97 protein-coding genes and 3 pseudogenes (1 of these 100 running past the window's edge) are annotated in these 108,934 nt (G+C 71.9%); 37 read left to right on the forward strand and 63 right to left on the reverse strand.

Features of this window, described 5'->3' with window-relative positions; translation table 11 throughout:
* On the forward strand, positions 1-338 hold the 3' end of the coding sequence (locus tag ABZ857_RS20450; protein WP_357045077.1) for an oligopeptide:H+ symporter. 1,141 nt of this gene lie to the left of the window's left edge; only the last 338 of its 1,479 coding nucleotides appear in the window; its start codon lies beyond the left edge, outside the window; it ends in the stop codon at positions 336-338.
* A 132-nt stretch (positions 339-470) separates the two neighbouring features.
* Here ABZ857_RS20450 and ABZ857_RS20455 read toward each other — a convergent pair whose 3' ends face one another.
* Complete coding sequence (locus tag ABZ857_RS20455) at positions 471-1,928, reverse strand: PLP-dependent aminotransferase family protein (protein WP_357045079.1); 1,458 nt, start codon at positions 1,926-1,928, stop codon at positions 471-473.
* A 64-nt stretch (positions 1,929-1,992) separates the two neighbouring features.
* Between ABZ857_RS20455 and ABZ857_RS20460 the strand changes: the two genes are divergently transcribed.
* The 3 genes from ABZ857_RS20460 to ABZ857_RS20470 all read left to right on the forward strand — a co-directional run bounded on the left by ABZ857_RS20460 (position 1,993) and on the right by ABZ857_RS20470 (position 6,426).
* Positions 1,993-2,631 (forward strand): hypothetical protein, encoded by a 639-nt coding sequence (locus ABZ857_RS20460; RefSeq protein ID WP_357045081.1) that lies wholly within the window; start codon positions 1,993-1,995, stop codon positions 2,629-2,631.
* A gap of 135 nt (positions 2,632-2,766) precedes the next feature.
* Positions 2,767-4,563 (forward strand): glycoside hydrolase family 15 protein, encoded by a 1,797-nt coding sequence (locus tag ABZ857_RS20465; RefSeq protein WP_357045083.1) that lies wholly within the window; start codon positions 2,767-2,769, stop codon positions 4,561-4,563.
* 90 nt (positions 4,564-4,653) lie between these two features.
* Entirely contained in the window at positions 4,654-6,426 is a 1,773-nt protein-coding gene (locus ABZ857_RS20470) for a glycoside hydrolase family 15 protein (protein WP_357045085.1), read from the forward strand.
* Positions 6,427-6,440: 14 nt separating this feature from the next.
* Here the strand turns inward: ABZ857_RS20470 and ABZ857_RS20475 are convergent, their stop codons facing one another.
* From ABZ857_RS20475 to ABZ857_RS20490, 4 genes are read right to left on the reverse strand one after another with little or no spacing between them, the layout of a single operon-like run.
* Positions 6,441-7,229 (reverse strand): ABC transporter ATP-binding protein, encoded by a 789-nt coding sequence (locus ABZ857_RS20475; RefSeq protein ID WP_357045087.1) that lies wholly within the window; start codon positions 7,227-7,229, stop codon positions 6,441-6,443.
* On the reverse strand, positions 7,226-8,269 hold the full coding sequence (locus tag ABZ857_RS20480) for an iron chelate uptake ABC transporter family permease subunit (protein WP_357045089.1): 1,044 nt from the start codon (positions 8,267-8,269) through the stop codon (positions 7,226-7,228). Before ABZ857_RS20480 ends, ABZ857_RS20475 begins: the two co-directional genes overlap by 4 nt.
* Positions 8,266-9,033: a class I SAM-dependent methyltransferase gene (locus ABZ857_RS20485; protein WP_357045091.1), complete on the reverse strand. Its 768-nt coding sequence runs from the start codon at positions 9,031-9,033 to the stop codon at positions 8,266-8,268. Before ABZ857_RS20485 ends, ABZ857_RS20480 begins: the two co-directional genes overlap by 4 nt.
* Before the next feature lie 22 nt (positions 9,034-9,055).
* Positions 9,056-9,880, reverse strand: a complete 825-nt coding sequence (locus ABZ857_RS20490) for an ABC transporter substrate-binding protein (protein WP_357045092.1) — start codon at positions 9,878-9,880, stop codon at positions 9,056-9,058.
* A gap of 249 nt (positions 9,881-10,129) precedes the next feature.
* Between ABZ857_RS20490 and ABZ857_RS20495 the strand changes: the two are divergent.
* Positions 10,130-10,255: pseudogene (locus tag ABZ857_RS20495) on the forward strand (hypothetical protein); the annotation flags it as partial.
* 105 nt (positions 10,256-10,360) lie between these two features.
* On the opposite strand, the gene ABZ857_RS20500 reads toward ABZ857_RS20495, so the two are convergent.
* The 3 genes from ABZ857_RS20500 to ABZ857_RS20510 form a co-directional block, all read right to left on the reverse strand.
* Positions 10,361-11,242: a GNAT family N-acetyltransferase gene (locus ABZ857_RS20500; RefSeq protein WP_357045094.1), complete on the reverse strand. Its 882-nt coding sequence runs from the start codon at positions 11,240-11,242 to the stop codon at positions 10,361-10,363.
* A gap of 139 nt (positions 11,243-11,381) precedes the next feature.
* Positions 11,382-12,287, reverse strand: coding sequence for a hypothetical protein (locus ABZ857_RS20505; RefSeq protein ID WP_357045096.1), 906 nt, complete (start codon positions 12,285-12,287; stop codon positions 11,382-11,384).
* A 43-nt stretch (positions 12,288-12,330) separates the two neighbouring features.
* On the reverse strand, positions 12,331-13,293 hold the full coding sequence (locus tag ABZ857_RS20510) for an LD-carboxypeptidase (RefSeq protein ID WP_357045099.1): 963 nt from the start codon (positions 13,291-13,293) through the stop codon (positions 12,331-12,333).
* 31 nt (positions 13,294-13,324) lie between these two features.
* On the opposite strand from ABZ857_RS20510, the gene ABZ857_RS20515 reads away from it, so the two are divergent.
* Complete coding sequence (locus ABZ857_RS20515) at positions 13,325-14,203, forward strand: sulfotransferase (RefSeq protein WP_357045101.1); 879 nt, start codon at positions 13,325-13,327, stop codon at positions 14,201-14,203.
* Between the two features lie 37 nt (positions 14,204-14,240).
* On the opposite strand, the gene ABZ857_RS20520 is transcribed toward ABZ857_RS20515, so the two are convergent.
* From ABZ857_RS20520 to ABZ857_RS20540, 5 genes are all read right to left on the reverse strand, one after another.
* Complete coding sequence (locus tag ABZ857_RS20520; RefSeq protein ID WP_357045103.1) at positions 14,241-16,127, reverse strand: ABC transporter ATP-binding protein; 1,887 nt, start codon at positions 16,125-16,127, stop codon at positions 14,241-14,243.
* 139 nt (positions 16,128-16,266) lie between these two features.
* The gene (locus ABZ857_RS20525; protein WP_357045105.1) at positions 16,267-17,121 is read right to left on the reverse strand and encodes an enoyl-CoA hydratase/isomerase family protein; all 855 of its coding nucleotides are present in this window, start codon (positions 17,119-17,121) and stop codon (positions 16,267-16,269) included.
* A gap of 199 nt (positions 17,122-17,320) precedes the next feature.
* Entirely contained in the window at positions 17,321-17,536 is a 216-nt protein-coding gene (locus ABZ857_RS20530; protein ID WP_030507271.1) for a helix-turn-helix domain-containing protein, read from the reverse strand.
* Between the two features lie 115 nt (positions 17,537-17,651).
* Positions 17,652-19,250: an ABC-F family ATP-binding cassette domain-containing protein gene (locus ABZ857_RS20535; RefSeq protein ID WP_357045107.1), complete on the reverse strand. Its 1,599-nt coding sequence runs from the start codon at positions 19,248-19,250 to the stop codon at positions 17,652-17,654.
* Positions 19,251-19,431: 181 nt separating this feature from the next.
* Complete coding sequence (locus ABZ857_RS20540; protein ID WP_357045109.1) at positions 19,432-20,178, reverse strand: acVLRF1 family peptidyl-tRNA hydrolase; 747 nt, start codon at positions 20,176-20,178, stop codon at positions 19,432-19,434.
* Between the two features lie 118 nt (positions 20,179-20,296).
* Between ABZ857_RS20540 and ABZ857_RS20545 the strand changes: the two genes are divergently transcribed.
* The gene (locus tag ABZ857_RS20545; RefSeq protein ID WP_357045111.1) at positions 20,297-21,694 is read left to right on the forward strand and encodes an EAL domain-containing protein; all 1,398 of its coding nucleotides are present in this window, start codon (positions 20,297-20,299) and stop codon (positions 21,692-21,694) included.
* A 145-nt stretch (positions 21,695-21,839) separates the two neighbouring features.
* Here the strand turns inward: ABZ857_RS20545 and ABZ857_RS20550 are convergent, their stop codons facing one another.
* From ABZ857_RS20550 to ABZ857_RS20565, 4 genes are read right to left on the reverse strand one after another with little or no spacing between them, the layout of a single operon-like run.
* Entirely contained in the window at positions 21,840-22,445 is a 606-nt protein-coding gene (locus ABZ857_RS20550; protein WP_357045113.1) for a response regulator transcription factor, read from the reverse strand.
* Complete coding sequence (locus ABZ857_RS20555; protein WP_357045114.1) at positions 22,442-23,611, reverse strand: sensor histidine kinase; 1,170 nt, start codon at positions 23,609-23,611, stop codon at positions 22,442-22,444. Before ABZ857_RS20555 ends, ABZ857_RS20550 begins: the two co-directional genes overlap by 4 nt.
* Before the next feature lie 54 nt (positions 23,612-23,665).
* Positions 23,666-24,403 (reverse strand): ABC transporter permease, encoded by a 738-nt coding sequence (locus ABZ857_RS20560; RefSeq protein WP_357045116.1) that lies wholly within the window; start codon positions 24,401-24,403, stop codon positions 23,666-23,668.
* 2 nt (positions 24,404-24,405) lie between these two features.
* A complete protein-coding gene (locus ABZ857_RS20565) occupies positions 24,406-25,290 on the reverse strand; it encodes an ABC transporter ATP-binding protein (protein WP_357045118.1) in 885 nt (294 codons plus the stop codon).
* 217 nt (positions 25,291-25,507) lie between these two features.
* Here ABZ857_RS20565 and ABZ857_RS20570 point away from each other — a divergent pair, with 217 nt between their 5' ends.
* Positions 25,508-26,581 (forward strand): PP2C family protein-serine/threonine phosphatase, encoded by a 1,074-nt coding sequence (locus ABZ857_RS20570; protein ID WP_357045120.1) that lies wholly within the window; start codon positions 25,508-25,510, stop codon positions 26,579-26,581.
* A gap of 117 nt (positions 26,582-26,698) precedes the next feature.
* On the opposite strand, the gene hisG is transcribed toward ABZ857_RS20570, so the two are convergent.
* From hisG to ABZ857_RS20585, 3 genes are all read right to left on the reverse strand, one after another.
* Complete coding sequence (gene hisG, locus ABZ857_RS20575) at positions 26,699-27,544, reverse strand: ATP phosphoribosyltransferase (RefSeq protein ID WP_357045123.1); 846 nt, start codon at positions 27,542-27,544, stop codon at positions 26,699-26,701.
* A gap of 61 nt (positions 27,545-27,605) precedes the next feature.
* On the reverse strand, positions 27,606-27,869 hold the full coding sequence (locus ABZ857_RS20580; RefSeq protein ID WP_030507281.1) for a phosphoribosyl-ATP diphosphatase: 264 nt from the start codon (positions 27,867-27,869) through the stop codon (positions 27,606-27,608).
* A 97-nt stretch (positions 27,870-27,966) separates the two neighbouring features.
* Positions 27,967-28,932 carry an acetylxylan esterase gene (locus tag ABZ857_RS20585; protein ID WP_357045125.1) on the reverse strand — a complete coding sequence of 322 codons (966 nt, stop codon included), beginning with the start codon at positions 28,930-28,932 and terminating at the stop codon, positions 27,967-27,969.
* 331 nt (positions 28,933-29,263) lie between these two features.
* On the opposite strand from ABZ857_RS20585, the gene ABZ857_RS20590 reads away from it, so the two are divergent.
* From ABZ857_RS20590 to ABZ857_RS20600, 3 genes are all read left to right on the forward strand, one after another.
* Positions 29,264-30,520: an extracellular solute-binding protein gene (locus tag ABZ857_RS20590; protein WP_357045126.1), complete on the forward strand. Its 1,257-nt coding sequence runs from the start codon at positions 29,264-29,266 to the stop codon at positions 30,518-30,520.
* 209 nt (positions 30,521-30,729) lie between these two features.
* Positions 30,730-31,644 carry a sugar ABC transporter permease gene (locus ABZ857_RS20595; RefSeq protein WP_357045128.1) on the forward strand — a complete coding sequence of 305 codons (915 nt, stop codon included), beginning with the start codon at positions 30,730-30,732 and terminating at the stop codon, positions 31,642-31,644.
* Positions 31,644-32,600, forward strand: a complete 957-nt coding sequence (locus ABZ857_RS20600) for a carbohydrate ABC transporter permease (RefSeq protein ID WP_357045130.1) — start codon at positions 31,644-31,646, stop codon at positions 32,598-32,600. Before ABZ857_RS20595 ends, ABZ857_RS20600 begins: the two co-directional genes overlap by 1 nt.
* Positions 32,601-32,721: 121 nt before the next feature.
* On the opposite strand, the gene ABZ857_RS20605 is transcribed toward ABZ857_RS20600, so the two are convergent.
* The 9 genes from ABZ857_RS20605 to ABZ857_RS20645 all read right to left on the reverse strand — a co-directional run bounded on the left by ABZ857_RS20605 (position 32,722) and on the right by ABZ857_RS20645 (position 41,180).
* Positions 32,722-34,248 carry a DEAD/DEAH box helicase gene (locus tag ABZ857_RS20605; protein WP_357045132.1) on the reverse strand — a complete coding sequence of 509 codons (1,527 nt, stop codon included), beginning with the start codon at positions 34,246-34,248 and terminating at the stop codon, positions 32,722-32,724.
* A 401-nt stretch (positions 34,249-34,649) separates the two neighbouring features.
* On the reverse strand, positions 34,650-34,970 hold the full coding sequence (locus tag ABZ857_RS20610) for a metal-sulfur cluster assembly factor (RefSeq protein ID WP_357045239.1): 321 nt from the start codon (positions 34,968-34,970) through the stop codon (positions 34,650-34,652).
* Between the two features lie 136 nt (positions 34,971-35,106).
* Positions 35,107-35,544: a Fe-S cluster assembly sulfur transfer protein SufU gene (gene sufU, locus ABZ857_RS20615; protein ID WP_357045134.1), complete on the reverse strand. Its 438-nt coding sequence runs from the start codon at positions 35,542-35,544 to the stop codon at positions 35,107-35,109.
* 3 nt (positions 35,545-35,547) lie between these two features.
* Positions 35,548-36,810 carry a cysteine desulfurase gene (locus tag ABZ857_RS20620; protein WP_357045136.1) on the reverse strand — a complete coding sequence of 421 codons (1,263 nt, stop codon included), beginning with the start codon at positions 36,808-36,810 and terminating at the stop codon, positions 35,548-35,550.
* Positions 36,810-37,556, reverse strand: a complete 747-nt coding sequence (gene sufC, locus ABZ857_RS20625; RefSeq protein ID WP_357045138.1) for a Fe-S cluster assembly ATPase SufC — start codon at positions 37,554-37,556, stop codon at positions 36,810-36,812. The genes ABZ857_RS20620 and sufC overlap by 1 nt, the downstream gene beginning before the upstream one ends.
* Positions 37,557-37,562: 6 nt before the next feature.
* Entirely contained in the window at positions 37,563-37,892 is a 330-nt protein-coding gene (locus ABZ857_RS20630) for a non-heme iron oxygenase ferredoxin subunit (protein ID WP_357045140.1), read from the reverse strand.
* Entirely contained in the window at positions 37,889-39,013 is a 1,125-nt protein-coding gene (gene sufD / locus ABZ857_RS20635) for a Fe-S cluster assembly protein SufD (protein WP_357045142.1), read from the reverse strand. The genes ABZ857_RS20630 and sufD overlap by 4 nt, the downstream gene beginning before the upstream one ends.
* Entirely contained in the window at positions 39,013-40,449 is a 1,437-nt protein-coding gene (gene sufB / locus ABZ857_RS20640) for a Fe-S cluster assembly protein SufB (RefSeq protein WP_357045241.1), read from the reverse strand. Before sufB ends, sufD begins: the two co-directional genes overlap by 1 nt.
* A complete protein-coding gene (locus ABZ857_RS20645; protein ID WP_357045243.1) occupies positions 40,422-41,180 on the reverse strand; it encodes a MarR family transcriptional regulator in 759 nt (252 codons plus the stop codon). The genes sufB and ABZ857_RS20645 overlap by 28 nt, the downstream gene beginning before the upstream one ends.
* A gap of 347 nt (positions 41,181-41,527) precedes the next feature.
* Here ABZ857_RS20645 and ABZ857_RS20650 point away from each other — a divergent pair, with 347 nt between their 5' ends.
* From ABZ857_RS20650 to ABZ857_RS20660, 3 genes are all read left to right on the forward strand, one after another.
* Positions 41,528-42,484, forward strand: coding sequence for an ABC transporter ATP-binding protein (locus ABZ857_RS20650; protein ID WP_357045144.1), 957 nt, complete (start codon positions 41,528-41,530; stop codon positions 42,482-42,484).
* A 56-nt stretch (positions 42,485-42,540) separates the two neighbouring features.
* Positions 42,541-43,257 carry an ABC transporter permease gene (locus ABZ857_RS20655; protein WP_357045245.1) on the forward strand — a complete coding sequence of 239 codons (717 nt, stop codon included), beginning with the start codon at positions 42,541-42,543 and terminating at the stop codon, positions 43,255-43,257.
* A gap of 157 nt (positions 43,258-43,414) precedes the next feature.
* Positions 43,415-44,287, forward strand: a complete 873-nt coding sequence (locus ABZ857_RS20660; protein ID WP_357045146.1) for a DMT family transporter — start codon at positions 43,415-43,417, stop codon at positions 44,285-44,287.
* A gap of 11 nt (positions 44,288-44,298) precedes the next feature.
* On the opposite strand, the gene ABZ857_RS20665 is transcribed toward ABZ857_RS20660, so the two are convergent.
* Positions 44,299-45,006 carry a GntR family transcriptional regulator gene (locus ABZ857_RS20665; RefSeq protein WP_357045148.1) on the reverse strand — a complete coding sequence of 236 codons (708 nt, stop codon included), beginning with the start codon at positions 45,004-45,006 and terminating at the stop codon, positions 44,299-44,301.
* 176 nt (positions 45,007-45,182) lie between these two features.
* Between ABZ857_RS20665 and ABZ857_RS20670 the strand changes: the two genes are divergently transcribed.
* Both ABZ857_RS20670 and ABZ857_RS20675 read left to right on the forward strand, forming a co-directional pair.
* On the forward strand, positions 45,183-46,190 hold the full coding sequence (locus ABZ857_RS20670) for a COX15/CtaA family protein (protein ID WP_357045150.1): 1,008 nt from the start codon (positions 45,183-45,185) through the stop codon (positions 46,188-46,190).
* A 6-nt stretch (positions 46,191-46,196) separates the two neighbouring features.
* Positions 46,197-46,937, forward strand: a complete 741-nt coding sequence (locus ABZ857_RS20675; RefSeq protein WP_357045152.1) for an ElyC/SanA/YdcF family protein — start codon at positions 46,197-46,199, stop codon at positions 46,935-46,937.
* A gap of 388 nt (positions 46,938-47,325) precedes the next feature.
* Here the strand turns inward: ABZ857_RS20675 and ABZ857_RS20680 are convergent, their stop codons facing one another.
* From ABZ857_RS20680 to ABZ857_RS20690, 3 genes are all read right to left on the reverse strand, one after another.
* Positions 47,326-48,405, reverse strand: coding sequence for a lytic polysaccharide monooxygenase (locus ABZ857_RS20680; RefSeq protein WP_357045154.1), 1,080 nt, complete (start codon positions 48,403-48,405; stop codon positions 47,326-47,328).
* Positions 48,406-48,660: 255 nt separating this feature from the next.
* Positions 48,661-49,875, reverse strand: coding sequence for a CoA transferase (locus ABZ857_RS20685; RefSeq protein ID WP_357045156.1), 1,215 nt, complete (start codon positions 49,873-49,875; stop codon positions 48,661-48,663).
* A 125-nt stretch (positions 49,876-50,000) separates the two neighbouring features.
* Positions 50,001-51,599, reverse strand: coding sequence for a bifunctional 3-(3-hydroxy-phenyl)propionate/3-hydroxycinnamic acid hydroxylase (locus ABZ857_RS20690; protein ID WP_357045157.1), 1,599 nt, complete (start codon positions 51,597-51,599; stop codon positions 50,001-50,003).
* 266 nt (positions 51,600-51,865) lie between these two features.
* On the opposite strand from ABZ857_RS20690, the gene ABZ857_RS20695 reads away from it, so the two are divergent.
* Entirely contained in the window at positions 51,866-53,071 is a 1,206-nt protein-coding gene (locus ABZ857_RS20695; protein WP_357045159.1) for an MFS transporter, read from the forward strand.
* Positions 53,072-53,155: 84 nt separating this feature from the next.
* Here the strand turns inward: ABZ857_RS20695 and ABZ857_RS20700 are convergent, their stop codons facing one another.
* The 4 genes from ABZ857_RS20700 to ABZ857_RS20715 are packed head-to-tail and all read right to left on the reverse strand — an operon-like array spanning position 53,156 to position 56,314.
* Entirely contained in the window at positions 53,156-53,902 is a 747-nt protein-coding gene (locus ABZ857_RS20700; protein ID WP_357045161.1) for an IclR family transcriptional regulator, read from the reverse strand.
* Positions 53,903-53,905: 3 nt separating this feature from the next.
* A complete protein-coding gene (locus ABZ857_RS20705) occupies positions 53,906-54,310 on the reverse strand; it encodes a nuclear transport factor 2 family protein (protein WP_357045163.1) in 405 nt (134 codons plus the stop codon).
* A complete protein-coding gene (locus ABZ857_RS20710) occupies positions 54,307-55,557 on the reverse strand; it encodes a DUF3500 domain-containing protein (RefSeq protein ID WP_357045164.1) in 1,251 nt (416 codons plus the stop codon). Before ABZ857_RS20710 ends, ABZ857_RS20705 begins: the two co-directional genes overlap by 4 nt.
* Positions 55,558-55,588: 31 nt before the next feature.
* Entirely contained in the window at positions 55,589-56,314 is a 726-nt protein-coding gene (locus ABZ857_RS20715; protein ID WP_357045166.1) for an FCD domain-containing protein, read from the reverse strand.
* 62 nt (positions 56,315-56,376) lie between these two features.
* Between ABZ857_RS20715 and ABZ857_RS20720 the strand changes: the two genes are divergently transcribed.
* Together ABZ857_RS20720 and ABZ857_RS20725 are read left to right on the forward strand one after the other, a co-directional pair.
* Positions 56,377-57,231 (forward strand): fumarylacetoacetate hydrolase family protein, encoded by an 855-nt coding sequence (locus ABZ857_RS20720; RefSeq protein ID WP_357045168.1) that lies wholly within the window; start codon positions 56,377-56,379, stop codon positions 57,229-57,231.
* Positions 57,228-58,730, forward strand: a complete 1,503-nt coding sequence (locus tag ABZ857_RS20725) for a carboxyl transferase domain-containing protein (protein WP_357045170.1) — start codon at positions 57,228-57,230, stop codon at positions 58,728-58,730. The genes ABZ857_RS20720 and ABZ857_RS20725 overlap by 4 nt, the downstream gene beginning before the upstream one ends.
* A 40-nt stretch (positions 58,731-58,770) precedes the next feature.
* On the opposite strand, the gene ABZ857_RS20730 is transcribed toward ABZ857_RS20725, so the two are convergent.
* Positions 58,771-59,742, reverse strand: coding sequence for an aldo/keto reductase (locus tag ABZ857_RS20730; protein WP_357045172.1), 972 nt, complete (start codon positions 59,740-59,742; stop codon positions 58,771-58,773).
* Between the two features lie 58 nt (positions 59,743-59,800).
* On the opposite strand from ABZ857_RS20730, the gene ABZ857_RS20735 reads away from it, so the two are divergent.
* Entirely contained in the window at positions 59,801-60,256 is a 456-nt protein-coding gene (locus ABZ857_RS20735) for a MerR family transcriptional regulator (RefSeq protein WP_357045174.1), read from the forward strand.
* 139 nt (positions 60,257-60,395) lie between these two features.
* On the opposite strand, the gene ABZ857_RS20740 is transcribed toward ABZ857_RS20735, so the two are convergent.
* Complete coding sequence (locus ABZ857_RS20740; protein WP_139578314.1) at positions 60,396-60,887, reverse strand: helix-turn-helix domain-containing protein; 492 nt, start codon at positions 60,885-60,887, stop codon at positions 60,396-60,398.
* Between the two features lie 94 nt (positions 60,888-60,981).
* Between ABZ857_RS20740 and ABZ857_RS20745 the strand changes: the two genes are divergently transcribed.
* Positions 60,982-61,479 (forward strand): hypothetical protein, encoded by a 498-nt coding sequence (locus tag ABZ857_RS20745; RefSeq protein WP_319717672.1) that lies wholly within the window; start codon positions 60,982-60,984, stop codon positions 61,477-61,479.
* Between the two features lie 33 nt (positions 61,480-61,512).
* On the opposite strand, the pseudogene ABZ857_RS20750 reads toward ABZ857_RS20745, so the two are convergent.
* Both ABZ857_RS20750 and ABZ857_RS20755 read right to left on the reverse strand, forming a co-directional pair.
* Positions 61,513-61,974 (reverse strand): annotated as a pseudogene (locus ABZ857_RS20750) (transposase); the annotation flags it as partial.
* A 195-nt stretch (positions 61,975-62,169) separates the two neighbouring features.
* The gene (locus ABZ857_RS20755) at positions 62,170-63,522 is read right to left on the reverse strand and encodes a PrsW family intramembrane metalloprotease (protein WP_357045177.1); all 1,353 of its coding nucleotides are present in this window, start codon (positions 63,520-63,522) and stop codon (positions 62,170-62,172) included.
* A gap of 143 nt (positions 63,523-63,665) precedes the next feature.
* Here ABZ857_RS20755 and ABZ857_RS20760 point away from each other — a divergent pair, with 143 nt between their 5' ends.
* Positions 63,666-65,222 carry a N,N-dimethylformamidase beta subunit family domain-containing protein gene (locus ABZ857_RS20760; protein WP_357045179.1) on the forward strand — a complete coding sequence of 519 codons (1,557 nt, stop codon included), beginning with the start codon at positions 63,666-63,668 and terminating at the stop codon, positions 65,220-65,222.
* Positions 65,223-65,252: 30 nt separating this feature from the next.
* On the opposite strand, the gene ABZ857_RS20765 is transcribed toward ABZ857_RS20760, so the two are convergent.
* Positions 65,253-66,197, reverse strand: a complete 945-nt coding sequence (locus tag ABZ857_RS20765) for a heme o synthase (RefSeq protein WP_357045247.1) — start codon at positions 66,195-66,197, stop codon at positions 65,253-65,255.
* A 252-nt stretch (positions 66,198-66,449) separates the two neighbouring features.
* Here ABZ857_RS20765 and tkt point away from each other — a divergent pair, with 252 nt between their 5' ends.
* The 7 genes from tkt (at position 66,450) to ABZ857_RS20800 (ending at position 75,747) form a co-directional block, all read left to right on the forward strand.
* Entirely contained in the window at positions 66,450-68,561 is a 2,112-nt protein-coding gene (gene tkt / locus ABZ857_RS20770; protein ID WP_357045249.1) for a transketolase, read from the forward strand.
* Positions 68,562-68,571: 10 nt separating this feature from the next.
* On the forward strand, positions 68,572-69,675 hold the full coding sequence (gene tal / locus ABZ857_RS20775) for a transaldolase (protein WP_357045181.1): 1,104 nt from the start codon (positions 68,572-68,574) through the stop codon (positions 69,673-69,675).
* Between the two features lie 7 nt (positions 69,676-69,682).
* Positions 69,683-71,308 carry a glucose-6-phosphate isomerase gene (locus ABZ857_RS20780; protein ID WP_357045182.1) on the forward strand — a complete coding sequence of 542 codons (1,626 nt, stop codon included), beginning with the start codon at positions 69,683-69,685 and terminating at the stop codon, positions 71,306-71,308.
* A gap of 205 nt (positions 71,309-71,513) precedes the next feature.
* On the forward strand, positions 71,514-73,034 hold the full coding sequence (gene zwf, locus ABZ857_RS20785) for a glucose-6-phosphate dehydrogenase (protein ID WP_182902166.1): 1,521 nt from the start codon (positions 71,514-71,516) through the stop codon (positions 73,032-73,034).
* A 61-nt stretch (positions 73,035-73,095) separates the two neighbouring features.
* Complete coding sequence (locus tag ABZ857_RS20790) at positions 73,096-74,019, forward strand: glucose-6-phosphate dehydrogenase assembly protein OpcA (protein WP_357045184.1); 924 nt, start codon at positions 73,096-73,098, stop codon at positions 74,017-74,019.
* A complete protein-coding gene (gene pgl / locus ABZ857_RS20795; RefSeq protein WP_357045186.1) occupies positions 74,016-74,795 on the forward strand; it encodes a 6-phosphogluconolactonase in 780 nt (259 codons plus the stop codon). Before ABZ857_RS20790 ends, pgl begins: the two co-directional genes overlap by 4 nt.
* A gap of 205 nt (positions 74,796-75,000) precedes the next feature.
* A complete protein-coding gene (locus tag ABZ857_RS20800; protein WP_357045188.1) occupies positions 75,001-75,747 on the forward strand; it encodes a nucleotidyltransferase domain-containing protein in 747 nt (248 codons plus the stop codon).
* A 12-nt stretch (positions 75,748-75,759) separates the two neighbouring features.
* Here ABZ857_RS20800 and ABZ857_RS20805 read toward each other — a convergent pair whose 3' ends face one another.
* Positions 75,760-76,680: a hypothetical protein gene (locus tag ABZ857_RS20805; protein WP_357045190.1), complete on the reverse strand. Its 921-nt coding sequence runs from the start codon at positions 76,678-76,680 to the stop codon at positions 75,760-75,762.
* Positions 76,681-76,815: 135 nt separating this feature from the next.
* Between ABZ857_RS20805 and ABZ857_RS20810 the strand changes: the two are divergent.
* Positions 76,816-76,938: pseudogene (locus ABZ857_RS20810) on the forward strand (hypothetical protein); the annotation flags it as partial.
* Positions 76,939-77,223: 285 nt separating this feature from the next.
* Here ABZ857_RS20810 and ABZ857_RS20815 read toward each other — a convergent pair.
* Complete coding sequence (locus ABZ857_RS20815; RefSeq protein WP_357045192.1) at positions 77,224-78,300, reverse strand: GNAT family N-acetyltransferase; 1,077 nt, start codon at positions 78,298-78,300, stop codon at positions 77,224-77,226.
* 196 nt (positions 78,301-78,496) lie between these two features.
* Here ABZ857_RS20815 and ABZ857_RS20820 point away from each other — a divergent pair, with 196 nt between their 5' ends.
* Positions 78,497-79,912, forward strand: a complete 1,416-nt coding sequence (locus ABZ857_RS20820; RefSeq protein ID WP_357045194.1) for an FAD-binding oxidoreductase — start codon at positions 78,497-78,499, stop codon at positions 79,910-79,912.
* Between the two features lie 10 nt (positions 79,913-79,922).
* The gene (locus ABZ857_RS20825) at positions 79,923-81,530 is read left to right on the forward strand and encodes an amidohydrolase (RefSeq protein WP_357045196.1); all 1,608 of its coding nucleotides are present in this window, start codon (positions 79,923-79,925) and stop codon (positions 81,528-81,530) included.
* A 48-nt stretch (positions 81,531-81,578) separates the two neighbouring features.
* Here the strand turns inward: ABZ857_RS20825 and ABZ857_RS20830 are convergent, their stop codons facing one another.
* Positions 81,579-82,472, reverse strand: a complete 894-nt coding sequence (locus ABZ857_RS20830; protein WP_357045198.1) for an MBL fold metallo-hydrolase — start codon at positions 82,470-82,472, stop codon at positions 81,579-81,581.
* A 116-nt stretch (positions 82,473-82,588) separates the two neighbouring features.
* Here ABZ857_RS20830 and ABZ857_RS20835 point away from each other — a divergent pair, with 116 nt between their 5' ends.
* A complete protein-coding gene (locus ABZ857_RS20835; RefSeq protein ID WP_357045200.1) occupies positions 82,589-83,476 on the forward strand; it encodes a LysR substrate-binding domain-containing protein in 888 nt (295 codons plus the stop codon).
* Between the two features lie 46 nt (positions 83,477-83,522).
* Here ABZ857_RS20835 and ABZ857_RS20840 read toward each other — a convergent pair whose 3' ends face one another.
* From ABZ857_RS20840 to uvrA, 11 genes are all read right to left on the reverse strand, one after another.
* Positions 83,523-83,870, reverse strand: a complete 348-nt coding sequence (locus tag ABZ857_RS20840) for an RNA polymerase-binding protein RbpA (RefSeq protein WP_079319880.1) — start codon at positions 83,868-83,870, stop codon at positions 83,523-83,525.
* Positions 83,871-83,945: 75 nt separating this feature from the next.
* Entirely contained in the window at positions 83,946-84,176 is a 231-nt protein-coding gene (gene secG / locus ABZ857_RS20845) for a preprotein translocase subunit SecG (RefSeq protein WP_357045202.1), read from the reverse strand.
* Positions 84,177-84,300: 124 nt separating this feature from the next.
* Positions 84,301-85,080 (reverse strand): triose-phosphate isomerase, encoded by a 780-nt coding sequence (tpiA, locus tag ABZ857_RS20850; RefSeq protein WP_357045204.1) that lies wholly within the window; start codon positions 85,078-85,080, stop codon positions 84,301-84,303.
* Positions 85,081-86,268 (reverse strand): phosphoglycerate kinase, encoded by a 1,188-nt coding sequence (locus ABZ857_RS20855; protein ID WP_357045206.1) that lies wholly within the window; start codon positions 86,266-86,268, stop codon positions 85,081-85,083. It abuts the gene before it with no gap.
* Complete coding sequence (gap, locus tag ABZ857_RS20860; RefSeq protein ID WP_357045208.1) at positions 86,268-87,272, reverse strand: type I glyceraldehyde-3-phosphate dehydrogenase; 1,005 nt, start codon at positions 87,270-87,272, stop codon at positions 86,268-86,270. Before gap ends, ABZ857_RS20855 begins: the two co-directional genes overlap by 1 nt.
* A gap of 296 nt (positions 87,273-87,568) precedes the next feature.
* The gene (whiA, locus tag ABZ857_RS20865) at positions 87,569-88,549 is read right to left on the reverse strand and encodes a DNA-binding protein WhiA (protein WP_079319876.1); all 981 of its coding nucleotides are present in this window, start codon (positions 88,547-88,549) and stop codon (positions 87,569-87,571) included.
* A gap of 63 nt (positions 88,550-88,612) precedes the next feature.
* Entirely contained in the window at positions 88,613-89,650 is a 1,038-nt protein-coding gene (yvcK, locus tag ABZ857_RS20870) for a uridine diphosphate-N-acetylglucosamine-binding protein YvcK (protein WP_357045209.1), read from the reverse strand.
* 162 nt (positions 89,651-89,812) lie between these two features.
* Positions 89,813-90,682: an RNase adapter RapZ gene (gene rapZ / locus ABZ857_RS20875; RefSeq protein WP_357045211.1), complete on the reverse strand. Its 870-nt coding sequence runs from the start codon at positions 90,680-90,682 to the stop codon at positions 89,813-89,815.
* Between the two features lie 255 nt (positions 90,683-90,937).
* A complete protein-coding gene (gene uvrC, locus ABZ857_RS20880) occupies positions 90,938-92,926 on the reverse strand; it encodes an excinuclease ABC subunit UvrC (protein ID WP_357045213.1) in 1,989 nt (662 codons plus the stop codon).
* Between the two features lie 530 nt (positions 92,927-93,456).
* Positions 93,457-93,945: a Rieske (2Fe-2S) protein gene (locus tag ABZ857_RS20885; RefSeq protein ID WP_357045215.1), complete on the reverse strand. Its 489-nt coding sequence runs from the start codon at positions 93,943-93,945 to the stop codon at positions 93,457-93,459.
* A gap of 169 nt (positions 93,946-94,114) precedes the next feature.
* Complete coding sequence (uvrA, locus tag ABZ857_RS20890) at positions 94,115-96,955, reverse strand: excinuclease ABC subunit UvrA (protein WP_357045217.1); 2,841 nt, start codon at positions 96,953-96,955, stop codon at positions 94,115-94,117.
* 273 nt (positions 96,956-97,228) lie between these two features.
* Between uvrA and ABZ857_RS20895 the strand changes: the two genes are divergently transcribed.
* The 4 genes from ABZ857_RS20895 to menC all read left to right on the forward strand — a co-directional run bounded on the left by ABZ857_RS20895 (position 97,229) and on the right by menC (position 101,606).
* The gene (locus ABZ857_RS20895) at positions 97,229-98,143 is read left to right on the forward strand and encodes a maleylpyruvate isomerase family mycothiol-dependent enzyme (RefSeq protein WP_357045219.1); all 915 of its coding nucleotides are present in this window, start codon (positions 97,229-97,231) and stop codon (positions 98,141-98,143) included.
* Positions 98,144-98,155: 12 nt separating this feature from the next.
* Positions 98,156-98,800: an MBL fold metallo-hydrolase gene (locus ABZ857_RS20900; protein ID WP_357045221.1), complete on the forward strand. Its 645-nt coding sequence runs from the start codon at positions 98,156-98,158 to the stop codon at positions 98,798-98,800.
* 232 nt (positions 98,801-99,032) lie between these two features.
* Positions 99,033-100,439, forward strand: a complete 1,407-nt coding sequence (locus ABZ857_RS20905; protein WP_357045223.1) for a gluconate:H+ symporter — start codon at positions 99,033-99,035, stop codon at positions 100,437-100,439.
* Between the two features lie 66 nt (positions 100,440-100,505).
* On the forward strand, positions 100,506-101,606 hold the full coding sequence (gene menC / locus ABZ857_RS20910) for an o-succinylbenzoate synthase (protein ID WP_357045225.1): 1,101 nt from the start codon (positions 100,506-100,508) through the stop codon (positions 101,604-101,606).
* A 66-nt stretch (positions 101,607-101,672) separates the two neighbouring features.
* On the opposite strand, the gene ABZ857_RS20915 is transcribed toward menC, so the two are convergent.
* From ABZ857_RS20915 to ABZ857_RS20945, 7 genes are all read right to left on the reverse strand, one after another.
* Positions 101,673-101,969, reverse strand: coding sequence for a hypothetical protein (locus tag ABZ857_RS20915; RefSeq protein ID WP_030507339.1), 297 nt, complete (start codon positions 101,967-101,969; stop codon positions 101,673-101,675).
* Positions 101,970-102,070: 101 nt separating this feature from the next.
* The gene (gene pssA, locus ABZ857_RS20920; protein WP_357045227.1) at positions 102,071-102,910 is read right to left on the reverse strand and encodes a CDP-diacylglycerol--serine O-phosphatidyltransferase; all 840 of its coding nucleotides are present in this window, start codon (positions 102,908-102,910) and stop codon (positions 102,071-102,073) included.
* Positions 102,897-103,556 carry a phosphatidylserine decarboxylase gene (locus ABZ857_RS20925; protein WP_357045251.1) on the reverse strand — a complete coding sequence of 220 codons (660 nt, stop codon included), beginning with the start codon at positions 103,554-103,556 and terminating at the stop codon, positions 102,897-102,899. The genes pssA and ABZ857_RS20925 overlap by 14 nt, the downstream gene beginning before the upstream one ends.
* A gap of 138 nt (positions 103,557-103,694) precedes the next feature.
* Positions 103,695-104,708 carry a TerC family protein gene (locus ABZ857_RS20930; protein ID WP_357045229.1) on the reverse strand — a complete coding sequence of 338 codons (1,014 nt, stop codon included), beginning with the start codon at positions 104,706-104,708 and terminating at the stop codon, positions 103,695-103,697.
* A gap of 277 nt (positions 104,709-104,985) precedes the next feature.
* The gene (locus ABZ857_RS20935) at positions 104,986-106,098 is read right to left on the reverse strand and encodes a glycosyltransferase family 4 protein (RefSeq protein WP_357045231.1); all 1,113 of its coding nucleotides are present in this window, start codon (positions 106,096-106,098) and stop codon (positions 104,986-104,988) included.
* 168 nt (positions 106,099-106,266) lie between these two features.
* Entirely contained in the window at positions 106,267-107,919 is a 1,653-nt protein-coding gene (locus ABZ857_RS20940) for a lipid II flippase MurJ (RefSeq protein WP_357045233.1), read from the reverse strand.
* Positions 107,920-108,016: 97 nt separating this feature from the next.
* The coding region (locus ABZ857_RS20945; RefSeq protein WP_357045235.1) for a hypothetical protein at positions 108,017-108,934 on the reverse strand (918 nt) is incomplete at its 5' end.

Genomic DNA, 108,934 nt, shown 5'->3' on the forward strand with positions numbered 1-108,934 from the left:
GCGGGGTGAAGGTCTCGGTCATGTGGCTGCTGTCGGTCTACCTCATCCAGACCGTCGCCGAGCTGTTCCTCAGCCCGGCCGGGCTGTCGGTCACCAACAAGCTCGCTCCCCGGGCGTTCGAGAACCAGCTCATGGGCCTGTGGTTCCTCTCGATGGCCCTCGGCGACTCCGTCGGCGGCCAGGCCTACCGGCTGACCAAGGTCGTGCCGATGCCGGTGTACTTCCTCACCCTCGCGCTCGCCGCGATCGCGGCGGGGCTCGTCATGCTGCTGTTCGTCCGCAGGCTCCGCGCGCTGATGGCCGAGCACCACGTGCCGTCCGTGCCCACGCCCAGCTGAACAGAGACAGGGCTGAACAGAGACAGGGCTGAACAGAGACAGGGCTGAACAGAGACAGGGCTGAACAGAGACACGCTGAACCGGCGCTCACAGGATCGGCGCTCACAGGATCGGCGCTCACAGGATCGGCGCTCACAGGATCGGCGTGAGCGGCTCGCGCGGGCGGTATCCGGCGGAGTCCCGGGCGATGCGGCGCACCGCCTCCTCCATCACGGCCGGCGGCTGGGTGAACGGCAGCCGCAGATACCGCTCCAGCGTGCCGTCCACGCCGAACCACGGTCCCGGAGCCAGCCGTACGCCACGGGCGGCGGCGGCCTCCGCGACCGAGCTCGCCACCGGCCCGTCGAGCCGCACCCACAGCGAGCCGCCGCCGCGCGGCACCGTGAACGCCCAGCCGGGCAGCTCCTCGCGCAGGACCGCCGCGAGCGCCGCGCACGACGCGCCGAGCTCACGGCGGCGCTCGGCACGCGCCTCCTCGACCCGCTCGAACAGGCGCGCCACCACGAGCTGCTCGAAGACCGCGCCCGCGATGTCCACGGCGGCCCGCAGAACGGCCAGGCGGCGGACGGTCGCGGCGCTCGTCCGGATCCAGCCGACCCGCAGGCCGCCCCACCACAGCTTCGAGGCCGACCCCACGCTGATCACCCGGCCGTCGGTGTCGAACGCGGCCAGCGGCGCCGCACGCGCCGTGTCGTCCAGCGCGATCTCCGCCCAGCTCTCGTCCGCGATCAGCCTGACGTCCCACCGGCGGGCCGCCTCCACCAGCGCGGCGCGGTCCGCGTCGGCCATCAGGTGGCCGGTCGGGTTCTGGAAGTCGGGGATGACGTACGCCAGGCAGGCCGCCGACTGGCGCATCGCGGAGCTCACCAGGTCGAGATGCCAGCCGTCCTCCTGGACGCCCACCGGCACCAGGCGGGCTCCCCGCACCCGGGCCGCGTCGATCGCGTGCGGGTAGGTCGGCGACTCGACCATCACCGGGTCGCCCGGCCCGGCGAACGCCGACATCAGCAGGTGGACGGCCTGCTGGGCCCCCGCCGTGACGAGGATCTGCTCGGGCCGGGTGGGCAGCCCCCGCTCGCCGTACCTGCGGGCGATCGCCTCGCGCAGCGGCGCGAGCCCGGCAGGGTGGTAGCCCATGCCCAGCGCGTACCGGTGATAGGCCCGGCCCGCCTCCTCGATGGCCTCGCCGAGCAGGGCGGTCGCCGGGGGCGCGGCGGAGTGCAGCGGCAGCAGCCCGTCGTCGTCGGGCGCGAGCCACGGGTTGTCGGTCCCGAGCGCGCCGGCGCCGGGCAGGGCCGTGCGGCTGCCGGACCCCTGCCTGCTCTCCAGGTAGCCCCGCTCACGCAGCCGGTCGTACGCGGCGGTCACGGTGGTGCGGCTCACGCCGAGCGCCTCGGCCAGGTGCCGCTCGGCCGGCAGGCGCACCCCCACGGCGAGCCTCCCGTCGAGGATCAGGCCGCGCACGGCCTCCGCGAGCGCCCGGTAGTAGGGCCGGGCGTCCGGTGTGTCTCCCGGGCCGTTTGCCGCGCCCTTCCCCGTGCCGCCCCGGACGAGCCGGGCGAGCTGGGGAGCGCTGAGGTGCCGATCCATAAAGGCCAATTTCTCCGATTGGCCCTTTTCTCGCAACCCCGCCGGCGTGCACGATGGGCCGACTATGACCGAGATCTCCCTCCCCCGCCCCCGTTCGCTCCCGTTGCGGCTCGTCCGCCTCTACACCGGCCTGGCGCTGTACGGCGCCGGGATCGCCCTGCTCGTCAGGTCCGGGCTGGGCCTCGACCCCTGGGAGGTCTTCCACCAGGGCATGTCGGTGCGCACCGGGTGGTCGATCGGCCTGTGCATCAACCTGGTGGGCGCGCTGGTGCTGCTGCTGTGGATCCCCCTGCGGCAACGGCCCGGCCTCGGCACGATCAGCAACGTCCTGGTGGTCGGCACCTCCGCCGACGGCGTGATGGCACTGGTCCCCGCCCCCGCGGCCTGGCCGGTCCAGTGGGCCTTCCTCCTGGGCGGCATCGTCGCCATCGCCGCCGCCTCCGGGCTCTACATCCACGCCGGCTTCGGTCCCGGGCCGCGCGACGGCCTGATGACGGGCCTCAACCGGCTCGGCCTGTCGATCCGGCTCGCCCGCACGGTCGTCGAGATCAGCGTGCTCGCCGTGGGCTGGCTCCTCGGCGGCACCGTCGGGATCGGCACGGTCGTGTTCGCCCTGACGATCGGCCCGGTGACGCAGGTCTTCATGAAGCTGTGGGCTCCCGCCGGGGACACCGCCCGGCCACCGGTTACGAAGCGCTCATGATGAGGTCGAACCGCCTGACCGGCATGGCCGAGCGGTCGCCGCCGTAACGGTCTCCCAGGTGACCACGCCTCCCCGGCGCGGGAACGTGGTCCGGCGCCGGCGGGACACGCCGTCCGGCGCGGGTAGGTGAGCAGCATGCGGATCGAGGACTACGCCCTGGTCGGGGACACCCAGTCGGCCGCCCTGATCGGCATGGACGGCTCGATCGACTGGCTGTGCCTGCCGCGGTTCGACTCCCCCTCCTGCTTCGCCCGGCTGCTCGGCGACGAGCACAACGGCTTCTGGCGGCTGGCCGCCGAAGGACGGGCCAGGGCCGCCCGGCGGGCGTACGTCGAGGACTCGCTGGTGCTCGCGACCGACTGGGAGACCTCCACCGGGACGGCCAGGGTGGTCGACTTCATGCCGGTCCGCTCCGGCAACCCGGACCTGGTCCGGATGGTGGAGGGCCTGTCGGGCACCGTCGAGATGACGACGGAGATCCGCATCCGCTTCGACTACGGCCGGATCGTGCCGTGGGCACGCCGGGCGGGCGGCCACCTGCACGCCATCGGCGGCCCCGACTCGGTCTGGATCCACTCGCCCGTCCGGCTGCGCGGTAGCGACTACCGGCACGAGGCGACGTTCAGGGTCGACGCCGGGCAGCGCCTGCCGTTCGTGTTCACCTGGCACCCCTCCCATCAGCCGCAGCCCCAGGCCATCGACCCCTTCGCCGAGCTCGGCCTGACGATCCGGCTATGGCAGGACTGGGCCGCCCGGTGCGGCTACCGGGGCCGCTGGCGCGACGCCGTCGTCCGTTCGCTCATCACACTCAAGGCGCTCACCTACAGCCCGACCGGCGGCATCGTCGCGGCGCCGACCACCTCGCTGCCCGAGCACCTGGGCGGGGTGCGCAACTGGGACTACCGCTACTGCTGGCTGCGCGACGCCTCCATGACCCTCGACGCGCTCCTGCGGGCCGGGTACCTCGAGGAGGCGGACGCCTGGCGCGTGTGGCTGCTGCGCGCCATCGCCGGCCGCCCCGAGGACCACCAGATCATGTACGGCGTGGCCGGCGAACGCCGCCTGCCGGAGATGACGCTCGACTGGCTGTCCGGATACGAGGGCTCCCGCCCCGTCCGCATCGGCAACGGCGCCGCCGGCCAGTTCCAGCTCGACGTCTACGGCCAGGTGGCCAACGCCCTCTACCGGGCGCGCAAGCGGGGCATGCCGCCCGACGACTACACCTGGGCGCTGCTGGTGAAAGGAGCCGAGTTCCTCGAACACAACTGGGACCGGCCCGACGAGGGACTGTGGGAGGTGCGCGGCCCGCGCCGCCACTTCGTCCACTCCAAGATCATGTCGTGGCTCGCCATGGACCGCATGACCCGGGGGGCCGCGGAGCTGGGCCGCACCGGGCCGTTCGACCGGTGGAGCGCACTGCGCGACCGCATCCACGCCGAGGTCTGCGACAAGGGCTACGACCCCGAACGCAACACCTTCACCCAGTCCTACGGCTCCCGGGAGCTCGACGCCGCCCTCCTGCAGATCCCCATCGTCGGCTTCCTCCCTCCCGACGACCCCCGCGTCACCGGCACCATCGAGGCCGTCGAACGCGAACTCACGACCGACGGCTTCGTCCTGCGCTACCCCGTCGCCGAAGACAACCCCGTCGACGGCCTCCGCGGCGGTGAAGGCGCCTTCCTCGCCTGCAGCTTCTGGCTCGCCCAGGCCCGCGCCATGACCGGCCGCCATGACGACGCCGTCGAACTGTTCGAACGCCTCGTCGCCCTGTCGAACGACGTCGGCCTCCTCGCCGAGGAATACGACCCCAGAACAGGCCGCCAACTCGGCAACTTCCCCCAGGCCTTCAGCCACATCCACCTGATCCACACCGCCCAGGCGCTGAGCGGAGAGGCACCCGGCGCCGGCACGTCGCGGGCGATGAGCGTGTGAGAGAAGCATCCCGCGCGGTAAAGCCATCCAATCGGCACGGCAATCAACCCGCCTACCTGCGGGCGGCCCGCCCCGGGTAGCGTGACGGGCATGCGGATCGAGGACTACGCCCTGGTGGGCGACATGCAGTCGGCCGCCCTCGTCGGCCTGGACGGCTCGATCGACTGGCTGTGCCTGCCGCGGTTCGACTCCCCCTCCTGCTTCACCCGGCTGCTCGGCGACGAGTCCAACGGCTTCTGGCGCCTGGCCCCGGCGGGACACGAGCGGGCCACGCGCCGCGCGTACGTCGAGAACACGCTCATCCTGGAGACCGTCTGGGAGACGCCCACGGGCGCGGTCAAGGTGATCGACTTCATGCCGCCCCGGCACGCCAACCCCGATCTCGTACGGATCGTCGAGGGCCTGTCCGGCACCGTGGAGATGTCGACGGAGATCCGCATCCGCTTCGACTACGGGCGCATCGTCCCCTGGGTGCGGCGCAGGAACGGGCACCTGCACGCCATCGGCGGGCCCGACTCGGTCTGGATCCACTCCGCCGTCCCGCTGCGTGGCGGCGACTACCGGCACGAGGCGAGGTTCACGGTCGCCGCCGGGGAGCGGGTGCCGTTCGTGTTCACCTGGCACCCCTCGCACGAGTCGGAGCCGGAGCGGATCGACCCGCTGGAGCAGCTCGCCGAGACCAGGCTCCTGTGGGAGGAGTGGGTCTCGCGGTGCGGTTACCGGGGCCCCTGGCGCGAGGCCGTGGTCCGCTCGCTGATCACGCTCAAGGCGCTGACCTACAGCCCGACCGGCGGCATCGTGGCCGCGCCGACCACGTCGCTGCCCGAGCACATCGGCGGGGTGCGCAACTGGGACTACCGCTACTGCTGGCTGCGTGACGCCTCCATGACGCTCGACGCGCTGACCGGCGCCGGGTACGTCGAGGAGGCCGCCGCCTGGCGTTCCTGGCTGCTGCGCGCCATCGCCGGCCGCCCCGAGGACGTCCAGGTCCTGTACGGCGTGGCCGGCGAACGCCGCCTGCCGGAGATGACGCTCGACTGGCTGTCGGGCTACGAGAACTCGACGCCCGTGCGGATCGGCAACGGCGCGGCGACCCAGCTCCAGCTCGACATCTACGGGGAGTTCGTCGACGCCCTCTACCAGGCGCGCAAGCAGGGCATGGCGCCGGACGACCACGCCTGGGCCCTGGTCACGAAGGTCATGGAGTTCTTCGAGCACAACTGGGACCAGCCCGACGAGGGATTGTGGGAGGTGCGCGGCCCCCGCCGCCACTTCGTCCATTCGAAGGTCATGGCCTGGGTCGCGGCCGACCGCATGGTCCGCGTGATCGAGGAGCTGGGCCGGCGCGGCGACGTGGAGCGCTGGCGTGCCCTGCGCGACCGCATCCACGCCGAGGTGTGCGACAAGGGCTACGACCCCGAGCGCAACACCTTCACCCAGTCCTACGGCTCGCGGGAACTCGACGCCGCCCTCCTGCAGATCCCCATCGTCGGCTTCCTGCCCCCCGACGACCCCCGGGTCATCGGCACCATCGAGGCCGTCGAACGCGAACTCATGACCGACGGCTTCGTCCTGCGCTATCCGGTGGCGGAAGACAACCCCGTCGACGGCCTGCCCGGCGGCGAAGGCGCCTTCCTCGCCTGCAGCTTCTGGCTCGCCGAGGCCAGAGCGATGATCGGCCGCCACGACGACGCCGTCGAACTGTTCGAACGCCTCGTCGCCCTGTCGAACGACGTCGGCCTCCTCGCCGAGGAATACGACCCCAGAGCAGGACGCCAGCTCGGCAACTTCCCCCAGGCGTTCACCCACATCCACCTGATCCGCACCGCCCAGGCGCTGGCCCGCTACGCCGAGCGGCGGTAGCCGAGACTCCTGACTCACCTCACCGCGCGGTGTGGGCGATCAAGCGGGCCGAGGAAGCGCAGGCAGGGGCGACCCGTGGCGGAGGTCGTGACCTCCGCCCGTACCCGGTAGACGCGCTCCAGCCACTGCTCGGTGAGGACCTCCCCGGGAGAGCCGCCGGCGACCAGCCGTCCTTCGTGCAACAGGAGCAGGTGGTCGCAATACTGTGCGGCGAGGTTGAGATCGTGCAGGGCGGTGACGACCGTGACCGGGGTCGCCGCGAGCATGTCGAGCAGTGCGAGCTGGTGGACGATGTCGAGGTGGTTGGTGGGCTCGTCCAGCAGCAGCTCCGATGGCTCCTGGGCCAGAGCACGGGCGATGTTCACCCGCTGGCGCTCACCGCCGGAGAGTGTGGACCAGCGCCGGTGTTCCAGCTCAGCCATGCCGCACTGCCGCAGGGCCTGGCGTGCGAGCGATAGATCCTGCGCGCCGGAGGCGGCCGTCCGGCCACGGTGCGGGATGCGCCCGAGCAGGACCACGTCCAGCACGGTCATCTCCACATCGGTGTTCACTTCCTGTGCCACCACTGCCAGGCGGCGGGCGACGCCGCGCCGCGGCAGGCCGTTCAGGTCGTGCCCGTCGAGCAGCACCGTGCCGCCGCGCGGTCGCATGAGCCCTGCGAGGAGCCGCAGAAGGGTGGACTTTCCCGAGCCGTTCGGGCCGAGCAACCCGGTGAGCCCACCGGGCGGTATCTCGACGGTGATCCCGTCCACGATCGGACGCCCCTGCGCCGTCCAGGTGATCTCGTGGGCGCTCAGGCTCATGCCGGCATGTCCTTTCGCCGCCACATGATGACCGCGAAGGCGGGCACGCCGATCAGCGCCGTCAGGACGCCGACAGGGATTTCGCGGGGTGCGAACGCGGCGCGGGCCACAGTGTCTGCGACGAGCAGGAACAAACCGCCACACAGGGCGCAGGCCGGCAGGAGCACGCGGTGCCGGCCACCGGTCAGGGCCCGAACGGCATGTGGGGTGATGAGGCCCACGAAGCCGATCGCGCCGCTCGCCGCTACCAGCACCGCGGTGGTGAGCGCCGTGGTGGCGAACAGCGTGATCTCCGTCCTGGCCGGAGTGATGCCCAAGGAGGCGGCGGCCTCCCTGCCGAAGGCGAACGCGTCGAGTGAAGGAGAGGCCAGCCAGCAGATGAGGACTCCCGCAGCCCCGGCGGCGGCGCACAAACCCACGCTCGCCCAGTTCGACGAGGCCAGCGAGCCCAGCAGCCAGAAGGTGACACCCCGAGTGCTCTGCGCGTCCCCGGCCCAGATCACGATGAGGCTGGTCAGCGCGCTGAACAACTGCGAGACCACGACCCCGGTCAGCACGACACGGATCGAGCCTCCGGTTCCCCTGCCGATGACCGCCAGGACGCAGCCGAAGGCGAGCAGGCTCCCCGCGAAGGCACCGGTCGACAGGGCCATGGCGCCGGTGCCGATCCCCAGGACCAGCACGGCCACGGCGCCGGTCGAGGCACCGGAGGAGATGCCGAGCAGGTAGGGATCGGCCAGCGGGTTTCGGGTCAGCGCCTGCAGCACCGCCCCGCACACCGAAAGGCCGCCTCCCACCAGCACGGCCAGCAGCACCCTGGGCAGGCGAAGCTCCCAGACGATGCCGTCGTCCAGCGCCGGAAGCGGTTCCACGGGCAGGCCGGCATGCACCGCGACCGTCCGCAGCACGGCAGCCGGAGACAAACCCGCTGCCCCCACCACCGATGCGGCCGTGATCGACATCGCGAGGAGCAGTATGCCCACGACGATCGCGAGGATGGTGCTGAGCCGTCGCGTCGCGGTGACGGTCCGCGCTGTCATCGCCTGGCGAAGACGACGTAGTCGTCGAGGTATTGCCAGGCGGTTCCCACCTCGGTGAAGCCGGCGGTTTGCAGCGCCGCGAGATGGAAGGCGAGCGGCGCCAGGGGCTGGGGCGGTCGGTCGGCGAAACGCCGTTCACGCTCGGCGAGCAGGCCGGCGAGGTCAGGAAGCCGTCCGGCAAGGGCCCACCACTCGTCCCAGGTGCACGCGCCTCCGGCGAAAGCGGCCTCCTGAACACGCTTTTCGTGGCGCTCGGACACCTCGCGCAGGGTGGGATGCTCGGCTCCGAAACGGAGATGGTCAGCGTTGAGAAGCACCGCACCGGGAGGGAGAATCGCCGCGAGTTCGGTGTAGACCCCAAGCAACTGCCGGGGCGACAGCCAGTGCAACGCGGTCGAGGTGAGCACGGCGTCGAAACGGTGTCGGGCGAGAACATCGGCCCATCCCGGTGCAGCGATATCAGTGTCGAGCACCGTTGCCCGGTCGCCGTACTCGGCGAGAACCGTCTGGGCGATCCGGACCAGCACAGGGTCGTAGTCGGCGGCGACCACCCGCGACCCGGGCAGGCGGGCGAGCACCCGATCCGAGATCGAGCCCGGCCCGCAGGCGAGGTCCAGCACAGTCGGTTCAGCGGGGGAGTGAAGGCGGAGGATGTCCAGCATGACCTCGAAGCGGTTCTCCCGATGGGCGACGTAAGCGCTTTGTTGCTCTTCCCAGCGGGCCAGCAGGTCACGGGGGGAAAGGAAAGTTGCGGGGGCGGTCAAGGTGATCTCCGATCGGTGGTGTTCAGCCGTACAGGCGGGCCAGTCCCTGACCGACCTGTTCAACGGCGGTGACGCTGCGGATGGACGGATCCATCGAGGAGCCTGGGACGACGATGAAGCGGTCCTTCTTGACCGCTTCGAGCTTGGAGGCGACGGGGTCCTTGCGGAGGAACTCCTTCTTGGCCTCGGCGCTGTCGCCATCGCCGCCGCGGGTGAGGTCGGCCAGCACGATCACGTCTGGATCACGCTCGGCGATCGCCTCCCAGTTGCCCTCCGTCCATTGCTGCGTGACGTCGGCGAAGGCGTTGCGCGCTCCCAGCAGCCTGCTGATCGTGCCGGGTAGCCCGGTGTCTCCGGCGATGGCGGGCGTCCTGGTGCCGGAGTAGTACCACATGACGCTCGCATCGAGATCCTTTGGCGCCGAGTGCTTCGCCTCCTCCAGTCTTCGCCGCAGGTCGCTGACTACTTCGCGTCCCCGGCCCGGCACGCGGAAGATCTCGGCGATGTCCCCGATCTCGGTGAAGATCGCATCGAACTCGGCCCTGGCGGGGATGAGCGTGCGGTCCTCGCAGTCGTTGGAGGACAGGTAGGCGGGGATGCCCAGCTTGGCGAGGTCCTGCCGGGATCCGGCGGCCTCGGGGGCGAAGGCCGAAGCGCGCATGGAATAGATGAAGTCGGGCTTCTTGCCCAGTAGCGCCTCGCGTCCCGGATACTGCCGCGCGAGCACGGGCACTTGCGCGTAGGACGCTTCCAGAGCGGGCAACACGGGGTCGGTCTGGTAGGCGGTGCCGGCCATACGGTCGGCCAGCCCCAGAGACAACATGATCTCTGCCGCGTTCTGCTCCATGGCGACCGCTCGCCGGGGCGGAGCCGGGATCTTCAGATCGGTCCCGCAACTCGTCAGCCGGACCGCCTGAGGCTGGGAGGAAGTGGACGCCGCCTCACTGCTTCCGCACGCGGTGACCAGCGACAGCATGCATGCCACGACCCCCCAGGAAATGGGAATGATTTTCATATTCGTTTACCTTAGCAGCGGCTCGGGAGCTTTCGTCCTGTGTGTCCCGTCGACGCCCTCTACCAGGCGCGCAAGCAGGGCATGGCGCCGGACAGGCACGCCTGGGCTCACGAAGGTCATGGAGTTCAGCTGGACGCCGCTCTCCTGCAGATCCCCATCGTCGGCTTCCTCCCTCCCGACGACCCCCGCGTCACCGGCACCATCGAGGCCGTCGAACGCGAACTCACGACCGACGGCTTCGTCCTGCGCTACCCGGTGGCGGAAGACAACCACCCACATCCACCTGATCCGCACCGCCCAGGCGCTGGCCCGCTACGCCGAGCGGCGGTAGCCGAGACTCCTGGCGCACTCGCGGAACCCGAGCGACCGGTACAGCCGGGCGGGCACCGGATAGGCGTCGTCACCGCGCGGACTCACCACCGCCCGCCGCGCGCCCGCCCGCCGCGCCGCGTGCAGCGCGGCCAGGCAGACGGCCCACGCGAGGCCGCGCTGGCGGTGGCCCGGCGCGGTGCCCGCCGGTTCGATGCGGGCGGCCCTGTTGACCTCGTCCAGCCAGACCAGGCAGAACGCCGCGGCGCTTCCGTCCGGCGCCTCGGCGATCCAGTCCAGATCCGGCCGGTACGGCCAGGCCCGCCGGACCGCGTGGTAGCTCTCCTCGGTCACCCTGGACGGATGGAACGCCGCCCGGTGCGCGGCGACGCGTTGGGGGACGTCGGCGTCGCCCACCGCGCGCAGGCGGTATCCGGCGGGCGGGCTCGGGACGGGCAGGCCGTCGTCCAGGTCCATGACCATGTGCAGGAAGAAGGGCCCCTCGTCCGTACGGCGGTAGCCGTGCCGGTCGAGCGCCGGGAACAGGTGCGTCTCGGTGCTGGAGACCGTGACCGTCCGGGCGGGCCCGGTTGCCGTCGCGGCGAACCAGTCCAGGACCTCGCCGGCCAGTGAGGGGTGCCCCGGATCGGCCGCCAGGCCGAGGTGGCCGGAGTCGGCCCATCCCCAGGCGGCGGTCTCACCACCGGCGTCCCAGAGCATGGTCGGCCACTCGTGCTCCCTGCCCGTGTGCTGGAAGCGTTCCCACGCCAGGTCGCCGACGTGCCAGGTCGCCCCGGGCGACCACAACCGGGCGGCGAGATCCTGCATCGCCCGCAGGTCATCCGCCCCGGCGTACGGTCTGTGGTCGAAGCGCACGGTCGTCATGCCGGCCAGTCTCACCCCGGCCGTCGTCCCCCCGCACGCGATTTCCCGCGCGACGGCCTCGTCGCCCCACCCCAGCGCTCAGGCGGCCAGGCGCAGTGCGGCCGCCCTGGCGTCGGGGCCATTTACAGCACGGCGTGGGCTACGACTGCCCGGCGATGCGGGCGAGGAGCCGGGCGAACTCCGGCGGCGGCGCGACGACCAGCCGGGTCTGCCCGTCGTGGCTGATGAGGTCGGCCTGGATGCGGGTCAGCTTGCCCCGGCGCCACCAGTACACGTGCGGGCTGAGCCCGTCGGCCCGGCCGGCGTGCTCGCGGTGGGCGAAGATGCGCAGGCGCTCGATGGCGCGGACCACGCCGATGCCGGCCACCGGATGCACCGCCACCATGCCCCGGTGCGGCAGCGCGGCGAGCATGCCGTCCTCGGGCACGTCCATGTACGCCGTCAGGCGGCGCAGGTGGGCCGCCGCGCTGGGCGCGGTCAGCAGCGACACCTCCGTCCCGCCGAGGTCGAGCCGCGAGACGGTGGGCCGCTCGTCGGTCAGGGCGTTGCCGATGGCCACGTCGAGCGCCTCGGCCGGCGGGATGGGCCAGCAGAACGCCTCCTCCGGCCGCACCGGGCGGGCGCCGATGGTCAGCACCTCGATCAGGTCGGCGCTGAGGTGGCGGCCGATGATCCGGGAGGGGTCCGGGAAGGCCGGGTCGTCGGCGGCGTGGACCCGCGTGCGCAGCAGCGGCTTGATCGGCGTGAGGTTGCAGGCGTCGAACGGCTCGCCGGACACGGCGTGGGCCAGGTGCTCGGAGACCAGCATCGGCCAGTCCTCGCGGGTGCGCCGGGCGGCCTCCCGGCGCAGGCCGACGAGGTTCACCACCCGCTCGCGCTCGGGCGAGGTCAGCGTCAGCGACGTGCCGTCGGCCGCGAACGCGCAGGTGTAGCCCATGGTCTCGGCGACCAGGGCCAGCAGGGAGTCGAGATCGACGTCCTCGACGGCTCTCGGGGCGGGATGGTCCGGCCGCGTCCGGCTGAGCAGTCGCCGCAAGAGTCCCAACGCACCATCCCTTCGCCACGGCCCGGGCACATCCGGGCGCGTCTCAGGTTGCCGCGTCAGAGTCGCGGAAGGTGCCCGCGACAGAGCACGATTCGGTCACAATAGTCACATTCGTCTCCAACCACATCGACATCTGTGGTGCGCCGTGGCCGACGGGCAGGCCCGCGACGGTCGGCACACCCAGCGGTGCCAGGAGTTCGGCCAGCACGGGCAGCGGGTCGCCGCAGTCCACCCACGATCCCAGCACGATGCCCGCCGCGCCGTCGAGACACCCGGCCTGCAGCAGTTGCGTCACCATGCGGTCGATCCGGTACGGCTCCTCGGTCACGTCCTCCAGCAGCACGATACGGCCCCGCGCGCGCAGCGCGTACGGCGTGCCGCACAGGGCGGCGAGCAGGGCGAGGTTGCCCCCGGTGAGCCGGCCCTCGGCCCGGCCCGGCACGATCACCCGGTCGCCCGTGACCGGCGCGGGCGTGCCGCCCTCGAACAGGGCCTCCCGCAGGCGGGCGAAGGTGACCGGCTCGGGCCCCTCCGGGTCGCTGATCGTCGCGCAGGCCGGCATCGGCCCGAACAGCGTCGCCAGTCCGAGCCTGTCCGCGAAGGCCCGGTGCAGCGCGGTGATGTCGCTCGACCCGAGCAGGATCTTCGGACCGGCCGCCGCCATGGCGTCCCAGTCAAGCAGCCCGAGCAGCCTGGTGGTGCCGTAGCCGCCCCTGGCGCAGATGACCGCCGCCACCCCGGGATCGCACCACGCGTCCTGGAGGTCGGCCGCCCGTGCGGCGTCCGGCCCGGCCAGGTAGCCCTCCCGCGCGAGGATCGACGCCCCGTGCACGACCCGCAGCCCGAGCCCGGTCAGGACCTCGGTGCCGCGTTCGAGCCGTACGGGATCGACGGGGCCGGCCGGCGCGACCAGCGCGACGGTGTCGCCGGGCCGCAGCCGCCGGGGCAGGCTCGGGACCGTTACCGAGGCGTCACCGCCCGCCCCGCCGGGGAAGCGCTCGCTCACCCTTCAAAGGGTGTCAGACTTAGCGGTATCTATGCGACCTCCGACGCACATCCTCGTGGTCAACGGTGTCAAGGTCCGCCGTCCGGTGTTCGTTGTCGCGGCGCCGCACTCCGGCGCGGACCTGCTGGGCCGTGCCCTCAAGCGCTCCCCCGGCTTCCACGTGACCATGGGCAGGGCTCCGGTGACCCGGGTCGTCTACGCCTTCGCCAGGAGGCCGTCGATCGCCCGCAGCGGCGGTGCTCCGCAGGTGCTGCGCGACGTGCTGGCGGAGGCGTGGCGGGTGGTCCCCGCGGCGTGCGCGGAGTGCACGGCCACCTGCCGGGAGGCGGGCGGCATCGTCGGCGCGGGGCCCTGCGTCGGGCCGGGCACGCTGTCCCGGTTCGGCGACGCCAGCCCCGACCTGCTCTACAGCACCCCGGTGCTGCTGCGGGCGTTCCCCGACGCCCGGTTCATCCAGATCATCCGCGACGGCCGTGACGTGGTCGCCGACATGCTGGCCGACCCCGCCTGCATGACCTGGGTCAAGCCCCACATGCTGAGCGAGGACGCCGAGTTTCCCAACCCGTTCCTCGGCGTGCGCTCGGCGGAGCACCGCGAGCGCTGGGCCGGGATGCCGCCCGCGGGCAAGTGCGCCCTGCGCTGGCGCGGGGCCGTACGGCTGAGCGCGACCCTGCGCCGCGAACTGCCCGCCGAGCACCTGCTCACCCTGCGGTACGAGGACATGGTCGCCTCGCCGGGAGAGGCGATCGACGCCGTCTCGTCCTTCCTGGAGGCCAAGGTCTCCACGATCGCGCTGTACGGCGCGACGATCCCCCGGCCGGGAAGCTGGCGCAGGCGGCTGTCGGCCGAGGACGCCGAGCTGGTGGAGAAGGTGGCCAGGGAGGAGCTCACCCGCCTCGGCTACCGCTGAAACCGCGTCTCAGGTGTCGCGGGCGTCGCGAGCCGTCTCAGGAGCCGCCCTGGCCCGAGCCGGTGAACTGGGTGCGGTACAGCTCGGCGTACGCGCCGCCCCGCTCCAGCAGCTCCTCGTGCCGGCCACGCTCGGCGACCCTGCCGTCCTCGACCACCAGGATCGTGTCGGCCTCGCGGATGGTCGACAGCCGGTGGGCGATCACCAGCGACGTCCTCCCCCGCAGCGCGGTCTTCAGCGCCTGCTGCACCGCGGCCTCGGACTCCGAGTCCAGGTGGGCGGTGGCCTCGTCGAGCACCACCACCCGCGGCGCCTTCAGCAGGAGGCGGGCCAGGGCGATGCGCTGCTTCTCCCCTCCCGACAGCCGGTAGCCGCGGTCGCCGACGACCGTCTCCAGCTCCTCGGGCAGGTTCTTGACGAGGTCGGCGATCTGGGCCGCGCGCAGCGCCTCCCAGACCTCCTCGTCGGTCGCCTCGGGACGGGCGTAGCGGAGGTTGTTGCCGATCGTGTCATGGAACAGGTGGGCGTCCTGCATGACCACTCCCACCGTGTCCCTGATGCCGTCGAGGGTGGCGTCGCGGACGTCCAGACCGTTGATCCGGACGGCTCCCTCGTCCACGTCGTACAGCCGCGACACCAGCTGGGTGATGGTCGTCTTGCCCGCGCCCGAGTGGCCGACGAGCGCCACCAGCTCGCCCGGGTGCGCGGTGAACGACACGCCCTTGAGCACCTCCTGGGAGGGCCCGGTGTCCGGGCGGGCCACCGACTCCAGCGACGCCAGCGACACCTCGGAGGCGGCCGGGTAGCGGAAGCGGACGTCGTCGAACTCGATCGTGACCGGCCCCTCGGGGATCGGCCGCGCGTCCGGCTTCTGCGCGACCATCGGCTTGAGGTCGAGCACCTCGAAGACCCGGTCGAAGCTCACCAGCGCGGTCATCACGTCCACGTGGACGTTCGACAGGCTGGTCAGCGGGCCGTACAGGCGCATGAGCAGGGACGACTGGGCGACCAGGGTGCCGAGCGCGAAGGCCCCGGAGATCGCGAGCACGCCGCCGAGGCCGTAGACCAGCGCGGTCGCCAGCGCGGCGACCAGGCCCAGCGCGATGCGGAACACCGTGCCGTACATGGCGACGATCACGCCCACGTCGCGGACCCGGCCCGCGCGCTGAGCGAAGTGCGCCGCCTCGTCGTCCGGCCTGCCGTACAGCTTGGCGACCATGGCCCCGGCCACGTTGAACCGCTCGGTCATCACCGAGCTCATCTCGGCGTCCAGCTGCATCTGCTCGCGGGTCAGCGCGGACATCCGGCGGCCGACCCACTTGGCCGGGAAGATGAAGATCGGCAACAGGACCAGCGCGACCAGCGTGACCTGCCATGACAGCACGAGCATGGTGCCGAGCACCATGACCAGGCTGATGACGTTGGACACCACCGACGACAGCGTGCTGGTGAGGGCCCGCTGCGCCCCGATGACGTCGGTGTTCAGCCGGGAGACCAGCGCGCCGGTCTGGGCGCGCATGAAGAACGCGACCGGCATGCGCTGCACGTGGTCGAAGACCTCGGTGCGCAGGTTGTAGATCAGTCCCTCGCCGATGCGCGCGGAGTACCACCGCTGCAGCAGGCCGAGCCCGGCGTCGAGCACCGCCAGCGCCCCGATCGCCACCGCGAGCCACACCACCACGTCGACCCGCCCGGGGGTGATGCCGTAGTCGATGATCGCCTTCATCAGCAGCGGGTTGGCGACCACGATGACCGCGTCGACCACGACAAGCGCGAGGAAACCGGCGATCTGGGCGCGGAACGGCCGGGCGTAGCCGGCGATGCGCCGGACGGTCCCCGGCGCGAGCCGCTCTTTCGTCACGGAGCTGTCACGCCGTAAGGACCGCATCACCTGGAGGCCGTAGCCCCCGTTCATCATCGACATATGCCGTACATCCTCCCAGCCGTGCAGCGGTGGGAGGACTCCCCCGATTCCCCCATCAGCTCGAAGCGAACAGCGTCTGTCCGCTTCAAGGTCAGTCCGACCCGGACAGTGTGCTTCAGTCCGACCCGGACAGTGTGCTTCAGTTCGACCCGAACAGTGCCCGGATGCGCGCCACCTGCTCGGCCCGCTCGGCGGCGGCCTGCTCCTCCAGGGTGCGTCCCGGCGCGGCCCGCAGCAGCCTCTTCGTCGCGGCCGCAGCGGCGCGGTCGGTCGCCAGCAGCGCGGCGGCCAGGTCCTGTACGGCCTGGGCCAGCTCGGACGCGGGCACCGCGATCTCGGCCAGGCCGAGCCGTACGGCCTCGGCGGCCCCCACGGTGCGGGCGGTCAGGCACATCTCGATGGCCCGGGGAACCCCCACGATGTCGGCCAGGGGCTTGGTCCCGGTCAGGTCGGGAACCAGCCCCAGCGCGGGCTCCTTCATGCAGAACTTCACGTCGTCGGCGACGACACGCAGGTCACACGCGAGGGCGAGCTGGAAGCCCGCCCCGATCGCGTGGCCCTGCACGGCCGCGATCGACACGATCTCCGGCCTGCGCAGCCACAGGAAGCCCTTCTGGGCCTCCGCGATCCGCTGCTCGAACTCGGTGTCGCCGAGCGCGGCGGCGCTCGCGAACGATCCCTGCCCGGGCACTCCCTCGGGCGTGAACATACGCAGGTCGATCCCGGCTGAGAAGGACGGCCCCTCGCCTCTGACCACGACCACTCTCACCTGCTCCGGAAGGGTCTCCCCGATCCGGGCCAGGGCCGACCATGTCGCGAACGTCTGCGCGTTCCGCTTGTCCGGCCGGTCCAAAGTGACGGTCGCGATCTCGCCGTCCACCTCGAAGCGCAGTCCGACCTCGGCCGGCGCGGCCGCCGAGATCGTCGACACATCGGAGCCTTCGCCCGTCTCACGGGCGTGCTCCAGATTCCCCCCCATTGCCGCTTCCGCCATGCCTGCTCCTGCGTCCGGTGCGGAGCGACGTCGCCTCGCACGGCCGGTCCGGTGCGGCGCACCGTCCGTGCCGGGCGTCCGCCCTCCTGTTCATCCCGCGGTCGCGCCCGAGCTTACCGAATATCGTTCTGGCGAGTCGGACGCGACCGCTCCTCCTGCAGGAACGAGCGGCTGCGGTCGCGCGTCTTGAGGTGGATCTCTAGCGCTTGGACTTGCCCCGGGTCGCGCCGCCGCGCCCGCGCAGAGTCACCCCGGACTCGCTCAGGATGCGGTGGATGAACCCGTACGAGCGGCCGGTGGAAGCAGCCAGAGCGCGGATGCTCTCACCCGCGGAATAGCGCTTCTTGAGATCGGCGGCCAGCTTTTCCCGGTCGGCCCCGGTCACCCGGGTGCCCTTCTTCAGAGTCTCGGCCACGAGTACCTCCTGTAGTGCCAGACTTCCGCAGCGTTACTTCAGCCCATGATCAGTCATTTCGACGGGATCGGCTACCTACTCCGCGGGAAAAGATCCCTACCCGCTCAAATTAAGATCAGGCAAGCGCCACAAGATCGGAAAATTCGTCGCTCCATGCGTCTTCCACTCCGTCTGGCAACAGAATCACCCTATCCGGCTTCAGCGCCTCCACCGCCCCCTCGTCGTGCGTGACCAGCACAATCGCGCCCGTGTAGGAGCCGAGGGCCGCCAGCACCTGATCGCGGGAGGCCGGATCGAGGTTGTTGGTGGGCTCGTCGAGCAGCAGCACGTTGGCGCTCGACAGCACCAGCGTCGCGAGGGCGAGACGGGTCTTCTCACCGCCGGACAGGACCCCCGCGGGCTTGTCCACGTCGTCGCCGGTGAACAGGAACGACCCCAGCACCTTGCGCAGGTCGACGTCGGCCAGGTCGGGCCCGGCCGACCGCATGTTCTCCAGGACCGTGCGCCCGGGGTCGAGCGTCTCGTGCTCCTGCGCGTAGTAGCCGAGCTTGAGCCCGTGGCCGGGCAGAACTTCGCCGGTGTCGGGCTTCTCGATGCCCGCGAACAGGCGCAGCAGGGTGGTCTTGCCCGCGCCGTTCAGGCCCAGGATGACGATCCGCGAGCCCCGGTCGACCGCGGCGTCGACGTCGGTGAACACCTCCAGCGAGCCGTACGACTTGGACAGGCCGCGGGCCGTCAGCGGGGTCTTCCCGCAGGGCGCGGGGTCGGGGAAGCGCAGCTTGGCCACGCGGTCGGAGCGGCGCTCGCCCTCGACGCCGGAGAGCAGCCGCCGCGCGCGCCGCTCCATGTCCTGCGCCGCCTTGGCCTTGGTGGCCTTCGCCCGCATGCGGTCGGCCTGGGACAGCAGGGCGGACGCCTGCCGCTCGGCGTTGGCCCGCTCCCGCTTGCGCCGCTTCTCGTCGGTCTCCCGCTGGGCGAGGTAGGCCTTCCAGCCGACGTTGTAGGTGTCGATCACGCAGCGGTTGGCGTCGAGATGGAGCACCCGGTTTACCGTCGCATCAAGAAGGTTTACGTCATGGCTGATGATCACCAAGCCGCCCTGGTGCGAGCGCAAAAAATCACGAAGCCAGCCGATCGAGTCCGCATCGAGGTGGTTTGTGGGCTCGTCAAGCAGGAGAGTCTCCGCTCCGGAGAACAGGATGCGGGCCAGTTCCACCCGCCGTCGCTGGCCGCCGGACAGGGTCTCCAGCGGCTGGCCGAGGACGCGGTCGGGCAGCCCGAGGCTGGAGGCGATCGAGGCCGCCTCCGACTCCGCCGCGTAGCCGCCGAGGACGTGCAGGCGGTCCTCCAGGCGGCCGTACGCGCGCACCGCCCGGTCGCGTACGCGCTGGTCGTCGGCCGCCATCCCGGCCTCGGCCTCGCGCAGTTCGCGGAGCACGGCGTCGAGGCCGCGGGCCGACAGGATGCGGTCGCGCGCCAGCACGCTCAGGTCGCCGGTGCGGGGGTCCTGCGGCAGGTAGCCGACGCTGCCGGAGATCGTGACCGTGCCCGCGGCGGGCAGGCCCTCTCCGGCCAGGACCTTGGTGAGGGTGGTCTTGCCGGCCCCGTTGCGGCCGACGAGGCCGATCTTGTCGCCCGGGTTCACCCGGAACGAGGCACCCTCGATGAGCAGGCGTGAGCCGGCGCGAAGTTCGATGTCGGTAGCGATGATCATGGTGAAGGGGACACTCCCGTAGGTGATGGGGTCAGGATCGGCACCGGGAGCGATCAGTCGGGAGCGCGCATGGGCTCAAGTGTAGTGCCGCCGCATCCACCGCCGCCTGCGGCGAAACCCCGCCCCTGCCCCGCCTCGACGGCCCTGGCCCGGTCGCGTCCCCGATCCGCCGTACGGCCGGTCAGGGGTCGAGCAGGCGGATCCGCACGGCGCGGAACAGCTCGGGAGTTCCCTCCAGGACCGCCGGCCGGGGATCGGGGACGGTGAGGAAGGGGCCGGCCTCCAGGGCGAACAGCGGCGCGAGGCGCCGGTCCAGCCTGATCTCGTCGATCGAGCGCCGGTCGCCACCGAGCACGACCGCCTCCAGGTCGGCGAGCCTCGGCAGGAGCACCCGGACGGCCACGTCGGCGGCGGCCCGCAGCGCCTCGGCCGACTGCTTGTCCCTGCGCCGGGCGAAGCGCTGCTGCGACCACCCGCCCGCCGCGCTGCGCCCGTGGACCTGACGCGAGCCGACCTTGCCGGTGACGAGCCGGGCGCCGGTGAAGACACCGGCCGCGTGCCCGCCGAGCCGGGCCAGCAGCACGCCGACGGTCCGCTCACGGCACACGTGGGCCACCAGCGCCGCCGCGGGCGGAGGAAGGCGGAACCCGCCCTCGGCCGACGCCGGCTGCTGCGGCGGTGCTCCGCGGGAGGGCTCCGGCGGCGGGGACGAGGAGGGCGGCGGTGGCGCCGTGGAGGGGCGCAGCGGCGGGAACGGCACGTGGCACTCGGCGACCGCGCCGTCGGCGGCGTCGAGACGGACCACGTCAGGCAGGACGACGGCCTCGATCGCGCCATGCCTCTCGGCGAAGCGCGCGATCCATCCGGCGAGCCGCTCGGGGGCGACCGAGATCCACCTGCCGCCTCCCGCGGCGGGCCGTGCCGTCATGGCTGATCACCCTACTCATGCACCCGTCTGTCGGATTCCGTCCAACTGACGGGGAAATATAGGTGAATTTCCTCCTGCGGACGTCAACGTCTGGGGCCCAGCGTCCCACAATTCAATCGTGTCGCTCCCCTCCCCCTCGGCGGCGCCGCTCGCCGCGACCCCTCAGAGTGTCCCGGCGCCCGGCCCGGCCCCGGCGACCCCGTTCCCCCCGGAGAACGTGCAGGAACACGCCCCGGCGGACACCGTGCGGGAACACGGCCCGGCGAACGTCGTGCAGGGACACGCCCCGGCAAGCGTCGTGTGGGAACACGCCCCTGCCAGCATGGTGCGCAGGTACACCCCTGCGGCCGCCGCCCAGCCGTACGACCAGCGCGCGTACGCGCCCGCGGTCCCCGCGCCCGGCTTCCCCGGCCCGGTCGCCCTGCTGTTCCTCCCGGTGGTCGACCTCGACACCGGCGGCGCCGTGGCCATCGAGGTGATCGCCGAGGGCGCCTCCGCCGGCGACCCGGGCGTGGCGGGCACGGTGAACGGCGTGCTGGCCGCCGCCCGCGAGGAGGCCCTGCTGCCGCTGGTCCTGCCGATCTCCGCCGCCGCCGTGGCCGGGGGTTCGGCCGGCCTCGCGCCGCTGCACGAGGCGATGCGCATGTGCAACCGGCGTCCGCGCGAGGTCATCCTCGTGATCGAGGGCGATCCTGCGCCTCTGGAGCGTACGGCCCTGCTGTCCGGGATCGACGGCCTGCGCGCGGTGGGCTACCTCATCGCGTTCGGCGGGCTCGGCACCGCCGCGCTGCCGCTCGACCTGCTCGCCGACGCCTCGCCGTACATGATCGCGCTGTCCGCCGACCTGGTGGCGCGGGCGCCGCGCGACGCGCGGCGCGGCGCGCTCGCGGAGTCGCTGGTCCGCCTGGCGCGCGGCGTCGGCGCGCACGTGCTCGCCCCGGGCGTGCGGGACGAGACGCAACTGGCGGCGGTACGCGGCTGGGGCATCAGGCTCGCGCAGGGGCCGCTGCTCGCGCCGTTCGACTGGCGGCCCTCCCACGGGTACAACCGGGTCCACGTGCCGCTGCCGGTGCCGGAGGCCACCGCCGTCACCGCCGCGCTGGGCCCTCGGGTGCAGGAGTTCCTGCTTCCCGCGGTGACGCTGCCGGCCGACTCGACGGCCGAGGAGGTGGTCGCCGTGCTGAGCGCCGAGCCCTCGATCACGAGCGTGATCCTTGTGGACGAGTATCAGCGGCCGCAGGGCAGCATCGACCGCAGCCGGTTCCTGCTCTTCATGGCCGGGGCGTACGGCCACGCGCTGCACGCGAAGAAGGCCGCCGGCCGCCTGGCGGACCCCGCGAAGATCGTGGCGAAGACGACTCCGGTGATCGCCGCCATGCAGGTGGCGGGGCGGGACAACGCCCGCGTGTACGACGACCTCGTGGTGGTCGACGAGGTCGGCAGGTGCATGGGCGTGGTCCGGGTCGGCGACCTGCTGCGGCACGCCGCCGACCTCCAGTCGCAGCCGTCCCGCTGAGACCACCGCGCGCTCGCGGCCGAGGGCGCGTTCGGCCTTCTTCATCCGCGGTGCGGCGGCGGCCGTCCGTCGAGGCCTGTGAGAGGTCGTACGCCGACATCGGCGAGGTCCCGGCCCGCGTCGCGGACCTGCGACGCGTCGCGGTTCAGAGCCAGCCCTGCGCCTGGGCCTTCTGGACGGCCTCGATGCGGTTGCGCGCCCCGGTCTTGTGGATGGCCGCCGACAGATAGTTGCGCACCGTGCCCTCCGACAGGTGCAGCCGCAGCGCGATGTCGTTGATCGTCGAGCCGTCCGCGGCGGCGGACAGCACGTCGCGCTCGCGAGGCGACAGCGGGTTCGGCCCGGCGCTGAGCGCGGCGGCGGCCAGCCCGGGATCGATCACGCGCTCGCCCCGCAGCACCCGCCTGATCGCGGCGGCCAGTTCGCTCGCGGGGCTGTCCTTCACCAGGAAGGCGACCGCCCCGGCCTCCATCGCGCGGCGCAGGTAGCCGGGCCTGCCGAAGGTGGTGAGGATCACCACCCGGCAGCCGGGAACGCGGCGGCGCAGCTCCTCGGCGGCGGCGATCCCGTCCCTGCCGGGCATCTCGATGTCGAGCAGCGCGATGTCCGGCCGGGTCGCCTCGGCGACGGCGATCGCCTCGTCCCCGTTCGCCGCCTCTCCGACCACCTCGATGTCGGGCTCCAGGCCGAGCAGGGAGGCGAGTGCTCCCCGCACCATGCTCTGGTCCTCCGCCAGCACGATCCTGATCACTCGCTCAACCTATCCGCGATCTTCTCCGCCGTACGGTCCGGGGGCGGCGGAACCGCGACCCGCACCCGGAACCCGCGCCTATCGGCCCCGACCTCCAGGTCCCCGCCCGCCGCGCGCACCCGCTCGCCGAGCCCGGTGAGGCCGTTGCCCGGCGCGTACGCCCCGCCGCCGCCGTTGTCGGCGATCTCCAGCACCGCGCCCTCCTCGCCGTACGACAGGTCGATCTCGCAGCGGGTGGCCCCCGAGTGCCGTACGACGTTGGTGGTGGCCTCGCGCACGGCCCAGGCGAACAGGCCGTCGAGGTCCTCGGGCAGCGGGGTGCCACGGGTGCGCACGCCGAGGACGACGTCGGCCGCGGCCAGCGCGGACCTGGCGCCGTCGATCTCCTCCGACAGGCGGCGCCGGCGGTATCCGCTGACGGCCTCGCGCACCTGGGCCAGCGCCTGCCGCGCCACCGACTCGATGTCGGCCACCTCCCCGGCCGCCTTCGGCGAGCCCTGCTCGCCCAGGCGCCGGGCCAGCTCGCTCTTCAGCACGATGAGCGAGAGGCTGTGCCCCAGCAGGTCGTGCAGGTCGCGGGCGATCCGCAGCCGCTCCTCGGTGGCGGCCAGCCTGGCCACCTCGCTCTGCGCCTGCCTGAGCTGGACGACGAGGACGCGGGTGTTGCGGACGCTCATGAACAGCACGCCGAGCGTGACGACCTGCAGCACGAGCGCCCACACCGTGCCGTCGTCGGCGCCTATGACCTTGCCGTCGGCGACGACGAGCGCGGCCATGGCCGCGACACCCAGCAGGGCGCGGCGGGGCGGCAGTCCCATGGCGTAGACGACCACCAGGTAGACCGGCAGGGTCAGCCAGGAAGGGCTCTGGAACAGCAGCGGGAAGACGGCCCCCATCGCCGTCGCGACGCCGAGCAGGGGGAACGTCCACCGGGGATGCTCGTCGAGGGCGCGCGGCCCCAGCACGACCGTCAGGTAAACGGCCACGAAGACCGCGAGCGCGCCCATCCGCCAGACCGCCCGCGCGCCGGTCACCGTGCCGTCGACCACCTCGGACACCGGGTAGAAGAGATAGATCAGGCCCAGCGACATGCCCATCAGGCGCCTCAGGCGGGAGGGGCTGTCATCCGTCCCGCCGAAGGTGAACACGTTGGCCAGCCGGCTCATCCCGGGGTCCTCCAGGTCGTGTGGCTCAGGCGCGGACCGTCGCGCTGCGTCCGATCACGCCCGCACCGTCGCGCGACGGTAGGCGACGAGGGCCAGCACCACCAGTGCCACCCCCCAGGCGAGGATGCCGGCCGCGTCGGCCGCGTGCGGGGCCTCGCCCGCCGCGATCCGCCAACCGATGCGCGCGTAATCGTACGACGGCGTCACGTGGGCGATGCTCTTCATGGCCGCGGGCATCATGCTCTCGGGGAACCAGAGCCCGCCGAGCAGGGCCAGGCCGAACATGCCGATCATCGCGACGGGCTGCGCGGTGTCGGGCGGCAGCAGGGACCCGATCGCCAGGCCCAGCGCCGCGAAGGGGATCGTGCCGGCCCACATCGCCAGGATCAGCTCCACCCACCGCGCCGGCGACAGCGACACGTCCTGGGTCAGCACCGCGGCCAGGCCGACCAGCAGCAGCGACGGCAGGACCAGCAGGAGCGAGGAGACCAGCTTCGTCAGGATGATCGCCCGGCCCGGCAGCGGGGTGATCTGGAGCTGCCGCAGCCAGCCGCTGTGCCGCTCCTGCGACCAGGGCACGGCCGTCGACATCATGGCGGCGGCCAGCGCGCCGTACGCCGCCATCGAGACCATCAGCAGGACGCTGCCCCGCAGCCCGGTCGCCTGGTCGGACTCCGACCCCCAGAGGTTGGAGTAGAGGAGGTAGAACCCGACGGGGAAGGCGACCACGAAGATGACGTAGCGCTTGTTGCGCAGCATCCGCAGCAGTTCGACCTTGATGTAGTGCCGCATGGTCAGGCCTCCTTGGTGAGGGCGAGGAAGGCGTCCTCCAGGTCGGCCCCGTGGAGCTGGAGGTCGCGGATGTCGAGGGTGGTCTTGCGATACAAGGCGGCGACGGTGGCGTCGAGGTCGGTCGTGCGCAGCGTGACCCGGCCGCCCTGGAGTTCCACGCCGGTCGTCCCCGGCAGGGCGTCGAGCCCGGCGACCGGCTGCTCGCCCAGCAGGAAGCTCACCGCCTGACCGGCGACCCCGGCCTTGATCGCGGCGGCGCTGCCGTCGGCGACGACCCGGCCGCGGGCGATCACGACGACCCGGTCGGCGTTCTCGTCGGCCTCCTCCAGGTAGTGGGTGGCGAACAGGATCGTCCGGCCCCGCGCGGCGTACGCCCGCATGTTGTCCCAGAACGTACGGCGGGACTCGACGTCCATGGCCGCGGTCGGCTCGTCCAGCAGCAGCAGCCTCGGCCCGCCCGCGATGGCCAGCGCGAACCGGACCCGCTGCGTCTGCCCGCCTGACAGGCGGTCGGCCCGCCGCCGGGTGAGCTCCGTGAGGTCGGCGAGCCGGAGGATCTCCTCCAGCGGCAGCGGACGCGGGTAGAGCCGCCGGACGAAGTCCACGGTCTCGGCCACGGTCAGCTCGGGGATCAGCGCGCCCTCCTGGAGCATCGCGCCGATCTCCCCGTTGGCGACCGCCGTCTCCGGCGGCTCGCCGAAGACCCGGATCTCGCCGGAGCTGGGCCGCAGCAGGCCGAGCAGCATGTTGATCGAGGTGGACTTCCCGGCTCCGTTCGGCCCGAGCAGGGCGACCGTGGCGCCGGCCGGGACCTCCAGGTCGAGGCCGTCGACCGCGAGCACATCTCCGTACCTCTTGGTGACGTCGGTGAAGGCGATGGCGTTCATGGGCTTCACGGTAGGAATCGGGACCCGCATGCCGTCAGTGCCCTGCCTCCGGCCTTCGCGATGACATTTGTCATGCGGCGGGCCGCTCCGCCTGCCTGCGGTCGGAGAAGACCGCCCGGGAGCGTCCGGCCCTGACTGCCGGACGGCGCCCACAGCGTGATAACCAGGAGAAATGCGCCGCATGGCGGTCTTACGAGATATCCGCCAGGTTCTCCACGTGAGCCGTGTCCTGGTGGTGATCCCGCTCGGGCTCATCGTGATCATCACGGCCGTCGACATCGCGCTTCCGCGGAGCGTTCACCTGGGGCCGCTGCTCGTCGTCGCTCCCGCGCTCACCGCGTCGTTCGCCGGCCCGTGGTGCACCGCGGTGATCGGAGCGCTGGCGTTGGCGGCCGAAGTGGTGGACGGCCTGGGACAGGGCAACCTGGGAAGCCCCGAACACCAGGTCGAGATGCTCGCCCTGCTCGCCGTATCGGCCGTCGTGGTCGTCTTCCGCGCGATCCACGAGCGGCACCGGGCCGTGCTCCACCAGGTCCGGGCGGTCTCCGAGATCACCCAGCGCGTCCTGCTGCGACCACTGCCCCGGCAGGTCGGCCCCCTGCGCATCGCCTCGATGTATCTGGCCGCGGCCGCGGAGGCGAGGATCGGCGGTGATCTGTACGCGGCCGCTCGGACGGACGACGCCACCCGTCTGCTGATCGGCGACGTACGCGGAAAGGGCCTGGCCGCGGTCGGTGACGCCGCGGCGTCGCTCTGCGCCTTCCGTGAGGCGTCACACGGCCACGCGACCCTCTCGGAGCTGATGAGGCGCATGGAGACCAGCATCTGCCAGAACCTCAACGAATACGCCGAGACCGACACGGACGCCCAGGAATGCTTCGTCACCGCGGCGGTCGTCGAGATCCCTGACGCCGAACCGGCAGTGAACGTGATCGCCTGTGGCCACCCGCCGCCACTCCTCCTCCGCGGGAACAGGGTGCTGACCCTGGAGCCGGACCAGGTCGCTCCCCCATTGGGACTCGAACAGCTGACGGCGTCCGAACCTCGGCCGGCGACATTCCCCTTCCAGCCCGGCGACGTCCTCCTGCTGTACACCGACGGCGTCATCGAGGCCCGCGACCAGACCGGCACGTTCTTCGATCTCCCCGCACGCCTGGGCGAACGGGCCGGCGAGGACATCGGCACCCTCGTCGAGCGGCTCCGCGAGCGCCTTTTCGACCACGTCGACGGCCGGCCTGACGACGACACCGTCGTGATCGCGATCGAGCGCCTGCCGACGCCGGATCCCTGAACCGTACGGCCGCCGGCCGCACCACGGCGGCCCCCAGGGCTCCCTGCCTGCCCGGTGGCGGCCGCAAGGCGCGCTACGTTCCGTCCTCGGGTGAGCGCGTCGGCGCCGCCCGGCGGGTCAGAGGCGGCAGGCGAAGATGGCGGTGACGAGGATCGCCTTGGCGCCGATCTCCCAGAGCTGGTCCATCACCTGCTGGTGGCCCTTGCGCGGGACCATCGCCCGCACGGCCACCCAGCCCTCGCGGTGGAGCGGGGAGACGGTGGGCCCCTCCATGCCGGGGGTGATGGCAATGGCCTCGTCGATGCGCTCGGCCCGGATGTCGTAGTCGATCATGACGAAGTCGCGGGCCACGATCACGCCCTGCAGGCGGCGGATGAGCTGCTGGAACCCGTTGGCCTCCGGGGCGCCGGCCCGCTTGATCAGGACGGCCTCGGAGTGCGCGATCGGCTCCCCGAAAACCTCCAGGCCGACGTTGCGCAGCGTCGTGCCGGTCTCCACCACGTCGGCGACCGCGTCGGCGACGCCGAGCCTTATCGCCGTCTCGACCGCGCCGTCGAGCTTGATCACGCGTGCGTCCACGCCCTGGTCGGCGAGGTACTTGCCGAGCAGCCCGGCGTACGAGGTGGCGATGCGCAGGCCGGACAGGCCGGAGACGCCGGAGTAGGCGCCCGGCGTGGAGGCGAAGCGGAACGTCGACCGGCCGAAGCCGAGCGGCATGACCTCCTCGGCCGGGGCGCCGGAGTCGAACAGCATGTCGCGGCCGGTGATCCCGGCGTCCAGGGTGCCCTCGCCGACGTAGACGGCGATGTCGCGCGGGCGGAGGAAGAACAGCTCGCAGGAGTTCTCGGAGTCGACGACCACGAGCTCCTTGCTGTCCCTGCGCTGGCGGTAGCCCGCCTCCTTCAGCATGATCTGGGCGGCCTCGGAGAGCGCGCCCTTGTTCGGTACGGCGATGCGCAGCATGAGCGGGAGATCCTTTCGGGCAAGAACGAGGTCGATGGACGATCTGTAGCCGCCGCGGCGGCTAAAGATGCTTGTAGACCTCGTCCAGCCCGATTCCGCGTGCCAGCATCAGGACCTGGACGTGGTAGAGCAGCTGCGAGATCTCCTCGGCCGCCCGGTCCGCCGACTCGTGCTCGGCCGCCATCCAGCTCTCCGCGGCCTCCTCCACGACCTTCTTGCCGATGGCATGGACGCCGGCGTCCAGGGCGGCCACGGTGCCGGACCCCGCGGGCCGGGTGCGCGCCTTCTCTGCCAGCTCGGCGTACAGCTCTTCGAAGGTCTTCATGGTCTCTCTCGGGTCGTGGGCCTGCGTCCAGGGTATCGGCCCCAGGGTAGTCGCGGGGGCGCGCCGCCGTGCCCCGCGTCCACCCTGCGAGATCCCCTCAGCCGAGGATCTTCCTGGCCAGCCTGAGCAGTTCGAGCGCCTGCTGCGACTCCCCGCCCTCGTGGCCGTTGAACGGCCAGACCGTGATGTCCTTGGGGCCGGCGTAGTGGTTGTAGGCCCCGAACACGGTCGAGGGCGGCGTGATGCCGTCGCGCAGGGCGACGGAGAACCGGGCGGGCGTGCGGGCCCGAGCCGCGAAGTGCAGGCCGTCGAAGTAGTCGAGGGTCGCGAAGACGTCCTCGACCCGGGTCCTGTGGATCCCGCAGAAGCGGCCCAGCTCGCCGTACGGGTCCTCATCGGTGATCTCGACGGCGCGCCGGATGTCGCACATGAACGGCACGTTGACGAACGCGTAGGCGAGGTCCGGCACGAGCGCGGCGGCGGCCAGCGCCATGCCGCCGCCCTGGCTGCCGCCGGTCACGACGACCCGCCCGGCGTCCACGAGGGGGTGCGACCTGGCCGCCTCGACCGCGCGCACGACGTCGGTGTAGAGCCGCCGGTAGTAGTAGTCGTCCCGGTCGAACACGCCCTGGGTGAGCTTGCCGGGGATCTGCGCGCCGTTGCCGCCCACGGGGTCGGGGGTGTCGCCGGAGCGCCAGGTGCCGCCCTGCCCGCGGGTGTCCATCACGAACGTCGCGTATCCGGCGGCCGGCCACAGCAGCCAGTCGTGCGGCCGGCCGCGGCCGCCGCCGTACCCGATGAACTCCACCACGCACGGTAGCGGTCCTGACGCGCCCGCGGGCGCGATGAACCACCCCTTGATCGGATGCCCGCCGAATCCCGCGAACGTCACGTCGGCCACGTCGACCAGTGCGAGGTCGGCCTCGTACGGCTCGAAGACGGGGTTCAGGTCGTGCGCGCGGGCCTCGGCCAGCGTGCGGTCCCAGAAGGCGTCGAAGTCCGCCGGCTCCCGGCGCTCGGGCAGGTACGCGCGTAACTGGTCGAGGGGCATGTCGACGAACATGGGGGGCTCCCGTGGGTGGTGGGCCTGGGGTCCTGTACGCCGCAAGGTTACACAAGTGCCTTGTTTCAGACTTCTGACCCGGTTAAGGGTCATCCGCCGGAGTCCGCCTCATCACCGACTGTGCCACCGACCTGCTGAATCGCGCCCCGGACGACGTGACGTCCGGATTGATGACATGAAACACCCTCTTGAAACTAATCCGGTTTAGTGCTGGACTCTGCACGAATTCGAAGCGTGGGAGGTGCGCCGCGCGGCATGGCCTCGCGGCGGGCCGCCTCTCGGGGGGCACGACATGTCAGTCGATCACTTTCCGTAGAGATCGGAGACGTCCATGCGACGAACGACGGCGGCCACCTGCGCCGCCCTGATCGCCGCTTTCGGCGCGGGCTGCGCGACCAGCGGCACGTCGGAGACCAAGCAGGCGGACGCGAACGCCCCCGCCACGATCACGTGGTGGTCCACCGGGGGCGACGACGAGACGGCGTCCTTCCAGAAGGCCGCCGACCTGTACACCAGGACGCACCCCAACGTGACGATCAAGGTGCAGACGCTGAGCTGGGACGACGCGTACGCGAAGCTGCTCGCGGCCTCGACCAGTCGCAGCGGGCCCGACATCATCTCCGGCGGCATGACCTGGACCATCCAGTTCGGCCTGCGTGGCGGCATGGTGGACCTGCGCAAGTACGGCATCGAGCAGCTCCAGGCCCAGGCGCAGCCCGCCCAGTGGAAGTCGGCCGTCTCCCCCGACGGCACCGTCTACGGCATCCCCCTCGACATGTCCACCGAGGCGCTCTACTACCGGACCGACCTGTTCGAGAAGGCCGGGCTCAAGGAGCCGCCCAAGACCTGGGACGAGCTGACCGCCGACATCGAGAAGCTCAAGAAGTCAGGGGTCAAGACGCCGTTCAGCATCGACTGGGGCAATCTCGACTGGATCGGCTACTTCAACTTCCTCTACCAGGCCGGCGGCAGCTTCTACACGCCGGACTGCAAGCCCTCCCTGAACACGCCGCAGGCCGAGCAGGCGCTGTCGTACTGGATCGGCCTGCACCGCGAGCACGGCGCGCCGACCGACACGGTGTCGACACCGGACGCGCTGGACGCGGGCACCGCGATGGTCTACGGCGGCAACTGGAACGCCCTCGCCATCGACACCACCAAGCCGAAGCTGAAGGACAAGTGGGCGGTCGCCCCGGTGCCGGCCGGCCCGGCGGGCCCCACGACCTTCATCGGCGGCCGGGCCGTCGGGGTCACGTCCTACAGCAAGCACATCCAGCAGGCGGCGGACTTCGTCAAGTTCCTCTACACCGACGAGGCCGTCGACGCGGTGTCGGCGGAGTCGAAGGCCCGCAACGTCGCCTACATCCCACCCCGCCCCGACAAGGTCGCCGGCTCTCCGTTCGCGCCGGAGCACTCGGCGGTGTTCGCGGAGATCATCAAGACCGGTGCGGCGGCGCCCGGATGTCCCGGCTGGGACGAGAGCGCGTCCGACGTGGCCAAGCAGCTCCAGTCCGCGATCCTCGGCAAGGCCGACGTGAAGACGGCCCTGGGCGAGGCCGCCAAGGTCATGGAGCGCAACGCCGGCTAGCCGGTGGACAGGACCGTGGCTCGCCGGTGACGCCTGACCCCTCACCGGCCGCGGCCATCCGTCTCCCGCACACGGCTTTTCCGTGCACACGGTTTTCCCGTGCACACGGTTTTCCGGTACACACCCGGCCGGTGACACCTGACCCTTCACCGGCCCGGGTCCGCCCACGGTTTCCCTCCTGATGAAGAACGACCCGAGTGGAGAACGCCATGGCAACCCACGCCGCCGCGCCCCGGCAACGATGGCGCCGCTACGGCACGTCCTATCTGATGCTGCTGCCGTTCCTCGGCCTGTTCGCCGGTTTCCTGGTCTGGCCGCTGGCCAACTCGCTCTACCTCAGCTTCACCGAGTTCGACGGGGTGAACGCCCCCGAGTTCGCCGGCCTGGAGAACTTCCGGCGCCTGCTGTTCGACGACGACCGGTTCCGGCACGCCCTCGGCAACACGTTCCTCTACGTCGTGGCGTCGGTCGGGATCGGCACGCTGCTGTCGCTCGGTCTCGCGCTGGCCTTCAGCGGATCGAGCTGGCCGCACCGCATCATGCGGACGATCTTCTTCCTGCCCTCGGTGACCTCGTCGATCGCGCTCATACTGCTCTGGAAGTGGATCTTCAATCCGGGTGATTTCGGCCTGGCCAACGCCGTCGTCTCCTGGTTCGGCGGCAGGGCCGTCGAGTGGCTGGCCACCCCCGGGCTCACGATCCCCATCCTCGTGCTCATGTCGGTCTGGGGCGGCATGGGCTACGGCATGGTCCTGTACGTCGCCGGGCTCAACACGATCCCCCAGGAGTACTACGAGGCGGCCCGCATCGACGGCGCCACCCCCTGGCAGCAGTTCCGCCGGGTGACGCTGCCGCTGCTGCGCCCGGTCACCACATACGTGGTCGTGACCGGCCTCATCGGGGCCTTCCAGGTCTTTGAAGCCGTCTACATCGTGTTCCGGGGGACCAACAACGTCGGCGGCGTGCTCGACTCGGGCCTGATGATCGTGCCCTACCTGTACGACCAGGGCTTCACCCACTTCAAGCTCGGCTACGCCTCGGCGGTCGCGTGGGTGCTCTTCCTGATCATCTTCGCGCTCAGCATGGTCAACCTCCGCATCGGCCGCGCCCTGAAGGAGCTGTGATGGCCGCCGCCCCCACGACCACGCCGGTCGCCGTGAGTCCCGCGACGGCGCCGCCGGCGACCGGCGTCGCGTCCCGCACCACCTGGCGCGGCCACCTGCTGCGGCTGCCGTTCTACCTGCTGTCGCTCACCATGATCGCGCCGTTCTACTGGATGCTGATCACGGTGTTCAAACCGGTGACGGAGATAGGCAGGCAGCCTCCGTCGTTCGTGCCCGAACACCCCACCCTGAACAACTTCTACGACCCCGGCTACTCCCCCGCCCGGGTCAACCCGGGCCACCTCCAGGGCATCTTCCAGCGGTTCCAGGTCGACTTCGGGTTCGGCCGGTTCATGTTCAACAGCCTGGTGATCACGGTCGCGATCACGGTCGGGTCGCTGCTGGTCGCCTCGCTGGCGGCGTACGTGATCACCAAGCACCGCGTGCCGGGGCGGCGGCTGATCTTCCTGGTGATCGTCGCCTCGATGATGGTGCCCTGGCAGACCACCCTGGTGCCCAACTACGTCATCATGCGCAACCTCGGCTGGCTGGACACCTACCAGGGCTACATCATCCCGGCGCTGGCCAAGGCGTTCGTGCTGTTCTTCCTGGTGCAGTTCCTCCACTCGATCCCGGACGAGCTGATCCAGGCCGCCCGGGTCGACGGGGCCGGGGAGTGGCGCATCTGGTGGCGGATCGTGCTGCCGCTGCTGCGCCCGGCCCTCGCCGCGATGTCGATCTTCGTCGTGCTCGCGGAGTGGAACAACTTCCTCTGGCCGCTGATCATCGTGCAGAGCGACGAGATGGCGAACATCCCGGTCGCGCTCGCCCGGCTCAACTCGTACTTCCCCGGCGCGCAGCACGAGGGGGCGATCATGGCGGGCGGCCTGCTCGCCTCCCTGCCGTCGATCGCCTTCTTCCTCGCCTTCCAGCGCTACTTCACCCGCGGGATCGTGCTGAGCGGCCTGAAGGGCTGAACGGCACACGCGCCGCCGGGTCGCCTGCCTTGCGAGACCGGGCGGAAGCGCCGGACGGCATGGGAGTCCTCTTCACACGCCACCGGGCCGCCCGTACGGACGGCCCGGTGACAGGGAGGACTCAGCGGCCGGTGAACCGGCGGCCGCGACCGCCTTCGCCACCGCCGTACCCGGCCTGACCGCCGGCACGGCCGCGGTGGTGACCGCCACCCCGCCCGCCGCGGGACTCGCCGCGGCCCTCGGCCCGGCCGTCGCCGGCCCACGCCCCGCGGGACCGCTCACCCTGGTCGGGCCCCCTGCGCCGGCCGTCACCCTCGCCCGGGCGGTCACCGCTGCGGGGACGGTCGCCGAAGCGCCGGGGGCGGCCATGCGGCTTGTCGTCACGCTGCCTGTCGTCGTACCCCCGCCGCAGCGGCGTGCGCACGTCGGGCTCCCATACGGGCACGGCCTCGCCGCTCGGCGTCCGGGCCCCGGCGATGTCCGCCAGGATCGGGTCGCCCGGCGCCACCCGGTGCCGCGACGCGGTGACCCCGGCCTTGCGAGTCATCGACTCGGCGGAGCGCCGCTCGCTCGGCAGCACCAGCGTCAGCACCACGCCACGCTCGCCCGCCCGGGCCGTACGGCCGCCCCGGTGCAGGTAGCTCTTGTGGTCGGCGGGCGGGTCCACGTGCAGCACCAGGCTCACGTCGTCGACGTGGATGCCGCGCGCCGCGACGTCCGTGCACACGAGCACCCCGATCTTGCCCTGGCGGAACCCGTCGAGGATGCGGGTGCGCTGGTTCTGCCGCTTGCCGCCGTGCAGGCCGCCGGCGCGGACCCCCGCCCGGGCGAGCTGTTTCACGATCCGGTCGACGCCGTGCTGCGTGCGCACGAACAGGATCGTACGGCCGTCCCGGTTGGCGATCTCCGCCGTCACGTCCACCTTGTCGTCGCGGTGCACCTGGAGCAGGTGGTGCTCCATCGTCTCGACCGGGGAGGTGGCCGGGTCCAGCGAATGGACGACCGGGTCGGTCAGGAAGCGCTGGACCAGCGTGTCCACGTCGCCGTCGAGCGTCGCCGAGAACAGCAGGCGCTGACCGCCGGCGGGCGTGCGCGCGAGCAGCGCGCTCACCACGGGGAGGAAGCCGAGGTCGCACATGTGGTCGGCCTCGTCGAGGACGGTGATCTGGACGTCGTCCAGCGCGCACGCGCCCTGCTCGATCAGGTCGGTGAGGCGGCCGGGCGTGGCGACGACGACGTCCACCCCCCGGCGCAGGTCCTCGATCTGGCGGCCCATCGGCATGCCGCCGACGACCGTCCTGGTGCGCAGCGACAGCCCCCGGCCGAGCGGCTCGAGGGCGGCGGCGACCTGCAGCGCGAGCTCGCGGGTGGGCACCAGGATGAGGGCGCGGGGCCGCCGGGGCGCCGCCTTCTCCCCCGCGATCCTGGCCAGCGTGGGCAGGCCGAAGGCGAGGGTCTTGCCGGAACCGGTCCGGCCGCGGCCGAGGACGTCGAGCCCGGCGAGGATGTCGGGGATGGCCGCACGCTGGATCGGGAACGGCGTGGTGATGCCCTGCCGGGCAAGCCCTGTCACGAGCGGTCTGGGCAGCCCCAGCACCGCGAACTCGGTGGGGGTGGTCGTGCCCTCACCGAGGTCAGAGATGGTCACGTAGTCGTGCCTTTCGGAAGAAGACGTGCCGGAACACGCGGGCGCGTCACTTCTGCGAAAGGACGAGCCAGGTCAGGCACGGCAGGCGAGCCGTGCCGATCGGGCGTCATAGGCCGGAGAATGAAGCGGCCTGCGCCCGCATGATGCCGTGAGCATGCGTCCCGCAGAAGTGGAGACCGCCGGGCGGCGGCTCCCACGGACGCCTTGCACTCACGTCACAGCAAAGAACGACTGTACGGCATTCCCGCGCCGCGCCGGCCGTCCGCGCCTCCGCATCGCCGTCGAGATGGGCACGGCTCAGACCGCGGGCAACCGGAAGCCGATGGAAAAGCCACACGTCCCGCCGCGTACGGACGCGGCGGGACGGCGCGGGCGTGTCCCGGGCGGGAAGCCGCCTCGGGTCAGACGTTGAAACCGAGCATGCGCAGCTGGTCGCGACCCTCGTCGGTGATCTTGTCCGGGCCCCACGGCGGCAGCCAGACCCAGTTGATGACCACGCTGGAGACCAGGTCGGCGAGCGCCGAGTTCGCCTGGTCCTCGATGACGTCGGTCAGCGGGCAGGCGGCGCTGGTCAGCGTCATGTCGATGGTGGCGATCGGGCGCTCGCCCTCGGCGGCCGGGTCGAGGTTGACGCCGTACACGAGGCCGAGGTCCACCACGTTGATCCCCAGCTCGGGGTCCACGACGTCCTTCAGCGCATCAAGCACGTCGTCGAGGGAAATCTCCCCGTCGTAGGTGCCGGTCGCCGCCTCGGTCGCGGTTCCCGTCGGGGTCTCGGTCGGCTTGCTCACGTCGTCTCCTCACCTCGCGGCGCCCGCGGCGCGGCGCCGTCCTTGCCAACGCGCCGAAGGCCGCCGGTCATCCCTGGCTCCTCATCAGCGCGTCCTTGTAGGCCATCCAGGCCAGCAGCGCGCACTTGACGCGGGCGGGGAACTTCGCCACACCGGCGAACGCCACCGCGTCGCCCAGCACGTCCTCGTCGGGCTCCACCTGGCCCCTGCCCTGCATGAGCCGGGTGAACTCCTCCACCACCGACAGCGACTCCTCCACCGTGGAGCCGGTGGCGAGCTCGTGCAGCACCGAGGCGGCGGCCTGGCTGATGGAACAGCCCTGACCGTCGTAGGACACGTCGAGCACCTTGCCGCCGTCGGCCACCTTCACCCGCAGCGTCACCTCATCGCCGCAGGTCGGGTTGACGTGGTGCACCTCCGCGTCGTACGGCTCGCGCAGGCCCCGCCCCTGGGGGTGCTTGTAGTGCTCCAGGATCAGCTCCTGGTACATGGATTCACCGATCATGGCTCAGCCGAACACCTTCTGCACGTGGTGGAGGCCGCGGACCAGTGCGTCGATCTCGGCCGTCGTGTTGTACAGGTAGAAAGACGCCCGCGTGGTCGCCGGAATTCCGAACCTGAGGTGGAGCGGCCGGGCGCAGTGATGACCTACCCGCACCGCGATCCCGTACACGTCGTCGAGGATCTGCCCCACGTCGTGCGGGTGGATCCCCTCCAGCGTGAACGAGATCGTGCCGCCGCGGGCGATGGGCGTGCGCGGGCCGATGATCCTGAGCCCGGGGACCTCCGGCAGCGCCTCCAGCGCGTACGCGACCAGCTCCTTCTCGTGCGCCTTGATCTGGTCCATGCCCACGGCGGTCAGGTAGTCGGCCGCCGCGCCGAGGCCGATCGCCTCGACGATGGGCGGCGTCCCCGCCTCGAACTTGTGCGGCACCGGCGCGTACGTCGAGTGGTCCATCCAGACGGCCTCGATCATCTCGCCGCCGCCGAGGAACGGCGGCATGGCGTCGAGCAGCTCGCGGCGGCCCCACAGCACGCCGATGCCGGACGGCCCGACCATCTTGTGGCCGGTGAAGGCGACGAAGTCGACGCCCAGCTCGGTCACGTCCACGGGCTGGTGGGGCACCGACTGCGACGCGTCGAGCATCATCAGCGCGCCGACCTCGCGCACGCGGGCCAGGATCGGCGAGACCGAGTTGACCGTGCCCAGCACGTTCGACTGGTGCGCGATCGAGACGATCTTCGTGCGCTCGTTGACCAGCTCCTCCAGGCCATCGACGTCGAGGCGGCCCTCGTCGGTCACCGGGAACCACCGCAGCGTCGCGCCGGTCCGCTGCGCGAGCAGCTGCCACGGCACGATGTTGGAGTGGTGCTCCATCTCCGAGATGACGATCTCGTCGCCGGGGCCCATCCGGAACCGCTCGTCCTCGCAGACCGGGTTGCCGAATGCGTACGCCACGAGGTTGAGGGCCTCGGAGGCGTTCTTGGTGAAGACGATCTCGTCGCGCGACGGGGCCTTGACGAACGCGGCGATCTTGTCGCGCGCCGCCTCGTACGCCTCGGTCGACTCGCTGCCCAGCACGTGCAGCGCCCGGCCGACGTTGCCGTAGTGCCAGGTCAGGTGATCGCGCATGGTCTCGATCACCTGGGTCGGCTTCTGGGAGGAGTTGCCGGAGTCGAGGTAGACCAGCGACCTGCCTCCGGGGAGTTCGCGGGCGAGGACCGGGAAGTCCTTCCTGATCCTCTCCACGTCGAAGCCGGGCGCACTCATCAGGCGGACGCCTTCGTGTAGGCCTCGTACCCCTCGTTCTCCAGCTTGTCGGCCAGCTCGGGGCCGCCCTCCTCGACCACGCGCCCGCCGGCGAAGACGTGGACGAAGTCCGGCTTCACATAGCGCAGGATGCGGGTGTAGTGGGTGATCAGCAGCACGCCGGTGTCACCGGAGGCGCGGAACCGGTTGATGCCCTCGGAGACGACGCGCAGGGCGTCGACGTCGAGGCCGGAGTCGGTCTCGTCCAGCACCGCGATCTTGGGCTTGAGCAGCTCCAGCTGGAGGATCTCGTGGCGCTTCTTCTCGCCGCCGGAGAAGCCCTCGTTGGTGTTGCGCTGGGCGAAGGCCGGGTCGATGGACAGCGCGTCCATGCCCGCCTTCAGCTCCTTGGCGAACTCGCGCAGCTTGGGCGCCTCGCCGCGGACCGCGGTGATCGCCGAACGGAGGAAGTTCGACACGCTGACGCCGGGAACCTCGACCGGGTACTGCATGGCCAGGAAGAGCCCGGCGCGGGCGCGCTCGTCCACCGACATCTCCAGCAGGTCCTCGCCGTCGAGCAGCACGGTGCCGGAGGTGACGGTGTACTTGGGGTGCCCCGCGACGGCGTACGCCAGCGTGGACTTGCCCGAGCCGTTCGGGCCCATGATGGCGTGGGTCTCGCCGCTGCGGACCGTCAGGTCGACGCCGCGCAGGATCTCCTTGTCGCCCACGGCGACGTGCAGGTCACGAATCTCAAGGGTGGACACTTGTATTTACTCCTTCGAGAGCGAGACGTACACGTCGTCGCCTTCGATCTTGACTCGGTAGACGTTGACGGGCCTGGTCGCGGGCGGCCCGGTGGGCTTGCCGCTGCGCAGGTCGAAGCAGGAGCCGTGCAGCCAGCACTCCAGCGTGTGGTCGTAGACCTCGCCCTCGCTGAGGCGGACCTCCGCGTGCGAGCACACGTCGTGCAGGGCGAAGACCTCTCCCCCGGTGCGGACCAGCGCGACCGGCGTGTCGCCGACCTCCAGGCCGATGACGCCGCCGTCGGGGATGTCGCCGACCTGGCAGACCTTCTCCCAGTGGGCGGTCTCGGCGCTCATCGGGCCAGCTCCGCCTCGACCGCCGACAGGACCCGCTCGCGGATCTCCGGCACCTCGATCTTCTCCAGCAACTGGGCGAAGAAGCCGTGGATGACCAGGCGGCGGGCCTCGTCGAACGGGATGCCGCGAGCCTGCAGGTAGAAGATGTGCTCGTCGTCGAGCCGGCCGGAGGCGGACGCGTGGCCGGCTCCCGCGACCTCGCCGGTGAGGATCTCCAGGTTCGGCACCGAGTCGGCGCGGGCGCCGTCGGTGAGGATGAGGTTGCGGTTCAGCTCGTAGGTGTCGGTGCCCTCGGCCTCGGCCCGGATGATCACGTCGCCGATCCAGACCGCGTGGGCGCCGTCGCCCTGCAGCGCGCCCTTGTAGGTCACGTTGCTGCGGCAGTTGGGCACGCTGTGGTCCACCAGCAGGCGGTGCTCCAGGTGCTGGCCCGCGTCCACGAAGTACAGGCCGGTCAGGTCGGCGTCGCCGCCCGGGGCGGTGTACGACACCGAGGGCGACAGCCGTACGAGGTCGCCGCCCAGGGTGACCACGAACGAGCGGAACGTCGCGTCCTTGCCGAGCCGCGCGTGGTGGTGGGAGACGTGCACGGCGTCGTCGTCCCAGTCCTGCAGGCTGACGACCTTGAGCGTCGCGCCCTCGGCCACGTCGAACTCGACGTTGTCGGCGTAGACGGCGCTGCCGCGGTGGTCCAGGACCAGCACGGCCTCGGCCATCGGCTCCACCGACACGAGGATGTGCCCGTAGGCGGCGGCGCCCGCCCCGGACCCCCGCAGCGTGATCACGGTGGGCCGGGAGGCGGCCGTCATCTTCGGCACCGTGACGACGGTGGCCTTCTCGAACGACGAGTACGCCTGCGCGCTGACCCGGTCGGCCGGCGTGTAGGCCTTGCCGAGCCGGGCGTCGTCGCGGCCGACGGTCTCGACGCGCACCTCCGGCGCGGCCTCGACGTCGACCACGACGCCGCCGGTGACGGCGGCCGTGCCGTTGTGCAGCCCCTTCAGCCGCGACAGCGGCGTGAACCGCCACTCCTCCTCGCGGCCCGTCGGCACCGGGAAGTCGGCCACGTCGTACGACGACTTCTCGTGCAGCGTCGACAGCGGCTTGGTCTCCAGGCCCATCAGCCGACCGCTCCTTCCATCTGCAGCTCGATCAGGCGGTTGAGCTCCAGGGCGTACTCCATGGGCAGCTCGCGGGCGATCGGCTCGACGAAGCCGCGCACGATCATCGCCATCGCCTCGTCCTCGCCGAGGCCCCGGCTCATCAGGTAGAAGAGCTGGTCCTCCGACACCTTGGAGACCGTCGCCTCGTGGCCCATCGACACGTCGTCCTCGCGGACGTCCACGTACGGGTAGGTGTCGGACCGGCTGATCTGGTCGACCAGCAGCGCGTCGCACTTGACGGTCGAGGCCGAGCCGGCGGCGCCCTCCTCGATCTGCACCAGGCCCCGGTAGGACGTGCGGCCGCCGCCGCGCGCCACGGACTTGGAGATGATCGTCGAGGACGTCTTGGGCGCGAGGTGCACCATCTTGGCGCCCGCGTCCTGGTGCTGGCCCTCACCGGCGAAGGCGACCGACAGCGTCTCGCCCTTGGCGTGCTCGCCCATCAGGTAGACGGCCGGGTACTTCATCGTGACCTTGGAGCCGATGTTGCCGTCGATCCACTCCATGGTCGCGCCCTCGTACGCCACGGCGCGCTTGGTGACCAGGTTGTAGACGTTGTTCGACCAGTTCTGGATCGTCGTGTAGCGGCAGCGGGCGCCCTTCTTCACGATGATCTCGACGACCGCCGAGTGGAGCGAGTCGGACGAGTAGATCGGCGCGGTGCAGCCCTCGACGTAGTGGACGTAGGAGTTCTCGTCCACGATGATCAGCGTCCGCTCGAACTGGCCCATGTTCTCGGTGTTGATCCGGAAGTAGGCCTGCAGCGGGATCTCGACGTGCACGTTCGGCGGCACGTAGATGAACGAGCCGCCCGACCACACGGCGGTGTTGAGCGCGGCGAACTTGTTGTCGCCCACCGGGATCACCGTGCCGAAGTACTCCTTGAAGAGCTCCTCGTGCTCGCGCAGGCCGGTGTCGGTGTCGACGAAGATGACGCCCTTCTCCTCGAGGTCCTCACGGATCTTGTGGTAGACGACCTCGGACTCGTACTGGGCGGCGACGCCGGCGATGAGGCGCTGCTTCTCCGCCTCCGGGATGCCGAGCTTGTCGTAGGTGTTCTTGATATCGGCGGGCAGCTCGTCCCAGGACGCGGCCTGCTTCTCCGTCGAGCGGACGAAGTACTTGATGTTGTCGAAGTCGATGCCCGTGAGGTCGGAGCCCCAGGTCGGCAGCGGCTTCTTTCCGAACAGCCGAAGGCCCTTGAGGCGCAGGTCGAGCATCCACTCCGGCTCGTTCTTGAGCGCGGAGATGTCGCGGACGACCTCTTCGGACAGCCCACGACGGGCCGTGGCGCCGGCCACGTCCGTGTCGGCCCAGCCGAACTTGTAATTCCCGAGGCCTTCCAGCTCCGGGCGGTCGGTGACAGTCACCTTCCGGACTCCTTGCTCGTCGATGTGCTCGATAGATGTGCGGCCGATAGATCGGCGATCGATGAATCGGCGGTCGATAGATCGGGACGCGCGTGCCGTGCGGCGAGCGCGGGTGAACTCACGTGGGTGGTGCAGACCCCGTCGCCGTTGGCGATCGTGGCCAGCCGCTGCACCGGCGTGCCCAGCAGCCGGGCGAAGGCCTCGGTCTCCGCCTCGCACAGCTGCGGGAACTGCGAGGCGACGTGCGCGACCGGGCAGTGGTGCTGGCACAGCTGCTCGCCGCCCTTGCCCGTCGCGGACGCCGACGCCGCGTAGCCCTCGGCGGACAGCGCCTCGGCCAGCACGCGGACCCGCTGCCCGGCGGGAACCTCGCGCATCAGCGCCTCGAGCCGGCCGACCAGCCCGGACACCTGCGCCCGCGCGAACTCCGACACCGCCTCGCCGCCCAGGCGCTCGGCCAGGAAGCGCAGCGCGCTGCCGGCGAGGTCGTCATAGGCGTGGACGAAGGCGCTGCGGCCCGCGTCGGTGATCGCGAACATCTTCGCCGGCCTGCCCCGGCCTCGCTGGCCGCGCGGGCGGGCCGTACGGGGCTCTATCATGCCCTCGGCCAGCAGCGCGTCGAGATGGCGGCGCACCGCGGCCGGTGTCAGCCCGAGCCGCTCGCCGAGCGCCGCGGCGGTCACCGGGCCGTGCTCCAGGATGAGCCGCGCCACCCTGGCGCGGGTCCCGCGCTCGGCTCCGATGTCCTTGTTCACGACGTCCTTGTACGCAGGGGACGTCGAGACGGGCCGCGTCACCACGGCCTTCTCGGCGTTCTGCTTCCCCTGCACGTTTTTCACAACATCAGTGTGCCGTAATTCCTTCCCCGCCGACAAACCCAAGGCGGGGTCGGCGGGGATGCAATTTCTCACGCAGGCAAGCCTTACCTAACCTGCAACGGCGAGGCTTTTCCGCATCCTTTACCTCCACGGGGTGGATTGGCGGCACTCGCCGACGAGAGCGCGCCTCCCGCTCCCTAGACTCGATGCCGTCGACGACTGACCAGGGCGGCCCGCATCCGGCCCGCTCCGGCGGTCGGTCCTGCGAGGGGAGGCCGGTGGGAGTGCCGGGGGTTGACAGCACGTTCGAGAGCACGCTCGGCGGCGCGGGCGAGGGCGCGCCGGCGGTCGAGGTCGACGGGCTGGTCAAGCGCTACGGAAGCACCACGGCCGTCGACGGGCTGACCCTCACCTGCGCGAGGGGCGCCGTCACGGCGATCCTCGGGCCGAACGGCGCCGGCAAGACCTCCACGATCGAAATCTGCGAGGGCTTCCGCAAGCCGGACGGCGGGACCGTGCGCGTGCTCGGCCTGGACCCGGCCGACCCCGCCCTCAGGCCGCGCCTGGGGATCATGCCGCAGACGGGAGGGGTGCCTCCCGCCGCCCGCGCGGGCGAGTGGCTGCGGGTTGTCTCCCGGTTCTACGCCGACCCGCTCGACCCCGACGCCCTGCTCGGCCTGCTCGGCCTGGCCGGGCACACGCGCACGCCGTACCGGCGGCTGTCGGGCGGCCAGCAGCAGCGCCTGTCGCTCGCGGCGGCGGTGATCGGGCGGCCGGAACTGGTCTTCCTGGACGAGCCGACCGCCGGGCTCGACCCGCAGGCGCGGCACGCCTGCTGGGACCTGGTCGCCGCGCTGCGCGCCGCCGGGGTGTCGGTGGTGCTGACGACCCACCAGATGGACGAGGCGGAGAAGCTGTCCGACCACGTGGTGGTCATCGACCACGGCCGGGTGGTCGCTGAGGGCACGCCTCAGTCGCTGACCGGCGCCGAGCGCCAGCTCAGGTTCCGCGCGCGCCCCGGACTGGGCCTGGAGGAGCTTCTGGCCGCGCTGCCGCCGGGCAGCGCCGCCAAGGAGTCGCCCTCGGGGCACTACATCATCGAGGGGCAGGTCGGCCCGCAACTGCTCGCGACCGTCACCGCCTGGTGCGCCAGCGAGGGCGTCACCACCGAGGACCTGCGCATCGAGCGGCGCACGCTGGAGGACGTCTTCCTCGAACTGACCGGCAGGGAGCTGCGGTGAGCACGATCGCCACACTGGACCTCACGCCGCGACCCGGAGCCGCGCCGCTGCACCGGATGGTCCTCGCCCAGGCGGGCGCGGAGATCAGGGCCACGCTGCGCAACGGCGAGCAGCTCCTGCTCACGTTGATCATCCCGATCCTGCTGCTCGCCGGTTTCTCCACGGCACCGCTGGTGGACGTCGGCGGCGGCGCGCGCGTCGACTTCGTCGCCCCCGGCATCCTCGCCCTCGCGGTCATGTCGACCGCGTTCACCGGGCAGGCGATCGCGACCGGCTTCGAGCGCAGGTACGGCGTGCTCAAGCGCCTGGGCGCCACCCCGTTGTCGCGGGCCGGGCTGCTGCTGGCCAAGACCGTCGCGGTCGTCGCCGTGGAGGCGCTGCAGGTGGTGGTAATCGTCGCGGTGGCGCTGGCGCTCGGCTGGTCGCCGCACGGCGACCCGCTGTGGGCCCTGCCGCTCCTGCTGCTGGGAACGGCGGCCTTCAGCGGCCTCGGTCTTCTCATGGCCGGCACGCTGCGGGCGGAGGCCACCCTCGCCGGGGCGAACCTCGTCTACCTGGTGCTGCTCGGGCTCGGCGGCGTGCTGTTCCCGCTCGACCGGTTCCCGGCCGGGGTGCAGCACGTGCTCGGGCTGCTGCCGATCAGCGCGCTCACCTCCGGCCTGCGGACCGTCCTGAGCGACGGCGGCGGCTTCCCCGGCGGCGCGCTGCTCGTGCTGCTGTGCTGGACGGTGGCCGCGCTCGCCCTGGCCGCCCGCACGTTCCGCTGGGAGTGACACGGGGCCGCCGGGAGTGACAGCAGTGACGCCGGGGGCCTTACCTGCGGCTTGACGGCCGACGCGTATGATTGCGGACGTTTGTTCGTGATCTATGCCATTTTGTGGGGTCGCCGGCATGACCGCTGAATCCCTTCCGGGAGCCGAGCCGTATCGAATGAGGCCGTCGCCGGGCAGGGCGCTGCGGGCCGCCTCTGACGCGATACCGCCGTCGGGGCTGGTGCTGCTGGGCATCCTGTCGGTCCAGGTGGGCGCCGGACTGGCCAAGAACCTGTTCACGCAGCTGCCCCCTTCGGCCGTGGTCTTCCTGCGCATCGCCACCAGCGCCGTCATTCTGCTGGCCATCGTCCGGCCCAAGGTGCGCGGGCTGTCGCGGCGCGACCTCGCCGTCGGCGTCGCGTTCGGACTCAGCCTCGGCCTGATGAACCTGTCGTTCTACGAGGCCCTCGCCCGGCTGCCGATCGGGATCGCGGTGGCCATCGAGTTCATCGGGCCGCTCACCCTGGCCGTGGTGTCCTCCCGCCGCCGGCTCGACCTGCTGTGGGTGGGACTGGCCGCCGCGGGCGTGATCCTGCTCGCCCCCTGGGGAGGGGCGGGGACCGTGAGCTGGGTCGGCATCGGGTTCGCGGCGCTGGCAGGGACGTTCTGGGCCGCCTACATCGTGTTCTCCGCGGCCACGGGCGCCCGCTTCCCCGGCGCGAGCGGGCTCTCGTTCGCCATGCTCGTGTCCACGATCGTCATCGCGCCCATCGGGGTCACCACGGGCGGGAGCGACCTGCTGCGGCCCGAGATCCTGCTGATCGGTGCGGGGGTCGGCCTGCTCTCCTCGGTCATCCCCTACTCGCTGGAACTCGAGGCACTGCGCCGGATGCCCAAGCGGGTCTTCGGCATCCTGATGAGCCTGGAGCCCGCCGCCGCCGCGCTCGTCGGCCTGTTCGTCCTGCACGAGGTGCTCCAGGTCCGCGAGTGGGCGGCGATCGGCTGCGTGGTGGTCGCCTCCATCGGCGCCACCCGCGTCGGCGACGGCTGATCCGTTCCCGCTCAGGCCGGGGGCGGGTCGGCCGACCAGATCGCCCGCACGTGCCGGAGATGGTGGTTCATCAGGCTCTCGGCCGCCGCGGCGTCACCGCGTACGAGAGCGTCGAGGAGGTCGAGGTGCTCGCGCGCCGAGGCCGCCAGCATCCGCGCGTCGGGCAGCCCGCGCAGCCCGTAGAGGCGGGCCCGGGCGCGCAGGTCCCTGACCGTCTCGACCAGCCTGGCGTTGTCCGACAGGGCCAGCAGCGCCAGGTGGAACCGCTGGTCGGCGGCCACGTAGGCGAACAGGTCGCCCCTTCCCGCGGCCGAGACGATCTCCTCGGCGATCGGGCGCAGCGCCTCCGCCTCCGCGCCCGGGGACTCTCCGGCGATCCGGGCCACCGTGGGCACCTCGATCAGCCGCCTGATCTCGATGATCTCGTCGAGGTCGCGCTCGGACACCTCCGCGACCCGGAAGCCCTTGTTGCGCAGGGCCTCGAACAGGCCCTCCTTGGCGAGGTCGAGCATCGCCTCCCGCACCGGTGTGGCGGAGACCCCGAACCTGGCGGCCAGCGCGGGGGCCGAGTAGACGACGCCGGGCCGCATCTCCCCGGCCACCAGCGCGTCGCGCAGCGCCTGCGCCACCTGCTCGCGCAGGTTCTGCCGCACTCCGGCGCCCGGCGCGCGGCGGTCGTCACGCTCGCGGCCCACCGGCTCGTCCCACGCCCCGCCCATCGCCCGGCCACCGCCCTCCTCGGTCCCGTACGGCCGATCGTACCGGCCCCTGCCAGGAAAACGATCAGCGCGTACCCGGGCGGGCCTGAGGGAGCGGGGGCCGTCCGAGCCTCGCCGGACGGCACGTGCTCCTTCAGTCCCGGCCGGGGAAGGGACCACCCGCAGGGCCGCCTACGATGAATTCCGTGAATCCCACGACTGACCGGATCCGCGGCACGCTGCTCGCGTTCTACCGCTCGTTCATGTTCCCGACGGGCGAGTCGATGCGGCGGTGGGCCCTGGCGGCGATCGTGGTCAACGTCGGCATCACCGTCACCGGCGCCGCCGTCCGCGTCACCGGCTCCGGCCTCGGCTGCCCGACCTGGCCGCGCTGCACGCCGGACAGCTTCGTGCCGGCGAGGATCGACACGCACGCGCCCGCCAACATGGCGATCGAGTTCGGCAACCGGCTGCTGTCGTTCCTCGTGCTCGCGGTCGCGGTCGCGTGCGTGATCGCCGCCTGGCAACTGTCGCGGGGCGAGCGTGGCCGCCCTGTCCTGCTGCGGCTCGCGCTGGTGCAGCCGGCCGGCGTCCTCGTCCAGGCCCTGTGGGGCGGGCTCGTGGTCCACACGATGCTCAACCCGGTGACCGTCAGCGTCCACTTCCTGCTGTCCATCGGCATGACCGCCGCCGCCGTCGTGCTGTTCGCCCGGGCGGGCGAGGGCGACGCCCCGGCTCAGCGGGTGGTCCACAGGGACATCCGCACGCTCGCGTACGTGCTGGCGGCGGCCGCCTTCGCACTGCTGCTCGCGGGGGTCGTCGTGACCGGCACCGGGCCGCACTCGGGAGACGAGGCCGCCTCCCGCTTCGGCTTCGACATCCAGACCGTGGTGCGGCTCCACACCGACATCGCCTACGTCGTCGTCGGGCTGACGTTCGCCCTGCTGTTCGCCCTGCGCGTCAGCGACGCCCCCGGCCGGGCCCGGCGGGCCGCGCTCGTGCTGCTCGGGGTGGAGCTGTCCCAGGGCGTGGTCGGATACGTGCAGTACTTCCTGGCGGTCCCCGCGGCGCTGGTGCTCCTGCACGTGCTGGGAGCGACGCTCGTGTGGGTCTGCGCGCTGCGCGTCGTGTTCCTGACGCGGACCCGGGGCCCCGTGCCCGCCCCCGCCCCCGAGCAGCCGGAACTCCACCACGCGGGGGTGTGACCCGAGGTGGAGGGATTACCCCGCTCCTCGCCGCGCAAAGGCGTTCTGTCGCGGCTCAGCCGGCCATGGACCTGGTCGCGTACGGCCCTGCGCCGGACCTTCCAGGGGCTGGTCGCCCTGAGCGTGCTGCCGCTCGCGCCGATGACCTGGGCCTGGCTGGCGAGCGCCGCCCACCGGGTGACGGCCGAGCCGGGCACGCACTGGACCGCAGAGGTGCCCGCGATGCCGGCCGCGCTCGTGCTGGGTGCCGGGCTCCAGGGCGACCAGCCGTCCGCCATGCTGCGCGCCCGGCTCGACATCGCGGCAGAGCTGTACCGCACGGGCAGGGTGCGGGCCCTGCTGCTGTCCGGCGACAACAGCCGCAGGGACTACGACGAGCCCTCGGTCATGCGCGCCTACCTGATCTCGCACGGCGTCCCGGCGGAAAGGATCGTGCTCGACTACGCCGGGTTCGACACATGGGACTCCTGCGTACGGGCCAAGACGATCTTCGGGGCCTCCCGGCTCGTCGTCGTGACCCAGGTGTTCCACCTTCCCCGGGCCGTCGCGCTCTGCCGCGCGGCAGGGCTGGACGCGTTCGGCGTCGGCGACGACTCCAGCCGCGACTGGCCGATGGAGACGGTGGTCTACGCCGTCAGGGAGTTCCCCGCCTCGGCCAAGGGCCTGCTCGACGGTCTGATCCTGCACTCCTCGCCGCGCTTCCTCGGCCGTCGCGAGACCGCGCTCGACCGCGCGCTGGCCGGCTGACTCTCGCCTCCCGGGCGTCCGGAGAGGACGGCGCGGCGAGACTTTCATCGGGCGGCACAAGGGCGGCGCGGCGAAACTTTCATGGGGCGGCCCGCCCTGAGCTGGGCGGACAGGGCGGGCGGAGGCGCGTCCGCTGGCCGGTGACGGCGCGGCGCGTTAGGGTCCGGGCCATGTGGGAGCGCTCCCACCACCCCAGAGGGAGGTGAGGCCACACCCACAGTGGCTATCGCACCGCGGGTACGAGGCGGATCCTCCTCCGCCCACCCATCGCGCAACGCCCGGGGAGCCGCCGTGACGGCCTCCCCGGGCGTTTCTCACAGGCTCCGGTGCCGGGTCGTGCCCGGCGAGATCAGACCCCGCCCGGCCGCCCGGCACCGCCGGGACCCGCTCAGCCGCAGCTGATGTCGCTGATCGACGGCGTGGCCGACCCGCTGCCGAGGAACCCGGCCGTGGCCGAGGCCCCCGGGGCCAGGGAGGAGTTCCACTCCGGCGCGTGGATCATCGCGAACGGGCCGCTCTGCATCGACGTCCCGTTCCACGCCTGGGTGATCGTCGCGCCGTTCGACATCTGCCACTGGACGTACCAGCCGTTGAGCGGGCCCGTGCCGGTGTTCTTGATCGTGACCTCGCCCTGGAAGCCGCCCTGCCAGGTGTTGGTCAGCTTCACCGTGGCCGTGCAGGCCGGGTTCCCGGCTGTCGGGGAGGCCGAGGGGCTCGGCGACGGGCTCCTGGTGGGCGAGGCGCTCGGCGACGGGCTCGGCGACGGGCTCGGCGTGGCGTTGTCGTTGATGAAGTTCACGTCGGAGCAGCCGTAGAAGGTCTCCTGGCTGTCCGACCGGTACCAGACCGCGTAGATGATGTGCCGGCCGCTCTTGTTGGGCAGCCTGCCGGAGAAGCGGTAGGCGCCGTTGCTGACCGCGGGCTCGGGGTCGACCGTGAGGAACGGCTGCTCCTCCATGTCCGCCCACGTCAGAGGCTTGGTCGGGTCGTAGCCGTCCTTGGTGACGTAGAGCTTGAAGCCGCCGGGGTGCGGCACCCACGCACCGTAGACGAAGTCGTAGGTGCTGCCGGCCTTCAGCGTGGTGGTCGGCCAGTCGGTCCTGGGCGCGTCGTAGGCGGCGTACTTGCTGAAACCACCGCTGCACAGCTGGCCGTCGGGGATGAAGCCCCGGGTGCGGCCGCCCCCGTCGGAGCGGAGCACGCCGTACCAGTCGTAGAGGGGCTGGGTGCCGCCGGCCGCCACGGCGTCCTTGCAGGCGGGGTTGTTCGGGATGATCTGGCCGCCGGTGAGGCCGTCGGTGTAGCACGCGTACGTACGGCTCGCGGGGGCCTGTAAGGCGCCGTGCGCCTCGGCCGCGGTCTGCGTCAGGACCGCGACGAGGCCGGCGAGCACGGCCGCCACCGCGGCGAGGACGGCGAGTTTGCGCCCGGATCTCAGCGACAGCGATCTCACACGCGGGAATCGCATTGTGGTTCTCATTGCGGGGGTTCTCATGGTGGAGGTTCTCCTCAGGTGAGCGAGCACGCCTTCGGGGGAAGGTCGCGCCGTCTCGGGCTGTCGTACGAGAAGAACGCATGCGGCATCGCCGCACGCCCTCCTGGAGCCCACCCATCAAGTGGCCACCGCGCACAGTGATTGAAACACGCACCGGCCGGCCGGGCCAAGCGGCCCGGCCGGACGATCCCGGGCCGCCGTCCCGCCGGCGACCGTGCCGGGAATCCGTCAGGTCGCCTGAGGCCGCCGGGGGACGCCGTCGGCGCTCCGGGCCACCTCCGCGCGGATCGCGGCGCCGTCGGCGTCGAGCACCGGAGGGGCGGCGTGCTCGCGGCGGGTGGTCTCGACCTCGCCGTCCGGGCCGGGGGTGAAGAAGCGCAGCGGCGGGCCGGGCAGTCGCAGCCGGCCGAGGGTGTCGTGCTCCAGGTCGACGAGCAACCCCTGTGACAGGGTCTGCTCCCACGTGTAGACCTCGTCGATCGTGCGCACCCTGCCGGCCGGGATGCCGGCCGCGGCCAGCCGGGCCAGCAGTTCCTCGGCGGGATGGTTCGCGAAAGCGTCCTCGAGCAGCTCGATCACCCGTTGCCGGTCGCCCACGCGCTCCGCGTTGGTCGCCATGCCCGGCGTCTCGGGGTCCAGGCCGAACTCGGCGCAGAGCCGGCGCCACAGCGACTCGCTGCCGCACGACAACTGCACCGATCCGCCCTTGCAGCGGAACAGCCCGTACGGCGCGATCGACGGGTGGTGGTTGCCCTGCGCCCGGCCGACCTGGCCGGCGACCGTCCAGGCCGTTCCCTGGAAGGCGTGCACGCCGACGATCGCCGCGAGCAGCGAGGTGCGCACCACCTGGCCACGACCGGTGCGTTCCCTCTCCAGCAGCGCGGCCAGCACGCCGTAGGCGCCGTACATGCCGGCCAGCAGGTCCGCGATCGGGACGCCGACGCGCTGGGGATCGTCCGGATCGGACCCGGTCAGCGACATCAGCCCGGCCTCGCCCTGGGCGATCTGGTCGTAGCCCGCACGGCCGCCCTCAGGACCGTCGTGCCCGAAGCCGCTGATCGACAGGACGACCAGCCGCGGGTTCAGCTCCGCCAGGACGCCGGTGCCGAACCCGAGCCGGGTCAACGTGCCGGGCCGGAAGTTCTCCATGAGCACGTCGGCCCGCCGCAGCAGTGTCGTCAGCACCTCGCGGTCGGCGTCGTCCTTCAGGTCGAGGGCGATCGACTCCTTGTTCCGGTTGGCCGACAGGAAGTACGTCGACTCACGGTCGCCGGTCTCCGGCTGGGCGAAAGGCGGCCCCCAGCCCCTGGTGTCGTCCCCGCTCCCGGGGTTTTCCACCTTGATGACGCGGGCGCCGAGGTCGCCCAGCATCATCGCGGCGTGCGGCCCGGCGAGGGCGCGGGTCAGGTCGACGACGAGCACGCCGTCGAGCGGTCCGGACACGGTGACTCCGATCGTTGAGGGTGAGGACCGGGACCGCCGGCGCGGCGGCGGACACGATCCCCGGGTGACGGATGCGGCGGCGGTCTCGACGGGCGTGCCGGGCCGGCCGTGCCGGGAGGCCTGTCTCAGCCGACGGCGACGGACGCGGGCGCCCCGAGGCGGGTGAGGAAGCCGGCGGCGAGCTCGGCGGCCGCGCCGCCGCCTCCGGCGCCGTAGAGGTAGAAGTCCGGCCGGACCAGAACCACGTCGGCGGCGAGCTCGTCGAGCCAGGTGACGTAGACCTCGTCGAGATCCTCGATGACGGTGACCCCGGGCACGTCCGGCCCCGACAGCGCCACCGTGTCGACGCCCACGTCCTTCAGCGAGGACCGCACCTCGCCGGGCAGACCGGCCAGCGAGGCGGCGGATCGGGCGATCAGAGCGCCGGGCCCGCCGAACACGTCGTCGAACCTGCCCGGGGCGCCGCCGTCGATCCGCACCCGCCCCTGGCGGGCGAGGTGACCGCCGGCGGAGCCGGTGTGGACGCCGGGGCCGAGGCGGGGCCGGGGCGGCGCGGGTGGCTTCATCCCGGCCGCCCAGTCGGCGATCATCCGGGCGTCGCGGGCGGCCGCCTCCTCGGGGTCGGAGATGCAGATGACCTTGCCCAGTTCCATGGAGAAGCGCACGAACGCGACCACGTGCGGCAGGCGTTCGGGGCCGTAGGTGTCGAGGAGCGGCTCCCCGGCGAGGCCGCGCAGCACCGCGTCGAGCTTCCAGCCGAGGTTCATGACGTCGCGGAAGCCGGCGCCGAGGCCCTGTCCGGCGAACGGCGGCATCAGATGGGCCGCGTCCCCGGCCAGCAGGACCCGCCCCTCACGCCAGCGGGTGGCCCACCCGGCCTGGAAGGTGTAGACGCTGTGCCGCTCGAGTTCGGAGTTGTCCGGGGTGATCCCGTACGGCGCGAGCAGTTCCCAGGCCTTCTCTGTGCGGTTGAGCGCGTCCTTGGTCTCGTGGGGCAATCGCATGAACTCCCAGCGCCGCCGCCCCGGGCCGCCGGGGACCATCGTCGAGGGCCGGCGGATGTCGCAGCTCTGGGCCGCCACGTGCGGGAAGCCCAGCCGCGGGCTGGGCTTCACGTCGACGACCAGCCAGTCGTAGAAGTAGCCCTCGTCGTGCCACCCGATGCCCGCCCACCGGCGGATCTGGCTGTTGGCGCCGTCGGCGCCGACCACCCACCGGGCGGCGACGTCGAGCCGCTCGCCGCCGTCGGCGGAGCGGATGGCGACGGTGACCCCGCTGCCGGCGTCCTGGGACATCTGGACGGCCTCCCAGCCGCGCATCACGCGCACCGTGGGCAGCCCGGCGACGACCTCGTCGAGGGCCGTCTCGAGAGAGGGCTGGTGGAAGAAGTAGGTGTTGTACCAGCCCGACTCCCCGCGGCCGCTCCAGTCGACCTCGACCAGCGTCCGGCCCTCGCCGTTGCGCCAGACGTACATGTCGTCGTACGGCTGGGTGATCTCCGGGATCGCGTCCGGGGCGAGCCCGGCGGACTGCAGGATCCGCGCGAAGTCCGAGCAGTGGGTCACCGCGCGGGGCAGGGGGTAGCCGGCTCGCTGGCGGTCGACGACGACGACGGCGTGACCACGGCGGCCGAGCTGGATCGCGAGCAGCTTGCCGACGGGGCCGAAACCGACGATCAGCACGTCGGCCGTCAGGGAGGGCGGGGCGGCGTTGAGGTTGTGCACTGCGGGTTCCGTTCTGCGTCACTGACCATCGGCGGGGCGTGGGGTGTCGTGCCAGAAGGTACGGAGCGGGCGGCGGCGTCCGGCACCTCACTGTCCCGGATTCCGGGACAGTGATGTTCCGCAGGTCACACGGTGTCCGCACCCTGTAGCGCAACCACCGCGCCGCCGGGCGCCGACCCCCTGGAGAGGCCATGCACCTGACCGCATCCACCCGGACGCAGCATTCCGCGGAGACGCGATCGCATCCCGCGGTCATCGTGCTCTGCATGATCATCACGGTGATCGAGGGTTTCAACCTCATCGTGTTCGGCTCCGTCGTCCCGCTGCTGCTGAAGGACGCCTCGCTCGGGGTCACCGACGAGCAGACCGGGCTCGTCGGCGGCCTGGTCTACATCGGGGCCATCGTCGGCGCCCTGCTCGCTCCGGTGGTGGCCGAGCGCGCGGGCCGCAAGCGCGTCCTGATCCTGGCGATCGGCATGTTCGCCTTCGGGGCCGTCCTCACCGGCGTGTCCGTCAGCCTGCTCATGCTGGCCGTGGCCCGGTTCCTGACCGGCTTCGGCGTCGGCGGCGCCCTGACCACCGCGATGACGGTGGCCCGCAACAGCGCCGCCGCCCGGCGGGCCTCGATCGTCGTGACGATCACGATGGCCGGCATACCGCTCGGCGGGGTGGTGGCCTCGCTGCTGGCCATCCCGATCCTGCCGGCCTTCGGGTGGCGCCCGATGTTCTTCGTCGGCGCCGGCTTCGCGCTGGCCATTCTGGTGGCCGTCGTCCTGATGACGATCCCGGCCGACACGCCGCAGGAGGTCGCCGGCCGGGAGTGGACCGGCCGGCAGAAGCTGACCGCGCTGTTCACCGGCCGCGGGGCGGTCGTGGCGCTGGTCGTGGCGGCCTGCGCGATCACCAACATGGTCGCCTGGCAGGGCCTCAACGTCTGGGCGACCCAGTCGATGGTCTCCCTGGGTTACTCGCTCAGCGCGGCGCTGCTGTTCTCCTTCACCCTCACCGGTGCCGCCGTGCTCGGCTCCTTCGCCTCCGGGTGGGCGGCCGACCGGTACGGCTCCGCGCGGCTGGGGGTGGCCACCGGCGCCTGCACGCTGCTCGGCCTGATCGGGATGCTCGTGCTGCCCGTCTCCGTCCCGGCGACCGTCGTCTGCATCGCCCTGATGGGCATCGGAGGGCACTCCACGATGAACCTGGTACACACGACGACCTCGGACATCTACCCTCTGCCGGTCCGCGCCGCCGCCCTCGGCTGGTCCAACAGCACCTCCTTCGTCGGCGCCTTCCTCGGCCCGACGCTCGGCGGCGCGGCGATCGCCTCCGGCGGCGCCCACGGCCTGTTCACCACGTACGGCGTCGCGGCCGCGGTCTGCTTCGCGGCGGTGTCCTCGCTCTTCGTCGCCGACCGTGTCTCCAGCCACGCCGCGTTCCGGCACCCGGCGGCCGGTCCCGTCATGGTGGGCCGCTGACGCCTCCGGCCGGAGCACCGCCGCCCGGCGCCGCCCCGCGGCGGCGCCGGGCGCCGCGCGTCCACGAGCGGCCCGCGGCAGGCCTCAGCCCAGCTTGTACTGCTCGACGGCGAGGGCGGGGACGACCAGCGGGTTGACCAGGCGCAGGCTTTCGACCGCGAGGGCGGCCTTCGCCCTGAACCGGCGGGTCGGCATGACCACCGAGACGGCCTGCAGCGCGCCCGTCGGCCCGCACATTCCGGTGGCGACCGCGCAGATCCCTATGTCGTGCTCCTCGACGTCGACGGCGACGTGCGACCGCCGGATCCGTGCCAGTTCGGCCATCAGGGCGGCGTGATCGGTGACCGTGTGCGGGGTGAATCGTTCCAGCCGCGCCGGAAGCAGCTCGGCGACCCGTTCGTCGGGCAACTGCGCGAGCAGCGCCATGCCGATGCAGCTCGCGTGCAGCGAGAAGCTCTTGCCGACCTTCGTCACGCCCTTGAGCCGTTCCGGCGAGGCGATCTGGTCGACCACGACCACCTCGCGGCCGCTGAAGATCGCCAGCTCGACGTTCTCGTTGACCTCGCGGGCCAGCGTGGCCAGTCGGGCGCGGTTGGCCGCCAGCAGCCGCAGGTGCGCGTTCATGCCGAACTTCAGCAGGCCAGGGCCGAGCACGTAGCCGGGGCGCTCGGGCACCCGGACGACGTACAGCTCCTCCTCGAGCGACTGGATCACCCGGTGCACGGTGGAACGGGGCAGGCGGGTCCGGGTGGACAGCTCCGTCAGCGTCAGCGGTCCGCCGCTCTCGGCGATCGCGTCGAGGACGATGGTGGCCCGGCCGATGTCCGTCACGGTTCAGATTGTGGTCCAGGTCCTGGTCACTGTCAGATCCGTGACCGCCCAGCCGGGCTCCCGGACCACCAGCGTGTACTCCCCCAGGGTGTGCAGAACCGGCCCGGGATCGAACACCCAGCGGGTGTAGTGGGCCCGCGCCGTCCACGTTCCCGGGATCTCGCCGGGCACGACCACGAGGTTGGACACGTCGTGCCGGTGCGGGAGCGGCGACGCCCACAGGGCGGCGAAGAACGCCGCCGCCTGGCCCGGCCGGTCGTAACCGCCCGATGGGAAGGCGACGCGGGCGGAGCCGAGCAGCGCGACGGCGGCCTCGACGTCCTTGCGATCGGCGATGCCGGTGTAGGTGTGCAGCAGGTTGGCGATGCGATGCCGGGCCTCGGCGCCCGGCTGCCGGTCGTGGCTCACCGCGCCCCCCGCTCCTGCCACTGCCGGACCCAGGCGCGGCCGTAGTCGTTGCCGTGCGGGGTGCGCAGCACGGTGTGGACGTGGAACGGCTTGGGGGTGTCGTAGTCGAGGAAGACGCCGCAGTGGTGGTCGAGCTCGGCGATGACCACCGGGGACTGCAACCGGTAGTAGAAGACGTCGCCCGGCTCGTGACCGCCGATCCAGCAGAACCAGGTGTCGTCGAGGTGCTCGGCGATCTCCCGCATCCGGGCGGCGCGCGGGCCCCGCGGGAGCGGCTTCACGAAGGACTCGGCGATCGCCAGGGCGTACCGCCGGGCCTCGGCGGGCATGTCCGCGACGCGGACACCCTCGACCGGGATCACCCGGTTGTCCTGGAACGCCCCGGCCAGGTGCCGCTCGTCGCCCGGATGCACCCGGCCCTCCGGCATGGCGGGGTCGACCATGCGCTCGTAGACGACGGCACGCCGCCGTTGCTCGCCGGGCAGGGCGGCCATCAGCCGCAGGCCGAGGTCCACCCGGTCGGCGAACAGGCCGCGCAGGCCGGCGTGCGGACCGGCGTCGATCTCGTCGGGCTCGGCGCCGAGGAACACCGGCGACAGCGCCATGCGGCCCTCGGCGACCAGGCAGTTGAGTGCGCAGTGGTGGCCGTAGAGCTGCCAGCCCCACGGGGCCCGCGGGTCCGGGGTGCCGTAGAGGGCGATGTTGTAGCTGAACTCGTTGAGGACGCTCTCCAGTCCGACGACCTCTCCGAGGAAGCCGTTGATCAGCATCATCCCGTGCGCGAGTTCGTAACCCTCCGGCGAGAGCGAGGCGCGCATCAGGGCCAGCGCCTTCTCGCGCACGATCTGCGGCTGCAGGTCCAGCCGCAGCCCGGTGTCGAACTGCATGAACTCCGGATTGGCCCAGGTCTGCCACTCCACGGCGTCGACCGGAAAGGAGATCCGCTCGCGCCCCTCGTCGTCCAGGGCGGCGAGCAGATCGTTCGCGGCGGCCACCATCGCCGCGACCGGCGCCTCCTCCCCCGGCTCGGCGGGCGTCAGCGGGTAGAGGCCCTCCCGGATGGTGCCGTCCTCGGTGATGCCGCGGAAGTCGTTCTTGTACAGCGGCGTCCAGCCCTCGATCAGGCCACCGGTGAACGTGCCCGGCTTCTTGGCGAACTCGCCGTAGGCGTAGGGGTCCAGGCCCCGCACCTCAGCCAGCCTCGGGTGGTCGTACGGAAACAGGTGCTGGCGAAACTCACCGGGCATGACGGGCCCTTTCGGCGCTCAGTGGTCGGTCTCAGGTGGTGGCGTTGTGCCGGGCGACGGCGGCGCGGACCGCGGCCTCGTCGCCGTCGGCGATCGCCTCGACCAGGTCGGCGTGGACCTGGTAGCGGCCGGCCCGGTAGTGGGCGGCGGCCGCGTCGTCGTCGGCCAGCCGGGAGGACGCGGTGCCCAGATGGCCGAGGGTGCCGATGTAGACGGCCCGCGCCATCGCGTTCGGGCTGATCGCGGCGATCCGTTCGTGCAGCGCCCAGTTGACGCGCATGAAGCCGTCCCAGTCCGGCGCGGCGCGCATCTGCTCCAGCAGACGACGGAGGTCGGCGACGTCCCGGCTGGTCCGATGCCTGGCGGCGCCGACGTCGACGAGCTCCTCGAGATGGTCACGCAGCTCGATGGCGTCGGCGACCGTCCCCGGCTCCTCCGCGACGCTCAGCAGGGTGTGCCGCAGCCGGACCACCGGCCCGCGGTCGGCGACGAACAGGCCCCCGCCGCGTCCGGGCCGGATCTCCAGCACGCCCCGGTCGCGCAGCAGCCGTACGGCCTCGCTGACCGTGGCGTAGGCGAGACCGGTCTCCGCGCGCAGCGACTCCAGCGTCCCGACCGGCGCCCCGGGCGCCAGCCCGCGCGAGCGGATGCGGTCGTCCAGGGCGGCGGCCAACTGCTCGGCACGGGTGCGGGCGCCCCGCCCGACCCCGGTCAGCGGGTCGTCCGGGACTTGTCCCGGAAGGTCTGTCTGCGGCATAGTCCTTAAACCTACGAACCTTTTGAAGGATTCGCAAGATTGCTGACTGGAGGAGACGGCCGATGAGGATCGTGGGGATCCGCCGGAACGGCGGCCCGGTGGAGGTGGCGTCGCTGTCGCCCGACGGCGCCGAGGTCACGGTGCTGGCCTCGCTCGAGCGGTTCTGGGCCGACGCGAAGGGCTTCGTCTCGCGGGAGCCGGCCGGTGAATCCGTCCCGGCCCGGGCGGTCGCCTTCGTGCCGCCCGTGCTGCCCGGGGCGCGGGTGATCTGCATCGGGCTGAACTACCTCAGGCATGTCGCCGAGGGCTCCTTCGCCGGCGAGGGCGTCCCGCCGCACCCGACGCTGTTCGCCCGCTGGACGCGGTCGCTGACCGTCGACGGCGCCCCGGTGCCGGTGCCGTCCGACGAGGAGGGCCTGGACTGGGAGGGCGAGGTCGTCGCGTACGTCGGCGCGCCGCTGGTGGACGCCGGTCCGGACGAGGCGCTGGCCGCCGTCGTCGGCTACTCGGCCTTCAACGACATCACCGCGCGCAGGGCGCAGAAGCTGACCAGCCAGTGGATCCTCGGCAAGAACGGCGACAACTCGGGCCCCCTCGGTCCCATGGTGCCCGCGGCCGAGGTCGGCGACCTGCGCGACGGCCTGCGGGTGCGCACCCGGGTCAACGGCGAGGTCGTGCAGGACGGGCGCACCGACGAGATGGTCTACACCGTCGGCGACACCCTCGCTCTCATCTCGCGCACGTTCACGCTGCGCCCGGGAGACCTGCTCGCCACCGGCACCCCCTCCGGGGTCGGCTACGCCCGCACTCCCCCGTGGCTCCTGCACCCCGGCGACGTCGTCGAGGTCGAGGTCGAGCGCGTCGGCACGGTGCGCAACCCGATCGTCGGCAACGACGCCCGGGTCCGCGGCGCATGACCCGGCTGGGCGCCCGCGCGCTGATCGCCGCCACGGTCGACCCCGGCAGCTTCCGCTCCTGGGACGAGCCGATCGACCGCACCGGGTACGACGCCGGCTACCTCGCCGCGATCGAGCGGGCGGAGACGAAGGCCGGCACCGACGAGGCCGTGCTCACGGGCCGGGCGCTGATCCGCGGGCACGCGGCCGCGCTCGTCGTCAGCGAGTTCGGCTTCCTCGGCGGCTCCATCGGAGTGGCCACGGCGGCGCGCATCGTCGCCGCCGTCCGGCGGGCCACCCGGGAACGACTGCCACTGATCGCCGCTCCGGCCTCGGGCGGCACGCGCATGCAGGAGGGGACGCCGGCGTTCGTCCGGATGGTCGAGATCAGCCGGGCGGTCGTCGCGCACAAGGCGGCCGGCCTGCCCTACCTCGTCTACCTGCGCCATCCCACGACGGGCGGCGTGTTCGCCTCCTGGGCATCGCTCGGGCACGTCGCGGTCGCCGAGCCCGGCGCGCTCATCGGCTTCCTCGGCCCCCTCGTCTACCGGACCCTGCGCGGACAGCCGTTTCCCGACGGCGTCCAGGTGGCCGAGAACCTCGTCGCCAAGGGAATCCTCGACGCCGTCGTCCCCACGGGGGAACTGGCCGATGTGGCCGCCCGCGCGCTCGCCCTCCTTTCCGGAACACGCCGTCTTTCCGGAACACGCCGTCCAGCCGCCGGGACGCCGCCCCGGGAGGCGCAGGCCGAGACAGGGCAGGCCGAGACAGGGCAGGCCGAGACAGGGCAGGCGGGCGCCGGAGGCGACGCCTGGTCCTCGATCACCCTCACCCGCCGGCCCGACCGGCCCGGCGTACGGGAACTGCTCCGTCATGCCGCCGACGACGTCCTGCCGCTGAACGGCACCCAGTCCGGGGAGACCGACGACGCGCTCCTGCTGGCGCTCACCTCTTTCTCCGGCACCCCCTGCGTCCTCGTCGGGCAGGACCGGCGCACCCAGTCCCAGCACCGTCCCCTGGGTCCCGCCGCGCTGCGCGGCGCCCGCCGCGGCATGCGCCTCGCCCAGGAACTGGGCCTGCCGTTGATCTGCGTCATCGACACCCCTGGAGCGGACCTGTCCGCCGCCGCGGAGGAGGGCGCGCTGGCCGGCGAGATCGCCCGCTGCCTGGCCGAGATGGTGGAGCTCACCGTCCCCACCGTCTCGGTGCTGCTCGGCGAGGGCAGCGGCGGCGGCGCGCTGGCCCTGCTGCCGTCCCGCCGGGTGATCGCGGCCGGCAACGCGTGGCTGTCCCCCCTACCGCCGGAGGGCGCCAGCGCGATCCTGCACGGCGGTCCCGAGTTCGCGGCGCAGGTGGCCCGACGGCAGCGGGTGCGCGCGGTCGACCTGCTCGCGGACGGCACCGTGCACGCCGTCGTGCCCGAGCCGGTGCCGGCGCACCGGGATCCGGCCGGGTTCGCCCGCCGCGTCGCCGACGAGTGCCTCCGCCAGATCGAGAGCCAGCGCCACACCCCGGGATGAGGAGACCCGTCGATGTCGCACCGCGCGGCGGCGCGGGGAATCACCACGCGTAGGCTTCCGGGGCCGGCCCGCCGGGACCGGGGAAGATCTCGTCCAACCGGGCCAGCTCGGCCGCGCCGAGGCGGAGGTCGAGAGCGGCCAGCGAGTGGTCGAGCTGCTCCAGCGTGCGCGGGCCGATGATCGGGCCGGTCACACCGGGCTGGTGGAGCAGCCAGGCCAGCGCCACCGTGGCCGGGTGACGCCCGATCTCGTCGCAGAACGCCTCGTAGTCCGCGACCCGCTCGCGGTTGGCCGCCAGCCGTTTCGCGGTGAGATCCGATCCCGACGCCCGCCCGCCACTCGTCTTGCGCAAGATCCCCCCGAGGATGCCACCGTACAGCGGCGACCACGGGATGACGCCGAGGCCGTACTCCCGCGCGGCCGGCAACACCTCCAGCTCCGCCGTCCGCTCGGCGAGGTTGTACAGCGACTGCTCGCTCACCAGACCGAGGGAGTGGCGCCGCCGTGCGGCCTCACATGCCTGGGCGATGTGCCAGCCGGCGAAGTTGGACGAGCCGACGTAGAGCACCTTGCCCTGAGCCACGAGGATGTCCATGGCCTGCCAGAACTCGTCCCAGGGGGTGCCGCGGTCGACATGGTGCGCCTGGTAGAGGTCGATGCGGTCGGTTCGCAGCCGTCGCAGGGAGTCCTCGACCTGCTTGCGGATGTGCAGCGCGGACAGGCCGCGAGTGTTCGGCCCCTCGCCCATCGGCTCGTAGACCTTGGTGGCGAGAACGATTTCGTCCCGCTGGCCCGTCCTGGCCAGCCAGCGTCCGATGATCTGCTCGGTCCACCCCTCACCGAGCCGCCAGCCGTAGATGTTGGCGGTGTCGAAGAAGTTGATCCCCAGGTCGAGGGCGCGGTTCATGATCGCGTGACTGGTCTCCTCGGGAGTGTCCGGCCCGAAGTTCATCGTGCCGAGAACAAGCCGGGAGACCTCCATGCCGGTACGGCCGAGATGTGTGTACTGCATGAGGCGAAGCTAGAGTTTCACATCGGTTGGAACGTCAAGCCGATGTGGAGCGGATCACATGCGCATTGGCGAACTGGCGCGACGCACCTCGGTCAGCACCCGCCTGCTGCGTTACTACGAGGAGCAGGGCCTGCTCACCTCGGTGCGGCTGCCCAACGGTTATCGCGACTACGCCGACGACGCGCCCATGATCGTCGCGCAGATCAGGGGACTCCTCGCCGCGGGACTATCCACGGAGGTCATCCGCGAGCTGCTGCCGTGCGCGGAGGGCAAGGCGCCCCGGCTCACCACCTGCCCCGACCTGGACGGCATCCTGCGGGAGGCGCTCAGGGAGATCGACGAACGCATGGCGGTTCTGGCCCGCAATCGGGAGGCGTTGATCCGGTATCTCGACGGTTCCGTGCCGGAGCGTGAAGGGCCGCGGCCCTCCGTCTCCACGCCCCGGCCGCGCGGGGGGCGGACCCTACCCGTGCGCTGGAAGCGCGGCGGGGAGACCGCCCCCGCCCAGGCCTGAGGCCGTACGGGGCGGCACGTCACTCGCGATGTGAAGCTAGTGCCGCAGCATCCAACGTTTGCCCCATGGCCCAGGCGTCGGCCCCACTGCTTGGATCACGCTGCTCGTGATATGAGCTGCTCAGTACGACCCCGGGATCTCAGGAGCTTTCCACGAAGCGCGCGCCCGGCCCGGGCGTGCGACAGACGTCTTCCGGGGCGAGGTGGCTGTGCCCCGCAGCGCACTCGAGGACGACCTTGACCGGCTCGTCGCAGGAGCTCGCATCGTCGACGGGCCGGTGCCGGACGATGACCGACGGGCCCTGCGGGTCGGCGAGGTACGTGTCGCCCCATTCCAGGAGCGCCACGAGCGTGGGCCGCAACGCCCGGCCCTGCTCGGTGAGCTCGTAGGCGAAGCGCTGGCGATCCCCGGGCTCCTGATAGGGCACGCGGCGCATCACTCCCGCGGTCACCAAGGTCTCGAGCCGAGTCGCCAGGAGATTTCTGGCGATCCCGAGGCGGGAGTGGAACTCTCCGAACCGGCGCGCGCCGTCCAGCGCTTCACGAACGATCAGCAGCGACCAGCGCTCCCCCACCACCGAGAGGGCGCGCGCCACCGAGCAGTTCACTGGGTCGATTCGCCGCGTCTCCATGGGACGAGTGTACCCATCTGGGTTTACAAGCTGTACTTAGCCCTCATAGACTCCGGCCTGAGTTGAAGAACTAAACTCACAAAGGAGATCGACCATGCCCATGCTCGACGTGTACATTCCCGACGGCGCGCTCCAGCCGGACGCCGAGGCGGCCCTGCTGAACCGCATCACCGAGATCCTCGTCCGCAACGAGGGATTCGACCCAGCCGACCCGGTGAGCCGTTCCGTCTCCTGGCTCTGGCTGCACCGACCGGCCGGCATCTATGTCGGCGGAGAACCCGCGGACGCACCTCGCTACAAGGTCGTCCCGTCCGTCCCCGAGGGCCAGCTCGACGAGCAGAAGCGTGCGAGCGTCATCGCCGAGGTCACCGAGGCAATCCTCGACGCGGAGAACGGCGCCTGGCCGCGTGACGCCAGCCGGATCTGGGTATTCCCCACCGAGATCCCCGAGGGTCACTGGGGCGGCCGGGGCCAGATCAGGCCGCTCGCAACGATCCTCGCCCGACTCACCGGCGACGACACCAAGCGGGCCCGTACGCTCGCGCGTGAGAGGATCGCTGCCACCCGAGCCGAACACGCCCGCCTGCCCTGATGAGCGGCGAATGAAGTGGGGATCGATGCGGTTGAGCCAGGAGCTGTTGGTCGGCGTGTAGGCGAGTTCGACGTTGTTCGCCGCGGCCCAGTCGCCGACGCGGCTGTCCTTCTTCGTGGTCAGGTGCGGGGAGAAGTTGTCGAGCACGAACGCGATGCGGATCTCGGGCGGGTAGAGACCGCGCAGATAGCGGCGGAATTCTAGGAACTTGGTCCGGTGCTTCCTCGGCTTGATGTGGCCGTAGAGCTTGTCTTTGCCCAGGTCGTAGGCGGCGAACAGGTGTCTGACCCCGTGCGGGCGGGCGTAGGTCGCCCGTCGGCGGGGCCTCGGTTCCCGGCCGGGGTCCTTGTGCCGCCCACCGCGCTCGGCCCACTGCCGCCCAGGGTGGGGCTGGAGGTTAAGCGGGCCGAACTCGTCCAGGCAGAAAGACGACTTCAGGCTCACCCTCCTCTGGCATGACCTCGCCGTCGGCGATCGCGCGGACAGCAGCACCATCTGGGCCCGCCGCCAGGTCACCACCGACCCGGTGCCTCTGCGGACAATCCGCAGCAGGCGCCGGCCCTCGTCGTCATCGATCTCGCGGGCGCGTACCCGTTCTGCCACCCGGGCAGCCTGGCGACACCGCGCCGCACGACCAGCATCCGAACGGCGCGTCACGTCACTACGGGGCAAAGGTTCTCTGATGCGGCACTAGCTGCCCCACCCGGGGTCCTGCGGCCCGTTCTGCGGCGGGTTCGGGCCGCCCATGGGGGGCCGGCCGGGAGGCGGCCCGCCCGGCGGCGGACCGTAGCCCTGCCCGCCCGGCTGCTGCCCGTACCAGGGCGGCACCGCGGGGCCGCCGCCCGGCCACCGGCCCGGGGGCGGGGCCCCCGGCGCGTACCCCGGCGGGGGCACCCCTCGCGCGGCGTTCGCCTGGTGGCGCTCCGGCAGCGGGAACGAGAGCCGGGCGTAGGCCATGAGGTCCGCGAGCGACCGCTGCTGGGCGCGGAAGGTCTCCTCGTCCACCCCGCCCCGGGCCGCGCGGGCGTGCAGCAGCCCGAGCTCGGTGGAGGCGATCTGGTAGTCGATCATCGCCCGTGCCCCGGCCCTGCCGCCGTGGGCCTTGGCCCACGCCCTGGCCTGCCGCCGCCTGCGCAGGGACGACAGCATGAAGATGTCGGCCTGGTTGATCAGCCCGTTGCGCTCGTACGGCGGCAGGTAGTGCTGGATCAGGCCGACGATCCGGCGTCTGTCCCGGAAGATCACGATGATCTCGACGACGAGCAGCATCATCAGCAGCAGGTAGGCGATGGCCAGCCCGCCGAGGCCGCCGAAGGAGGCGAAGCCGTTCCAGAGGCCGTGCAGCAGCATCGCGCCGATCCACCCGATGACGATGGCGACGACCCCCACCGCGCCCCCGCGCTGGGCGGCGTACGCCACCGCGATGCCGATCAGGGAGGTGAACAGCGGATGGGCGAACGGCGACAGCACCGCCCGCAGCACGAGCGTGGCGGCCAGCCCCTGCGCGCCGTTCTCCTCCAGGGCGGCCAGGTAGTAGCTGACGTTCTCCGACATGGCGAAGCCGAGCCCCACCATGCTGGCGTAGATGATCCCGTCGGTGGGCCCGTCCAGCTCCTGCCGCCGGAACCACAGCAGCCCGAGCAGGACCAGCCCCTTGGCCGTCTCCTCCACGGGCGGGGCTCCGAACGTGGCGACGAGGTTGCGCGCGCTGGTCGCGTCCCCGAGCTGGTGGGCCACGTAGACGAGGTTGAGCGAGTTGAGCACGCCGGCGAGCAGGACGGCGATGCCGGCGCCCCAGGCGAACGCGAAGATCAGGTTGCTGCGCGGCTCCGGTTCCATCCGGTCGAGGGCGAGCACGCCCGCGAGCAGCAGCGGCACCGGAGCCACGGCGAGCCCGAGCGCGATGAAGAACTGGACCGGCTCGCCGTTGATGATGTCGAAGGAGAACGACGCCAGGGCACAGATCCCTGCGACGACCAGACCCACGATGAGGCCGATGGACGGACGCTCCCTGAGAACGGCGCGGGGGTCGAGGCCTGCCACTGTGCGACTGTAACCGACCACGCCCGCCGCGGTCCTCCTCAGGCCCCAAAAGATCCCCACGCATTCCGTGCGGGCAAGTATCTCGCGGGCCGGGCGTGTCGGCCGTCCTGACCACGTCCCGGTTGCGGGCACAATGGGCGATCATGGATGTCGCACCACGTGGCGGGCTCGGACGACGCGGATTCCTCCGTGTCGCGTGCGCCGCCGCCGTCGGCTCGGTCGCCGCATGCGCGCCCGGGTCCCGGGAAGCCTCCGCCCCCGCCTCGCCGACCCCCTCTCCCACCTCCACGTCGCCGGCCAGGAGGCCGGCGCAGGAGCGGCTGCTGCCCGGCGACCCGGACTGGCGGGTGCGCAGGCGCGGCCCCGACGAGGCGATCGAGGGCTACAGCGACCGCGCGAGCGTGCTGCCCGGGGAGACGTTCGGGCTGCACGTCTCCACCACCGAGGGCCGCTACCGGGTCACGGCCTACCGGATGGGCTGGTACGGCGGGACACTCGCCCGCCGGGTGTGGCGTTCGGGGTGGGCGAGGGGGCGCGACCAGGGCCGCGGACGGCTCGCCGGGGACACCCGCACCGTACAAGCCGGGTGGCGGCGTTCCCTGACCGTGTCCACCGAGGGCTGGCCGGAGGGGGCCTACCTGCTGCGCCTGGACACCGAGCGCGGCCACCAGCGGTACGTGCCGCTGGTCGTGCGCTCGGCCTCAGGGGCCGGGCGCACGGTCCTGGTCCACGCCACCCCGACCTGGCAGGCGTACAACCGGTGGGGCGGCTACAGCCTCTACTACGGCGAGGACGGCCGCTACGAGAGCCGCTCGCTCGCGGTCAGCTTCGACCGCCCCTACGACCGCACGGGGATGGAGAAGTTCCTCATCCACGAGCGGCCGGTGGTGGCGCTGGCCGAGCGGCTCGGCCTGCCCCTGGCGTACACGACGGGCGGCGACCTGGAGGCCGGCGACGACGTGCTCACCGGCGCCTCGGCGGTGATCTTCCTGGGACACGACGAGTACTGGACGCCCGGGGTGCGCCGCACCGTGACCGAGGCCCGCGACGCGGGCGCCAACCTGGCCTTCCTGGGCGCCAACACCTGCTACCGCCGCGTCCGCCTGGAGAAGGACGGCAGGACGGTGGTCTGCTACAAGACGGCGGTGGACCGCGACCCGCTGGTCCGCACGCGCCCGTCGCTGGCGACGACCGATTTCCGGGCGGCGCCGAAGGCCGATCCCGAGTCGTCGCTCATCGGGGTCTACTACGACGGATATCCCGTGGACGCGCCGTTCGTGGTGCACGAGCCCCGCCACTGGATCTTCGCGGGCACCGGAGTGCGCCGCGACGACGCGTTCCCCCACCTCGTGGGCGTGGAGTACGACCGGGTGAACACGGACGTGCCGACGCCCAGGCCGCTGCAGATCCTCGCCCACTCGCCGGTGACCTGCGCGGGGCGGCCCAGCTTCGCCGACGCGGCCTACTACACGGTCCCGAGCGGGGCCGGGGTGTTCGCCTCGGGGACCATGCGGTGGGCCGAGACGCTCATGGCACGCACCCGCGACCTGCCCGGGGCGCACGGGATCGACGCGCGTACGCGGGCCTTCGTCACCGCCGCGACGACCAACCTGCTGAAGGGCTTCGCCGAAGGCCCCGCCGCCGAGCGCCTTCCCACGCCCGACGACAACGTCCGCAGGACCTACCGGCGATCTCCCTGACGGGGGCACGCCCGGGGGCACTCAGGTAGATCAGACGAGCAGGGAGTCGAGCGCGACGGCGAGGAACAGCAGCGCCAGGTAGATGTTCGACCAGTGGAAGAACCGCATCGGGCGCAGGGCGACGCCGGTCTTGCCGGCGTTCACCCGGCCGAGCAGGCGGTAGACCTCGACCAGGCAGACCGCGCCGAGCACGAGCGCGGCGGCCGGGTAGAGCAGGGAGGTGCCGGCGATCGGCCACAGCAGCAGCGAGCACAGCACGGTGGCCCAGGTGTAGGCGACGACCTGCTGGACGACCCGGCGCTCGGTGGTGACCACCGGGAGCATGGGCACCTCGGCCGCCGCGTAGTCCTCGCGGTAGCGCATGGCGAGCGTCCAGGTGTGCGGCGGCGTCCAGAAGAACACCACGCCGAACAGCACGACCGGGGCCCACGACAGCCCGCCGGTGATGCCGGCCCACCCGATCAGCACCGGCATGCAGCCGGCGATCCCGCCCCACACGATGTTCTGCGACGTGCGCCGCTTGAGCACCAGCGAGTACACGAAGACGTAGAACAGGATCGCGCCCAGCGCCAGCGCCGCGGCCAGTACGTTGACCGCGAGGGCGAGCCCGAGCGTGGAAAGAGTGCCGAGAATCACACCGAAAACCAGCGCGCCCGTCGGCGACACGTCGTGCTTGGCGAGCGGCCGCCTGCGGGTGCGCCGCATCGTCCGGTCGATGTCCCGGTCGATGTAGCAGTTCAGGACGTTCGCGCTGCCTGCCGACAGAGTGCCGAACACCATGGTGGCGGCCGCGGTCCACAGGTCGGGCAGGCCATGCGCCGCCAGGAACATGACCGGCAGGGTCGTGATCAGCAGCAGCTCGATGATCCGGGGCTTGGTGAGCGCCACGTAGGCCTTCACGAGCGCCCCGATGGAGCGGGGAGCCGTGGCCGTCGCGGTGGACCCGAGGGGGGCCGCCGTCTGCTTGTTCGTCAGGACCGTCAAGGCGCTTCCAACACGTGCGGGGTCAACGCGTAACCTCTGATTAGGGCGGATCTCCGGGCAGCCTGTCTCCGGGCAGCGGCCGGCACTTGCGAAATCACTGTAGTCGCCACCGCAGGTGGTCCCCGAACCGGGGCCGAAGCCGCAGGCGCCGTTACCGAGGTGGCTACCAAACGGTATTACGAGGAACCCGTTAGGGTCCCCTGTGGGCGGGAAATGCCAGAACCGGCGCGAAAACAAGAGGGGATCGAGCAGTTGAGCAGCGCAAGCCTTGAGTGGAGTGACCTTGACCGGCAGGCGGTCGACGTCGTGCGGGCCCTGGCGATGGACGCCGTGGAGAAGGCGGGATCGGGTCACCCCGGCACCGCGATGAGCCTCGCGCCCGCCGCCTACCTTCTCTTCCAGCGGGTCCTGCGTCATGACCCCTCGGATCCCAAGTGGGCGGGACGAGACAGGTTCGTCCTTTCCTGCGGGCATTCGAGCCTGACGCTCTACATTCAGCTCTACCTGTCCGGCTACGGCCTGACCCTGGACGACCTCAAGGCGCTCCGGCAGTGGGGCAGCCTCACTCCGGGCCACCCCGAGTACGGCCACACGGCCGGCGTGGAGACCACGACCGGCCCGCTCGGCCAGGGCATCGGCAACGCCGTCGGCATGGCCATGGCGGCCCGCCGCGAGCGTGGCCTGTTCGACCCGGACGCCGCGCCCGGCGCCTCGCCGTTCGACCACATGATCTGGTGCTTCGCCTCCGAGGGTGACCTCGAGGAGGGCATCAGCCACGAGGTCAGCGCCCTCGCCGGCCACCAGAAGCTCGGCAACCTGGCCGTGGTCTTCGACTCCAACCACATCTCCATCGAGGACGACACCCAGATCGCCCTGTCCGAGGACATCGCCAAGCGCTACGAGGCGTACGGCTGGCACGTCCTGGAGGTCGACTGGACCGCCACCGGCGAGTACAAGGAGGACGTCCAGGCGCTGTACGACGCGCTGGAGGCGGCCCGCGCCGAGACCGAGCGGCCGACGTTCATCAAGCTCCGCACGATCATCGGCTGGCCGGCGCCGAACAAGCAGAACACCGGCAAGATCCACGGCTCGGCCCTGGGCGCCGACGAGGTCGCCGCGACCAAGCGCGTCCTCGGCATGGACCCCGACAAGAGCTTCGACGTTCCCGCCGAGGTGCTCGACCACGCGCGTGAGGTCGTCGCCCGCGGCCGGGCCCTGCGTGCCGAATGGGACAAGGGTTACCAGAGCTGGCGCGAGGCCAGCCCCGAGCGGGCGGAGCTGTTCGACCGCATCTCCGCGCGCAAGCTGCCGGAGGGCTGGGACAAGGCGCTGCCGTCGTTCGAGATCGGCTCGCAGGTCGCCACCCGGAAGGCGTCCGGCGAGGTGCTGAGCGCGCTCGCGCCGGTGCTGCCGGAGCTGTGGGGCGGCTCGGCCGACCTGGCGGAGTCCAACAACACCACGATGAAGGGCGAGCCGTCCTTCATCCCGGACGAGTACCAGACCAAGGAGTTCCCCGGTAACCGGTACGGCCGCACGCTGCACTTCGGCATCCGCGAGCACGGCATGGGCGCGATCCTGAACGGGATCGCGCTGCACAACGGCACGCGTCCGTACGGCGGCACGTTCCTGGTGTTCAGCGACTACATGCGGCCGTCGGTGCGGCTCGCCGCGCTGATGAAGCTGCCGGTGACCTACGTCTGGACGCACGACTCGATCGGCCTCGGCGAGGACGGCCCGACCCACCAGCCGATCGAGCACCTGTGGGCGCTGCGCGCGATCCCCGGCCTGGACGTCGTCCGCCCGGCCGACGCCAACGAGACGGCGGCCGCGTGGAAGGCCGTCCTCGAGCACAACGACCGCCCGGCGGGCCTCGCCCTGACCCGGCAGAACGTCCCCACCCTCGACGGCACGGGCGACCCCGACGCCGTCGCGCGGGGCGGCTACGTCCTGCAGGACGCGTCCAACGGCCAGCCCGCGGTCGTGATCATCGGCACCGGCAGCGAGGTCCAGCTCGCCGTCGAGGCCCGCACGATCCTGGAGTCGCAGGGCATCCCGACCCGCGTGGTCTCGATGCCGTGCGTGGAGTGGTTCCGGGCGCAGGACGCCGCCTACAAGCAGACCGTGCTGCCCCCCGCCGTGAAGGCCCGGGTCGCGGTCGAGGCGGGAATCACGCTCGGCTGGCGCGAGTTCGTGGGAGATGCGGGCGAGGTCCTGGGTCTCGAGCACTTCGGCGCCTCCGCGCCGTACAAGACGATCTACGAGCAGTTCGGCCTCACCGCCGACCGCGTCGTCGCCGCCGCCAAGGCCAGCCTGGCCAAGACGGGCGCCGACAAGGGCGAGACGACCGGAAACTGAGGGACGAAGGATGAATGAGAATCTGAAGCGGCTGACGGACGCCGGAGTCTCCATCTGGCTCGACGACATCAGCCGGGAGCGGCTGCGCTCCGGCAACCTCGCCGCCCTGATCCGCGACAAGAACGTGACGGGCGTCACCTCCAACCCCACGATCTTCGCCTCCGCGCTGAGCAAGGGCGACGCCTACGACGCGCAGCTGCGCGACCTGGCCACCCGCGGGGTGACGGTCGAGGAGGCCGTACGCGCGATCACCACGTTCGACATCCGCTGGGCGGCCGACGTGCTGCGGCCGGTCTTCGACGCCACCCGCGGCGTCGACGGGCGCGTGTCGATCGAGGTGGACCCGCGCCTGGCCCGCAAGACCGAGGCGACGATCGCCGAGGCCCGCGCGCTGTGGTGGCTGGTCGACCGGCCCAACGTGCACATCAAGATCCCGGCGACCGTCGAGGGCCTGCCGGCGATCACCCAGGCCATCTCCGAGGGCATCAGCGTCAACGTCACGCTGATCTTCTCGCTGGAGCGGTACCGCCAGGTGATGGACGCCTGGCTGAGCGGGCTGGAGAAGGCGAAGGCCAACGGCCTCAACCTCGCCACGATCGAGTCGGTCGCGTCGTTCTTCGTCAGCCGCGTCGACACCGAGATCGACAAGCGCCTCGACAAGATCGGCACGCCGGAGGCCGCCGAGCTGAAGGGCAAGGCCGCCGTGGCCAACGCCCGCCTGGCGTACGCCGCGTACGAGGAGGTCATGAACTCGCCGCGCTGGCAGGCGCTGCGCGCTGCCGGCGCGCACCCGCAGCGCCCGCTGTGGGCCTCCACCGGGGTGAAGAACCCCGACTTCCCCGACACCCTGTACGTGGAGCAGCTGGTCACGGCCGGGGTCGTCAACACGATGCCGGAGAAGACGCTGGACGCCTCGGCCGACCACGGCCGGATCTCGGGCGACACGATCCGCCCCTTCTACCAGCAGGCGTGGGACGTCATGGCCTCGCTCAAGCAGGCCGGCATCGACTACGACGACGTCGTCCGCGCGCTGGAGGAGGAGGGCGTCGAGAAGTTCGAGACGTCCTGGAGCGAGCTTCTCGAAACCGTCGACGGCGAGCTGCGGAAGGCCTGAGCTGCATATGACAATCGAGGTGACCCTCGGCGACGAGGCGGACGCCGTCAAGGCGGTCAAGGACAAGCTCGTGGCCGAGGGGGTGCCCGCGGCCCTCGCCGCGGGCGACTCCACGCTGTGGGGCCCGCAGGCGCAGTCCGAGGCCGCGATCCGGCTGGGCTGGCTCGGCCTGCCCCGCAGCAGCCGGGAGCTGCTGCCGGAGATCGCCAAGCTGGTGGAGCGGGCCCGCGCCGAGGGCCTTGACCACGTGGTGCTGGCCGGCATGGGCGGCTCCTCCCTCGCCCCAGAGGTGATCTGCGCCACCGAGGACGTGCCGCTGACCGTCCTCGACACGACCGACCCGCACCAGGTGCGGCGCGCGCTCGCCGACCGGCTCGACCGCACGATCGTCGTGGTGGCGAGCAAGAGCGGCGGCACCATCGAGACCGACAGCCACCGGCGCGTCTACGAGCAGGCGTTCCGCGACGCGGGGATCGACCCGGCCGAGCGGATCGTGGTCGTCACCGACCCCGGCTCCCCGCTGGAGCGCACGGCCATCGAGGCCGGATATCCGGTCGTGCTCGCCGACCCGAACGTGGGCGGCCGCTACAGCGCGCTCACCGCGTTCGGCCTGGTGCCGAGCGCCCTGGCGGGCGCCGACGTGGCCAGGCTGCTCGACGACGCCGCCGCGGTGGCGCCGCTGCTCGCGCAGGACGAGGGCAACCCGGGCCTGGAGCTCGGCGCGCTGCTCGGCGCGCAGGCGCTGCACGGGCGCGACAAGCTGATCCTGCGCGACGCGCCGTCCGACATCACGGGCCTGCCCGACTGGATCGAGCAGCTCATCGCCGAGTCGACCGGCAAGGAGGGCAAGGGCATCCTGCCCGTCGTCGGCGCCGAGGCGGCCGAGGCGGGCGACCAGTTCCTCGTCACCATCGGGCCCGACAGCGGCACGACCGTCGACGGCCCGCTCGGCGCGCAGTTCCTCGTCTGGGAGTACGCCACGGCGGTCGCGGGCCGGGTGCTCGGAATCAACCCGTTCGACCAGCCGAACGTCGCCGAGTCGAAGGAGAACACCACCCGGATCCTGCAGGAGGCCGGGGACGGCCCGCTGCCGACCGGCACCCCGGTGCTCACCGACGGCCCGGTCGAGGTGTACGGCGACCTGCCCGGCGACCTCAAGAACCTGGCCGACGTCCTCACCTGGCTGCTGCGCGCGATTCCCGAGCGCGGCTACCTGGCGATCATGGCGTACCTCGACCGCGAGGCCGCGTTCGACGCGGCGGTCGTCGGCGAGGCGTCCTTCGAGGAGATGACCGACACCTGGGCGAGCGCCGACGTCGCCACCCTGCGGGCGCTGCTCGACTACCGCACCGACCACGCGGTCACGTTCGGCTGGGGCCCGCGCTTCCTGCACTCCACCGGCCAGTACCACAAGGGCGGGCCGGCGTCGGGTGTGTTCCTGCAGATCACCGGGGCGGTCACCGACGACGTCGAGGTCCCCGGCAAGCCGTACACGCTGGGCAGGCTGCAGCTCGCGCAGGCGCTGGGCGACCTGGGAGCCCTGACATCCCGTGGCAGGCCGGCCGTGCGCCTGCATCTCACCGACCGCGTCGCCGGGGTCAGGCACCTGCTCTCCGTGGCGGAGGAGCTCTGACCATGCGATGCGTTACTGGCGAAGGGCCCGTCCGCAGGGAGGACACATGACGGAGCGACAGGAGCCGCAGGCCCCCGCCGACGACGCCCGGCAGGCGCCGGACGCGCCCAGCGCCGCCCAGCGGGTGGGGGACGAGCTGACGGACGCGGAGCGGGTGGTCCTGGCCGCCGCTCAGGCCGCCACGACCGCGACCACCGCGCCGGTCATGGCCGCCAACCCGCTGCGCGACCCGCGCGACCGGCGCCTGCCCCGGGTCGCCGGGCCGTGCGTGCTCGTGCTGTTCGGCGTCACCGGTGACCTCGCCAAGCGCAAGCTGCTGCCGGCGATCTACGACCTGGGGAACCGGGGGCTGCTGCCCCCGGGCTTCTCCCTGGTCGGCTTCGCCCGCCGCGACTGGGCGCACGAGGACTTCGCCCAGGTCACGTACGAGGCGGTCAAGGAGCACGCGCGGACGCCGTTCCGCGAGGAGGTCTGGAAGCAGCTCAGCGAGGGCATCCACTTCTGCCCCGGTGAGTTCGGCGACGACGGCGCCTTCGACGTGCTCGCCATGATGCTCAAGGAGATCGACGAGACCCGGGGCACCGGCGGCAACTACGCGTTCTACCTGTCGGTGCCGCCGAAGTTCTTCCCGCTCGTGATCGAGCAGCTCAAGCGGACGAACCTGGCCAAGGGTCCCGAGGGCTCCTGGCGCCGGGTCGTCATCGAGAAGCCGTTCGGGCACGACCTGAAGAGCGCCCAGGAGCTCAACGCGATCACCAGCGCGGTGTTCCCGGAGAGCTCGGTCTTCCGGATCGACCACTACCTCGGCAAGGAGACCGTCCAGAACATCCTGGCGCTCCGCTTCGCCAACACGCTGTACGAGCCGATCTGGAACCGCGGCTACGTCGACCACGTCCAGATCACGATGGCCGAGGACATCGGCATCGGCGGCCGGGCCGGCTACTACGACGGCATCGGCGCGGCCCGTGACGTGATCCAGAACCACCTGCTGCAGCTCCTCGCGCTGGTCGCGATGGAGGACCCCACCTCCTTCGACGCCGACGCGCTGCGCCGGGAGAAGGAGAAGGTGCTGCGGGCCGTCAAGCTGCCCGCCGACCTGGCCACGGGCACCGCCCGCGGCCAGTACGTCCGGGGGTGGCAGGGCGGTGAGCCCGTCGTCGGCTACCTGGAGGAGCAGGGCATCTCCCCCGACTCCGCCACGGAGACGTACGCCGCGGTGAAGCTGGAGGTGGCCAACCGCCGGTGGGCCGGGGTGCCGTTCTACCTGCGTACGGGCAAGCGGCTCAGCCGCCGGATGACCGAGGTGGCCGTCGTCTTCCAGCGGGCGCCGCACCTGCCGTTCAGCAAGGACGACACCGAGATCCTGGGGCACAACGCGCTGGTCATCCGCGTCCAGCCGGACGAGGGCATCACGGTGCGCTTCGGCTCCAAGGTGCCGGGCACCGCCATGGAGGTCAGGGACGTCAACATGGACTTCGCCTACGGCGAGTCGTTCATGGAGTCCTCCCCCGAGGCGTACGAGCGACTGCTGCTCGACGTGCTCATCGGCGACCCGCCGCTGTTCCCGCACCAGCGGGAGGTGGAGCTGTCGTGGAACATCCTCGACCCGATCGAGGAGTTCTGGGCCTCCCAGGGCCAGCCCGAGGGGTACGCCTCCGGCTCCTGGGGCCCCGCCTCGGCCGACGCGATGCTGGCCAGGGACGGACGCGCCTGGAGGCGGCTGTGAGCGCGGCTACCGGCGTGGCTGCCGGCGAGGCGCATCCGGGGCGGAGCGAGCGGAGAGCGGTGTGACGACCTTCAACCTGACCGAGACGACCGCGTCGAAGATCTCCTCGACGCTCACCCGCCTGCGGCACCAGATGGGCGCGCCCGCCGTCGGCATGGTGCTGACCCTCGTCGTGGTGGTGGACGAGGCGGGGCAGTACGACGCCCTGCGCGCGGCCACCGAGGCGGCGCGCGAGCACCCCTCGCGCATCCTGATAGTGATCAGCCGCGACCCGGCCGAGCCCAACCGGCTGGACGCGGAGATCCGCGTGGGCGAGTCCGCGCCGGGCGAGGTCGTGCTGCTGCGCCTGTACGGCGAGCTGACCGCCCATGCCGACTCGGTGATCACGCCGCTGCTGCTCACCGACACGCCGGTGGTGGTGTGGTGGCCGGGCGAGTGCCCGGACATCCCCGCCAAGCACCCGATCGGGCACCTGGGCAGCCGCCGGATCATGGACGCCAGATCGGCCGCGGACGCGGTCGCCGCCATCTCCTCGCGGGCCGGCAGCTACGTCCCCGGCGACACCGACCTGGCCTGGACCCGGCTCACGCCGTGGCGCAGCCTCCTCGCCGCCGCCTTCGACCAGCCCATGGGGAAGGTCACCGGGGGCGTGGTGGAGGCCGCGGCGGGCAACCCCAGCGCGCCGCTGCTGGCCGCCTGGCTCTGCGACCGGCTGGAGGCGCCGATCGAGGTCGCCGACTCCGGCGGCCCCGGCCTGACGGGCGTGCGGCTGTCGATCGAGGGCGGCGGCGAGCTGACGGTGAGCAGGACCGACGCCAGGCTCGCCACGCTGTCGCGGCCCGGCAACCCGGACCGGCGGGTCGCCCTGGCCCGCAGGCCGACCTCGGAGCTGCTGGCCGAGGAGCTGCGCAGGCTCGACCCCGACGACATCTACGCCGCCGCGATCCGCCGCCTGGCGGAGATGAAGGGGCGGGGACGGGCGTGACCGGCGTTCCCACCGTCATCGTCCACCGCGACGCCGAACTGCTGGCCCAGGCCGTGGCCGCCCGCCTCATCACGCGGCTGGTGGACACGCAGGCGGCCCGCGGTTCGGCGCACCTGGTGCTGACCGGCGGCACCGTGGGCATCGCGACGCTCGCCGCCCTCGCCGGGACGGCGGCGCACGACGCCATCGACTGGCGGGCGCTCGACATCTGGTGGGGCGACGAGCGGTTCCTGCCGACCGGTGATCCCGAGCGCAACGAGACCGGCGCCCGCCAGGCCCTGCTCGACCACGTCGACGTGGACCCGGCGCGGGTGCACACCATGCCCGGCCCCGACTCGGGGATGACCCCCGAGGAGGCCGCCGCCGCGTACGCGGTGGAACTGGCCAAGGCGGCCAGGCCGGAGGACCACGGGCCGGTGCCCTCGTTCGACGTGCTCCTGCTCGGCATGGGCCCCGACGGCCACGTGGCCTCGCTGTTCCCCGGCCAACCGGCCGTCTACGAGGAGGAGCGGCCGGTCGTGGCCGTGCACGGCTCCCCCAAGCCGCCGCCGACCCGGCTGTCCCTGACGTTCCCCGCGCTGCGGGCCGCCAGGGAGATCTGGGTCGTCGCGGCGGGCGAGGAGAAGGCACAGTCGGTGAGGATGGCGCTGTCCGACGCCGGACCGTTCCAGGTGCCGGCCGCCGGAGCGCGTGGGCGGCAGCGCACGCTGTTCCTGCTCGACCGCGCCGCCGCGCACAAGATCCCGCCGTCGCTGGGCCGGATCGCCTCCCCATGAGGCACGTGCCGGCAAGGGCCGCCCGACGGGTCCGTACGCGGACCGGCCGGGCGGCCCTTGCCGCTACCGCCCATCTGCCGCCCGGCGCCGTAAGATCGTCCTCGGACGCCGGCCCGCGCGCCCGCCCCCTCTGGGCGTCATCCTCGCGCTTGTCCGCACGGCCGCCTGACCGCACCAGCCGATGTCTCAGCAGAAACGGCTTTCAATGACCGACCAGGAGTTCCTCGATCACGTCGTCGACCGGCTCGCCGCTCTGCCGGCCGTCCACGCGGTCGCCCTGGGCGGCTCCCGCGCGCAGGGCACCCACACCCCCGCCAGCGACTGGGACCTCGCCCTCTACTACCGGGGTGACTTCGACCCTGCCGACCTGCGCGCCGTCGGCTGGGAGGGCGAGGTCTCCGAGATCGGCGGCTGGGGCGGCGGCGTCTTCAACGGCGGCGCCTGGTTCACCATCGACGGGCGGCGCGTGGACGTGCACTACCGCGACCTCGACGTCGTAGAGCACGAGCTCGCCGAGGCTCAGCAGGGGCGCTTCCACTGGGAGCCGCTGATGTTCCACCTCGCGGGCATCCCCAGCTACCTGGTCGTGGCGGAGCTGGCCCTCAACCGGGTCCTGCGGGGCACCCTGCCCCGCCCCGCCTACCCGGAGCGGCTGCGCGCGGCGGCTCCGCCTATGTGGCGCGACCGGGCGGCCATGACACTCCAGTACGCCACGTCCGCCTACGCGCCGCGCGGCCAGGTGACCGAGGTCGCCGGGGCTCTCGCCACCGCCGCCACGCAGACGGCCCACGCGGTCCTCGCGGCGCGCGGCGAGTGGGTCACCAACGAGAAGCGGCTGCTGCAGCGGGCCGGCCTGCGCGGCGTCGACGCCATCGTGGCCGCGCTGCGGCCGGAGCCCGAGGCGCTCATCCAGGCGACCGCCGAGGCAGAGGCCCTGTTCGCCTCCGTCTGACCCCGAGCCGGGTCACCCCGGCTCGTCGGTTCTGCGAGCCTCGTCCAGGGCGGCGCGGGCCTGGTCGGCACGCCGGCGGGCCGAGCGGGCGGCGCGTTCGGCGTTCGTCTCCTCGCGGCGGGCGACCTCCAGCCGGTGTCCGGCCGCGTTCAGCTTGTCCTTGGCCTTGGCCAGCTTGGCCGTGAGCGTCTCGACCTTGGCCGCGCGCCGCTCGTGCTCGCGTACGGCTTCGGCCCGCTCGGCCTCCCAGTCGGCGCGGCCCCGCTCCGCCTCCCGCGCTTCCTGCTCGGCCTCGGCGAGGGCGTCCTCCAACTCCTTGATGCGGCGTTCCCGCTCCGCCTTGTGGCGTTCCTCCTCGGCGGCCCGGCGTTCCTCAGCGGCGCGGCGCTCGGCCTCGCGTCCGGCCTTCGGCGCGGGCTTCTCGCGTGCCGCCGGTTCGGGTGCGGGCCGTACGACCGGCGCGGGGGTGAAGCCGCTGTAGCTCAGGGGACGGGCCAGCCGGCCCAGGCGCACCTGCTCGGCCGCGTCCTCGTCCACCACGGCGGCGTCGAGGGTCTGCTCGATCTCCAGGTCCGCCGTGGGGACCAGCGGGTGCCCGGCCGCCTCGGCCTCCTCGCGTACGGACCGGACGAGCCGGGCGATGAGCCGGGTCCGTTCGCGCCCGGCCTCGGCCAGGGCGTCGGCGTCCTGGGCCCGCCAGGCCTCCCGCAGCCGCCGTCCGAGGTCGAGCAGCCTGCCGAGGTCGTCGCCACGCTCCCGGACTGTCCGGTTGACGGCCCAGGCGACGACGGTGGGCTTGCGCAGCGCCTTGATCCGCTTGGCCAGCGCGGCCTCTCCGGCCGTCTTCGCCTCCTTGGCCAGCGCGTCCCGGGCCGAGGTGAACTCCTCGGGCACCATGCCGTAGAGCCGGTCGGCCGCCTCGTCGAAGTCCACACACCACCAGTACCTGAGTTCCCCGTGGCGTTCCACAATGGAAGGCACTCTCAGCGTGGAATTCTTCTGTTATCACCGCGATCGGCCCGGCTCGGGACGCTGCGCGACGAGCTGGTGGAGGAGCACTGGTCCTACATGGACCGGTACGACGCGGAGATGATCGCCCGTGGCCCGATCTTCGACCGCGTCACCGACATCGCCACCGCCATCGTGCACATCGTCGACTTACCGGATCTCGCCACGGCGCGTGCGTTCGCCTTCGACGAGCACAACTACCAGGCCGGTGCGTATCGGGACGTGATCGTACGGCGATGGCGCAACGTGCTGGCGCGCACCATGTGGGACTTCCCCGGCGGCAGGGGACGGCGGCAACCGCTGTCTGGTGCTGGGCCTGGGCTCCGGGGAGGCCGCCGACCTCGTCCCGCCGCCCGGCCGGGATGTGCACGACTGGGAGTTCAGCGGGCGGCGGTAACGAACCTCGGCGATCCGTCCTGGTCCGGTGCCCTGAGCTACACCGGACCAGGAGGATCACCCGTGAGGGCGTCAGCTCGGGGAAGCCGTCGCCATCACGCCCACGGCGAGCCGCGCCTCCATCACACCGGGATCCTCGGTGTGGGTGAGCGTCGCGCCGAGGGAGCCGAGCAGCCTGCGCATGCGCGTGTTGTCGTACAGGAGGGTCGCCCTCACCTCGGCGAAGCCGAGGTCCCGGGCCTGGGCGAGGATCATGCGGGCCAGGTGGGTGCCGAGCCCCCGGCCCTGCCAGCGGTCCTCCACGAGGAACGCGATCTCCGCGATGCCCGGGTCCGAGGTGAACATCAACGAGGCAAGCCCGACGACCTGGCCGTCGTGTCCCGCGACGAGCGACTGGCCGCGCGCCCGGTCGCACAGCCGGTCGAACGTGCGCGGCGGCAGGGTGGGGTTGGCGGTGAAGTAGCGGAACCTGCGCGTCTCGGGCGAGCAGCGCTCGTGCAGGTCGCGCAGCGCCTCGCGGTAGAGCGAGGTGAGCGGCTTGACCTGCACCTCCGCGCCGTCGGCGAGCCGCACCGGCCCCTCGGCCACGGACGGTTCGGCCGACGGCTGCGCCAGCCTCACCATCGCGGCGGCGCGGGCCGCCTCGGTCAGGGTGAACGGGAGCCCGGAGCGGCGCAGCCGGATCGACCGCCGCGGCGCCACGGGCACCACCAGCAGGGTCGGGTCGGGCAGCTCCAGCGCCTCCCCCTCGTTCCGCTCGCCGTCCTCGGTCCGCCCGCGTACGGCGGTCGCGCCGTACACCCAGCGGGCGTCGTCGGCGCGCAGCAGCTCGCCCAGGATCTCCGGCAGGCGCCAGGGAGCCGAGCGCAGCCGGGCGGCGAGCAGCAGCGTCCGGGTCGGCTCGTCGGTCAGTTCGTGCGCGGTGGCGGGCACGATCCGCACCCGCCTCCCGCCCGCGGCCTCCAGCGCCTCGCGTACGGTCTCGGGGGAGGCGGGGATGTCCGTGACGAACTCGTCGACCGTGCCGTCCGTGTCGGGCTGCACCGACAGGCCCAGGATGTTGCCGCCCTTGTCGGCCAGGGCGGTCGCCAGCGACGCCAGCCGCCCGGGCCGCTCGTCCACCGTCGTACGAATCCGGAAGAACCCCATCGGTATCCGCTCCCTCCGCTGCACTGGCCTTCAGCGTGCCGGAGGGTTGTTACACGTTTGCTACACGGCGGTGAGCCGATCGTTTCCTTCCGATGGAGCACGTTACGACTACGGTTATCCGCATGTGTCTCCACGGATCTCCACGACATCCGTCGCCGAATGGCGAGATGAGCACGGATATAGCAGGATGTGCACCATGACCGCTCCCCTGTCCCCCGGTTTCGTCAACGGCGAGGTGTCCTTCTGGTACCGGTCACTGGGGGTGCCCGCACCTGGAGAGCCGCTCGGCGGCGACCTGCGGGCCGACGTGGCCGTGGTCGGCGCGGGCTACACGGGGCTGTGGACCGCCTACTACCTGAAGAAGGCCGACCCGTCGCTGCGGGTCGTCGTGCTGGAGAAGGAGTTCGCCGGGTTCGGCGCGTCGGGGCGCAACGGCGGCTGGCTGACCGGCGCGCTGGCCGGCTCGCCCGAGCGGTACGCGAAGACCCACGGCAGGGACGCCGCCCAGCGGCTGCAGCGCGCGATGTTCGAGGCCGTCGACGAGGTCATCCGCGTCGCCCGCGAGGAGGACATCGACGCCGACATCGTCAAGGGCGGCCTGCTCACCGTCGCCCGCGGCCCGGCGCAGGACCTGCGGCTGCGCGAGGAGCTGGCGGGCCAGCGCGCCTGGGGCTGGGACGCCGACGACGTCCGGCTGCTGACCACCGACGAGATGAAAAACAGGCTGCGCGTCGCGGGCGCCACCGGGGCCACCTGGAGCCCGCACTGCGCCAGGATCCAGCCCGCCAAGCTCGTCCGCGGCCTGGCGCGGGCCGTACGGGACCTGGGCGTCGAGATCTACGAGCGGACCCCCGTCACCGCGATCGCTCCGGGCCGAACGACACACCCGGCAGCGGCGGTCACGCCGTACGGGACCGTGCGGGCGGACCACGTGCTGCGCTGCACCGAGGGGTTCACCGCCACCATCACCGGTCACCACCGCGACTGGCTGCCCATGAACAGTTCCATGATCGTCACCGAGCCGCTGCCCGAGCGGGTCTGGGCGGAGATCGGCTGGCAGGGCCGCGAGCTGCTCGGCGACATGGCGCACTACTACATGTACGCCCAGCGGACGGCCGACGACCGCATCGCCTTCGGCGGGCGCGGCAGGCCCTACCTGTACGGGTCGAGGATCGACGAGCGGGGGCACACGCACGACTGGACCGTGGACGCCCTGTGGGAGCTGCTGGTGGCGTTCTTCCCCTCAGTCGCCGGGTCGCGGGTGGAGCACGCCTGGTCGGGCGTGCTCGGCGTGCCGCGCGACTGGTGCTCGGCCGTCCACCTGGACCCCGCGACCGGCCTCGGCTGGGCGGGCGGCTACACGGGTCACGGCGTGACCACCACCAACCTCGCCGGGCGCACGCTGTGCGATCTGGTGCTGCGCCGTGACACCGACCTGACCCGGATGCCGTGGGTGGACCGGCGGGTGCGCGCCTGGGAGCCCGAGCCGCTGCGCTGGCTCGGCGTCCACTCGATGTACCGTCTCTACCGCCTGGCCGACGCCCGCGAGAGCGGGGGCATGACCAGGACGTCCGTACTGGCCAGGATCGCCGACAAGATCACCGGGCACTGAAAGGCATCACGTGAGCTCCTCCCTCCTGTTCCGCGGCGGGCGCGTCTTCGTCCCCGGCGGGTTCGCCGAGGCGGTCCTCGTCCGCGACGGCGTCATCGCCGCCGTGGGGGCCGAGTCCGACCTCGTACGGCTGGCGCCCGGCGCCGAGCCGGTGGACCTCGGCGGCGGCCTGCTGACCCCGGGGTTCACCGACGCCCACATCCACCCCGTGCAGGCCGGGCTGGAGCGGGCCAAGTGCGACCTGTCCGAGGTGTACGGCCTCGACGCCTACACGGCGAAGATCGCCGACTATGCCGCGATAAATCCGGACAAGGAGTGGATCGACGGCGGCGGCTGGGACATGTCCGCCTTCCCCGGCGGCCTCCCCCACCGGTCCCAGCTCGACTTCCTCGATCGCCCGGCGTACTTCGTGCAGCGCGATCACCACGCCGCCTGGGTGAACACGCGGGCTCTGGAGCTCGCCGGGATCACGAAGGACACCCCCGACCCCGCGGACGGCCGTATCGAGCGCGATCCGGACGGCACGCCGAGCGGCGTGCTGCACGAGGGCGCCATGGACCTCGTCGGCCTGCTCACCCCGCGCCCCACCCCGGCCGACGTCGACGCCGCCCTGATGGACGCGCAGGCCCACCTGTTCTCGCTGGGCATCACCGGCTGGCAGGACGCCATCGTCGGGTCGTACGCCGGGTCGGACGACCAGCTGCCCGCCTACATCTCCGCGGCCTCCTCCGGGCGGCTGAAGGCGCGCGTGGTCGGCGCGCTGTGGTGGGACCGCGCGCAGGGCGCGGAGCAGATCCCGAGCCTGGTCGAGCGGCGCGCGACGGCCGAGGGCCTGGACCGGTTCCGGGCAACCTCGGTCAAGATCATGCAGGACGGCATCCCGGAGAACTTCACCGCCGCCGTCATCGAGCCCTACTGCCGCTGCGGCGGCACCGGCCTGTCGTACATCGACCCCGCGCTGCTCGGCGGGTACGTCAAGGAGCTCGACGCCCTGGGCTTCCAGGTGCACTTCCACGCCATCGGCGAGCGGGCCGTGCGCGAGGCGCTCGACGCGCTGACCGGCACCGACCCCGGCAACCGGCACCACATCGCGCACGTGCAGATCATCACGCCGCAGGACGTGCCGCGCTTCGCCGAGCTCGGCGTGACGGCCAACCTGCAGGCGCTGTGGGCGACCCACCACCTGCAGATGGACGAGCTGTGCATCCCCTACCTCGGCGAGGAGCGCGCCTCCTGGCAGTATCCCTTCGCCGACCTCGTACGGCACGGCACCCGCTTCGCCGGGGGCTCGGACTGGCCGGTCTCCTCGGCCAACCCCCTGGAGGCCATGCACGTGGCGGTCAACCGTACCGAGCCGGGCGGTTCGGTCCACGCGGCGTACCCCACGGCCCAGACGCCCTTCCTGCCGGAGCAGAGCCTCGACCTGCGGACGATCATGACGGCCTACACCGAGGGATCGGCCTGGATCAACCGCTCCCCCGCCGGGGTGATCGAGGAGGGCCGCCCGGCCGACCTCGTCGTCCTCGACCGCGACCCCTTCACTCTCGACCCGAAGGACATCTGGACGGCCAAGGTCGCCATGACGTTCCTCGACGGCGAGCCGGTGTACGGCGGGTGACCGGGCCGAGCGTCTCCGTGTGAACCTTCGGCGGGCCGGTCACCCGCGTCAGGCGGGATGCTCGGCGCACAGGCAGCCGACGCCCTTCTCGATCCATTCCCGGCCGGCCCACTCCGGGTGCCGCTCGATCATGAGCGCCCTGACCTCCTCGACGATCGTCTGCTCGCTCACGGCCGAGTCCCGGCGCACCCAGGTCTCGTCGCGCAGCAGTTCGAGGTAGTCGCGGACGTCGGCGAGCAGTTGCGGGCCGCCGACGTCGCCGTGGCCGGGCACCACCACACGGGGTGACGCGTCGGCCAGCCGCCGCATCACCGCAATCCAACGGGTGCCGGACACATCGGTGTCGTACGGCGGGAACCACGGGAAGATGGCGAACTGCCCGGCCTCCACGAGATCGCCCGTGAACATCACCCCGGCGTCGGGGACCGTGATCACCTGGTCGCCCCTGCTGTGCGCCCGGCCGGCGGCTCGCAGCCGCACCACCCGGCCGCCCAGGTCGAGATCGTACGCGTCGTCGTAGACGACGTCCGGGGTGGCGATCTCGACGCCCTCCAGCTGCCGGGCGACCGCTTCGCCGAGCCCCCTGAACATGTCGAGGTAGGCGGCGCCCTTCGCCGCCAGGTCCTCCGCCTGCGCCCGGTTGACCAGGAACGTCGCCTCCCCGGCGAACGCCTGCGCCCCGAACGCGTGCTCCGGGTGGAAGTGCGTCGTGGTCAGATACAGCCTGCGGCCCGCCGCGTATTCGGCCGCGAACTTGAGCACCTTTTCGGCGTTCCGCGGGCCCATCCCGGTCTCGACGACCAGCACGGAATGCGTGCCGCCGATGACGCCGATGTTGGGCACCAGCTGCACCCGGCGATTGGGGATCACCACCAGGTCGCGGGCGAGCTCCCGCACCTCCTCGATGCGTACGACGGGCTCGGGCAGCACGTGTTCAGACATGGCATTCACTCCTGAGAGAGCCTGACAATCGGGCCGCTCCAGTCCATTACGGGATGCTCCGGCGCGTCCAACACCGGTTGCGCACGCCCGATACCGTGCCGGTATCGTCGCCGGTGATGGACCTACGCTCGCTGCGCTACTTCGTGGCCGTCGCCGAGGAGCGCCACTTCGGGCGGGCCGCCGCCCGCCTGCACATGACCCAGCCGCCGCTGAGCCGCGCCGTCAGGCAACTGGAAGCCGATCTTGGCGCCCTCCTGCTGCACCGGTCGCCCACCGGCGTCACGCTGACCACCGCCGGCGCCGCGCTCTACGACGAGGCACGCGCGCTGCTGGAGCAGGCCGAGCGGGTGCGCACCCGGGTCGCCGCCGCGGCCGGCGCCGCCACCCTGACCATCGGCACGATCGCGGACAGCGCCGAGCAGGCCGGAGCCCGGCTCGCCGCGGCATTCCGCCGGCGTCACCCCGGAGTCCAGGTCCGCGTCCGCGAGGCCGACTTCACCGACCCGACCACGGGCCTTCGGGCCGGGCTCGTCGACGTCGCCCTCACCAGGGAGCCGTTCGACGACACCGGGATCACCACCCGCCTGCTGCGTTCCGACCCCATAGGCGTGGTCCTGCGGGCCGACGACCCGCTCGCCCGCCGCGAGACCCTGCGGCTGAGCGACCTCGCCGACCGCCCGTGGTTCCGGCTGCCCGACGGCGCCGATCCCGTCTGGCGCGCCTACTGGAACGCCGTCACGCCCGGGGAGGATCTCCGGGACGGCCCCGTGGTGCGCACCGTCCACGAGTGCCTGCAAGCCGTTCTGTGGAACGGCACGGTCGGGCTGGCGCCGGCGGCCCACGCGCTGCCCGAGGGGCTCACGTCGGTGCCGCTGGCCGACATGCCGCCCAGCCGCCTCGTCCTGGCCTGGAACAGCGCCGACGCCAACCCCCTGATCCGCTCGTTCACCCACATCGCCGCGGCCGTGTACCGCTCCGCGAGCAGGGAACCGGCGCATACGTGAAGGCCCTTCCCGCCGGGCGGCGGAAAGGGCCCTGTAGTCGTCCGGATCAGTAGATCGGGCGGGAGGAGGAGCGCAGCCGCTCCAGCGCCTCGGCGAGGATCTGCGCGCCGTCCTTGTCGCTGCGACGCTCCTTCACGTACGCGAGGTGCGTCTTGTACGGCTCGTTCTTCGGCGGAGCAGGCGGGTTCGACTGGTCCTGCCCGGCCGGCAGTCCGCAGCGAGGGCAGTCCCAGAACTCGGGGACGGCCGCGTCACTGGCGAAGCTCGGGCGCGTCTCGTGCATGTTCGCGCACCAGAACGAGACCCGCACACGGGGGGCGGCCTCGCCGCGTTCGGCCTCTCCCATGGGGCCGGCGCCGACTCGGCTGCCACGGATCGCGTTGCCACTACCCACCGATGAACTCCTTGCTCGATCGCCCCGCGGACGGGGGGAGGTGAATCTCTGTCACGCGTGGCCGGAGGCCGTCCGCTACGGCCTGAGCAGCAGGCCCAGCGCGATGATGCAGACGAACCAGACGATGCCGGTGATGATGGTGAGGCGGTCCAGGTTACGCTCCACCACCGACGAACCGCCGAAGGAGGACGAGAACCCGCCTCCGAACAGGTCGGACAGGCCGCCGCCCTTGCCCTTGTGGAGCAGGACGAGCAGCACCATCAGAGCGCTCGACAGGATGAGGGCGATGGAGATTCCGATTGTCACCGTAGACCTGTTCCTATGTCCGGGCGTGCACGACGCGTTGTGCACGATGCCATCGGCGTGACGATTCAATTGTGTTCTTTGAGGGTACGTCCTGATGTCAAGTCGCACCCCCCAAACGGCTCAGCTAGCCGGCGGCCTCGCCAAATCGGCAGATCTTGGCGAATTCTGCCGCGTCGAGGCTGGCCCCTCCCACGAGGGCGCCGTCGATGTCGGCCTCCGCCATGATGCCGGCGACGTTGTCCGACTTCACCGAGCCACCGTAAAGGATACGGACAACAGAGGCCACATCGGCACCGTAGAGCTCGGCGAGTCGCGTCCTGATGGCGCCGCACACCTCCTGGGCGTCCTTCGGCGTGGCGACCTCACCGGTGCCGATCGCCCAGACCGGCTCGTACGCGATCACGATGGACTTCGCCTGCTCGGCGGGCACGCCCTCCAGCGCGCCGTCGAGCTGCGCCAGCGTGTGCTCGACGTGGCGGCCCTCCTGGCGCACCGGCAGCCCCTCGCCCACGCACAGGATGGGCGTCAGCGAGTGCCGGTAGGCGGCCTTGACCTTGGCGTTGCACAGCGCCTCGTCCTCGCCGTGGTACTGCCGGCGCTCCGAGTGGCCCACCAGTACGTACGTGCAGCCGAGCTTGCCCAGCATGGCCCCGGAGATCTCCCCGGTGTACGCCCCGGAGTCCTGCGCCGACAGGTCCTGGGCGCCGTAGGCGATGCGGAGCTTGTCGGCGTCCACGAGCGTCTGCACGCTGCGCAGGTCGGTGAACGGCGGGATGACCGCGACGTCCGCCTTGTCGTAGTCGCGATCGGTCAGCGTGAACGCCAGCTTCTGCACCAGGTTGATGGCCTCGAGGTGGTTGAGGTTCATCTTCCAGTTGCCGGCGAACAGCGGCTTGCGGGACATCTACTCCTCCAGCGCCGCGAGTCCGGGCAGCGTCTTGCCTTCGAGGTACTCGAGGCTCGCGCCGCCACCGGTGGAAATGTGCGAGAAGCCGTCCTCGGGCAGGCCGAGCCTGCGTACGGCCGCCGCCGAGTCGCCGCCGCCGACCACGGTGAACGCCTTGGAGTTCACCAGCGCCTCGGCCACCGCGCGGGTGCCGCCGGAGAACGCGTCGAACTCGAACACGCCCATCGGGCCGTTCCAGAACACGGTCTGGGCGTCGGCCAGCTTCGAGGCGAACAGCTCCCGGGTGCGGGGGCCGATGTCGAGGCCCTCACGGTCGGCCGGGATCGCGGTGGCGTCCACGACCTCGTACGGCGCGTCGGCGCCGAACTCCGTGGCGGCCAGCACGTCCACCGGCAGCACCAGCTCGACCCCGCGGGAGGCCGCCTCCTCAAGGAAGCCCTTGACCTGGTCGATCTGGTCCTCCTGCAGCAGCGACTTGCCCACCTCGTGGCCCTGGGACTTCAGGAACGTGTAGGCCATGCCACCGCCGATGAGCAGGCGGTCCACCTTGGACAGCAGGTTCGCGATCACGCCGAGCTTGTCGGAGACCTTCGCGCCGCCCAGCACGACGACGTACGGCCTGGCCGGGTCCTCGGTGAGCTTGCGCAGCACCTCGACCTCGGCGAGGACCAGGTCGCCCGCCGCGTGCGGCAGCCGCTTGGGCAGGTCGTAGACGCTGGCGTGCTTGCGGTGCACCGCGCCGAAGCCGTCGCCGACGTAGAGCTCGGCGAGGGCGGCCAGCTTGCCGGCGAACTCGCCCCTGACCGCGTCGTCCTTGGACTCCTCGCCCGGCTCGAAGCGCAGGTTCTCCAGGAGGGCGACCTGCCCGTCCTGCAGGCCCGCCACCACGCTCTGCGCGGACTCGCCGACCACGTCGGTCGCGAACGCCACGTCCTCGCCGAGCAGCTCGGCCAGCCGCCGGGAGACCGGGGCGAGCGAGTACTTCGGCGTGACGGAGCCCTTGGGGCGGCCGAGGTGGGCGGCGACGACGACCTTCGCGCCGCGCTCGACCAGCTTCCTGATCGTCGGCACCGACGCACGGATGCGGCCGTCGTCGGTGATCGTCTCCCCGTCGAGGGGGACGTTGAGGTCGGCGCGCACGAACACGCGCCGGCCCTTCACGTCGAGCTCGTCGATTCCGATCATCAGAGGGAGGCGCCCACGTACTCGATGAGGTCCACGAGGCGGTTGGAGTAGCCCCACTCGTTGTCGTACCAGCCGACGACCTTCACCTGGTTGCCGATGACCTTGGTGAGGCCGGCGTCGAAGATGCAGGACGACGGGTCGGTGACGATGTCGCTGGAGACGATCTCGTCCTCGGTGTAGGTGAGGATGCCCTTCAGCGGGCCCTCGGCGGCGGCCTTGAGCGCGGCGTTGACATCCTCGACGGTGGTCTCGCGGCCGACCTCGACCGTGAGGTCGGTGGCCGAGCCCGTCGGGATCGGCACGCGCAGCGCGTAGCCGTCGAGCTTGCCCTTCAGCTCCGGCAGGACCAGGCCGATGGCCTTGGCGGCGCCGGTGGAGGTCGGGACGATGTTCAGCGCGGCGGCGCGGGCGCGGCGCAGGTCCTTGTGCGGGCCGTCCTGCAGGTTCTGGTCCTGCGTGTAGGCGTGGATGGTGGTCATCAGACCCTTCTCGATGCCGAAGGTGTCGTTGATGACCTTGGCCATCGGGGCCAGGCAGTTGGTGGTGCAGGAGGCGTTGGAGATGATCGTGTGAGCGGCCGGGTCGTACTTCTCGTGGTTCACGCCCATGACGATCGTCACGTCTTCGTTCTTCGCCGGAGCGGAGATGATGACCTTCTTCGCGCCGTTGTCGGCGTGCACCTTGGCCTTGGTGGCGTCGGTGAACAGACCGGTCGACTCGACGACGACGTCAACGCCGAGGTCGCCCCAGGGCAGCTTGGCGGGGTCGCGCTCGGCGAACGCCTTGATCGCCTTGCCGTCAACGGTGATCTCGTCCGCCGAGGACTTCACCTCGTACGGCAGGCGGCCCAGGATGCTGTCGTACTTCAGCAGGTGGGCCAGCGTGGCGTTGTCGGTGAGGTCGTTGACGGCGACGACCTCGATGTCCTTGCCGCTGGCCGCCACAGCGCGCCAGAAGTTGCGGCCGATACGGCCGAAGCCGTTGACGCCTACGCGGATGCTCACGGATCCGATCTCCTCGTACGTCGTGCGCCGGCGTACCGGCGCCAGGGCTGTGTTAAACCTCAATGACAGACCTTATCGGACCCAAATTGGTGTAGACCACCGGGCCACGCTTTGACGGCGTGTCAGGCCGGACGAGCCGGTGAGCGGGCCCTTCCCGCACGACGGTGACCCCGCCGCACCCCTTTCGCGGAGGTCTCGCCCGGGCGCCCGCGGACGCGGGATCGAGCCTCGGGAAGGCGGCACAGCGCACCGTCCGGGCGGCCGAGTCACGCCGGGACGGAACCGCGAAGGCGTCGCTACTGCGCGAGCATGTCGGCGGTGAGGTTGGCCTCGGTGTTGGCGATGCCGAGGTCCTGGGCGCGCTTGTCGGCCATGGCGAGCAGGCGCCGGATGCGCCCGGCGATGGCGTCCTTGGTCAGCGGCGGGTCGGCGATCTGGCCGAGCTCCTCCAGGGACGCCTGCTTGTGCTCCACCCGCAGCCGGCCGGCGATCACCAGGTGCTCGGGGGCGTCGTCGCCGAGGATCTCCAGCGCCCGCTGCACCCTCGCGCCGGCGGCGACGGCAGCCCTGGCCGACCTGCGCAGGTTGGCGTCGTCGAAGTTGGCCAGGCGGTTGGCGGTGGCCCGCACCTCGCGGCGCATCCGCCGCTCCTCCCAGGCCAGCACGCTGTCGTGGGCGCCGAGCCGGGTCAGCAGCGCGCTGATCGCGTCGCCGTCGCGCACGACCACGCGGTCGACGCCGCGCACCTCGCGGGCCTTGGCATGGATCTTGAGCCGCCGGGCCGAGCCGACCAGGGCCAGCGCCGCCTCCGGGCCCGGGCAGGTCACCTCCAGCGACATCGACCGGCCGGGCTCGGTCAGCGAGCCGTGCGCGAGGAACGCGCCCCGCCAGGCCGCCTCGGCGTCGCAGGTGGCCCCGGAGACGACCTGCCGGGGCAGCCCGCGCACGGGACGCCCGTGGTTGTCGATCAGACCGGTCTGCCGGGCCAGTGCCTCGCCGTCCTTGTAGACGCGCACGACGTAGCGCGAGCCCTTGCGCAGCCCCGCCGGGGCCAGGACCAGCACCTCGGCCTTGTGCCCGAAGACCTCGCCGATGTCCTTGATCAGCCTGCGGGCGGTGGCGTTGGTGTCGAGCTCGGCCTCGATCACGATCCGCCCGCCCACCAGGTGCAGCCCGCTGGCGAACCGCAGCAGCGTCGAGACCTCCGCCTTGCGGCAGCAGGGCTTGAGCACCGGAAGGCGGCTCAGCTCGTCTTTCACCACACCCGTCATGGCCATCAGCTCGTGTCCTCCCCCAGACAGACTCTGCCCGTCAGTCTCTCGCACCTGGCGAGCACGCAATCACCGCTTCTCACGGAAAATCTCATCCAGGACAGCGGCAAGACGTGGTCCGTCGTGCCGCGCGGATCCGTCAGAGGCGGCCACATCGGCCAAAACGACCTGGCCGCCCATCGACCCGGCCGCCTTCTCCAGCGCCCTCGGGTCGGCCACCACCCCGGCGTCCGCGACCACCGCGTCGACGACCAGCGCGGGGGCGTGCTCCCTGAGCACCTCCAGGTGCCGTTCCGGCGAGAAGCCGTCGGTCTCCCCCGCCTGCGGCGCGAGGTTGAGGATCACCAGCCGCCTGGCGCTCGTCCCGTGCAGCGCCCGGGCCAGTTCGGGCACCTTGAGATGCGGCAGCACGCTGGTGAACCAGGAGCCAGGCCCGAACACCACCCAGTCGGCGGCCTCGATCGCCTCGATCGCCTGGGGGCAGGCGGGCGGGTCGGACGGCAGCAGCGAGATGGAGCGCACCCGCCCGGGCGTCAGCGCGCAGGCGACCTGCCCGCGCACCGTCGTGATCCTCCCGTCCAGCTCGACCTCCGCCTGGATGTCGAGCGGCACGGAGGCCATGGGCAGCACCCGGCCGTGCGCACCGAGCAGCCGGCCGACCCACTCCAGGCCCACGACGGGGTCCTCCAGCAGCTCCCAGAGCGCGACGATGAGGAGGTTGCCGACGGCGTGGCCGTGCAGTTCGCCCTCGCTCCTGAAACGGTGCTGGACGACCTCGCTCCAGGTCTTGCCCCACTCGTCGTCGCCGCACAGGGCCGCGAGCGCCATCCGCAGGTCACCGGGCGGCAGAACCCCCAGCTCGCGCCTGAGACGCCCGCTGGAGCCGCCGTCGTCGGCGACGGTCACCACGGCCGTCAGGTCGTCCGTGACGGTCCTGAGGGCCGACAGGGAGGCGTACAAACCGTGACCGCCGCCGAGCGCGACGACCTTGGGGCCGCTCGCGGCTGTCGCGGGGTGCGGGGGAAGCGTCGGTCTGCCGGGGGTGGGGGACTTCGGGGGATGATCGGGGGCGGAGGGGTCCGGGGGTTCCGGGGCGGGGTCCTTCATCGTCCTCCTCGCCTCGCCACGAGCACCGCTCTGGAGCCGTGGCGCTCATGTCGTGCTGATCGGTCACGCTCTTCCGGTCACAGGGGGCCGGAACCGGCCGCCGCACATGGCGACGGCCGCCGCGCGGACCCGGCCACGGGCCGGGGGCACGGCCGGCGGCCGTCACTCGCGGCCCACGTCCCGGTGACTGACCTGGACGTCCATGCCGCGCTCGCGCAGGCGGGCGCCGAGCTGCTCGGCCATCGCGACGCTGCGGTGCTTGCCTCCGGTGCAGCCCACGGCGAGGGTGGCGTAGCCCTTGCCCTCGCGCGTGTATCCGGCGGCCACCACGCCGAAGACCTCCTCGTATCCGTCGAGGAACTCCTTGGCCCCGGGCTGGCTGAGCACGTAGTCGCGCACGGGCGCGTCCAGCCCGTTCATCGGCCGCAGTTCCGGCACCCAGTGGGGGTTGGGCAGGAACCGGCAGTCCACGACGAGGTCGGCGTCGACCGGCAGGCCGTACTTGTAGCCGAAGGACACCACGTTCACCTTCAGCCCCGGCCGGTCCTCACCGCCGAAGAACGACACGATCTTCTTGCGCAGCTCGTGGACGTTCAGCAGGGACGTGTCGATGACGAGGTCGGCGTTGGCCCGGACCTCGCGCAGGATCCCGCGCTCGCGGTCGATCCCGTCGACGAGCCGCCCGTCGCCCTGGAGGGGGTGAGGGCGCCGGACGTTCTCGAACCTGCGGACCAGCTCCTCGTCGCTCGCCTCCAGGAACACCACCCGGACGCCGACGCCGCGCCCGTCGAGTTCCTCGATCGCCGCGTTGAGGTCGGTGGTGAAGGCGAGGCTGCGCACGTCGACCACGGCGGCGACGCGGTCGGTCGCCATGTTCACCCGGCCCGCCTCCTCGGCGAGCGAGGACAGCAGCCCCGGCGGCAGGTTGTCGATCACGAACCAGCCGAGGTCCTCCAGAGCCTTCGCGGCGGTGCTGCGCCCCGCCCCCGACATTCCCGTGATCACCACGAATGCCGGCTCAGTCGTGCTCATCGCCCGCTCACCGCCTTGCCGCCCATGTCAGCTCGCCCAACGTCAGCCCTGTCCGCCGTCCGCGCCGGAATGGCCGGCCCGCCCGCCGAAGACCGGATCCCTTCCCCGCGGGAGGGACCCTCTGGTGCCGGAGCATGACACCTCTTCACCTGATCGCGCCACCGCCACGCCGGGCGACCGCGACGGCGCCCTCCCCGCTGCCCTGCCTGCTGCCCTGGCCGGGACGAGGCATGCCGAGGTGCTCGCGCGGGCACCTCACGACCCCTGCCCCGCCGGGGACGGGCTCTCACCGCGCAGCGCCGCGACGATGGCCTCGGCGGTCGCTCGGCCGATGCCGGGAACCTCGCGGATCTCCTCAGCGGTCGCCTCCCGCAGCCGCTTCACCGAGCCGAAGTGACGCAGCAGGGCCTGACGGCGTGCCGGGCCCAGGCCCGGCACGTGGTCGAGCGCGCTCTCCTTGAGCGATTTCGACCTCTTCGTCCGATGGTAGGTGATGGCGAACCTGTGTGCTTCGTCGCGGACGCGCTGTAACAGGTAGAGGCCCTCGCTGCTGCGCGGCAAAATCACCGGCTGGTCGTCGCCGGGCAGCCAGACCTCCTCCAGCCGCTTGGCCAGCCCGCACACCGCGACATCGTCGATCCCGAGCTCGTCCAGGGCGCGCTGGGCGGCCGCCGCCTGCGCCGGGCCGCCGTCCACCACCACGAGGTTGGGCGGGTAGGCGAACTTGCGGGGGCGGCCGGTCTCCGGATCGATCGGCGTCCCCGCGCCGCGCTCCACCTCACCATGCCCGGTCGCGTCGTACTCGGCCGCGTCATCCCCGGCCGCGTCGTCCGTCTCCGCGTCCAGCTCGCCCGTCGCCGCCCGCTCTTCCAGGTAGCGCTTGAAGCGCCGGCAGATGACCTCGTAAATCGAGGCGACGTCGCCTTCCGCGCTCCTGATGGAGAAGCGGCGGTACTCGCTCTTGCGGGCCAGGCCGTCCTCGAAGACCACCATCGAGGCCACGACGTTCTCGCCCTGCATGTGCGACACGTCGTAGCACTCGATCCGCAACGGCGCCTGGTCGAGGTCGAGGGCGTCGGCGATCTCCTGCAGCGCCCGGCTGCGGGTGGTCAGGTCGCTCGCGCGGCGCAGCTTGTGCTGGGCGAGCGACTCCTTGGCGTTGCGCTCCACGGTCTCCATGAGGCTCTTCTTGTCGCCTCGCTGGGGAACGCGCAGGTCGACGCGGGAACCCCGCTGCTCGCTCAGCAGCTCGATCAGCGCGGCCTCGTCCGGGGGCCGTGCCGGCACGAGGATCTCGCGGGGGATCGTCGCCTCGCCGTACATCTGGAGCAGGAACTGCTCCACCAGCTCGCCGGGGCCGGCCTCGTCGACCTTGTCGACCACCCAGCCGCGCTGCCCGCGGATCCGGCCACCGCGCACGTAGAAGACCTGGACCGCCGCCTCCAGCGGGTCGTCGGCGAGGGCGATCACGTCGCAGTCGGTGTCGTCGCCGAGCACGACCGTCTGCTTCTCGAGCGCCCGTTGCAGCGCCTGGACGTCGTCGCGCAGCCGCGCGGCTCGCTCGTACTCCTCCACGGCCGCCGCCTCGCGCATCTCGCGCTCCAGCCGCTTGATGAAGCGGCCGGTGTTGCCGGCCATGAAGTCGCAGAAGTCCTCGGCGAGGGCGCGATGCTCCTCCGGGGTGACCCGGCCGACGCAGGGCGCGGAGCACTTGTCGATGTATCCCAGCAGGCAGGGCCGCCCGATCTGCCCCGCCCGCTTGAAGACCCCCGCCGAGCACGTACGTACGGGGAAGACGCGCAGCAGCAGGTCGACGGTCTCCCGGATGGCCCAGGCGTGCGAGTAGGGGCCGAAGTAGCGGGTGCCCTTCCGCTTGGCCCCGCGCATCACCTGAACCCGGGGGAAGTCCTCCCCCATCGTCACGGCCAGGTACGGGTACGACTTGTCGTCGCGGTACTTGACGTTGAACCGGGGGTCGAACTCCTTGATCCAGGAGTATTCGAGCTGGAGCGCCTCGACCTCGGTGCCGACCACCGTCCAGTCCACGGACGCCGCGGTCGTGAGCATGGTCTGCGTCCGCGGGTGCAGGCCGGCGAAGTCCGCGAAGTACGAGTTGAGCCGCTGCCGCAGGCTTTTCGCCTTGCCCACGTAGATCACCCGGCCGCCCGGGTCGCGGAAGCGATAGACGCCTGGCGACTCAGGAATCGAACCGGGCGCCGGTCGATAGGTTGCCGGATCCGCCACACCCAAAGACTACTGGGCCCCGCCGACATTCCCGGCGTCCCCGGCGGGCCCGGTCACGGCGGGCCCGGTCACGGCGGGCCCGGTCACGGCGAGACACGCGATCGCCTTTACGGCGTAGATCAAAGCCGTGGCGGGCTCAGCCGAGTTCGGGAAGACCCGGTCACAGGTCGCACCGGTGAACGTGAGCCGGCCTGGCCCGGACGACGACCGGGGCCGCCGCGCCCGGCGCTCTCCCGGATCGTCCCGCGGCGGCCGCACCGGCCCGGTCGAGGTCGCGTCCCCCTGCTCGCGAGAACTCCGCACGCTGCTTCGCGTCGCACGGTTCCCGCGGGCCGAGGGGTTTTCGCAGAAGGGTTTCTGGCGTGGTTCTCCCGGGCCGGGGAGCCGGAGCCGTGGTGACCGCCGCCGCCGTGCGGGCTTCCCCCGCGCGACGGCGGGCGTGTCTCTTGGCACCTTCGGGCGAGGACGTGCTCGCTCGCCTGCGGCCACCAGGCACCGAACGTGCCCGAACAGCAGACCCGGTAGCCCCGTCAGGCGAGGGTGATGCTGTCGCCGCTCACCGTGATCGCCTTCTCGGCGAGCGGCTTGGTCGCCGGGCCGTTGGTCACCGAGCCGTCCTTGGCGCTGAACTTACTGCCGTGGCACGGGCAGACGATCTCGTTGTTCGAGACGCTGGAGACCGGGCAGCCCTGGTGGGTGCACTTCGCGCTGAACGCCTTGAACTGGCCGGCCTCCGGCTGGGTGACGACGACGTCCTGGTCCTTGAAGACCTTGCCGCCGCCCTGGGGGATGTCGGAGGTCTTCGCGAGCTCGCCCCCGCCCTGTGCCGTTTGAGACTGGGCCGTTTGAGACTGGGCCGCCTGAGACTGGTCGCTCTGGGACTGGCCGCCCTGGGACCCGCCCTGGCCCGCCGACGCCGTCATGTCGTCCCCGTCGGAGGCGCCGCACGCGCTCAGCGCCACGGCCAGCCCGGCGCCTCCGGCACCGAAGATCACGGCTCGGCGTGTCGTATCCGTCATGCTCATCCTTCCCTGATGCGGCGGCCCGGGACGTCCACGGCCCCGGGTCCTTCCCCTGTGCGACGCGTCACCCTGTGTGTCCTCAGGTACGGCCATCACCCCGTGGCCGGTTCAGAGTGACGCGGTCTGTCAGGACGAGAAGAGTAGGGAGAAATAATGAGACGAATACTCATACGCCCAAGATCTTGCGGAGGAAGCCGCCGGTGTGGCTCTCCTCGACCCGGGCGACATCCTCGGGCGTGCCGGCGGCGATGACCCTGCCACCTCCGGATCCGCCCTCGGGCCCCATGTCGACGATCCAGTCGGCGGTCTTGATGACGTCGAGGTTGTGCTCGATCACGATGACCGTGTTGCCGGCGTCCACGAGCCGGTTGAGCACGCCGAGAAGCCGGCGGATGTCCTCGAAGTGCAGGCCGGTGGTGGGCTCGTCCAGCACGTAGACCGTGCGGCCGGTCGAGCGCCGCTGCAACTCCGAGGCGAGCTTCACCCGCTGCGCCTCGCCGCCGGACAGCGTGGTCGCCGGCTGGCCCAGCCGTACGTAACCGAGACCCACGTCGTTGAGGGTCTGCAGGTGACGGCGGATGGCGGGGATCGCCTCGAAGAACTCCAGCGCCTCCTCGATCGGCATGTCGAGGACCTCGGAGATCGTCTTGCCCTTGTAGTGGACCTCCAGCGTCTCCCGGTTGTACCGGGCGCCGTGGCAGACCTCACAGGGGACGTAGACGTCCGGCAGGAAGTTCATCTCGATCTTGATGGTGCCGTCGCCGGCGCACGCCTCGCAGCGCCCGCCCTTGACGTTGAAGCTGAACCGGCCCTGCAGGTAACCGCGGACCTTCGCCTCGGTCGTGGCCGCGAACAGCTTGCGCACGTGGTCGAAGACGCCCGTGTACGTCGCCGGGTTGGACCTCGGCGTACGGCCGATCGGCGACTGGTCGACGTGGACGACCTTGTCCACCAGGTCGGTGCCGACCACCCGGGAGTGCCGTCCCGGCACGGTCTTGGCGCCGTTCAGCTCCTTGGCCAGCGCGGCGTACAGGATGTCGTTGACCAGCGTCGACTTGCCGGACCCCGAGACGCCGGTGACCGCGGTGAAGACGCCGAGCGGGAACTCGACGTCCACCCCCTTCAGGTTGTGCTCGCGGGCGCCCTTCACGACGAGCTGCCGCTTCTTGTCGCGCGGGCGCCGGATCTCCGGCACGGTGATCGCCCTGCGGCCCGACAGGTACGCCCCGGTCAGCGACTCCTCGCTGGCGAGCAGCTCCTGCACGGTGCCGGACACGACGACCTGGCCGCCGTGCTCGCCCGCGCCGGGGCCGATGTCGACCACCCAGTCGGCGGCGGCGATCGTGTCCTCGTCGTGCTCGACCACGATCAGCGTGTTGCCCATGTCGCGCAGCCGGATCAGCGTCTCCAGCAGGCGCTGGTTGTCCCGCTGGTGCAGGCCGATGGACGGCTCGTCCAGCACGTACAGCACGCCGACGAGGCCGGAGCCGATCTGGGTGGCCAGCCGGATCCGCTGCGCCTCGCCGCCCGCCAGCGTGCCGGCGGCGCGGTCGAGCGTGAGGTAGTCGAGGCCGACGTCGAGCAGGAAGCCCAGCCGGGCGTTGATCTCCTTGACCACCCGCTCGGCGATGTGCATGTCCCGCTCGGACAGCCGCAGGCCGGACAGGAACTTGGCGCAGTCGGCGATCGACATGCCCGAGACCTCGGCGATGGAGGCCTCTCCGACGGTCACGGCCAGCGAGACCGGCTTGAGGCGGCGGCCCTTGCAGGCCGGGCAGGGCACCTCGCGCATGAAGCCCTCGAACCGCTCCCGGCTGGCGTCGCTCTCCGACTCGGCGTGCCGGCGCTGGACCCAGGGAATCACGCCCTCGAACTCGGTGTAGTAGGACCGCTGCCGGCCGTACCGGTTGCTGTAGCGGATGTGGACCTGCTCGTCGTGGCCGTGCAGGATCGCCTTCTGCGCCTTCTTCGGCAGCCGCTCCCACGGGGTGTCGAGGTCGAAGCCCAGCGCGTTGCCCAGCGCCTCCAGCAGCCGCACGAAGTAGTCGCTGGTGTGGCCGTTCGCCCACGGGCTGATCGCGCCGTCGCCGAGCGTGCGCTCGGGGTCGGGCACAAGGAGGTCGGGATCGACCTCCATGCGCGTGCCGAGGCCGGTGCACTCGGGGCAGGCGCCGAAGGGCGAGTTGAACGAGAACGACCGGGGCTCCAGCTCCTCGAACGACAGGTCGTCGTAGGGGCAGTAAAGGTGCTCGGAGTAGAAGCGCTCACGGTTGGGGTCGTCGTCCGGCAGGTCGACGAAGTCGAGCGTGATCGTGCCACCGGACAGCTGCAGCGCGGTCTCCACGGAGTCGGTGAGCCTGCGCCTCGCGCTCTCCTTGACCGACAGCCGGTCGACGATCACCTCGATGTCGTGCTTCTCGTACTTCTTGAGGGTGGGCGGCTCCTCCAGGCGCACGATCGTGCCGTCCACGCGGGCGCGGGCGTAACCCTTGGTCTGCAGCTCGCGGAACAGCTCCGCGTACTCCCCCTTGCGGCCTCGAATGATCGGGGCCAGGACCTGGAAGCGGGTGCCCTCCTCCAGTTCGAGCACACGGTCCACGATCTGCTGCGGCGTCTGGCGGGCGATCGGGCGCGCGCACTGCGGGCAGTGCGGCTTGCCGATGCGCGCCCACAGCAGGCGCAGGTAGTCGTAGACCTCCGTGATCGTGCCGACGGTCGAACGGGGGTTGCGGCTGGTGGACTTCTGGTCGATGGAGACGGCCGGGGACAGGCCCTCGATGAAGTCCACGTCGGGCTTGTCCATCTGACCCAGGAACTGCCGGGCGTACGCGGACAGGGACTCCACGTACCGCCGCTGTCCCTCGGCGAAGATCGTGTCGAAGGCCAGGCTGGACTTGCCGGAGCCCGAGAGCCCGGTGAAGACGATCAGAGCGTCTCGCGGGAGGTCGAGCGAGACGTCCTTCAGGTTGTGTTCGCGTGCGCCACGCACGATCAGGCGGTCAGCCACGGTGGTCCCGATAGGTCGATGAGGTGAATGGAGGTGCACGGGCAGGCTATCCAGAGCCACCGACAATTTCGGGGGGCATCGTCCGGCGGCCGGAGGGGGCGGCCCCGCGTGCTTCCGTGGGACACGCTCCGTGAACCAGAGTATGAGCTTCGTCAAACCCGCGCCCGGCATCCGCGCGAAACCCCTGCTCATACAACCGCCGGGGCCGCCGTCCTCTTCCCCGCGCGGGCAGTGGGACGGCGGCCGGGGGCTCCAGGGGCCATGATTCTTTCCATGTCCGTTATCGACGAGATCGAGCGGGAGCTGGCCGAGGCCACCGAGCGCCTGCTGGCGACCGCCGCCCGCCTCACCGACGAGGATCTCCGCGCGCCGTCCCTGCTGCCCGGGTGGACGAGGGGGCATGTGCTCACGCACGTCGCCCGCAACGCCGACAGCTACGTGAACCTGCTGGCCTGGGCGCGCACAGGGGTGCGCACCCCGCAGTACGCCTCGGCGCGGGCCCGCGAGGCCGGCATCGAGGCGGGCGCCGGCCGCCCGGCCGGAGAGCAACTCGCCGACCTGCGTGACAGCGCGGACCGGTTCGCCGTGGCGGTCAGGGAGATGCCCGCCGGGGCGTGGACCGCGTCGGTCTCGGGGATGAACCCGCCTGAGCACCCCGCCTGGTACGTCCCGATCCGCCGGCTCAGGGAGGTCGAGGTGCACCACGCCGACCTCGGGGCAGGCTACGGATGGGCCGACTGGCCCGAGACGTACGTGAGACGAGAGCTGTACGACACGATGCTCTGGCTCGGCGACGAGAGCCCGGTGGGCGAGGTCGTCGCCCGCGACCCGGACACCGGCGAGGTCCTGGGGATCTGGACGGGCCTCGGCGACGTCCCGGCGGTGGAGGGGACGCCGCGCGAGCTGCTCGCGTGGCTCGCGGGCAGGACCGACGGCGCGGGCCTGCGGCTCACCACACCGCGGTCGCGCGACCGGCACGACACACCCGATGCGCGCCTCCGGCACGACGAACCCAATGCGCGCCTCCGGCACGACGAACCCGATGCGCGCCTCCGGCACGACGAACCCGATGCGCGCCTCCGGCACGACGCTGCCGGGAGGCTGCCGTCCCCGCCGCCCTGGCCGAAGCCGTCACCGGCGGCGCTGCCCGCCGAGCCACCGTCGTCCTGGCCGCCCGCCGGGAACTAGAGAGGAAAGATCATGACCTACACCGGAAACGTCACCAAGGGCGGACCCGCCGACGTACGCGAGGTCCCCGGGCTGACGATCTCGAAGATCGAGGTCGGCGACTTCGGCAACAACGCGTACCTGCTGCGGTGCGCCGAGACCGGCGACGGGCTGCTGATCGACGCGGCGGCCGAGCCCGACCGGCTGCTCGACCTCGTCGGCGACATGCCGATCAGCTCGATCGTGACCACCCACCGGCACCCCGACCACTGGATGGCCCTGGAGGAGGTCGCCCGGGTCACCGGCGCGCAGACCGTCGCCCACCCTCTCGACGCCCCCGAGCTGCCGGTGAAGGTGACCAGGGAGGTCGAGCACGGCGACCGGGTGACGGTCGGCGTGGTGACGCTGGACGTCATCCATCTGCGCGGTCACACCCCCGGCTCGATCGCGCTGCTCTACCAGGGCCGCCACCTGTTCACCGGCGACTCCCTGTTCCCCGGCGGCGTCGGCAACACGCAGAAGGACCCGGCGCGGTTCGAGCAGCTGTTCACGGACGTGGTGGAGCGGATCTTCGACCGCCTGCCGGACGAGACGTGGGTCTACCCCGGCCACGGCAGGGACACCACGCTCGGCGCCGAGCGGCCGCACCTGCCCGAGTGGAAGGCCCGCGGCTGGTGACGTACGCCTGACGTACGCCCGGACGGCCGGCGTCCCGCCGCGGGAAGCCGGCTCGTCCCGGCGCCCCGGTTCCGTCAGCCCGGTTCCGTCAGCCCGGTTCCGTCAGCCCGGTTCCGTGAGCCGGGGCGCGTGAGCCGGTTCGCGTGATCCGGTTCGCGTGATCCGGTTCGCGTGATTCGGGGGGCTTGTGCGGGGCAGCGGCTACCGCACGGACCGTCGGAGGAGCCCCCGGATGACCCCCTTCGTGACCCCCCTCGCGAGCGCGGCCGCGTGGAGCGGCCACGACACCCGCCTCATCGTGGCCGCCCTGGCCGGCATCGCGGTCATCGTGCTGCTGATCACGAAGCTGCGGACCCACCCGTTCCTCGCCCTCGCGCTCGGCTCGGGCGTGCTCGGCCTGGTGGCCGGCATGGCCCCGGACAAGCTGATCGACAGCTTCTCCGCCGGCCTGGGCTCGACCGTGGCCGGCGTCGGCGTGCTCATCGCCCTCGGGGCGATGCTGGGCAAGCTGCTGGCCGACTCGGGCGGGGCCGAGGAGATCGTGGACGGCATCCTGCGCCGCAGCGGCGACCGGGCCCTGCCGTGGGCGATGACGCTGATCGCGGTGCTCATCGGACTGCCGATGTTCTTCGAGATCGGGCTGGTCCTGCTGATCCCCGTCATCCTGCTGGTGGCCCGGCGGAGCGGCCGTCCGCTGCTGCTGATCGCGGTCCCCGCCCTGGCGGGCCTGTCCGTCCTGCACGGCCTGGTGCCCCCGCATCCCGGGCCGCTGGTCGCGATCGACACGCTCAAGGCGGACCTCGGGCTCACGCTCGGGCTGGGCCTGCTCGTGGCGATCCCGACCGTGATCGTGTCGGGCCCGCTGTTCGCCAGGCTCGCCGCCCGGTGGGTGCGGCCGGCGCCGCCCGAGCGCCTCGAACGCGAGCAGGCCCCGAAGCCGGAAGACAGGGAACCGGAGGACCGAGACCGCCCCCGGCCGGGGTTCGGCCTCACGGTGGCCACGATCCTGCTGCCGGTCGTGCTGATGCTGGGCCGGGCCGTCGCGGAGATCGTCCTGCCGAAGGGCCACGCGGTGCGCACGGTGTTCGAGGTCCTCGGCACCCCCCTGATCGCCCTGCTGATCGGGGTGCTCGTGGCGATGTTCACGCTGGGCCGGGCCGCGGGCTTCGGCCGGGCCCGGATCTCCTCGGCGATCGCCGACTCTCTGCCGCCGATCGCCGGGATCCTGCTCATCGTCGGCGCGGGCGGCGGGTTCAAGCAGACCCTGGTCGACTCGGGCGTCGGCAAGGTCATCGGCGAGGCCGCGCAGAGCGCGAGCGTGCCCGTGCTCGTGCTCGGCTGGCTGATCGCCGTCGGGATCCGTCTCGCCACCGGGTCCGCCACGGTCGCCACGATCTCCGCCGCCGGGATCGCCGCGCCGCTGGCGGCCGGGCTCTCCCCCGCCCACGTCGCCCTGCTCGTGCTCGCCATCGGCGCCGGGTCGTTGTTCTTCTCCCATGTGAACGACGCCGGGTTCTGGCTGGTCAAGGAGTACCTCGGGATGTCGGTCGGCGAGACCGTCAGGAGCTGGTCGATCATGGAGGCGATCATCTCGGTGGTGTCGTTCTGCTGCGTGCTCCTGCTCGGGCTGGTGCTCTGAGGACCTCCCGGGACCTCCGTATAGTGGTCGGCGCAAGCCGTCCTTCCCCTGGAGCCCGGGCACCTCATGGAGATCACTGGAATCGAACTGCGCCGGATCGCGATGCCGCTCGTCGCGCCGTTCCGGACGTCGTTCGGCACCGAGACCACCCGCGACGTCCTGCTGGTGCGGGTGGTGACGCCGGAGGCCGAGGGCTGGGGCGAGTGCGTGGCGATGTCCGAGCCGCTGTACTCCTCCGAGTACGTGGACGCGGCGGCCGACGTGCTGCGGCGTTTCCTGATCCCCGCGCTCCCCCGCGGGCTTGACCCGCAGGCCGTCGGTCCCGCCCTCGCGCCGTTCAAGGGCCACCGGATGGCCAAGGCGGCGCTGGAGGCCGCGGTGCTCGACGCGTCGCTCCGGATCACAGGTGAGTCCTTCGCCCGCTACCTCGGCGCCACCCGCGACCGTGTCCCCTGCGGCGTCTCGGTCGGGATCATGGGTTCGGTGGCCGAACTGCTCGACACCGTCGGGGCGTACGTCGAGGAGGGGTACGTACGGGTCAAGCTGAAGATCGGGCCGGGGTGGGACGTGACGCCGGTCCGCGCGGTCCGCGAGCGGTTCGGGGAGGAGCTGCTGCTCCAGGTGGACGCCAACGCGGCCTACACGCTCGCGGACGCCCGGCATCTGGCCCGGCTGGACGACTTCGATCTCCTGCTGATCGAGCAGCCACTGGCCGACGACGACCTCGTGCAGCACGCCAGGCTCGCGCGGTCGATCCGCACGCCGATCTGCCTGGACGAGTCCATCGAGTCGGCCGCCCACGCCGCGGCGGCGATCAGCCTCGGCGCGTGCTCGGTCGTCAACATCAAGCCGGGCCGGGTGGGTGGTTACCTGGAGGCCCGGCGCATCCACGACCTGTGCCGTGCCCACGGCGTCGCGGTCTGGTGCGGCGGCATGCTGGAGACCGGCATCGGCCGGGCGGCCAACGTCGCGCTGGCCGCGCTGCCCGGCTTCACGCTCCCGGGCGACACCTCCGCCTCCCGGCGCTACTTCCACACCGACGTGACCCCGCCGTTCGAACTGGACGGCGGGCACCTCGACGTGCCGGACGGCCCGGGGCTGGGCGTGGACCCGGTCCCGGACGTCCTGGACAAGGTCACCACGGCGACGGAGTGGATCCGCCTGTGACCGGCCCGAACCGGGCAGGCCTCGCCGAGAGCCCAGTCAGGCGTCGCCAAGGGCAGGGGCGACCCGTCAGGCGTCGCCGAGAGCAGGGTGCGGCCGGGGCTCGCCGGTGGTGAAGACCTTCACGATGCGGTCGGCCGCGAGAGCGGGCTCCTCCGCGCTCTCCACGACGTCGCCCCAGGACCAGCGGTAGAACCACCCGTCCGACATCGCGACGCAGTCCACGGTCTCGGTGAACAGCGCCGCGTCCGGGTCGCGGACCTTCAGCGACGGCGGGTCGGGGCGCAGGGAGGCCTCCAGCCCCCGCAGCTCAAGCTCCCTTGCCAGCTTGCCGAGGAAGTACGTACGGGTGTGCTCACGAGGCATGGCGACCAGGGCTCCATTGGACTAGGCGTTATCTCCACGTGATTGGCCCGGGCCCAAGGTGGCGGGCCCCAGCCGACCGGGGCCCTGTCCGTGCGACGACGTCAGCCCGCGTTCTCCGAGCGTCGTTCCCTGCGCTGCTGCTGTTTGAACATGAGAACGCGAAGCGGAATGGCGGAGACGATCGCGATCTGCATGGTGGCGCCCACCTTGATGAGCTGGTCGCCGCCCGCGAGACCGGCCGCCCAGATCGTCAGGCAGGCCACGTTGATCAGCATCCAGGCCAGCACGACGGCGGCCAGGTTGCCCTTCGGCTTGGGGTATTCGATGCGGCTGACCATGAGCCAGGCCACGGCGAAGATGGCGGCGATCGTGACGTAGTTCGGCTGGAAGAGCAGCACGATCGACACCACGGTCATCGCGCCCATCGGGATCGGCAGGCCCATGAAGTCGCCGCTCTTGGTCTTCACACAGGCGAAGCGGGCCAGCCGTACGACGCCGGCGAGCAGGACCGACCCGGCCGCGCACAGCACCAGCCACAGTGGGAGCTTGCCCGAGAAGCCGGCCCAGATCATCACCATGAAGGCGGGCGCGAAGCCGAAGCTGATCACGTCGGCGAGGTTGTCCAGCTCGGCGCCCATCGCGGACGCGCGGAACTTCCTGGCCACCAGGCCGTCGAACAGGTCGCAGGTCGCGCCGATGAGCAGCAGCACGACGGCCGTCCCGAAGAAGCGTGGATCGGGGACGAACTTGACGTCGGCCTGCAGGTTGCTGATCGCCGACCAGGCGAGAACGCAGACGGCGAGGAAACCGCTGAGCGCGTTCCCCAGCGAGAGGGAGTCGGCGGCCGACAGGCGGAAGGCCTTGCCGACGGGCCCGCGTGGCTCCTCGGCCGCCTCCTCCACCGGCCAGGCGGCTCCGGCCCCGAGGTCAGATGTGGTCAAGACGTGTCACCCCCGCGACGGTCCGGGTGCCGACGGTGACCGCCGGCGTGATGCCCTCGGGCAGGTAGACGTCCACCCGGGAGCCGAAACGGATCAGCCCGACCCGCTCTCCCTGGACGACCTTCGCACCCGCGAACAGGTACGGCACGATGCGGCGCGCGACGGCGCCGGCGATCTGCACCATCTCGATGTCCCCGAGCGTGGTGTCGAAATGCCAGACGACACGCTCGTTCTTGTCGCTGTCCTTGTTGAACGCGGGCACGAAGCCGCCGGGCACGTGCTCGACCGAGGTGACCGTGCCGGCCGCGGGCGCCCGGTTGACGTGCACGTTCAGCGGGCTCATGAAGATCGCGACCCGGGTGCGGCCGTCCGGCCACGGGTCGATGCTCTGCACGACGCCGTCGGCGGGCGAGATGAGCCTGCCCTGGCCGGGCGTGCGCTCGGGGTCGCGGAAGAACCACAGCATCCCGCCGGTGAGGGCGGCGAGCGGCGCCGCGGCCAGCGCCCAACGGGGCGACCTGCGGGTGAGGACGGCGGTGACGGCCGCCGCCGCGGCGGTCGGAGCAAGCCACGGGGACACCCCGCGTGCGAGCCTGACTCGGCCCCGGGCACTTCCCGCGGGCCCGGATTCAGGGCCGCGGGGCAACGATTCGTTGGACACAGATGACCTTTGTACTCTTCTGGCGACTATGGACCGGCATGCGAGCTAACGATCGATATTACCGATCCGGCAGTCAATGCGTGGCACAACGAGAACAAGCAAACAGGGTGAGTGCCCGTTTCGCTAGCCCTGCGGCGCTTCCGCCTGAGACGCCTCCGTCTGGGAGGCTTCCGCCGGAGTAATGGTCCTGTCGTCGCGGCGAGCCTTGATGAGACTGGCGACGGTGGTCACGGCCATGGTCACGCCGATGACCGCCAGCGACACCCAGATGGGGATCTGAGGAGCCCAGGAGACCTCGTTCTCGTGAAGTGCTTCGAGAATCAGCTTAACCCCGATGAAACCGAGGATGAACGCCAATCCGTAGCTGATGTAGACCAGCCGCTGCAGCAGACCGCCGAGCAGGAAGTAGAGCTGACGCAGCCCCATCAGGGCGAACGCGTTCGCGGAGAACACGATGAACGCCGCCTTCGTGAGGCCGAAAATCGCCGGAATCGAATCGAGGGCGAACAGCAGGTCGGTGGTGCCGATGGCGATCATCACGATCAGCATGGGCGTCACCATGCGCTTGCCGTCCACCCGCACGGTCACCCGGGAGCCGACGTAGTCGGGGGTGGTCGGGAAGACCCGCCGGGCCCAGCGCAGGAGGATGTTCTCGTTGAACTCCTCGTCCTCCTTGTTGTGGTCCCGGATCAGCGTGTACGCCGTGTAGATGAGGAAGACCCCGAACGCGTACAGCAGCCAGCCGAAGCGGCTCAGCGCGGCGGCCCCGATGGCGATGAAGATCCCGCGCATGACGAGCGCGAGGACGATGCCGACCAGCAGGACCTTGTGCTGGTAGATCCGGGGCACCCCGAAACGGGTCATGATGATGTAGAAGACGAACAGATTGTCGACGCTGAGGCTGTACTCCGTCAGATAGCCCGCGAAAAACTCGCCACCGGTCCCGGCACCGGCCCAGACCGTTAACCCGATGCCGAACAACACGGCCAGGCAGACGTAAAAACCCACCCAGATGCCGGCCTGCCGCATCGAGAACTCGCGCGGCTCACCACGATCGACGATCCACAGGTCGACGGCGACCACGACGACGAGACCTACGATGACCAGGGCCCACAACCACAGGGGCGCATGTACCACGATTACCTCCGGCGCGCGCTGAACACACTGCCGGAGGTCTCTCCCGCCCGTACGCGCACGGCGGACCGACGGCCCCGGGTGCTGACACCGTGATGACGGGACCGCCGCGAAGGGATACTCCCCCCCAACCCGTCCAGTATATGGATCAGACTTAGCGTCACCTAATCCTTGCCGGAACGTCGGCGCTCGTCGTCGAGAACAGCCGACGGCTCACCAGGCCGACGGTCTTGTGTCACCGGCGCGGGAGGGTGGTCGTACCCTCCGGCCATCCTCGCCGCTACGACGCGAGCCCGTACGCCCCCAGCACCGCCCGCAGCGCCGCGTCCTCGTCGGGCAGTTCCCTGCCCCGGCGTACGGACGCCTCCGCCAGGCGGGCGGCCAGGGCGGGATCACCGAGCAGGCGGCCGATCTCCCGGCTCAGCGCGCCGGGGTCCTGCGGCGGCACCAGCAGGGCCGCCTCGCCCACCATCGCGGGCACGCCGCCCACCCGGGTCGCGATGATCGGTTTGCCCGCCCGCAGCGCCTCCTGGACGCTCAGCGGCTGCCCTTCCCATCTGCTGGGCACGATCACCGCCGTCGCGACCTGGAGCAGGTCGGCCGGCTCGGCCCAGCCGTACAGGACCACGGGCAGTTCCTCGGCGTCGACGCGGGCCTGAAGCTCCTCCCGCAGCGGTCCGTCACCCGCGATCACGAAGACCGGATCACCCTTGTACGGCCCGGCCGCCGCGTCGAGCAGCGTCTCCAGGCCCTTCTGCTGGGCCAGCCGGGCGACCGTGAGCAGGATCGGCCGCTCCCGCGCGGCCTGCGGCGACTGCGCCGCGCCGGGCAGCCGGGCGGCGATCTCGGCCCGCACGTCCCCGGCCGGCCGGGCGGGTTCGGCGAGCGGCGGCGCGGGCACCACCGCGAGGTCCACCCCCCGGGCGCCCCTGGCCCGCATGCGCTCCGCGACGTCCGGAGAGATCGCCAGAACGCGCTCCGCACGCCGGGCGACGATCCGTTCCAGCAGCCGGTAGACCGCGCCGATCGCGCCGCCCGCCGTGACCGCGTTGTGCAGGGTGACCACGAGACGCGGCCACCCCCGCGACCCGGTGAGAGCGAGCGCGGCCAGCGCGCCGGCCCGCAGGCCGTGGGCGTGCACGACGTCCGCGCCACGGGCGAGCGAACGCAGACGCAGAGCGGTCCGCAGGTCGTGCCCGGGGTGCGGCCGGTCGGCGATCTCGACCTCGGCGAAGCCGGCGCCGGTGCCCCTGAAACCGAAGGTCTCCTCGGTGCTGGCGGGACCCGCCACCAGCACGCGGTGCCCCAGCGTGACCAGCCCTCCGGCGAGCATCCGCACGTGCCGGGCCACGCCCCCCACGCTCGATCCCAGCACGAGCACGATACGACTCATGCCACCTCCTCGCCTCCGGCTCGGAGTGGCATGCGCCAGACGCTGTGCCTACTGATTCGCTCGCTACGCTCGCTCATACCACCTCCTCGCCTCCGGCTTGGAGTCCGGTCGTGCCGGAGGCACGCAATCCAGCACCTCGCCAGACGCTGTGCCTACTGATTCGCTCGCTCATACCGCCTCCTCGGCCGACGGGTCCGCCGGGCTCGCGCCTCTCCCGCGTCTCACTCCGGACAGGGCCGCCACCAGGTCCCCGCGGTCCACGAGCGCGGCGACGAGGACGCCCGCGACCACGGCCGTCAGACCGGCCAGGGCGGCCGTCAGGAGGCCGCCCCACGGGCCCTCGCCCACCAGGGGAAGCCGGGCGGCCGCCGCGCCCGCGAGGAAGCCCGCACTCCCGCCCAGCAGCGCTGCCAGACCGGCCCGTGGGACGCCGTGGACGGCCCGCGCCCCGCGCGCCCGCACGACCGAGGCGAGCAGCAGCCCGGCCCCGACCGTCATCCCGGCCGCCTGGCCGAGCGCGAGCCCGCCCAGGCCCCAGTCGGCCGGCAGCACGAGGACGAACACCACCTGGGCCACGGCCACGACCAGCCACCCGGCCACCTGTCCCCTGGCCGCCGCCCTGCCCTGTCCCGCGGCGTACAGCACCCGGCTGAGGTGGGCCACCAGGCCATACCCGATGAGCCCCGGCGCGAACAGCGCGATCGCCCTGGCGAACTCCGCCGCGGCGACCGCCGTGTCGGCCCGGGCGAGGAAGACGTGCGCGACCGGTACCGCAACAGCGGCGAGCGCGCCGGCCGCCAGGCCGCAGACCAACACCACAGCGCGCGTCGTCCGCGCCGCCAGCGCCGCGAAGCCCTCGTCCTCGGCCTGGGCCCGCGCGGCGAGCGCGGGGAACGCGCTGGTCGCGATGGGCACCGCGAGCACGGCGTACGGCACCTGGTAGATCGCCCACGCGTAGTTGTAGGCGGGCAGCACGCCCCCGCCCACGCGGTTGGCCAGGGGAATCAGGATCACCGCGGCGGCCTGCTGGGCGACCAGCGCGCTCAGCCCGGCCAGGGCGAGCCGCCGCACCTGTACGGCGACGCCCTCGGGAAAGCGGAGCGTGGGCCGCCACCGCAGGCCGAGCCGCCATGTGGGCCCGACCACGGTGACGACCAGAGCCAGCACGCCGAGCGTGGTACCCACCGACAGCGCGATCTCGGCCGGTGCGGGCACCGTCGTGAGGTCCTTCCGGCCGCCGCTGAGCGGCCCGAAGGCCAGGTACGCGACGATGACCACCACGCTCGACACCAGCGGCGCCAGCGCCGGCCCCGAGAACCGGCGATGGGCCTGCAGCACGCCGTAGAGCACCACCGCCACGCCGTACAACGGGATCTGCGGCGCGAACACGACCAGCATGCGCGCGGCCACGGCGGCGACCTGGCCGGCGTGACATTCCCCGGTCCCGAAGGCGACGAGCAACCGCGCCAGTGGCGCCGCGACCAGCGCGGTCAGCGCCGCGAGCGGCACCAGCAGCACGAGCACCCAGGTCAGCAGCGCGGAGGCGGTCCGGCCGATCTCCGCACGCGCCCCGCCGTCCGATCTGGCGGCGGCTCCGGCGAGCACCGGGACGACCATCCCTGCGAGCGCGCCGCCCGCCACCACCTCGAAGACGATGTTCGGCACGTTGTTGGCCGTGTAGTAGGCGGTGGCCAGGCAGTTCGTGCCGACCGTGCGCGCGAACGCCAGTTGCTTGCCGAAGCCGGTCACCCGCGCCAGGACCGTGATGACCCCGATGAGGACCGCCGCCCCGGCGATCCCCGCCCCGAGCCGTCTAACCATGCCGCTCAACCATGCCGCTCAACCATGCCGTCCAACCGCTTGACCATGCGAGCGCCGTACGCCTCGGCGATCGGCCGCGCGGCGGGGGTCGTACAGGTCATCCCACCGGCCTGGACGTGCCGGGGGCGGTCTGCGGAGCGCGGCGGCCGAGCATGTCGAGGCGGTTGAGCACCGGGTTTCCGGCGATGACCTTGGTGAAGCTGACCTTCTCCGAGGCGGCGGTGAGAGCGGCGACGACGCCGAGGGCGGCGATCCGGCCGGGCCTGCCGAGCCGGGCCGTGGCCGCCAGTCCGAGCAGCGCGCCGAGCGCGTTCGCCCCGGCGTCGCCGAGCATCGCCCGCTCGCCCAGGTCCTCGGGCAGCAGCGCCGCCGCCGCGCCCAGCGGCACGGCGGTCAGCGCGGCGGCCTGGCGGGAGCGCGGGCCGTACGGCGCGGCGATCGAGGCGGCGAGCAGGGGAACCCCGGCGAGCAGCCCCACCTTGATCGCCCGGCCGGGCCGCAGGTCGAACAGGTTGGCCAGATTGGCGCTGCCGGCGATCAGCGCGCCGTCGACGAGGGTGTCGAAGGAACGCCCCAGCACGCCCTTGCTCTGGGAGTTGCGAGGGCTGAGCGCCGCCGCGGCGAGCCCGGTCGCGCCGATACCGAGGATCTTGACCGCTCCGCTGGTCACCTCGCCGCGCGCGAGCGCGGCCAGATGGCCCTTGAACCCCTTCGACGAGGTCGTGCCGAACAGGTCGTCGTACGCGCCGAGGACGCCGCTGCCCGCACCGGCGAGCACGGCGGCCGCGCGGGCGCGTACGGGAAGGCCGGGGGCGAGGGCGGAGGCGGCGACGGCGCCCGCGGCGAACGCGGGGCCCTCCAGCAGCGTGACAGGCTCACCCCGGTGGTTGACCCGGGTCCAGTACTCGTCGGCGGTCTTCTCGTCGCCGATAGGCGGGCGGCGGCGGAAAGCGGCGAAGGCGGCGCGCGCGGCGGCGGGGGGGGGGGCGGGGGCGGCGGGCGCGGTGGGGGCTGC

It is taken from the genome of Microbispora sp. NPDC046933 (assembly GCF_040644635.1).
Lineage (GTDB): Bacteria > Actinomycetota > Actinomycetes > Streptosporangiales > Streptosporangiaceae > Microbispora.

Excerpts from the sequence above, each read along its gene's own strand:
- ABZ857_RS20455 (WP_357045079.1), bottom strand. The coding sequence starts at position 1,928 with ATGGATCGGCACCTCAGCGCTCCCCAGCTCGCCCGGCTCGTCCGGGGC.
- ABZ857_RS20460 (WP_357045081.1), top strand. The coding sequence starts at position 1,993 with ATGACCGAGATCTCCCTCCCCCGCCCCCGTTCGCTCCCGTTGCGGCTC.
- ABZ857_RS20465 (WP_357045083.1), top strand. The coding sequence starts at position 2,767 with ATGCGGATCGAGGACTACGCCCTGGTCGGGGACACCCAGTCGGCCGCC.
- ABZ857_RS20470 (WP_357045085.1), top strand. The coding sequence starts at position 4,654 with ATGCGGATCGAGGACTACGCCCTGGTGGGCGACATGCAGTCGGCCGCC.
- ABZ857_RS20475 (WP_357045087.1), bottom strand. The coding sequence starts at position 7,229 with ATGAGCCTGAGCGCCCACGAGATCACCTGGACGGCGCAGGGGCGTCCG.
- ABZ857_RS20480 (WP_357045089.1), bottom strand. The coding sequence starts at position 8,269 with ATGACAGCGCGGACCGTCACCGCGACGCGACGGCTCAGCACCATCCTC.
- ABZ857_RS20490 (WP_357045092.1), bottom strand. The coding sequence starts at position 9,880 with ATGGAGCAGAACGCGGCAGAGATCATGTTGTCTCTGGGGCTGGCCGAC.
- ABZ857_RS20500 (WP_357045094.1), bottom strand. The coding sequence starts at position 11,242 with ATGACGACCGTGCGCTTCGACCACAGACCGTACGCCGGGGCGGATGAC.
- ABZ857_RS20515 (WP_357045101.1), top strand. The coding sequence starts at position 13,325 with ATGCGACCTCCGACGCACATCCTCGTGGTCAACGGTGTCAAGGTCCGC.
- ABZ857_RS20520 (WP_357045103.1), bottom strand. The coding sequence starts at position 16,127 with ATGTCGATGATGAACGGGGGCTACGGCCTCCAGGTGATGCGGTCCTTA.
- ABZ857_RS20525 (WP_357045105.1), bottom strand. The coding sequence starts at position 17,121 with ATGGCGGAAGCGGCAATGGGGGGGAATCTGGAGCACGCCCGTGAGACG.
- ABZ857_RS20535 (WP_357045107.1), bottom strand. The coding sequence starts at position 19,250 with ATGATCATCGCTACCGACATCGAACTTCGCGCCGGCTCACGCCTGCTC.
- ABZ857_RS20540 (WP_357045109.1), bottom strand. The coding sequence starts at position 20,178 with ATGACGGCACGGCCCGCCGCGGGAGGCGGCAGGTGGATCTCGGTCGCC.
- ABZ857_RS20555 (WP_357045114.1), bottom strand. The coding sequence starts at position 23,611 with ATGAGCCGGCTGGCCAACGTGTTCACCTTCGGCGGGACGGATGACAGC.
- ABZ857_RS20560 (WP_357045116.1), bottom strand. The coding sequence starts at position 24,403 with ATGCGGCACTACATCAAGGTCGAACTGCTGCGGATGCTGCGCAACAAG.
- ABZ857_RS20565 (WP_357045118.1), bottom strand. The coding sequence starts at position 25,290 with ATGAACGCCATCGCCTTCACCGACGTCACCAAGAGGTACGGAGATGTG.
- hisG (WP_357045123.1), bottom strand. The coding sequence starts at position 27,544 with ATGCTGCGCATCGCCGTACCGAACAAGGGCGCGCTCTCCGAGGCCGCC.
- ABZ857_RS20580 (WP_030507281.1), bottom strand. The coding sequence starts at position 27,869 with ATGAAGACCTTCGAAGAGCTGTACGCCGAGCTGGCAGAGAAGGCGCGC.
- ABZ857_RS20585 (WP_357045125.1), bottom strand. The coding sequence starts at position 28,932 with ATGTTCGTCGACATGCCCCTCGACCAGTTACGCGCGTACCTGCCCGAG.
- ABZ857_RS20590 (WP_357045126.1), top strand. The coding sequence starts at position 29,264 with ATGCGACGAACGACGGCGGCCACCTGCGCCGCCCTGATCGCCGCTTTC.
- ABZ857_RS20595 (WP_357045128.1), top strand. The coding sequence starts at position 30,730 with ATGGCAACCCACGCCGCCGCGCCCCGGCAACGATGGCGCCGCTACGGC.
- ABZ857_RS20600 (WP_357045130.1), top strand. The coding sequence starts at position 31,644 with ATGGCCGCCGCCCCCACGACCACGCCGGTCGCCGTGAGTCCCGCGACG.
- sufU (WP_357045134.1), bottom strand. The coding sequence starts at position 35,544 with ATGATCGGTGAATCCATGTACCAGGAGCTGATCCTGGAGCACTACAAG.
- ABZ857_RS20620 (WP_357045136.1), bottom strand. The coding sequence starts at position 36,810 with ATGAGTGCGCCCGGCTTCGACGTGGAGAGGATCAGGAAGGACTTCCCG.
- ABZ857_RS20630 (WP_357045140.1), bottom strand. The coding sequence starts at position 37,892 with ATGAGCGCCGAGACCGCCCACTGGGAGAAGGTCTGCCAGGTCGGCGAC.
- sufD (WP_357045142.1), bottom strand. The coding sequence starts at position 39,013 with ATGGGCCTGGAGACCAAGCCGCTGTCGACGCTGCACGAGAAGTCGTCG.
- ABZ857_RS20655 (WP_357045245.1), top strand. The coding sequence starts at position 42,541 with ATGGTCCTCGCCCAGGCGGGCGCGGAGATCAGGGCCACGCTGCGCAAC.
- ABZ857_RS20660 (WP_357045146.1), top strand. The coding sequence starts at position 43,415 with ATGAGGCCGTCGCCGGGCAGGGCGCTGCGGGCCGCCTCTGACGCGATA.
- ABZ857_RS20665 (WP_357045148.1), bottom strand. The coding sequence starts at position 45,006 with ATGGGCGGGGCGTGGGACGAGCCGGTGGGCCGCGAGCGTGACGACCGC.
- ABZ857_RS20670 (WP_357045150.1), top strand. The coding sequence starts at position 45,183 with ATGAATTCCGTGAATCCCACGACTGACCGGATCCGCGGCACGCTGCTC.
- ABZ857_RS20680 (WP_357045154.1), bottom strand. The coding sequence starts at position 48,405 with ATGCGATTCCCGCGTGTGAGATCGCTGTCGCTGAGATCCGGGCGCAAA.
- ABZ857_RS20695 (WP_357045159.1), top strand. The coding sequence starts at position 51,866 with ATGATCATCACGGTGATCGAGGGTTTCAACCTCATCGTGTTCGGCTCC.
- ABZ857_RS20710 (WP_357045164.1), bottom strand. The coding sequence starts at position 55,557 with ATGCCCGGTGAGTTTCGCCAGCACCTGTTTCCGTACGACCACCCGAGG.
- ABZ857_RS20715 (WP_357045166.1), bottom strand. The coding sequence starts at position 56,314 with ATGCCGCAGACAGACCTTCCGGGACAAGTCCCGGACGACCCGCTGACC.
- ABZ857_RS20720 (WP_357045168.1), top strand. The coding sequence starts at position 56,377 with ATGAGGATCGTGGGGATCCGCCGGAACGGCGGCCCGGTGGAGGTGGCG.
- ABZ857_RS20725 (WP_357045170.1), top strand. The coding sequence starts at position 57,228 with ATGACCCGGCTGGGCGCCCGCGCGCTGATCGCCGCCACGGTCGACCCC.
- ABZ857_RS20730 (WP_357045172.1), bottom strand. The coding sequence starts at position 59,742 with ATGCAGTACACACATCTCGGCCGTACCGGCATGGAGGTCTCCCGGCTT.
- ABZ857_RS20735 (WP_357045174.1), top strand. The coding sequence starts at position 59,801 with ATGCGCATTGGCGAACTGGCGCGACGCACCTCGGTCAGCACCCGCCTG.
- ABZ857_RS20740 (WP_139578314.1), bottom strand. The coding sequence starts at position 60,887 with ATGGAGACGCGGCGAATCGACCCAGTGAACTGCTCGGTGGCGCGCGCC.
- ABZ857_RS20745 (WP_319717672.1), top strand. The coding sequence starts at position 60,982 with ATGCCCATGCTCGACGTGTACATTCCCGACGGCGCGCTCCAGCCGGAC.
- ABZ857_RS20760 (WP_357045179.1), top strand. The coding sequence starts at position 63,666 with ATGGATGTCGCACCACGTGGCGGGCTCGGACGACGCGGATTCCTCCGT.
- tal (WP_357045181.1), top strand. The coding sequence starts at position 68,572 with ATGAATGAGAATCTGAAGCGGCTGACGGACGCCGGAGTCTCCATCTGG.
- ABZ857_RS20780 (WP_357045182.1), top strand. The coding sequence starts at position 69,683 with ATGACAATCGAGGTGACCCTCGGCGACGAGGCGGACGCCGTCAAGGCG.
- zwf (WP_182902166.1), top strand. The coding sequence starts at position 71,514 with ATGGCCGCCAACCCGCTGCGCGACCCGCGCGACCGGCGCCTGCCCCGG.
- ABZ857_RS20800 (WP_357045188.1), top strand. The coding sequence starts at position 75,001 with ATGACCGACCAGGAGTTCCTCGATCACGTCGTCGACCGGCTCGCCGCT.
- ABZ857_RS20815 (WP_357045192.1), bottom strand. The coding sequence starts at position 78,300 with ATGGGGTTCTTCCGGATTCGTACGACGGTGGACGAGCGGCCCGGGCGG.
- ABZ857_RS20820 (WP_357045194.1), top strand. The coding sequence starts at position 78,497 with ATGACCGCTCCCCTGTCCCCCGGTTTCGTCAACGGCGAGGTGTCCTTC.
- ABZ857_RS20830 (WP_357045198.1), bottom strand. The coding sequence starts at position 82,472 with ATGTCTGAACACGTGCTGCCCGAGCCCGTCGTACGCATCGAGGAGGTG.
- ABZ857_RS20835 (WP_357045200.1), top strand. The coding sequence starts at position 82,589 with ATGGACCTACGCTCGCTGCGCTACTTCGTGGCCGTCGCCGAGGAGCGC.
- tpiA (WP_357045204.1), bottom strand. The coding sequence starts at position 85,080 with ATGTCCCGCAAGCCGCTGTTCGCCGGCAACTGGAAGATGAACCTCAAC.
- ABZ857_RS20855 (WP_357045206.1), bottom strand. The coding sequence starts at position 86,268 with ATGATCGGAATCGACGAGCTCGACGTGAAGGGCCGGCGCGTGTTCGTG.
- whiA (WP_079319876.1), bottom strand. The coding sequence starts at position 88,549 with ATGGCCATGACGGGTGTGGTGAAAGACGAGCTGAGCCGCCTTCCGGTG.
- yvcK (WP_357045209.1), bottom strand. The coding sequence starts at position 89,650 with ATGAAGGACCCCGCCCCGGAACCCCCGGACCCCTCCGCCCCCGATCAT.
- rapZ (WP_357045211.1), bottom strand. The coding sequence starts at position 90,682 with ATGAGCACGACTGAGCCGGCATTCGTGGTGATCACGGGAATGTCGGGG.
- ABZ857_RS20885 (WP_357045215.1), bottom strand. The coding sequence starts at position 93,945 with ATGACGGATACGACACGCCGAGCCGTGATCTTCGGTGCCGGAGGCGCC.
- ABZ857_RS20895 (WP_357045219.1), top strand. The coding sequence starts at position 97,229 with ATGTCCGTTATCGACGAGATCGAGCGGGAGCTGGCCGAGGCCACCGAG.
- ABZ857_RS20900 (WP_357045221.1), top strand. The coding sequence starts at position 98,156 with ATGACCTACACCGGAAACGTCACCAAGGGCGGACCCGCCGACGTACGC.
- ABZ857_RS20905 (WP_357045223.1), top strand. The coding sequence starts at position 99,033 with ATGACCCCCTTCGTGACCCCCCTCGCGAGCGCGGCCGCGTGGAGCGGC.
- menC (WP_357045225.1), top strand. The coding sequence starts at position 100,506 with ATGGAGATCACTGGAATCGAACTGCGCCGGATCGCGATGCCGCTCGTC.
- ABZ857_RS20915 (WP_030507339.1), bottom strand. The coding sequence starts at position 101,969 with ATGCCTCGTGAGCACACCCGTACGTACTTCCTCGGCAAGCTGGCAAGG.
- ABZ857_RS20935 (WP_357045231.1), bottom strand. The coding sequence starts at position 106,098 with ATGAGTCGTATCGTGCTCGTGCTGGGATCGAGCGTGGGGGGCGTGGCC.
- ABZ857_RS20940 (WP_357045233.1), bottom strand. The coding sequence starts at position 107,919 with ATGGTTAGACGGCTCGGGGCGGGGATCGCCGGGGCGGCGGTCCTCATC.